Origin of the sequence: Delftia sp. DS1230 (assembly GCF_040112715.1) — a bacterium.
GTDB lineage: Bacteria > Pseudomonadota > Gammaproteobacteria > Burkholderiales > Burkholderiaceae_C > Comamonas > Comamonas tsuruhatensis.
Window position 1 is genome coordinate 4,505,551 of the sequence record NZ_CP157763.1, and the last position, 115,343, is coordinate 4,620,893.

Sequence of the window (115,343 nt, forward strand, 5' to 3'; positions counted from 1 at the left end):
TGGGCTGGCCCGCCACCGTGCCCGACCATGTCTCGCTGTGGGGCTCGCTGCTCAAGTTCCGCCGCGAGTTCGACCAGTACATCAACCTGCGCCCCGTGCGCCTGTTCGAGGGCGTGCCCTGCCCGCTGGCCGGCCGCAAGCCCGGCGACATCGACTACTACGTGGTGCGCGAGAACACCGAAGGCGAATACACCTCGCTGGGCGGCATCATGTACGAGGGCACGGACCGCGAAATCGTGATCCAGGAATCGGTCTACTCGCGCAAGGGTGCCGAGCGCCTGCTCAAGTACGCCTTCGACCTGGCCCAAAGCCGCGAGCGCAAGCATGTCACCCTGGCCACCAAGAGCAACGGCATCGCCATCAGCATGCCCTGGTGGGACCAGCGCGCCGAGGACGTGGCCAAGGCCTACCCGGACGTCACGCTGGACAAGCAGCACATCGACATCCTGACCGCGCGCTTCGTGCTGCAGCCGGGCCGCTTCGACGTGGTGGCCGCCACCAACCTGTTCGGCGACATCCTCAGCGACCTGGGCCCGGCCACCACGGGCACCATCGGCCTGGCCCCCTCGGCCAACCTCAATCCCGACCGCAGCTTCCCCAGCCTGTTCGAGCCCGTGCACGGCTCGGCGCCCGACATATATGGCAAGAACATCGCCAACCCCATCGCCATGGTCTGGTCGGCAGCGCTGATGCTGGACTTCCTGACCCACGGCCAGGGCGCAGGCCGCGCGGCGCACGACGCCATCGTCTCGGCCATCGAGGAAGTCATCAAGAACGGCCCCCGCACGCCCGACCTGGGCGGCACGGCCAGCACTACCGAGGTAGGCCAGGCCATCGCCCGGCGCATCGCTGCCGCCTGAGGCGCCACGCCGGGGTTCTCATGCCGCCCGGCAGCCCGGCCTACCGGCCCATGCGGCCCCTGCGCAGCCTGCCGGCCCCAATCCCGGCCGCCAGCAGGCTCAGCATGACCAGCGCCACGGTGTGCAGGGCCGGCACAGGTGTGGGCACCGGCGCCGCCACCACGGCCTGTGTGAAGCCCTGGCTCATCGGGGCGTGGACTGCATCCCCGCTGTAGTCGACCACAAGGCCATGGGATCCGGCCGCCACGGGCAGCCGGACCGTGATGCTGGCGGCGCCGCCAACCAGGGGAGCCGACCCCAGCTGCGCCCCGTTGTACGAGACCGTGATGCTGCCCGAGGGGAGCGCCGCCGCCATCGCCCGCAGCGCCCCCCGTCGGTCCTGTGCCCCGGTCACGGCCGACACGCTGATGGTCACATCGTCGCCGGGCCGGGAAGGGTTGGGGGTCGAGGTGATCGCCAGGGTGGTTGTGGCCTGGGCGATCTGCACGCTTTGCTGCTGCCTTGCCGCCGCCTCGTAGTTCGCGTCGCCGGCCTGGTCGGCCAGGATGCGGCAGGGTCCCGGCGCAGTGAAGGAGACAGAACTGCCCGCGATGGTGCAATGGGCAGCCGTCGCCGCATCCACGGAGAACACCACCACCTTGCCGGAAGCCCCGCCCGTTGCTGCCACGGCATAGGTATCGCCCACCTTGGCAGCCGCTGGCGCCACGGAAGTGAAGGCAATGGCCTGCGGGCCCTTGCCGATGCTCAAGGACAGGACTTGCCGGGCCGCAGGCAGATGGTTGGCATCCCCCTGTTGATCGGCGGCCAGCAGGCAGTTGTCCGTACCCGCCAGCCTGCCGGCCACCTCGGCACCGCTGACGGAGCACGCCGCCGGCGTCAGGGAGCTGAACTGCACGGCCTGGGACGAGCCACCGCCGGCGGCGCTCAGAGCCACCCGTGCATCCACGACCAGGGCCGCCGGCATGCTCCAGACGATGTTCTGCGCAGCAGGCTGCACCGTCACAGGGTAAGCCACCTCGGGGGCGGGACCATAGGTCGCATCGCCGCCCTGCCGGGCCGTCATCCTGCAAGTGCCTGCGGAATGGAAGCTGAACACCCCTGCGGCATCGACAGTGCAAACCTCTGGCGCAGATGCGGAAAACGTCACGGCCAGGCCGGAGGTAGCCGTTGCAACAGGCGTGAATGTCGTGCCGAAGGTTTGCGCCGCCGGCTGCGCAAAGTCGATGGTCTGCTCCCGCCTGAGCGTGGTGAAGGGTACGCTGGCCACATCCGGCTGCACGCGGCCTGCGCCATCCCTGGCGATGAAGTGCAGCCTGTAGGCCGTATTCACCGCCAGCCCCCCGATATCGATATCGTGGACCACGCCTGCCGTCATGCCGACCGGGGAGCCGCCGGCCTGCAGCGCAGCGGCATCCGGCGCCGCCGCGGCCGCAGCAAGTACCTGCCAGTAACCCGTGCCGTCCCGGTCCAGCGCCACGCGGGCCTTGGCCGCCACACCGCCCGCCTGCGGGTCGACGGCGGGAGGCAGACTGAAGACTGGGCGGCCCAGCACATAGCTGGCAAACCCATGGTTTTGTGTTGCATTCCACCCATCGGACAGGGATGACAGGCCCGCCCAGACCGCATTGGCGGGGATGGACGATGCGTCCATGGCAAGCAGGGTCTGGATGCCATCGAGCGAATAGTGGAAAACAGTACTGTCGATGGGACGCGGGAAGGAGGACCCCTCGATCTGAAAGGAGCTGATCGTGGCCCAGGCTGCCGCCGCAGGAATGTCCAGGGGGTTGGTCGTCTGCAGGATCTGGCCCTGGTAGCTGTATGTGTAGCGCTCGTTCCAGCTGTTGAGCGCCCAGCCGCCATCCCAGTAGTTGGAAGGGGTGGCCCAGTCCGCTGTGGCCGGTGGCGTGCCGCCTTGCTGCACCACACCGCCCACGCTGAACGTGTATTCGGTCACCATGCTCGTATACAAAGCGTTGGACTGCGTCTGGTAGCCCGTCATGACCAACCCCTGTGCTGGCGCGGCCACGGCCGCGACGCAATGCAGGCCGGCTCCGAATACCACCACCCACGGCATCATGGCCCTGGAAAATTCCGCCTGAAGGCGACTGCCTCGTTCTCTCACATGCACTCCCGTTTCAACTTGCTGTTCTTCTGGTCCGTGCCGGGGGTACCGGCAATGCAGGAGCCTAGCGGCCGCACCTGCCCGCGCCTTGACTGCGCGTTGCGCTTTTCTTGACAGTGCGTCCCGCCCCCTGCGCAACGCGGGCTGCCGCGCCACCGTCCGTTCATTCGCCACCAAACGCCTGCTGCCCCCGGCCCTGCAAAGCGGCGATATGCCGGCCAACCGGGCCGTCGTCTGGGCGCGGAGATGGCGGCATTGCCCCCGCCGCAGGCCCCTGGCCGGCGAACAGGGCAAGATGGCCGGCTGCGGCATTCGGGCCGCTCAGACACAGCACGGAATCTCCATGAAGCACTACGACTACATCGTCATCGGCGGCGGCAGCGGCGGCATTGCATCGGCCAACCGCGCCGCCATGCACGGGCGCCACTGCGCGCTGATCGAAGCCGGCGAGATCGGCGGCACCTGCGTCAACGTGGGCTGCGTGCCCAAGAAGGTCATGTGGCATGCGGCCCAGATCGGCGAGGCCATGCACCGCTACGGCCCCGACTACGGCTGGGATGCCACCGTCGAGGGCCTGGACTGGCAGCGCCTGCTGGACAGCCGCAGCGCCTACATCGACCGCATCCATGCCTCGTATGAAAGCGGCCTGGCGCGCAACAAGGTCGAGCTGATCCAGGGCTTTGGCCGCTTCGTGGATGCGCGCACCGTGGAGGTGGGCGGCCAGCGGCTCAGTGCCGACCACATCCTCATCGCCACGGGCACGCGCCCGGCACGGCCCGACATACCTGGCGCCGAGCTGGGCATCGACTCCGACGGCTTCTTCGCCCTCAAGGCCCTGCCTGCGCGCACGGCCGTGGTGGGTGCCGGCTATATCGCCGTGGAGATTGCCGGCGTGCTGCACGCGCTGGGCTCGCAGACCCATCTGTTCCTGCGCCAGAACTCGGCACTGCGCGGATTCGATCCGCTGCTGAGCCAGACCCTGATGGAGATCATGGAGGCCGAAGGCCCCGCCGTGCACCGCCAGGCCACCCCGAAGGCCGTGGTCCGCAATGCCGACGGCAGCCTGGATCTGCAACTGCAGGACGGCAGCAGCCACACCGTGGACTGCGTGGTCTGGGCCGTGGGCCGCAGGCCCGACACCTCGGGCCTGAACCTGGAGGCCGCAGGCGTGGCGCTGCAGGACAGCGGCCACATCGCGGTGGACAAGTTCCAGGACACCAATGTGCCCGGCATCCACGCCGTGGGCGACATCACGGGCCGCATCGAACTCACGCCCGTGGCCGTGGCCGCAGGCCGGCGCCTGTCCGAGCGCCTGTTCAACGGCAAGACCGGCGAGCACCTTGACTACGACAACGTGCCCACCGTGGTCTTCAGCCACCCGCCCATCGGCACCGTGGGCCTGACCGAGCCGCAGGCGCGCGAGCGATTTGGCGACGATCAGGTCAAGATCTACCAGTCGGCCTTCACCGCCATGTACACGGCGGTCACGCGCCACCGCCAGCCCGCGCGCATGAAGCTGGTCTGCGTGGGCCCCGAGGAACGCATCGTGGGCATACACGGCATCGGCCTGGGGATGGACGAGATGCTGCAGGGCTTTGCCGTGGCGCTCAAGATGGGCGCCACCAAGCGCGACTTCGACGATACCGTGGCCATCCACCCCACGGCGGCAGAAGAGTTCGTGACCATGCGCTGAACGGCGCGCACCACCTGCCTTCGGCGGTTGACCACCGCCCTGGGCAGGGCACGCGCCGGGCGAGCGCGTGAGCTCCTTGAGCCAGCCCGGCAAATAGGGGGCCGCCAGGCCGCCCAGGTGGGCGAAGGCATCGGGAATGGCGGGGGGCAGGCCGATCTGCACCGTGCTCCTGACGCCAGCCTCGCGGACGCTGGTGGGCAGCCGCAAGCTGCGCGCGATCCGCAGCCGGCTCCGCTCCTCCTCCTTCTCCTTTTCCTTCCCCCGACATGGACCTCCTGCTCCTGCATGCCGGCGCTGCCGGCATGGCTGTGCGCTGACATTTCAGCTGCTTGCGGTGCATTGCCACCGTCCAGGGTCCTGCGTCGCCACGCTGGCCCCGGTGGAAACATCCGTCCACCGCGGGAATTTCAAGCGCCTACGCTCAAACACCCAATTAAATAGTCAAAAACAAATAAAGTATTTTCCCGATAGTTAAGTCAAATCGAAAAATTCACAATCCTTGTACGCGGGGAAAAAGAGGCATTGCTCCATGGAAAGCCTTGGTGTTTCTTTGTAGGCAATCCGACTTAATTCGAGTGCATACACCTTGATTTTCCACATCAACCCAGCAGCCATGGGTCGAGAGCCGCGATCGGAGCCCAGGAGACATCCCATGCCCAGACTGCATTCGAAGACAGGGCATGGCGAGCCCGCGCCAGGCGGCATGCAGGCCAGCTTCTGGCCCCTGCGGCAAACGCACGCGCTGGGCAGCAGGCTGAAAGCAGTGTTCGCGCTGGAGGCCTTCCACCGTGCGGGCAGCGGCGCCGGGAGCCGCTTGGCCGATGAAGCCTTCTTGGCCCGCAGCGCCTATGGGGCTGAGCAGCGGCCGGGGCGCAACACCACACTCAATAAGGAGACAGATCCATGACAACCGATGTACTCGATGCCCGGTCCCCGTTGACCGGGTCGCGCAACGCGGGCCACCCTCTGCCGGCGGACCGCATGATCGTGGGCGCGCCCACGGGCGGCTGAGGAGCAGGTCATGCACGAAGCCCCCCGCCCCACCCTCCCGCCCATCGGCTGCAACGGCCGTGGCGTGCAGCGCTCCTCGCGCCACCAGCCCATCGGCCTGCAGGAGCTGCCCATACGCGAGCAGTTCCGCCTCGTCAGCGAGACCGGCGTGTTCGACTGCTTCGACCGCCTGCCGCTGCGCCACCAGCTGGCCGACTACGAGTCGGCCATCGCCGAATTCAAGCTGCCCGTGCACACCGTCAGCTGGTTCTACCGCCTGGGCGAGGACGAGGTCCTGCTGGCCGGCAACCTGCGCATCTGCCGCGAGATCGGCGTGCGCTGCCACAACATCATGACCTTCAAGCACCACCGCGACGGCCATGTGCTGTCCGATGTGGAAATTGCCGAACACTATCTGCGGGTCTATGACGACGCCATGGGCCTGGGCGTGGAGCCCAGCTTCGCGCTGCATGTGAACACGTGGACCGAAGACTTCCTGCGCGTGCGCAGCGTGGCCGGGCGCGTGCAGGCACGCGGCGTGCCCTTTCACTTCACGCTGGACTACAGCCATGTGAACTTCAAGATCGGCAACCCGGCCGAGCTGGACCGGTCTGGCGTGCGCGGGCTGCTCGAGCGCGGCGAACTGGTGCTGGACCCGTTCGAGCCCGGCTCGCTGTGCGAACAATGGCTGGACATGGGCATCGTGCGCTGGGCCCAGCTGCGCGCGGCCGGCCCCAACCAGCCCCTGAACCTGTGGCACCGCGACGAGGACGGCAGCCCGGGCCGGGGCATCCAGTACCCCATGCTGCGGCCCGGACCCGGCGAATGGCATTCGCCCTGGCATGCCTACCTGCTGGAGCCCTCCAAAGAGGCCATCCGCAAGGTGCTGGCCTGCCACCATGCGCAGCCGCACAGCCCGCTGCGCTACCTCACCACCGAATTCATCAATCTCCCCGACTACGGCCTGGGCGCAGGCTATGACCTGCTGGAGCAGAACGTGGCGGCCGCGCGCTTCATGCGGCAAGCCTGGGACGAGATCTGCGCCCGCCCCGTACTCCGGGCCTCCTGCGAAGGTGCAGCATGAACCCCGCACAACACCCCCAAGGCCATGCCGTCATCATCGGCGCCGGACACGCCGGTGGCACCCTGGCCGCCCTGCTGCGCCAATACGGCCACCCGGGCCCGATCACTGTGGTCGGCGGCGAGGACCTGCCGCCCTACCTGCGCCCGCCGCTGTCCAGGGCCTGGCTGCAGCAGGCCATGGGCCCGGACGAGCTGTTGCCGCGGCCCGCCGGCGCCTCCGCGGACCAGGCCATCGCCCTGCGCCCGGGCATGCGCGCCATGGCCATAGAGCCGGGCTCGCGGCAGGTGGCGCTGAACGACGGATCGGTGCTGCACTACGAACACCTGGTCATTGCCACAGGCTCCGCGCCGCGCTGGCTGGTCCTGCCCGGGGATGAGCGGCCTGGCATCACCTACCTGCGCACCATGGAAGACGCGCAGGCGCTGCGGGGCCATCTGCAGACCGCACGCTGCCTGGCCATCATCGGCGGCGGCTATGCGGGCCTCGAAATCGCTTCCACGGCCCGCAAGCTGGGCGTGCAGGTCCGGATCATCGAGCGCGAAGGCAGGCTGCTGACGCGCAGCGCCTCGCCGCAGATGGCTGCGCATCTGCTGCAGCTGCATGCAGGCCAGGGCGTGGAGGTGCATTTCAATGCAGCGGTCGCCGCCATCCAGGGAGACAGCCCCACCCGCATCACGGCCCTGTGGATGGCCGATGGCTCCCGACTGGAGTGCGATGCCGTGCTCATCGGCGTGGGCGCGGCGCCCTGCATGGAACTGGCGCAATCCCTCGGCCTGGACTGCGCTGACGGCATTGCCGTGGATGGCGAAGGCCGCACCGCCATGAACGGCATCTACGCCATAGGCGATGCCACGCGCCGCCCGCTGGCCGGCTACCCCGGGCTGCACCGGCTCGAAAGCGTGCCCAGCGCGCTCGAACAGGCCCGGCGCGCGGCCTGCGCCATCACGGGCAGCGAACTGCCCGCCCATGAAACGCCCTGGTTCTGGTCCGATCAGTACGACACCAGGCTGCAGATCGCCGGCCTGCCCGGCCAGGGCGACCAGACCGTGCTGCGCGGCAACCCGGCCAGCGGCAGGTTCGCCGTCCTGCACCTGCGCGGTGGCCAGCTGTGCGCCGCCGAATGCGTGAATTCGCCGGGCGAATTCATGGCTGCGCGCAAGGCCATCGCCGCCACGCACTGCGCCGACCCCGGTTTCCCAACGCTCCCCTCCAAAGCCCCACTCACGTCATGATCTCCATTGCCTTCATGGAGCACGGCGGCAGCGAGCATGCGGTGCAGGCCACGGAGGGACAGAGCCTCATGCCGAATGCGGCGGCGCCGGTGGCGCAGCGCCAATGCAGCCGCAGCCGCAGCCGCAGGATCAGCGCGTTGCCAGGCTGCGCCCCACCGTCCGCAAACACTCCACCAGCAACCGCGTCGTCGCCGTCATCGGCTGGCCGCGCAGGGTGATCAGGCCCACGGGGGGCAGGTCGATGGGCACGGGCAGGTCCAGCACGGCGACCAGCCCCTGCTGCGCGAAATGCTCGGCCACGCCGCGCGCCATGAAGGCCACGGCGCCGCGCTGGTGCAGGAAGCTGATCTGCGACAGGAATGAGGCGGACTCCACCAGATCGGCCGGAGGATGCAGGCCGTGGGCGAAGAACTGCTGCTCCAGCTTCACGCGCAGCGATGCCCAGGGCGGGGGCATGACGCAGGGCATGTCGGCCAGCGCCTGCCAGCTCGCAGGCTGCGCCAGCAACGCATGGCCGGGGCGCACGACGGCGACCATGGGCTCGTCGTACAGGGCTTCGGTCTCCAGGTCGGGCGAGGCATAGCCGGGTTCGAGCCGGCCCACGAACAGGTCCAGCTCGCCCATGCGCAGCTTGGGCAGCAGCCGCGTGAGATCGCCCTCCTCGACCAGCACCGTGGTCTGGGCCGATCGCGCCTTCAACTGCTCGACGGCCCGGGCCAGCAGCACGGGCGTGGCCACGACCATGGCGCCCACGCTGGTGCGCCCGCGTGTGCCGCTGGCCTCGGCCGCCATTTCATCGCGCGTGCGTTCGAAGCCCGCCAGCACCGAGCGCGCAAAGCGCACCATGCTGACCCCGGCCGCCGTGGGCTCGGTGCCGCGCGTGGAGCGCTCGAACAGCGTCATGTCCAGCATGCGCTCTATCTCGGCCAGGGTCTTGGAGACGGCGGGCTGGGTCACGGCCAGGAACTCGGCGGCGCGGCCCAGGTGGCGGAACTGGTCCAGCGCCACCAGCAGCTGCAGATGGCGCAGCTTGAGGTTGGAGCGCAGCACGCGGTCTATCTTGCTCATGGGGTCTTCATAGCTTTGAGGTTATGAAGCCAGTCTATCTTTTCATTGGATTGTCATGATCAGGCACTGAACAATCGCGCCAGTCAGCCCAAGGCCCGGATCACAGGGCTGCAAAAAGCCAATACAGGAGACAAGCGATGAACACCCCACGCACACGCCATGCAAGCCGGCGCGAATTCGTGCTCGCCACCCTCGGCGCCAGCGCACTGGCCGCCACCGGACCTCTTTTCGCCCAGAGCTGGCCCGAACGCCCCATCACCTTCATCTGCCCCTGGCCTGCGGGCGGCACGGCCGACCAGTCCATGCGCGCGCTGTGCACCGTGGCCGGCAAGCTGCTGGGCCAGCCGATCGCGGTGGAGAACCGCGCGGGCGCCTCGGGAATGATCGGCGCCAAGGCGCTGGCCTCGGCCAGGGCGGACGGCTACACCATCGGCCAGATTCCCATCTCGGTCACGCGCTTTTCGCAACTGGGCAGCCTGCAGGCCGATCCGCGCAAGGACTACACCTACATCGCGCGCACCTCGGGCCAGACCTTCGGCATTGCCGTGCCCGCCCATTCGCCGTTCAAGACGCTCAAGGACTTCGTGGCCGCCGCCAAGGCGAGGCCCGGCCAGGTGACCTATGCCCATGCAGGCGTAGGCGGTGCCACGCATGTGGGCATGGAGGAGTTTGCGGGCGTGGCCGGCATACAGCTCAACCATGTGCCCTACAAGGGCGGCGCCGAGGCACTGCAGGGCTTGCTGGGCGGCCATGTGGATGCGCTGGCCGACTCCAGCTCCTGGGCTCCCCATGTGGAGGCCGGCAAGCTGCGCCTGCTGGCCACCTGGGGCGAGCAGCGCACGGCGCGCTTCAAGGACGTGCCCACGCTGCGCGAATGCGGCTACGACGTGGTGGTCGATGCGCCCAACGGCATTGGCGCGCCGCGTGGCCTGGACCCGGCCGTGGCGGCCAGGCTGCGCGAGGCCTTCCGCGCCGCCGTGGCCAGCCCCGAGTTCAAGTCCGTGGCCGAGAAGCTGGACGCGCCGCTGCTGTACCTGGATGGCCCGGACTACGAGAAATACGTCAACACGGTCTATCAAAAAGAGACCGTTTTGATCGACAAGCTCAAGCTGCGCGAATTGATGAAGGGCTGACAGCCCGCGAACCCACACCGATGAAAGCCCCGCATGTCCCGCATGTCCCGCACCGATAGCCCCCTGCTGCACCTGCATCCCAACGACAACGTGCTGGTCGCCAGGACCGCTCTGTCGCTGGGCCAGGAGATTCCCGAACTGGGCGTGCGCGCCCGCGCCCAGGTGCCTGCGGGCCACAAGATCGCCGCGCGCCGCATCGCAGAGGGCGAGCAGGTGAAGAAGTACGACACCGTGATCGGCGTGGTCACGCGTGAGCTGGAGGCCGGCGACTATGTGCACAGCCACAACCTGCGCATCGTGGACTACTACCGCGACCCGGCCTTCGGCGCCGATGTGCGGCCCGTGGACTATGTGCCCGAGGCGCAGCGCGCCAGCTTCCAGGGCTTTGTGCGCGCCGGCGGCGGCGTGGGCACGCGCAACTTCATCGGCATCCTGTCGTCGGTGAACTGCTCGGCCACGGTGATCAAGCGCATTGCCGCGCATTTCACGGCCGAGCGCATGGCAGCCTTCCCCAACGTGGACGGCGTGGTGGCCTTCGCCCAGACCAGCGGCTGCGGCATGTCCTCGCCCAGCGAGCATTTCGACGTGCTGCGCCGCACGCTGGCCGGCTATGCGCGCCACCCGAACCTGGCCGGCGTGCTCATCGTGGGCCTGGGCTGCGAGCGCAACCAGGTCGATGCCCTGGTGGAGTCGCAGGGCCTGAGCGAAGGCCGGCTCATGCGCACCCTGGTGATGCAGGAAGTGGGCGGCACGCGCGTGACCATCGAGGCGGGCATCCGCGCCATCGAAGAGATGCTGCCCGAGGCCGACGCCGCGCGGCGCAGCACGGTCAGTGCCAGCCACCTGAAGATCGGGCTGGAGTGCGGCGGCTCGGACGGGTTTTCGGGCATCACGGCCAACCCGGCCCTGGGCGCGGCCATGGACATCCTGGTGCGCCACGGCGGCACGGCCATCCTGTCGGAAACGCCCGAGATCCATGGCGTGGAATTCATGCTCACGCGCCGCGCCATCACGCCTGCCGTGGGGCAGAAGCTGCTGGACCGCCTGGCCTGGTGGGAGCGCTACGCGGCCGGCCAGAACGCGCAGTTCAACGGCGTGGTCGGCCACGGCAACCAGGCCGGCGGCCTGGCCAACATCTTCGAGAAATCGCTGGGCTCGGCCATGAAGGGCGGCACCACGCCGCTGCGCGCCGTCTACGAATACGCCGAGCCCATCACCGAGCCGGGCTTCGTCTTCATGGATTCTCCGGGCTACGACCCGGTGGCCTCCACGGGCCAGATTGCCAGCGGCGCGCACCTGATCTGCTTCACCACGGGGCGCGGCTCCATGTTCGGCAGCAAGCCCGCGCCCACCATCAAGCTGGCCAGCAACACGCCCATGTACCGCCGCCTGGAGGAAGACATGGACATCAACTGCGGCTTGATCGTGGACGGCGAATGCGGCGTGCCCGAGATGGGGCAGCGCATCTTCGCGCAGATCCTGCGCCACGCCAGCGGCGAGCCCACCAAGAGCGAGGCCCTGGGCCTGGGCGACCATGAGTTCGTGCCCTGGCACCTGGGCATCGTGAGCTGAGCCGCCCCTTACAACACCTGCATCCACCGATCCCATGCCACTGACCCTGACCCGCCCCGAGCTGCTGCGCAGCGCCAACTTCATCGCCGGCCAATGGACGACCGCGACTGCGACTGAGACGGCCACGCCCGCCGCACCTGCCCCACGCCTGGCCGTGACCGACCCCGCCACGGGCGCACTGATCACCGAGGTGCCCGACTCCGGCGCCGCCGAGGCCCGCGCCGCGCTGGACGCCGCGCATGCCGCCTTCCCCGCCTGGCGCAAGACGCCCGCCAAACAGCGCGCCGCCATCATCAAGCGCTGGAACGACCTGGTGCTGGCCCACCAGGACGACCTGGGCCGCCTCATCAGCCGCGAGCAGGGCAAGCCCCTGGTCGAGGGCAAGGGCGAGGTCGCCTACGCGGCCAGCTACATCGAATGGTTTGCCGAAGAGGCCACGCGCATGAACGGCGAGATCATTCCCGCGCCCGTGCCTGGCCGGCGCATGTTTGCGCTGCGCGAGCCCGTGGGCGTGGTGGCCGCCATCACGCCCTGGAATTTTCCGGCCGCCATGATCGCCCGCAAGATCGCGCCCGCGCTGGCCGCCGGCTGCACCGTGGTCTGCAAGCCCGCGGAAGACACGCCGCTGACCTCGCTGGCCCTGGTGCTGCTGGCCCAGGAGGCGGGCGTGCCGGCCGGCGTGCTCAACATCGTCACGGCCTCGCGCGAGAAGACGCCCGAGGTGGTGGATGTCTGGCTGGACGATGCGCGCGTGCGCAAGATCACCTTCACGGGCTCCACGCCCGTGGGCAAGCACCTGGCGCGGCGCAGCGCCGACACGCTCAAGAAGCTCTCGCTGGAGCTGGGCGGCAATGCGCCCTTCATCGTCTTCGAGGACGCCGACATCGATGCCGCCGTCGACGGCTTCATGGCCGCCAAGTTCCGCAATGGCGGCCAGACCTGCGTGTGCCCCAACCGCGTCTTCGTGCACCGCAGCGTGCACGACGCGTTTGCACAGAAGCTGGCCGCGCGCGTGGCCGCGCTGCACGTGGGCCCGGCCAGCGACCCGGCCTCGCAGATCGGCCCCATGATCAATGCGCGCGCCGTGGAAAAGATCGAGCGCCATGTGCAGGACGCCGTGGCGCGCGGCGCCAGGGTGCTCACGGGCGGCAGGCGCCTGGATGCCCTGGGCGCCAACTACTACGCGCCCACCGTGCTCACGGGCGCCGATGCCTCCATGGCCTGCGCATGCGAGGAAACCTTCGGCCCCGTGGCGCCGCTCACCGTCTTCGACAGCGAGGACGAGGTCATCGCCGCAGCCAACGACACGCCCTTCGGCCTGGCCGCCTACTTCTACAGCAACGACGCACGCCGCATCTGGCGCATGGCCGATGCGTTGGAGACCGGCATCGTCGGCATCAACGAAGGCGCACTGGCTGCCGAGGCAGCGCCCTTCGGCGGAGTCAAGGAGTCGGGCTACGGCCGCGAGGGCTCTACCCACGGCCTGGACGACTACCTGCACACCAAGTACGTCTGCCAGGGCCTGCTGGACTGAATGTTTCCCTCAACGAAATCACCGGACACCATGCCAGCCCATAACCCCTTCAAGACCGCCCTGGCCGCAGGCCAGCCCCGCATCGGCCTGTGGCTGTCCATGGCCGACCCCTACCTGGCCGAGGCGGCCGCCACCTGCGGCTACGACTGGCTGCTGATCGACGGCGAGCACGCGCCCAACGACGTGCGCAGCACACTGGCCGCACTACAGGCCGTGGCCCCGCACCCGGCCCAGGCCGTGGTGCGCGTGGTCGAAGGCAGCACGGCCCTGATCAAGCAGATGCTGGACATAGGCGCCACCACCTTGCTCGTGCCCATGGTGGACACGGCCGAACAGGCGCGTGCCGTGGTGGCCGCCACGCGCTACCCGCCACTGGGCGTGCGCGGCGTGGGCAGCGCCGTGGGCCGCGCATCGCAGTGGAGCGCGCGCGCCGACTACCTGCAGGTGGCCGACGACGAGGTCTGCCTGCTGGTGCAGGCCGAGACCGTGAGCGCCCTGCAGAACCTGCCGGCCATCTGCGCAGTGGACGGCGTGCACGGCGTCTTCATCGGCCCCGCCGACCTGGCCGCCTCCATGGGCCACCGCGGCAACCCGGGCCACCCCGAAGTGCAGGCCGCCATCGAAGCCGCCATGAAGACCATCATCGCCAGCGGCAAGGCGGCCGGCACCCTGACCTCGGACCCCGCCCTGGCCCGCCGCTACCTGGACCTGGGCTGCAGCTTCGTGGCCGTGGGCGTGGATGTGCTGCTGTTTGCGAATGCGGCGCGCAGGCTGCGGGGGCAGTTCGATGATTCGCCGGTGGCCGCGCCGGCACAGCAGGCAGCTGCCGCCTATTGAATCAGCCAGCCACCAGCCAGGCCAGCAGCCCCGCCGCCGCTGCAGCGGCCGCCACACGCCGCGCGAACTGCGGTGCATAGGTCAGCAGCAGGCCCAGGGCCAGGGCCGCAAAGGTGAGCAGGCCCAGCCAGGCGGCCACGGCCACCGAGGCATTCCAGCGCAGCAGGCAAGGCGCCAGCGATAGGGCCAGCAGCGCGTAGCCGGCCAGCCGCCAGGCCTTCAGGCGCGCGGGCGCCAGGCCTTCGGTGCCCAGCTGGTCCTGGTGCCGGTCCATGGAAGCGGCGATGACGGCAAAGCCTGCAAAGGCCAGAAAAAAGGCGCCAAGAATCATCATGACGCGCGCTCCAGCGTGGGGGCATGGCTGGCGGCGCGGGCTTGCGTGCGGGCGACTGCAGGCACTGCAGCCGCTGCCGGCTTGCCGCGCAGCAGCCACCAGGCCACCACGCCGTGGATGGCGGCCAGGCCCAGCATCAGCAGCTCGAAGCTGGCGATGCTCCACTGCCCGTTGGCCAGGGTCTGCACCAGCGATGCGCCGCCCGTCAGCAGGTTGAGCAGGGGCAGCAGCGCGTACAGCACGGCGGCCAGCGCCATCTGCTGCAGCCAGGCATTGCGGTGCGAGACCCGCAGCGGATGCAGCAGGCACAGCAGCCAGATGATGAAGAAGCCGTTGATTTCCCAGTCGGCACGCCCCTGCATGGGCACGGGTAGCAGGCGGTTGAGCCAGAAGAAGCCGGCCACGGCCACCGACAGGCCCGCGATGGAGCCCACGTTGAGCACCTCCACCAGACGGTGGCCGAAGGGCGTGCGGCCCAGCTTGCGGCGCTCGGGCATGCGCTTGACCACCCACAGCACCATGCCGGACGCGGCCATGAAGGTGCCGACCACGCCGCTGAGCAGCAGCAGCCAGCGCGTGGCGGGCTCTGCAAAGCGGCCCAGGTGCACGCCGGTGATCACGTTGCTGGTGGCGCGCACCCATGAGATGGCGGGCGCCTCGGCGCTGGCCTGCAACTGGCCGGTCACGCCGTCGAAGCGCAGGGTCTCGGACTGGCCGCGGTTGATGAGGCTCATGCCGCCGCCTTCGCGCAGCTCGACCACCGCGCGCGAGGTGCCGGGCGCGTTGACCGTGATGCTGCCCACGCCGTGCTCGGGCCAGCGGCGCGCGCCCTCGGCCAGCATGGGCGCGATATCGGCCAGCGCAGCGGCCTGGCGCTCCTGTTTGTCACCGCGCGCGCCCGGGCCCTGGTTGGCCGCCTGACCGCGCGCGCCCCGCACATCGGCGAAGTAGGCATTGGTGTCGCCGTTGTAGGCCGCCTGTATGCCCCAGGGCATGAGCATGAACATCAGCAGCACCAGTCCGCTGAAGGTGATGACGATGTGAAACGGCAGCGCCAGCACGGCCGTGGCGTTGTGCGCGTCCAGCCAGGAGCGCTGGCCCTTGCGCGGGCGGAAGGTGAAGAAGTCCGTGAAGATCTTCTTGTGCGTGATCACGCCCGTGATGATGGCCACGAACATCAGCATGGTGGCGAAGCCCACGATCCAGCGGCCCCAGATGCGCGGCATGGCGTGCAGCTCGAAGTGGAAGCGGTAGAAGAAGTTGCCGGCGCGTGTCTCGCGCGGCTCCAGCTTCTCGCCCGTGGCGGCGTCGATCTCGGCGCGCCTGGTGCCTGCGCGGCCCGTGGCGGCGCCGGGCTCGCGCCAGGATGCGGCCACGGCCACCTGGCGCGGGCCGGGCAGGCCCAGCGTCCAGGTCGTGGCCTCCGGCGCGATGCGCTGCATGGCCTCCAGTGCGCGCTGCGCGGTATCGGCGTCCTGCACCGAGCCGTGCAGCTCGGGCCGCATCCAGTCGTTGATCTCGTCGCGGAAATAACTCAGGGTGCCCGTGAAGAACACCGCGTAGAGCAGCCAGCCCAGCAGCAGGCCGCTCCAGGTGTGCAGCCAGGACATGGACTGGCGCAGTCCCTCGGGTTTGCCGTCTGCCCTCATGCGGCGGCTCCGTTCGACAGCACCCAGGCCAGCAGTCCCAGGCCCGCGCCCGGCAGGCCGATCACGGCCCAGGCGCGCCAGGCGCTGGCGCAGCCAAAGGCCCACATGGCCGCCACGGCGTAGATGATGAAGGCCAGCAGCGTCGAGCCCAGCGCCGCATCGGCCCGTTCCACGCCCAGCCAGACCATGGCGCGCGCGCCCGTGGCGGCGCAGGCGGCCGACAGCAGATAGCCGCCGCCGATCGCCGCCAAGGCGCGCGAGGCCACGGCCACGCGGTAGCGCAGCAGGGATGGAGAGGACCCTCCCGGGGTCGAGGCTTGCATGGGGATGACCTTTCTTGCGGATCGTTGCCCGTCATGGACGCCGTGGCCGCAGCGCAGGCCCGGACGGACAAAGGCGCCACAACAGTTCAAGGTCTGTGCGGCGCCGGGCGTTGGCCGCGCGCCTGGAGCACGCCGCCTTTCAAAGAGCGGGAATGATAATGATTTTTATTACCCGAGTCATTTAAAGAAATGCAAAGCCGGCCTGCTGCCACCGACCCCGACCATCCCCCTGGCGCCTGTTCCCCTATCGCGCCCGCCCCGCCAGCCAGCGCCCGCCGAACTGGTTGATCACCATGCCCGCCAGCACGGCCAGCGTGCCCATCCACTGCATGAAGGTAGGCCGCTCGCCCAGCAGCAGCATGGCCGAGACCAGGCCCACCACGGGCACCATCAGAGACAGCGGCGCCACCGTGCCGGCCGCATAGCGCTGCAGCAGGCGCGTCCACAGGCCGTAGCCCAGCAGCGTGGCCAGCAGCGCCAGGTACAGGATGGAGGCCACGGCGGTCAGGTCGATCCCCGCCAGTTGCTGCACGACCGTATCCGCGCCATCGGTCCAGACGGCCAGGGCCATCAGCGGCGCGATGGGAAAGATGCTGCTCCAGACGATGAAGGGGAAAGGCTCGTAGGGGCCGCTGCGCGCCGCATAGCGCGTGATCATGTTGGACACGGCCCACATGCAGGCTGCGCCCACGGTCAGCAAAAAGCCGGCCAGCGTCATGGCGTTGTCGCCTTCGCCATGGGCGCTGCCAATGGCAACCAGCCCGCCCAGCGACACCACCAGGCCCAGCCAATGCCACAGGCGCGCGGGCTCGCCCAGCAGGAAGGCGGCCAGCAGCAGCGTGACGAAGGCCTGCGTCTGCAGCACCACCGAGGCCATGCCCGCCGGCATGCCCAGCTTCAGGCCCAGGAACAGCATGCCGAACTGGCCCACGCCCTGCACCAGCCCATAGGCGGCCAGATAGCGCCAGCCCACCGACTTGGGCGGGCGCACGAACAGCAAAAAGGGCAGCGACGCCACCACGAAGCGCAGCGCGCTCAGCAGCATGGGCGACAGCGTCAGCAGACCGAACTTCATGGCCACGAAGTTGGTGCCCCAGATCAGGATGACCAGCAGCGCACGCGCCCAGTCGCCACGGCTCAGGTGCTGCGCGGTCATGCCCTGCCCTCGGTGCGGCGGGGCCTGCAATGGTCAGGGACAGCGGCCGGCAGCACCGGCAAGGAACAGGAGGAAGGCATGGCGGGCAATGGGCAAAAAGAAAGGGGCGGATCACATCCGCCCCCGGCGTTTGTACCACCGCAGCCCGTGCGCTGCCGGGCGGCCGTGGCTCGGCCCTGCGTTTCAGTCCGCCGCGTAGTCGATGGGATCGTGGGCATGCTGGCGCCCCAGCGCGCCGGCCATGGCCAGCATGAAGGCCAGGCCGCGCCGCACATCGGGCTCGCGTGCCATGCGCATCAGGCCGATCAGGGTGGGCGTTTCCTCCATGGCCTGCACCTGGGCCGCCGCCATGCGCGCGGCATTGCCCGCGGCCCAGGCCCCGCCCACGCCATCCTCGAAGGCCTTGGCGACCTTCTCGACCATGTAGTCGTCTGCCATGTCCACCAGGTCCGCCGTGGCCGACAGCAGATCGACCACGCGGTTCAGGCGCCGGCCCACCAGCAGCGGCTCCAGCTTGCCCATCAGTTCGGCCAGCCCCTGCAGCGCGGCGTCGTCCTGCAGCAGGCCGCCGGCGGCGGGCTGCGCCACGGGAATGTCGGAAGCGATGTTCATCTCGGTGCTCCTTGTCTTCGTGCTTGGAATGACAATGCAAAGGCCCTGGCCTCAGACCAGGGCGCGGGCCACGGCCCAGTACATGCCGCGGTTGAAGCCCTTGCGCATCATGGAGCCGACCTTGGTCGGCGGCGTGGACTTGACGTCGACCTGGTAGTCGTACCAAAGCGGCATGCCGCCGTCCAGGCCCATCTGGGCGATGGCCACCACGCGCCCGTCGTAGGCATCGCTGGTGCGGCCGAAGCGGATCTGCGAGGCGATGTTGTTCACCACCACGGGCGACTGGTTGTGGCAGGCGCCGCCGGCCTTGCTCACCGGCAGGTCCACCGTATCGCCCAGCACATAGACATGGCTCTGGCCCAGCACCTGCATGGTCTCGTGGTCGGTGGGCAGCCAGCCTTCGCCATCCTGCGCCTGCGACAGGCCGCAGTCGCGCACGGCCTGCACGGCGCGTATCGGCGGCGTGGCCATGAGGATGTCGAAGTCCTCGGCCTGGCCCTCCTCCGAGTGGGCCACCTTGGCCTCGGGGTCCACGCGCGCCAGCGTGAAGCCGCGCTGGTGGCGAATGCCGCGCTGCTCGAACACCGTGGGCAGGATCTCGCAGGTGTCCTTCTGCAGGAACAGGCAGTTGCGCAGCAGCTGCGAGACCGTGGGATAGGTGTAGACGATCTCCACCTTGTCGCGCACGCCGCGCCGGCGCAGCAGGTCGTCCAGCATCAGCGTGGTCTCTATGGGCGCGATGCCGCACTGGTGCGGCACATTGGGCGTCTTGGGAAAGGTGACGGTGACGAAGATGCGGCCCTTTTCTATGCGCGCCAGCTTGTCGGCCAGCTGCCGCGCGGGCGCGTGCTGGTAGAAGTGGTCGCCGGCCTCGGCCAGGCCTTCGATGCGCTCGGGCGAGGGCACGCAGCCCGTGGAGATCACCAGATGGTCGTAGCCGAAGCGCTTGCCGCTCCTGCAGTGCACGGCCTGCAGCGCAAAGTCGAAACGCTCCACCTCTTCCACCTGGAAGTCGATCTCGGGCCGCAGCAGGCCGCGCTGCCTGCGCCGCAACTCGTCGCGGAAGAAGGCATTGAAGGCCACGTACATGAAGGCAGGCTTGTAGTAGTGCCAGGGCGAATTCGACAGCATGGTGATGCGCACCTTGCCCGTGACCACCTCCGGATACAGCTTGCTGACCAGGTGGTTGGCGGTCATGGTGCCGCCAATGCCCCCTCCGATGATCAAGATGTGATGCGCCATCCCTGCTACTCCTTGTGCTTTCGCCTCAGTGGAACAACCGCTGGCGCCGCACGGCGCCCGCGCCGGAAAATGCGCCGCTCAGTCAGGCTTGAGCGATCGCCACACCCCGTCCCAGAGCGCGTCGAACAGGGGCTCTATGGGCGTGTCGATGATGCCGTCCAGCCGCAGGCAGATCATGCGGATCGCGCTGCCGTACATCAGGCTGGCCGCCACCATGGGCTCCATCTGGCGGATCTCGCCATCGGTCATGCCGGCGAACACAAAGCCGCGCATGCGCACGAAGGCCGAGGCCGAGCAGATGGCCTGCTCGTCGGGCAGAAACTCGCGGTGGCGCGCATTGACCACGAAGCCCATGGCCTCGGGCTCGGCCTCGGCCAGCCCGAACAGCATGCGCAGCACCTCGCGGCAGCGCTGGGCGCTGCCCGCGTGCCGCTCCTCGATATCGTCGAGCAGCACATTCATGCGCGCCAGCAAATGCCGGTACAGCTCGCGCGCAATGCCTTCCTTGTCGGCAAAGTGGTTGTAGAAGAAACCGATGGACACGCCGGCCTCGGCGCACAGGTCCTGTATCGAGGTATTGAAGAAGCCCCGCTCCACGAACAGCCTGAGCGCCACGCGCAGCGTCTGCACATGGCGCGAACCCGCATGCGGAAAGAAGGTCCAGGCCTCGTCTTGCATGGGAAATGATCGTAGAACGAATCTTCATTCTATTTTTCACAAGCACGTGCAAACTACACCAGGGTTTTCCTGGACCTTGGCCTCAATCCATCAGCCGGAGTGCCTCGGCAAGCGATGCCACGTTGGCAATGCCCAGCTTTTCGTAGATGGAGCGGATCTGATTGCGCACCGTGGCAGGAGCACGCTGGAGTTGGACTGCAATCTGCTTGTGGGTCAGGCCCCGGACCACAAGCCGGGCAACCGTGGCTTCGCGGGGGGACAGCCCGTCGGCTGCGCACCGGGGGCGCGCTCGCAACCACAGCAGACCGTGCTGCGTGAACAGCGTGATGACCAGGGTGTGGGCCACCAGACGATGGGCGCCGCCCTGTGCCGCAGTCTGCACGGCCGCAGGCAGGCGAGGACCTTGCCAGCCCGGCCATTCGGCGCGCAAGGCGTGCTCGAAGACGACGTCCATGTGGTGGATGATGCCGCGCGGGTCTGCCAGTGCCGAGCCCAACCGATCACGGGCCAGGCCCTGCCGAAGCTGCCCCAGATGCGTGAGGCGGTTGAGTTCCAGCGCCTGCTGCACATGGGGCAGCAGCGCGGCCAGCAGTTGGCGCTCGCCCTCGGTGCAATGCGCATCCGTGCGGGCGCGAAACAGCGTGAGCCAGCGCGTGTAAAGAGTGCTCGGGTTCAGCATCCCGCCGATGAAGAAGTGCGACTGCTCGAAGCGCCTGCCGTAGTCGCGCAGCGCCCCCTGATGCCGGCCACTGAACCAGGTCCTCGCTTCGAAGGCCAGCGTCTCGCTGGGATGCATGGTGACGGCCTGCGCCGCCGTGTCCAGGTGCTTGACCTCTTCATAGGCCTGCAGCATTTCGGGTGGCTGCCGATGAAGGTGGATGGTGTGGATATCGATGCCGGCCGCCGTCATGGTGGCCGAGCCCCACATGGCCGAGTCGAAGGGCAGCACGGGTTTGAGCAGGTCCAGCGCCTGGTCCTGGAAATGTTCGACAGGCTGCTCGTGCGATAGCCGGTAGAGGTTCAGCAGCAGGTGGTTGTATGCAGCGTCCATGGCGGCTTGCCTGCCTCTCTTCGATACGTTGAGATCGACTGCACGGGCGGGTGTTGCGCGAGCCGTGCCCTCTTGCCCCACCCCGGCAGCGCTTCAGGATAGTGCAATTGCATCATTTTGTTTGTTGCGTGTCACACATAGAGTTGGCTTGCCACCCACATTCCTGTACCGACACCATGCAAATCCACCCCAGTGCATCCACTTCCTTTCCCGCCGTGCGCCCTTTGCTGCTGTGCGGCCTTGTTGCAAGCCTCTATGCCTGTGGAGGAGGCAGCGGCGGCACCGACAGCGGCGGGGGCACCGGCGGCGGCACCGTGACACAGCCGGCCATCACGCTGTCAGGCACCGTCGCCATCGACCAGGCCGTGCGCAACGCTGCAGTCTGCGTGGATCTGAACGCCAATGCAGCCTGCGACACGGGCGAGCCCAGCGCAGCGGCCACCGGCAGCGACGGCACGTTCAGCCTGACCTATCAACCCGGCGATGCGGCAGCCACCGCTGCCTTCAACCAGGCTCCCGTGCTGGCTCGCATCACACCCGAATCCGTGGACGCTGCGGACCCCACCAGCACCGCCACAGCCAAGGCGTTCGTGCTGTCTGCACCGGCTGGCAAATCCGCGCAGATCAATCCATTGACCAGCCTGGTGCAAAAGGCCATCGCGGCCGGCACAGCCAGGGAAGTGGCCGAGGCTGCAGTGGCCCGCCAGCTCGGCATCGACGCCGCCAGGATCTACGACTACCAGAGCGACGCGGCCTCCAGTGCCGCCGTGCTTGCGGATACCGCGCGCACAGCCGCCAAGGTCACCGCCTACGCGCTTGAGTTGGGCGTGCCTATTCAGGTGACGGCACCTGGCGCAGCGGCCGTGGCATCGAACCAACTGGCGTTTCTGAACTATGGCAACGCGCAGAACTACTCCGTGCGTGAACGCAGGTCCGACGGCGTCGTCCAGGCAGACGGCTTTGCCCACCAGTTCGAGACACGCAGCGGAAAAACCAACGGTGCACCCAGTACGCAGGAAGCGCTGTTCCCGTCCGTCACGCTCACCAGCACCGGATGGACGCGCTGCGACAGTTCCGTTGCGCGCCTGACGACACAGGGGGTTCCCTCGCGCACACTGCTGTGCAACCAGTCCACCGCCTACCTGGGCTTTACCACCGCTTCGCAGGACGTCAGCGGCAAGCCCATGGCCGAAGTCATCACGCAATTGCGTGCCGGAGACACAACGCTGCAGGCCGAGGGCATCCGCCATGACCGCTCCATCGAAATGGACCCTGCCACGCTGGGCTCGGCCGTCTTCCCGCAGGGCGCACAGATGCGCACTGCACTGTCGGTGCAGTTGAACCGGTCGCCGGCCTTCATCAACAACACGGCCACGGACCGCTTCGGCTTCGCCACGCTGGAAGCCATGATTGCCGGCCGCCCGGCCAGCGCGGTGAACCTGTCGACTCCAGCCACCGTGCGCGCCTCGACAGTCGGGGCGGCGGGGCCGGTCGATGCCAACCATGTGTTGCGCGTGGCCTTCATCGATGCGGCCAACGCCCAGTTCTACAGCTGTGAGTCCACCCCTCCGGCCTACAGCGATCTGGGCGCCTGCACCGTGCATTCGCAAAGCGCCTACACCCTCTCCACCTCCCAGGGCGTGCGCCTGCTGAGCTTTGCCGACTTCCCTGGCAAGACCTTCATGCAAGGCGTGACGCGGGGCTATACGGAATTCGACGGCAGCGTATTCGGCTATCGCCTGCCTGCCGCCATTGCCAGCGAAGACCAGGCGCTCAGCTATTCCACCCGGCTGAACGGCGTGGCCTGGGCTGCCATGAAAACGGTTCTGGGCATTGAGTGAGCCTTGCAGCCGGGAGCGGGCATTTCAAGCAAGGAATGGGGCGAGGCATCCCACGCGGCGCCCCGCAGCCGCGTGGGCCGGCATGCCGGGCATGCATGCCTCAGCTCCGTCCTGCCGGACCGTAGAATCCGCGCGCAGCCATTGGAGACAGAGACAACAATGACGGGCTGCACACGAATCCGACCCAAAGGCCTTTTGCAAATGCAACTCCCCATCCACGTCATCGACGCATTCACATCGGAACGATTCAAGGGCAATCAGGCCGCCGTCATTCCCCTGGATGCATGGCTTGCCGATTCCACGCTGCAGGCCATTGCCGCCGAGAACAATCTTTCGGAAACCTCGTTCCTGGTCTGGAGTGCCGAGCGCGCCGCCTTCGAGATCCGCTGGTTCTCCCCCCTGACCGAGATCGCGTTCTGCGGCCACGCCACGCTGGCGAGCGCCTTCGTGCTCTTCGAGGCCGACCCGGCGCTGCGCAGCATCACGTTCTGGGCCGCCGCCGTGGGCAAGGTCACGGCCGCGCAGGAGGATGGCGGACGCATCGTCATGACCTTCCCGCGCCGCGATGCCAAGCCGCTGGATGAGGTGCCCGCCGCACTGCGCGAAGGCCTGACGCCCGCACCCACGGCCTATCTCGTGAACCAGCAGGCCTACGTGGCCGTCTACGCAACCGAAGACCAGGTGCGAGCCGTCAAGCCGGACCTGGAGCGCCTCAAATCACTGGGACCGCTGGATGTGGTAGTGACGGCGCCTGCGGATGCGGGCGCCTCCCATGACTTCGTCAGCCGCTACTTCTGGCCCGCCAATGGCGGCGAGGAAGATCCCGTCACGGGCTCCATCCATGCGGCGCTTGCGCCCTACTGGGCGGGCAGGCTGGGCAAGAACCGTCTGATCGGCCACCAGGCCTCTCGCCGCACGGGCACGCTGTTTTGCGAGGTGACCGATACCAGCGTCGAGGTGGCGGGCCATTGCGCGCGTTATCTGACCGGGACCATTACCGTCTGACGCCCGACTTTGCGCTGGCACGCAGGTACCATCCGCGCATGAGTACCCACTACGAATCACTGTCGCAAGCCGACGCCTACCGCGACGCCTTCGGCGTGGAGGCGCCTGCCGCCAGCGAGCGCAACATGACACCGCGCAAGTCCGGCTTTTTCATCCGCAGCGTCGCCGTGGCCGCGGATGCCGCCACCGGACAGCAAGAACCCTCCGCTTCCGACACACCGCCCGCGCCTGCGGCACCGCCCGCACGCGAGCTGGTTGCCGCCCAATGGGGCCTGGTGCCGCACTGGGTGAAGTCGGCCTCCGATGGACGGCTGCGCGCGCTCAAGCTGGTGAATGCGCGTTCGGAGACCGTCTCCACGGCACAGGCCTTCCGCGATGCCTGGCTCAATGGCCAGCGCTGCATCGTGCCCATGGCCGCCTTTTTCGAGGATGACTACCGCAACGGCAAGGCCCTGCCCACGCGCATCTCGCGCATCGACGGCAAGCCCATGGGCGTGGCCGGCGTGTGGGCGCAGTGGACGGGCCCGGATGGCGAGGTGCTGCTGAGCTACGCCCTGCTCACGGTCAACGCCAACAGCCATGCGCTGCTGCACCGCTACCAGCAGCCCGGCGCGGAAAAGCGCATGCCGGCGATTCTCAACGAAGGCGCCTACGACGCCTGGCTCAACGCGCGCGTGGAAAAGGCGCGCGAGTTCATGCGCCAGTACCCCTCCAACTGGCTCACCGCCAACCCCGTGGAGCGCAAGGCCGACAAGCGGCCTCCAGGCCTGATGGGCTGATGGGCTGATGGGCTGATGGGCTGATGGGCTGACGCATGGGGCTTGTCCCGCGCGCTACGGCGCCTTGGGCAACGCGTTGATGGAGCGCAGGATGTCGCGCGTGATGGCCTGGCGCTTGGGCAGGTCGGCCAGCCGGTGGGGCGTGTCCATGTTCATGGCGAAGAACACGGGGCCGGCAGGCCATTCCACCCAGCCCACCCACCAGCCGATACGGCCCGTCCAGCCGGTTTTGGCGCGCAGTATCCAGTCGGCGCCGGCCTCGTTGACCATCACGTCCTTCACCAGCCGCTGGTGCTCCACCGGCAATGGCAGCCGATTGCGGTACAGCCGCTGCAGGAAGGCCACCTGCTCCAGCGCCGAGATGGCCAGATCGCCTTCCACCCAGAACGGCTGCTCGCCCGTGGCCAGCGCATTGCCGTAGTCGATCTTGCGCATGTAGGCAGCCTCACGCGCACTGCCAAGCTCCCTGGCAAAGCCTTCGTACACCCAGACGGTGGAGTTGCGCATGGCCGAGCGCAGGTCCTGATCGGCATTCCAGGCCGGCAACTGGCGCTTCACGCCATCCCAGGCAATGCGCTGGAACTCGTCGCGCAGCAGGCCGGCGTCCAGCGCGAACAGGCTGTGCGGGATCTTGAAGGTGGAAGCGGGCGAGTAGCGCCGCGCCGCGCGTTCACGGTTGTGGACGTAGACGGCTTCGGCCGGGCCTCTGGCATCGACCACGGCGATGCTGCCATCGACCTTGGCATCGGCAAAAAAGCGGGCCCACTCGGGCCTGTCCTGCAGTTCGGCAGCCGCCAGCGCCGCCTGTGACAGACAGGCGAGCAGCGCGGCGCACATCAGATTTCTTCGATTCATGCCGGCAGTTTAAGAGCTGCACCACCGCACGCCGATGGTGCACCGTCCGCCCGGCTGCCCTGTTTTGACTCGCGGTTTTCCCGTTTTGGTGTTCCGGCTGCATCGCACGGCCCCCAAGGGCCCCGTCTGCGCTGGCACGACTTGTGCAAGGCCGCTGCAGGCCGGCCAATGCAGCCATGGCGGCAACGGCAGACGGCCCCATGACCACAACAAACAAGGGAGTCATTGCATGCACAGGTGCGCACGGGCATTGAGAACATTGGTGGCGGGAGGATGGGTTGCGGTCCTGGGTGCGGCGCAGGCGGCCGAGCAGGCGATCACGCGGCCTTCGCTGGTGGCGGTGGAATCCATCAGCGCCGTGGACACGGTCTGGCTGATGACGGCCACGGTGCTGGTGCTGCTGATGACGCTGCCCGGCATTGCGCTGTTCTATGCGGGCATGGTGCGCCGCAAGAACGTGCTCAACACCATGGCCAGCGTGGTGGCGATTGCCTGCCTGGTCAGCATTCTGTGGTTCGCACTGGGCTATTCGCTGGCCTTCACGCCCGGCAATGCGTGGATAGGCGGTGATTCGCGCGCCTGGTTCGCGGGGCTGGATTTCAACGCCGCCAAGGGCCTGGTGGCCGTGAGCCACCTGGCGCCGCACGTGCCCGAAGCAGCCTATGCCATGTTCCAGCTGGCCTTTGCCATGATCACCGCCGCCTTGCTGGTGGGCGCCTGGGTGGAGCGCATGCGCTTCGGTGCCATGCTGATCTTCGTGGGCTTGTGGAGCCTGCTGGTCTATGCACCGGTGGCGCACTGGGTGTGGGAGCCGGGCGGCTGGCTGGCGCGCATGGGCGCGCTGGACTTTGCCGGGGGCACCGTGGTGCATGTGAACGCGGGCGTGGCCGGGCTGGTCTGCGCCTGGTTCCTGCGGCCGCGCCGCGGCTACGGGCACGAGCCCTTCGAGCCCTACAACCTGGCCCTGACCATGATGGGCGCGGCGCTGCTGTGGATGGGCTGGTTCGGCTTCAACGCCGGCTCATCGCTGGCCGGGGACAGCCGGGCGGCGCTGGCGCTGGCCGTCACCCACATTGCCGCCAGCGCGGGCGCCCTGGCCTGGTCGCTGGCCGAGTATGTGGTGCGCGGCAAGGCCACGCTGCTGGGGCTGTGCTCGGGGCTGGTCGGCGGCCTGGTGGCGATCACGCCGGCAGCCGGTTTCGTGACGCCGCTGTCGGCGCTGTGCATCGGCTCGATGGCCGGTGTCGCCTGCTATTGGGGCGCAACGGGGCTCAAGCGGCTGCTGGGCGCGGACGATTCGCTGGATGTGTTTGGCGTGCATGGCGTGGGCGGCATCGTGGGATCGCTGCTGACCGGCGTGTTTGCCAGCCCGCAGATCGGCGGCGTGCAGGCCAGCGTGCTCACCCAGGCCGTGAGCGTGCTGGCCGTGGCCTTGTTCACGCTGGTGGCCACGGCGGCGCTGCTGTGGCTGCTGGACATGCTGATCGGCCTGCGCGTGGATGAGGAAAGCGAACTGCAGGGCCTGGACCTGGCGCTGCACCGCGAACGCCTGAGTGGATGAACGGCCGGGCCGCGAAGCGGCCCGGCACCCGATCGCCCGATGATCGTCAAACCGAAGGAGTGCCACTACATGCCCGAAAGCGAACTCCTGGCCATCGCAGCGCACCTGCATGTGCTGCTGCGCAGAAGCTGCGGCCGCGTGACCGATACCGAATGGCTGGCGGCCAATGCCGAGTACGCCGCCGAAATCATCCGCTTCGCCCGGGAGCAGGAAGGGGCGCGCAGCACGCCCGAGCTGGTGGAATGGACCCATCGCTTCGAAGCGGCCTGGAATGCCGCGCTGGCCGGCCCCGCCGAGCGCTCGCCGCTCATGCAGCGCGCAGGCGAGCTGATGCGCCAGCGTGCGGAAAACCGCAAGTACGTGGGAACGCTGCGCTAGGGCCTGGCTGGCTCAGGCAGGAGGATCAGGCCGGTGGAGCGGGCACCGAGTGCAGCAGCACGGGCGCGTCGCCATCGCCGTTGACGCTTTCCAGCTGCACGCCAAAGCCCCACAGGCGCGCTGCGTGCTTGAGCACTTCCAGCGCATCGTCGGACAGCGGCCGGCCCTGGTAGCGGGTGTGGCGCAGGGTGAGGCAGCGGTCGCCGCGCAGATTGACGTTCCAGACCTGGATATTGGGCTCGCGCGCGCCCAGGTCGTATTGCTGCGACAGCGTCTGGCGCAGGGTGCGGTAGCCGTCGTCGTCATGGATGGCGCTGACCAGCAGCTCGCGTTCGCTGGCGTCGTCATGGATGGCGAACAGCCGCATGTCGCGCATCAGCTGTGGGCTCAGGTACTGGCCGACAAAGCTCTCGTCCTTGAAGTTCTGCATGGCATGGTGCAGCGCCGGCAGCCAGGGCGTGCCGGCCAGGTCGGGGAACCAGCGGCGGTCTTCCTCGGTGGGGTCCTGGCAGATGCGGCGGATGTCGCGGTACATGGCAAAGCCCAGCGCATAGGGATTGATGCCGCTGTAGGCGCGGTGTCCGGCGGGCGGCTGGTAGATGACGTTGGTGTGAGAGGACAGCCATTCGATCATCACGCCGTCGGTCAGCCAGCCTTCGTCGTACAGGGTGTTGAGCAGGGTGTAGTGCCAGAACGTGGCCCAGCCCTCGTTCATCACCTGGGTCTGGCGCTGCGGGTAGAAGTACTGGGCGATCTTGCGCACGATGCGCACGATCTCGCGCTGCCAGGGCTCCAGCAGCGGGGCGTTCTTCTCGATGAAGTACAGCAGGTTTTCCTCGGGCTCCTTGGGAAAGCGCTCGCTGTGCTGCGCCGCGCTGTCCTTGCCCGGGCGGGCCGGCAGGGTGCGCCACAGCTCGTTGACCTGCTGCTGGGCATAGGCCTCGCGCTGCTCGCGCTCGGCCCGCTCGCGCGCCAGGCTTTTCTTGGAGGGGCGGCGGTAGCGGTCCACGCCCAGGTTGGACAGGGCATGGCAGGAGTCCAGCCATTGCTCCACCGTCGTCAGGCCGTGGCGCTCCTCGCACTGGGTGATGAAGTCGCGCGCATAGACCAGGTAGTCGATGATGCTGCCGGCATCCGTCCACATGCCGAACAGATAGTTGTTCTTGAAGAAGCTGTTGTGGCCGTACGCCGCATGGGCGATCACCAGGGCCTGCATGGCCGTGGTGTTCTCCTCCATCAGATAGCTGATGCAGGGATTGGAGTTGATGACGATCTCGTAGGCCAGGCCCATGTGGCCGCGCCGGTAGCGCCGCTCGGTCGCCATGTATTCCTTGCCGTAGCTCCAGTGGCGGTAGCCCACGGGCATGCCCACGCTGGCGTAGGCGTCCATCATCTGCTCGGCCGAGATCACTTCCAGCTGGTTGGGATAGGTGTCCAGGCCGTAGCGTTCGGCGGCGGCCGCAATCGCTGCGTGATAGCGTTCGATCAGCTCGAAGGTCCAGTCGCTGGGATCGGGCAGAGGCTCGGCCGGCCGCTCCCCCGCCGGCAGCGGCGCGGAGGGCACGATGCGCTGGGCCCGTTCGCTGGCCAGATGGGATTTCCACTGCGGCGTGGCATGGCGGGGCGCCAGCACGGGATAGTGAGAGAGGTTCATACCGATACCCCCTCTTTCTTGAACAGGTCGCGGAACACGGGGTAGATCTCGCTGGCGTCCGACACCTTGCGCATGGCGAAGTGCGAGAACAGCGGCAGCACCTGGCTGTACTCCTGCCACAGGCTCTGCTCTTCCTGCACCACCTGCACATAGGCGAAGTAGCGCACCAGCGGCAGGATCTTGTCGACCAGCAGGTTGCGGCAGTTGGAGCCGTCGTCGCCGAAGTTGTCGCCATCGCTGGCCTGGGCCACGTAGATGTTCCAGTCCCCGGACGGGTAGCGCGCGCGGATGATCTGGTCCAGCAGCACCAGCGCACTGCTGACCACCGTGCCGCCGCTTTCCTGGGAGTGGAAGAACTCGTCCTCGCTGACCTCGGCCGCCTGCGTGTGGTGGCGGATGAAGACGATGTCGATCTTCTCGTAGTGCCGCGTCAGGAACAGGTACAGCAGGATGAAGAAGCGCTTGGCCAGGTCCTTGCGGTCCTGGTCCATGGAGCCGGACACATCCATCACGCAGAACATCACGGCCTGGCTGATGGGCGCAGGCACGCGCGTGCGGTTGCGAAACCGCAGGTCGATGGGGTCGAGAAAGGCCACCGTGCCCATGCGCAGCTTCAGCGCATCGATGCGCTGCTGCAGCTCGGCCGCCGCCTCGCTGGTGCCATCGTCCTGCGCCAGCAGCGCTTGCAGCTGCTCCTCCAGTGCCTTGAGTTCGCGGTGCGGCGCCTTGGTCAGCGCAATGCGCCGGCCCAGGGCGCCGCGCATGGTGCGCAGCAGGGCCAGGTTGTGCGGCGTGCCGTCGTGGCTGTATCCGGCGCGGCGCGTCTTGTACTGCATGGTGTTGCCGATGTGGGTGCGCAGCAGGCGCGGCAGGGCCAGGTCTTCAAAGAACAGTTCCATGAACTCTTCCTTGGTCAGGGTGAAGGTGAAGTCGTCCTCGCCCTCGCCGCTGTCGCTGGCCTGGGAGCCGCCGCCGCCTGCGCCGCCCTGCGGCCGGGCAATGCGGTCGCCGCGCACATGCTCGGTGTTGCCCGGGTGCACCGTGTCATGGACGCCGCCCTGCCCATGGTGGAACACGGGCTCGCGGATGTCCTTGCGCGGGATGGAGACGCTCTCGGACTCCTCCATGTGGCGGATGCCGCGCTTGTCCACCGCGCGGCGCACCGCCTCGGCGATCTGCGCCTTGTAGCGGCGCACGAAGCGCTCGCGGTTGCCCACCGACTTATTCTTGCCGGCCAGCCTGCGATCGATGATTTGCAATGCCATCTGTTCCCCCCAGCCCGGGCGCGCCGAAGGGCGGCGCACCCACCCGTCAGTTGCTCTTGCGAACGCGCAGATACCACTCGCACAGCAGGCGCACCTGCTTGGACGTATAGCCCTTGGCCTCCATGCGGGTGACAAAGTCCTCGTGCTTGCGGGCATCCTCGGCACTGGCCTTGGCGTTGAAGCTGATCACGGGCAGCAGCTCCTCGGTATTGGAGAACATCTTCTTCTCGATCACCACGCGCAGCTTCTCGTAGCTGGTCCAGCTGGGGTTCTTGCCCTGGTTGTTGGCCCGCGCGCGCAGCACGAAGTTGACGATCTCGTTGCGGAAGTCCTTGGCATTGGCGATGCCTGCGGGCTTCTCGACCTTCTCCATCTCGGCGTTGAGCGCGTTGCGGTCGAAGGCCTCGCCGGTATCGTTGTCGCGGTACTCGCTGTCCTGTATCCAGTAGTCGGCGTAGGTGACGTAGCGGTCGAAGATGTTCTGGCCGTACTCGCTGTAGCTCTCCAGATAGGCCGTCTGGATTTCCTTGCCGATGAACTCGGCATAGTGCGGCGACAGGTATTCCTTGATGTAGCTGGTGTACTTGGTCTCCAGCTCGGCAGGGAACTGCTCGCGCTCGATCTGCTGCTCCAGCACATACATCAGGTGCACCGGATTGGCCGCCACCTCGGTACTGTCGTAGTTGAAGACCTTGGACAGGATCTTGAACGCGAAGCGCGTGGAGATGCCCGACATGCCCTCGTCAACGCCCGCATAGTCGCGATACTCCTGGAAGCTCTTGGCGCGCGGGTCCGTGTCCTTGAGGCTCTCGCCGTCATAGACCTGCATCTTGCTGAAGATGCTGGAGTTCTCGGGCTCCTTCAGCCGCGTGAGCACGGCGAACTGGGCCATCATCTTGAGCGTGCCGGGCGCGCACACAGCGCTGGCCAGGGACGACTCGCGGATCAGCTTCTCGTAGATGCGCACCTCCTCCGACACGCGCAGGCAGTAAGGCACCTTGACGATGTAGACCCGGTCCAGGAAGGCCTCGTTGTTGCGGTTGTTGCGGAAGGCCTTCCACTCGCTCTCGTTGCTGTGGGCCAGCACCATGCCGTCGAAGGGAATGGCGCCAAAGCCTTCCGTGCCCTTGTAGTTGCTCTCCTGCGTGGCCGTCAGCAGCGGGTGCAGCACCTTGATGGGCGCCTTGAACATCTCCACGAACTCCAGCAGGCCCTGGTTGGCCAGGCACAGGCCGCCCGAGTAGCTGTAGGCATCGGTATCGTCCTGGGCAAAGTTCTCCAGCTTGCGGATGTCCACCTTGCCCACCAGGCTGGAGATGTCCTGGTTGTTCTCGTCGCCGGGCTCGGTCTTGGCAATGCCCACCTGCCTGGAGATGCTGGGATAGCGCTTGACCACGCGGAACTGGCGGATGTCGCCGCCCAACTCCTCCAGGCGCTTGACGGCCCAGGGCGACAGCACATGGTTGAGGCAGCGCCGGGGAATGCCGAACTGCTCCTCCAGCAGCGGCCCGTCCTCCACGGGGTCGAACAGGCCCAGCGGCGACTCGTTCACGGGCGAGCCCTTGAGCGCGTAGAACGGCACCTTCTGCATCAGGTATTTGAGGCGCTCGGCGATGGAGCTCTTGCCACCGCCCACGGGGCCCAGCAGATAGAGGATCTGCTTGCGCTCTTCCAGGCCCTGGGCCGCATGGCGGAAGAAGCTCACCACCTGCTCGATGGAGTCTTCCATGCCGTAGAACTCGGCGAAGGCCGGATAGCGCCGGATGACCTTGTTGGCAAACAGCCGCGACAGGCGCGGATCATTGCGCGTGTCCACCATTTCGGGTTCGCCTATGGCCGCCAGCATGCGCTGGGCGGCGCCCTCGTAGGCCATGGGATCGCGCTGGCACAGGGCGAGAAATTCGTCCAGCGACATCTCTTCTTCGCGAAGGCGAACGTAACGTGCAGCCGAGTTGCTGATGACATCCATACGACCTCTCCCGGCGGCACCCGAGGGCGAACAGTGCCGCGAAGTTGCAAGGCATTCGCTACCGTGTGGAACTGTTGTAGCACCTTGCATCCGCTTTGAATAGCTCATACGTCCCACATGTCTGCATTGCGCGCGAGGTCACAATGTCAGGTTCCTGGACTACCCCGCTTTTTGCGGCGCCGGGACAGGGGCTTGAGCCAGCCGGGCCTGCAGCAAGGCCCGTGAATACAGCGCCTCACGCTCCCACTTTTGAAAAATGATAGTCCGCACTCACACAGCGGCACAGGCCCGAATTCAGAACCGATGTCTCCTGCCGACACCCCCCTACTTGCCGCCGGTCGCCCATCGCGCAAACTGGCTGCCGTCACGCCGATGCACCTGCTGTGGGCCCTGTGCCTGCTGCTCGCCCTGCTGGCACCGGGCCTGGCCAAGGCCGCACCGGCAGCAGGCCCTTTGGGTGCCTTGCAGGGCACCCTGGGCGGCGGCTCCGCGTCCGACAAGGAACGAAGCAACGCCATTCAGACCCAGCTCGATGCCGCCGCCTCGGCCACAAAGGAAGCCGATGCGCTGGCCCAGGAACTGGACCGCATGCGCGCCAGGGCACGCACGCCCGTGCCGGCCCTGCCCGCGCCGCTGAGCGACGAGCAGCTGGGCAGCCTGTTCGATCGCTGGAAGGAACGCGTTCCCGCCAACGCCAGCCAGGAAGTGCTGGAACGCCTGCTGGCCGATGAGCGCGATGCCATTGCCGCCCTCAAGGCCGCCATCGAGAAATCCGCGGCCGACCAGGCCAATCTGGTGTCCCAGCCCGGCCCGGGGCGGATCGATCTGTCCATCCTGCAGCAGCGCGCCCAGGAAAACGCCGAGCCCGTGACCGCCGAGCCCGGCGAAGCCCCCGACCTCACCCAGGCACGCCAGGCAAGGCGCAGCGCAGAGCACCGCCGCGCCCTGCTGGAGCTGGCGCTGCGCCAGGAAGAGCAGTCCACCATCGAAGCCCGCCAGCGCCTGCTGGCCGCCCAGTTGCAGGCCCAGCGCCGCGAGCTGCTGGAGCGCATGCCGCGCGCCGCCTGGCTGACCCAGCGAATTGCCGAGCGCAGCCGCCAGCAGCTGGAGCAGCAGGTGCAGGAGATGGAGCTGGCCGCCCAGCACGCTTCCGCCGCCGATCCCGCCATACGCGACCTGGCCCAGCGCAATGCGGCGCTGGCCGCGCAGATCCTCAAGAACTCCAATGAACTGGCGCAGGAGCGCAAGACCCTGGCCAATGACGAATATGTGCGTGACCAGTTGAGCGCCACGCTGCGCGACACCCAGGCACGCCTGCGGCTGGGCGGTGGCAGCGCGGCCGTGGGCCAGTGGCTGTGGCAGCAGCGCGTGGAGCTGTCCTCCGGCAGCACCATGCAGGCCAGGCACCGGGCCGTGCAGCGCCAGCTGGCCGAGCTGCGGCTGATGCTGTTCAACTCCAGCAAATGGCGCCAGAACCCCGGCGCGGACACGGCGGCACAGGCCCCGGCCGACGCTGCGGATGCAGGCGGCGTGGCGGCACCGGAGCCGGCCGCCAACGCCACGGTATCTGCCCAGCAGACCGCTTTGCTGGCCCGGCAGGTGGCACTCACCGACCAACTGCAGCCGGTGTTGCTGCGCCGCATCGCCGTGCTGGAGCAGACCGACGACGCACTGCGCGCGGCCCTGCGCAGCGGCAATGAGTTGCGCCAGGTGCTGGACAAGGAGCTGCTGTGGTTCCCCAGCCACCGCCCCATGGACCGTACCTGGCTCAGCGAGTGGCAAGCGCTGGAGCAGGACATCGAAGGCAGCAGCTCGCCCTGGAAAACCGCACGCGCCCTGGCCGCCAGCATCTGGAACGATCCCTGGGCCTTTGGCGCCGTCGGCCTGATCGTGGCCCTGCTGCTGGGCCTGCGCCGCTACGCGCTGCGCCAGCTGCAGTCCATCGCCGTGCGCGTGGGCGACTTCATGCGCGACCACTTCGGGCTGAGCCTGCTGGCGCTGGGCTGGAGCCTGCTCTACACCCTGCCCTGGAGCTTTGCGGCCGCGGCGCTGGGCAGCCTGCTGCAAGGCCCCGAAACCGTGGGCACGGCGTTGGAGCCGCTGGGCGCCACCCTGGTCCAGCTCAGCGATTTCATCTTCGTGGCCACCTTGCTCAACGCCCTGTTCTGCCCAGGCGGGCTGGCACTGGCCCACTTCGGCTGGCCGGCTGCTCGCGTGCAGATGCTGCGCCAGATGGTGCGCCGCGCCGCCTGGCTGATCGTGCCTGCCGAACTGCTGGGCGGCCTGGCCTTCTACAGCCATGACAACCACGCCATCAGCACCTGGGGCCGCATCTCCATCCTCATGCTGTCGCTGGGCCTGGCCTGGATGGCCTGGCTGTACTTTCGCCGTGTCATGCAGCAAAAGCGGCCCGGCATCCACTGGGGCCAGATCGTCAGCGTGGTGCTGATGCTCATGCTCAGCGCGCTGGCCGTGGGCATCGTGCTCGGCTATGTCTACACGGCCACCGAAGTCATCCAGGCCCTGATGGCCAGCTTCGTGTTCCTGGGCGCGGTCGAGGTCGTGGTCAACCTGCTGCGGCGCTGGCTGCTGCTGGGCGAGCGGCGCCTGGCGCTGAACCGGCTGCGCGAAGCCGCCAGGCTGGCCCAGAGCGGCTCGGGCGTGGACACCGGCAAGGCCCCCACCGACGAAGCCACCCAGATGGCCCTGGTCACCGTGGGCGCCCAGGCGCACCGGCTGCTGGGCCTGCTGCAGCAGGTGCTGGTCGTGCTGACCCTGGTCTACGCCTGGCTGCCCGTGCTGCCTGCGCTGCTGCGCTCCGAAGGCGTGGTGCTCTGGTACACCACCAACACCGGCGCCGACGGCATCGCGCATGCCGCCCCCGTGAGCCTGATGGATGCGCTGCTGGGCGTGATGATCCTGCTGCTCACCTTCAGCTTTGCACGCAACCTGCCGGGCCTGCTGGAAGTGACGCTGTCGGCCTCCAACCGCATCAGCAGCTCCGCGCGCTACACCCTGGCCACGCTGGCGCGCTACGCCATCACCATCGCGGGCACGGTCAGCGCCTTCACGCTGCTGGGCCTGCGCTGGGGCCAGCTGCAGTGGATGGTGGCGGCGCTCACCGTGGGCCTGGGCTTCGGCCTGCAGGAGATCTTCGCCAACTTCGTCTCGGGCCTGATCCTGCTGGTGGAGCGGCCCTTCCGCGTGGGCGATGTCATCACCATCGACACCCTCACCGGCACCGTCACGCGCATCCGCACGCGGGCCACCACGGTGCTGGACTTCGACAACAAGGAAATCGTCATCCCCAACAAGACCTTCATCACCGGCCAGGTGACGAACTGGACCTTGAGCGACGACGTGACCCGCCTGGTGATCGACGTGCCCGTGGCCCACGGCAACGACCCCGAGCAGGTGCGCGACATGCTGCTGGACATTGCCAGGGAGCATCCCCAGGTGCTGCGCGAGCCCGAGCCCAACTGCTGGTTCATGGCGCTGGAAGGCAACGGCCAGCGCTTCGAGCTGCGCGCCTACGTGGGCAAGGTCGAAGACCGCCTGCCCGTGCGCCACGACCTCAACCGCCGCGTCAACGACCGGCTCAAGGACGCTGGCATTGCCGTGGCCTTCCCGCAGCTGGACCTGCATGTGCGCAACATGCCGGCCCATGCACCGGGGCAGGCACCTGGGCAGGCACCGGGGCAGACCCCACCCCATCCGACGGCATGAGGCCGACAAGTCCTCCGGTTCCACGCGCACAGAGCGGCATTGCCCCGCTCGCGGTCAGAACACTTCCCAGTTCTCGTCCACACGCTCGCCCGCATTGCGCAGCGGGGTGACCTTGGCAGGCGCTGCAGCAACCCTGGGTGCCGCTGCGGAGGCCCTCGTCCGCTGGCCGCCCTTGCTGCCTGCGGCGGCCGGCGCTGGCGCCTGGGCCGGTGAGGACGCGGGCAGGGACACGGACGAGGACACCCCGTCCAGCTTGAACAGGCTGACCAGATCGACCAGCCTGGCAGCCTGCGCGTTCAAGCTTGCGGCAGCCGCCGCCGATTCCTCGACCAGGGCCGCATTCTGCTGCGTGACCTGGTCAAGCTGTACGACGGCATCGCCCACCTGCGCCACACCGTCGGCCTGCTCGGCCGTGGCCGCGCCTATTTCGCCGATCAGGTCGGCAACGCGCTGCGCCTGCTGGACGATGTCCTTCATAGCGGAGCCCGTCTCGCTCACCAGGCCCGAGCCCTCGTCCACCTTGGACACGCTCTCACCTATCAGGACCTTGATCTCCTTGGCTGCCCCCGCGCTGCGTTGGGCCAGGCTGCGCACTTCGGATGCCACCACGGCAAAGCCACGCCCCTGCTCGCCGGCCCGTGCTGCCTCCACGGCGGCATTGAGCGCCAGGATGTTGGTCTGGAAGGCAATGGAGTCGATCACGCCGATGATGTCCTCGATCTTCCGGGAACTCGCGGTGATCTGCTCCATGGTGGCCACCACGCGGTCCACGATCTTGCCGCCGCCGGTGGCGGCTTGGCTCGACGATGCGGCCAGCTGGGTGGCGGTACGCACCGTATCGGCATTGAGCTTGACGGTGGCGTTCATCTCCTCCATGGAGGCGGCGGTCTGCTCCAGATTGCTGGCCTGCTCCTCCGTGCGCTGGCTCAGGTCCGCATTGCCCGATGCGATCTGGCTGGCGCCGGTCGCGATGGATTCGCTGCTTTGCCGCACATCGGCGACCACGCGCGCCAGGCCGGCACGCATGTCCTCCATGGCGCGCAGCAGGCTGGAGGTGTCTCCGGGCGCCAGTTGCACTTGCACGGACAAATCGCCCTGCGCGATCTGGCGCGCCACCCCGGCGGCATAGGAGGGCTCTCCGCCCAGCTGCTGCTTGACCGTCCTGGTGATCATCCAGGCCACCAGAGAGCCCAGCGCGGCGGCCAGCAGCGTCAGCACCAGCATGGCCACGCCGTCTTCGGCCACGCTGCGCAGGGAGCCGTCCACCGTGGCCTGTGTCTGGGACTTCTGGTAGGAGACCAGCGCCTCGACCGCATCGAAATAGGTCGTCTGCAAGGAGCGCAGGCGGCCCATGATCAGATCCCTGGCGGCATCGCCCTGGTTGGCCAGGCCCAGGTCACCGGCCTGGCGCATGGTCTCCACGAAAGGCTGGCGCGCCTGCCGTATGTCGGCAAAGAGCCGGCGCGCCTGCTCGGTCTGCAGGCGCTGGTCCAACTCCTTCATGACCAGGCCGTTCCTGGCAACCACCTCATCCAGCCGGCGGCTCTCCTCGGCCATCTGCGCCGGATCGGTGATCAGCGCCAGATTGCGCACCACCCGCGCCGACACATTGGCGTTGTCCTTGAGCGATTGCAGCCGGGCCAGATTGCCCATGCGGTCCTCGGCCAAAACACGCAACTGCTCCCCCTGATCGTGCAGCTTCATCCAGCCGAAGCCGGCCACGCACACGCAGACCACGATCACCGCAAGGAAACCCATGCCCAGCATGGTTCCCAACTTCATACGCCTCAGAAAACCCACGTCGCTCTCCCTCGAACCACCTACGCAAACCGGCCAGACTGCTGGCACGGAAGAAACACATCCAGGAACAAATTTGACAATTTGAATCACTCGCACCGCCTTCCCAAACCCTGCACATCCAGTAGGACAGCGCCTTGCCGGCATGCAGGCATCGGGCTGCTAGCGATTGCCAGAACCCCTCATTTCGCGCTTGATGGCCATGCTTCAATCCACGCGACCGCACGTGGCGCGACGGGCCTGCATGGCCAGCGCCGCTCCTGGGCAATCCGTTTCAATCCACGCGCCCGCACGGGGCGCGACTGCGCGAATATGGAATAGTTACCTCACCGTAAGAGTTTCAATCCACGCGTCCGCACGGGGCGCGACTGGGCTGACATCCGGGCTCATCGCCGCCAGGTCGTTTCAATCCACGCGTCCGCACGGGGCGCGACCCGAGTACGACGGCGCTGAGCACCCCAGGCTGATGTTTCAATCCACGCGTCCGCACGGGGCGCGACTTGATGCGATCCAGGATCATCAGCAGATCGAGCAGCGTTTCAATCCACGCGCCCGCACGGGGCGCGACCTTCAATGATTGGAGTGAGGTCCGCGAACTGATTGTTTCAATCCACGCGCCCGCACGGGGCGCGACGCAGCTGCGCCGGTCAAGCCTTCGGGTTTCGTGATGTTTCAATCCACGCGCCCGCACGGGGCGCGACTTCAGCAGGTCTGATAGATCCTCATCCGCCTTGATGTTTCAATCCACGCGCCCGCACGGGGCGCGACACCGTGTTGCTGACGGGGTTGGCGCCACCGAAGAGGTTTCAATCCACGCGCCCGCACGGGGCGCGACTCGAAGGCTTCATCCCCAAGGCGCTTTCTGCGCTGTTTCAATCCACGCGCCCGCACGGGGCGCGACGCGGCGCTACAGTCGAATCCCCGCCCAAACCCGGCGTTTCAATCCACGCGCCCGCACGGGGCGCGACCGGTTTTGGCCTGGGGCCCTATGGCACCGGGAACGTTTCAATCCACGCGCCCGCACGGGGCGCGACGAGCGAGGCGCTGAGGTTGGCTGAGTTGCTGGAGTTTCAATCCACGCGCCCGCACGGGGCGCGACCTTCGTGACCTGCTGGCTTCCGCCGCCACTGTCGCTGTTTCAATCCACGCGCCCGCACGGGGCGCGACGCCAGCCGCACGTTCAGCGCACCAGCATTGGCATGGTTTCAATCCACGCGCCCGCACGGGGCGCGACTCCGTCAGGCCACCAACGCGCTCGCGCGCCGTGGAGTTTCAATCCACGCGCCCGCACGGGGCGCGACGACCCCGCCCAGGCCTTCGGGCGAAGACAAAAGGTTTCAATCCACGCGCCCGCACGGGGCGCGACAGCTGGAGATGGATGCCCTGGACCTGGCCAGCGAGTTTCAATCCACGCGCCCGCACGGGGCGCGACTGCCTGGCCATTGGCTGGGCATGCATCTGCCGGCTGTTTCAATCCACGCGCCCGCACGGGGCGCGACACTGGCGCAGGCGCATCAGCAGGGCCAGGGCCTCGTTTCAATCCACGCGCCCGCACGGGGCGCGACGTGGTCCGCCAGGGAAAGACCACAGCAGTGGACCAGTTTCAATCCACGCGCCCGCACGGGGCGCGACACGGCAGCTGGGTCTGCCTCAAGGAGAGATGAGATGTTTCAATCCACGCGCCCGCACGGGGCGCGACGCATTGCAGAGCGCCGGCTGATCTATCGCCTGGAGTTTCAATCCACGCGCCCGCACGGGGCGCGACGAAGGCCTGCGCTCTGTGTGCATCCGTGAAGTCCAGTTTCAATCCACGCGCCCGCACGGGGCGCGACAGCGCACCAAAGCCATGAAGGCCTTCTTCCGCGAGTTTCAATCCACGCGCCCGCACGGGGCGCGACCACAGCGCTACGGCTGACCAGGCACCGCTGGTGGTTTCAATCCACGCGCCCGCACGGGGCGCGACGGCCTGGCCATCGGACCATAGGGCCGACTGCTCGTTTCAATCCACGCGCCCGCACGGGGCGCGACTTGCCGCAATGCCGATGGGCGCCCGCGTGCGTATTGTTTCAATCCACGCGCCCGCACGGGGCGCGACCATAGCAAGCCGACACAGCATCTGCGACGCGAGGGTTTCAATCCACGCGCCCGCACGGGGCGCGACCATCGCGTGATGCACATGCGGCCTCGAAAGTCGGGTTTCAATCCACGCGCCCGCACGGGGCGCGACGCCAAACTCGTTGCGATCCTTGATCGAGTAGTCCTGGTTTCAATCCACGCGCCCGCACGGGGCGCGACGGCATGCTTATAACCCAGCCGTACCACTGCATAAAAAGCTTCGCCATCGCGAACCTGTGCGCTCTGTCACGGAAAAACGGCAAGGACAACGACAGACGCCGTGATGCCTCAACAAAAACAACGGCTTGCAGAAATGCGAACCTCAGGGGAGGACAAAGGTCACTTGGGGTTCGCGGGACGCGAGCTGGTGCGGCCAACTGCGGCCGGGGCACGCGGTGACTGGGTGCCCACAAAAAAGCGGCCTTTCAGGCCGCTTTTCCTCAGCATGCGCAGCCGCAAGCCAATCAGCTACCAGCCACCTTCATGCGGTTGATCAGGATAGAGCCCACGGCCTTGGCGCCGTAGTTGTAGGCATCTGCGCCCACGGCCTCGATGCCCTTGAGCATGTCCTTGAGGTTGCCGGCGATGGTGATCTCATGCACGGGGAAGGCGATTTCGCCGTTTTCCACCCAGAAGCCGCTGACGCCGCGCGAGTAATCGCCGGTCACGTAGTTCACGCCCTGGCCCATGAGTTCGATCACGAACAGGCCCGTGCCCAGCTTCTTGAGCATGGCGGGCAGGTCGTCGCCGGCCTTGGTGCGGCGCGAGGTCATGACCAGGTTGTGCGATCCGCCGGCATTGCCGGTGGTCTTCATGCCCAGCTTGCGGGCCGAGTAGCTGGACAGGAAGTAGCCCTCGACGCGGCCGGCATCCACCACCTTGCGGGCCTGCACGCGCACGCCTTCCTCGTCGAAGGGCGAGCTGCCCTTGCCGCCGAGGATGAAGGGGTCTTCCGTGATGTCGATGTGCTTGGGGAAGACGGGCTTGCCCAGCGAGTCGAGCAGGAAGGTGCTGCGGCGGTACAGCGCGCCGCCGCTGACGGCCTGCACGAAGCTGCCCAGCAGGCCGGCGGCCAGCGTGGACTCGAACAGCACCGGGCATTCGGTGGTCGGGATCTTGCGGCTGCCCAGGCGGCTCAGGGCGCGCTGGGCGGCGTAGCGGCCCACGGCTTCGGGCGAGGCCAGGTCGGCCGCGTTGCGCATGGAGCTGTACCAGGCATCGCGCTGCATCTCGCCATTGCGGCCGGGCAGCGATGCGATGGGCGCCACCGACAGGCTGTGGCGCGAGCTGGCGTAGCCGCCACGGAAACCATTGGTATGGGCGCTGAAGAAATGGCTTTGCTGGGCCGAGACGCCAGCGCCTTCGCTGTTGGTGATGCGCTTGTGCGTGCCCAGGGCAGCTTCTTCGCACTGCAGCGCCAGCTGCGCCGCAGCCTCGCTGGTCAGCTCCCAGGGGTGGAACAGCTGCAGGTCACGGTGGGTGCCGGGCGGGGCGATGTCGGCCGCATCGGGCAGGCCGGCCATGGGGTCCTCGGCGGTGAAGCGCGCGATGTCGTAGGCGGCCTGCACGGTCTGCTGGATGGCGGCATCCGAGAAGTCGGAGGTGCTGGCGTTGCCACGGCGGTTGCCCAGGTAGACGGTCACGCCCAGCGACTTGTCGCGGTTGCGCTCCACGGTCTCCAGCGCCCCCTTGCGCACACTCACGCTCAGGCCGCAGCCCTCGGAAGCCTCGGCTCCGGCGTCGGTGGCGCCGAGCTTCTTGGCGTGGACCAGGGCACGGTCCACCAGGTCTTCAAAAAACGGTTGGCTGTAGCTGAAGCCGGAATCAGCCTGCGGTTTGGCGGTGCTTGCCGCGCGGGGACGGGGTTTTTTCATAGCGGCGGCTATGATAGCCGCCACTGCAGCGCCCTCCGCGCCGCCACTGTATTTGTCCCCTACCCCATGTCACGCAAACCCAAAAAAGGCTACTACGTCAAAGGTCACTTCGTTGCCGAAGGCAGCGAACTCGACCTGCAGCTCAAGGCCGAACTCAAAGGCACCCCCGACTCCAGCAAGACGGATCTCAAGCGCGAGTCCGACGCCTTGCAGGACCTCGGCAAGGATTTGCTGACGCTGCGCTCCGACCTGTTCAAGCGCCTGCAATTGCCCGACCAGCTGGCCGATGCCCTGGCCGAGGCCAAGCGCATCACCAATTTCGAAGGCAAGCGCCGCCAGATGCAGTACGTCGGCAAGCTCATGCGCAAGCTGGACGAGACCGAGATCGCCGCCGTGCGCGCCGCACTGGACGAGCAGCACAACGGATCGGCCGCCGAGAAGATGGCCCTGCACGCCGCCGAGCAATGGCGCGACCGCCTGATTGCCGAGGAATCGGCCCTGTCCATCTGGCTGGACCATTTCCCCGACACCGACACCCAGCAGCTGCGCGCCCTGATCCGCCAGGCCCGCAAGGACATGCCGGGCGCCCATGAGGCCAATGTGCAGGAATCCACCGGCCTGGCCCAGCGCAAGGGCCGTGCCTACCGCGACCTGTTCCAGCTGGTGCGCCAGCAGCTGGGCGGCACGGGCCGCGAGACAGCCGAGGACGGTGACGGCGCTGGCGAGGAAGCCGACGATGAGTGAGCCCGTCCATGACGCCGTGCGCATCGGCATCGTTTCGATCAGCGACCGTGCCAGCAGCGGCGTCTATGAGGACAAGGGCCTGCCGGCCCTGCAGGACTGGCTCACCCGCGCGCTCAGGAACCCCATCACGTTCGAGCCGCGCCTGATCCCCGACGAGCAGGCCGGCATCAGCGCCGCGCTGATCGAGCTGGTCGATGCCGGCTGCTGCCTGGTGCTGACCACGGGCGGCACCGGCCCTGCCCCGCGCGATGTCACGCCCGAAGCCACGCTGGCCGTGGCCGACAAGGAAATGCCGGGCTTTGGCGAGCAGATGCGCCAGATCAGCCTGGCCTTTGTGCCCACGGCGATCCTGTCGCGCCAGGTGGCGGTGATCCGTGGCAAGAGCCTGATCATCAACCTGCCGGGCCAGCCCAAGGCCATTGCCGAAACCCTGGAAGGTCTGAAGAACCCCGATGGCACGCAAAAGGTCAACGGCATCTTTGCGGCCGTGCCCTATTGCGTGGACCTGATCGGCGGGCCCTATCTGGAAACGGACGACAGCGTCTGCAAGGCGTTCCGCCCCAAGAGCGCAGTGCGCACCGCGCGACCTGCGGCCTGATCGCGCGGACACGGCAATCGACAAGCAGCCTGCGGGCTGCTTTTTATTTTTTCAGCCCCTTGAACCAGCGCTGAATCCGGGCCCGCAATTGCCGTTTGCCGTCATCACCCAACGGCATGCTGCTTGCCAGTTTCAGTGCCGCATCGACCTGTACATGGCCATGCTCCATCAGTGCCATGCAAAACACCCGGTCCTTGTCGCGCCCCGCCTGGGCCTTGGAGAGAAAGAGATCCAGCACATCAAGGCAATAGCCGACGCGATCGTTGGTATTGCCGTTCTGGATACGGTGCAGCCGGTTTTGCCAGCCTGAGGCAAGCACTGCCGTGTCCGGGCCCACGCCCTGCGCGTAGTAGCCATTGGACTCGTGGAAGCGAGAGCCTTCGCCAATGGATCCGTCGATCCGGTCCGCCAGATCCGGAGCGTTGAGCGGATAGATGTCTGCCTCTGCGGACATCCTGAAAACCGGCTCGGGATACGGGATGGAGCCCAGGATTGCCTGACTTCCCACGATGACGAATTCATACTCATTCGTCACATCCCCGCTCGCACGAATGATGTGCTCAAGATCCTCTCGGTTCATAGGCCCGCCCTGTATCTCCCAATGCAACGCCCCGCTTGAGATCCCCCACCTGCGCCAGTACCTGCTGGCGCACCTGTTCGGGCAGCACCGATGTCAGGGGCGAGGCCTGGCGCAGTTCCTGGGCCCTTCGCGTGCGGGCCAGGATGGTGCGCCAGCGGCCATTTTGCAAGACATCCTGCCACTGCCTCCACAGGCTGGCGGAATGCGAATCCCCCTGGCTCAACCACCGCTCCAACGTGTCCTGTGCCTGCTGCAGCAATGCCGGGTCAGATCGCACAAGGCGCACGGCTTCTTCATGCAATGCCAAGCTTTGCAGATCCTGCACTTCATGGCGCGCATCCTGCGCACGCACCAGAACCTGTACGACGGGCCTGGCATGGCGCGAACGGGCTGCGGCAGTTCCTGCGGGCGCGGGCTGCAGGGCGTCGCCCGCCAGCAATGCCAATTCTCCCCCTATGCCCAGTTCCGACATGACCCGCAGGTACGTGCCCATGGATGGCCCGGGATCGCCGGACTCGACTGCAGCGAGCGTGCTGCGGGATATGCCTACGCGCGAGGCCATCTCGACCGTGCCCAGCCCCTGCTCCTTGCGCAGGCGCTTGAGCCGGTCACCGAACTGCAAAAGCAGTTGGCGCTGAAGAAGGATGGACTTTTCTGGCGTTTTCATTTGTCCATTATTCTAAGCAAAACCTGAATTTTTGATTGGTTTTCTAGACAAATTAATTCAAGTCCAGTGCTTTCGCATCCCCCAAGGAACGGAAAAGCAGGTCCTGACGCGCGCACAAGCCACGGCCGGGATGCGCAGCGCATGGCGATCAATCAACGGGCCGGCCACGTTGCAAGGATGAGCGGCTGTACTGTCGCACCGGGGCCACCAAGCCCGTGCTTGCCCCAATGCGGCAGGCCCCTGTCCCTGCCAGCATGGAATCACCCGGCCCCTGCGCAACAGCAGCGGGCTTTTTCCATCCAAAGCAAGGAGACTTCATGCAGCAACGCCCCAAGACATCGCTGATGACACCGCTGGCCCTGGCACTGTGCGCCGCCGCACTGGCAACGCCGGCCCTGGCGCAGCAGGACAAGGTTCGGATCGGCTTCATCACCGACATGTCCAGTCTCTATGCCGATGTCGAGGGCAAGAACGGCGCCGTGGCGATACAGATGGCCATCGACGACTACGGCGGCAAGCTGCTGGGCAAGCCCATCGAGCTGCTGACGGCCGACCACCAGAACAAGGCCGATATCGCCGCCAGCAAGGCGCGCGAGTGGATAGACACGCAGGGCATCAGCCTGGTGTTTGGCGGCACGAACTCGGCCACGGCCCTGTCCATGGCCAAGGTGGCGCAGGAGAAAAAGCGGGTCTTCATCGACAACGGCGCGGGCAGCTCGGCGCTGACCAACGAGCAGTGCAGCCCCTACACCGTGCACTACGCCTTCGACACCGTGGCCCTGGCCAAGGGCACGGGCGCGGCCGTGGTGGAGGCCGGAGGCAAGAGCTGGTACTTCGTGACCGCCGACTATGCCTTTGGCCATGCGCTGGAGGCCGATACCACCAAGATCATCGAGGCGCGCGGCGGCAAGGTGCTGGGCTCGGTCAAGACGCCGCTGAACGCCAGCGATTTCTCCAGCTTCATGCTGCAGGCGCAGAACTCCAAGGCCCAGATCCTGGGCCTGGCCAATGCCGGTGGCGACACCATCAACTCCATCAAGGCAGCGCGCGAATTCGGCGTGACCAAGGACATGAAGCTGGCCGGCCTGCTGGTGTTCTTCACCGACGTGCACAGCCTGGGCCTGAAGAACACGCAGGGCATGCAGTTCACCACCAGCTGGTACTGGGACATGAACGATGCCTCGCGCAAGTTCGCCGACGCCTTCATGGCCAAGACCCAGCGCCGCCCCAGCGAAATCCATGCGGCCGACTACTCGGCCACCATGAACTGGCTCAAGGCCGTGGAAAAGGCCGGCACGCTGGATGCCGACAAGGTCATGGCCACCTGGCGCGGCATGAAGATGGACGACTTCTTCGGCAGCGGCTACCTGCGCGAGGACGGCCGCTACGTGCACGACATGTACCTGATGGAAGTGAAATCCCCGGCCGAATCCAAGGGCACCTGGGACTACTACAAGCTGGTCAAGAAGCTGCCGGCCGAGCAGGTCTGGACCACCAAGGCCGAGAGCAAGTGCCAATATTGGCGCTGAACTTGCGCTGAACTTGCGGTGAGCCGAGGGGGCAGCCCGGCCGCTCCCTCTCCTCGCTTTTCTCCACTGAATCTCCATGCCTTGGTCAATGCCGGGACATCGAACCGCGCCAGACTGGTAAGTTCGAGCATCTGGCGCGGCGCCGGGCAGGGACTGTCTCCCCTGCGGCCGACCGCGCGGCAGGGGAAGAATGAAGTTCAATCGCAAATGGGCCATGGTCGCCGTCGCAGGCGCATGCATGGTCGCAGGCCTGGTGTGGTGGAAGGCCAGTGCCAAGCCCTCCACCCAATTCGCAACCGCACCCGTCACCGTCGGCGACCTGGAGCAGACCGTGCTGGCCGTGGGCCGGCTGCACCCCAAGGAACTGGTGGCCGTGGGCGCCCAGGTCTCGGGCCAGGTCCGGCGCCTGCACGTGGAGCTGGGGCAGAAGGTCAAGGCCGGCGAGCTGATCGCCGAAGTCGATGCCCAGCCGCAGCGCATCAAGCTGCGCAATGCCGAGGCATCCGTCACCGCCTTGCAGGCCCAGCTGGCCGCGCGGCGCGCGGCCCTCGTCCAGGCCCGGCTCACCTTCCAGCGCCAGCAGGAACTGCTGCAGGCCGACGCCACCTCGCGCGCCGACCATGAGGCCGCCAAGGCCGCGCTGGACACCGCGCTGGCCGATGTCGGCGCCCTGCAGGCCCAGATAGAGCAGGCACGCACCCAGGTGGAGACCGAGCGCATCAACCTGGGCTACACCCGCATCGTCGCGCCCATGGACGGCGTGATCGTGGCGGTGGTCACCAAGCAGGGCCAGACCCTGAACTCCTTCCAGACCACGCCCACCATCGTCATGCTGGCCAAGCTCGACGTGATGACCGTTCGCGCCGAGATTGCCGAGGCCGACGTGGACAAGATCCAGCTGGGCCAGACGGCCTGGTTCACCACGCTGGGCAGTGGCCGCCAGCGCCACACCGCCACGATCGAGCGCATAGAGCCTGCGCCCGCCTCCATCGCCACGGACGCCACCGCTGGCGCAGCGACCGCCACCGGCGCCCAGGCCGCCAAGGCCATCTACTACAACGCCCAGTTCGACGTGCCCAACCCGGAAGGCAAGCTGCGCCCCTCCATGACCGCCCAGGTCACCGTGCGCGTGGCCCAGGCCGACAAGGCCGTGCTCATGCCGGCCGCCGCGCTGGGCAGCCGCGATGCCGACGACAACTACAGCGTGCGCGTGCGCGATGCCCAGGGCCAGGTCACCGAGCGCAAGGTGCGCGTGGGCCTGCGCACCAACGCCCAGGCCCAGGTGCTGTCGGGGCTGGAGCCCGGCGAGCAGGTGGTGATCGGCGAGGCCAGCCCCGGCGGCAAGCCGGCCGGCAGCGACCCGATGGGAATGTAAGCATGGACCATGCATTGCTGCAGATGCAGGGCCTGCGCCGGGAGTTTCCTGCGGGCGACACCACGGTGGCGGTACTCAAGGACATAGACCTGACCATCGAGGCCGGCGAGATGGTGGCCATCGTCGGCGCCTCGGGCTCGGGCAAGTCCACGCTGATGAACATCCTCGGCTGCCTGGACCATCCGACCTCGGGCAGCTACCGCATCGCGGGCCGCGAGACCAGCGAGCTGGGGCCCGACGCGCTGGCCGCGCTGCGGCGCGAGCATTTCGGCTTCATCTTCCAGCGCTACCACCTGCTGCCCGACCTCACGGCCCAGGGCAATGTGGAGCTGCCATCGGTCTACGCCGGCACGGCGCCCACGGACCGCCATGCGCGCTCGGCCGCCCTGCTCGAACGCCTGGGCCTGGCCGACCGCATGCAGCACCGGCCGGGCCAGCTGTCGGGCGGGCAGCAGCAGCGCGTGTCCATTGCGCGTGCGCTGATGAACGGCGGCGCCGTCATCCTGGCCGACGAGCCCACGGGCGCGCTGGACAAGGCCAGCGGCGAGCAGGTCATGCGCATCCTGCAGGAGCTGCATGCCGACGGCCACACCATCATCCTGGTCACGCACGACATGGCCGTCGCCGCCCACGCCACGCGCGTGATCGAGATCAGCGACGGCGCCATCATTGCCGACCGGCGCAGCACCCCGCACGAAGCCAGGCCGCCCGTGGAGCCGGCATCCGGCGCGCGCCGGGCCTCCTGGCGCGGACTGTCGGACCGCTTTGGCGAGGCCCTGCGCATGGCCCTGCGCGCCATGAACGCCCACCGCCTGCGCACCTTCCTGACCATGCTGGGCATCATCATCGGCATCTCGGCCGTGGTCTCGGTGGTGGCGCTGGGGCGCGGTGCGCAGCAGCAGGTGATGAACCAGATCAGCGAGCTGGGCACGAACACGCTGGACATCTTTCCCGGCAAGGACTTCGGCGACACGCGCGCGGCCGCCATCGAGACCCTGGTCGCCGCCGACGCCCAGGCCCTGGCCGAGCAGCCCTACGTGGACAGCGCCACGCCCAATGTGTCGGTCGGCGTCACGGCGCTGTACCGCGAGAACGCGGCCACGGCCCAGGTGACGGGCGTGGGCTTCGAGCACTTTCGCGTGCGCGGCCTGCGCCTGGCATCGGGCCGCTTCTTCGACCAGCGCGACGTGGACCTGCACGCCCAGGTGGCGGTGATCGACCAGAAGACCGCCACCGCCCTGTTCCCCACCAACCCCAGCCCGCTGGGCGAGGTCGTGCTGCTGGGCCAGATGCCCGTGGAAATCGTCGGCGTGCTCCGGCCTGCGCAAAACAGCTTCGGCGGCTCCACGCCCACCTTCTTCGTGCCCTACACCGCAGCCGCCACGCGCCTGGTCGGCAAGTACCACCTGGACAGCATCACGCTGCGCATCAAGGACGCGGTGCCGGCCGAGATCGCGCAAAAGGCCGCCACCAGCCTGCTGACCGAGCGCCATGGCACCAAGGACTTCTTCATCTGGAACTCCGACCAGATCCGCCAGGCCATCACGCGCACCAGCACCACGCTGACGCTGCTGGTCTCGGCCATCGCCATGATTGCGCTGCTGGTGGGCGGCATCGGCGTGATGAACATCATGCTGGTGTCGGTGACCGAGCGCACGCGCGAGATCGGCGTGCGCATGGCCATCGGCGCGCGCCAGTCGGACATCCTTCAGCAGTTCCTGATCGAGGCCGTGCTGGTCTGCATCGTGGGCGGCATCCTGGGTGTCTCTCTGGCGCTGAGCCTGGGCCTGGCAGTGAGCCTGTCGGGCTCCAGCTTCCAGCTCTCGTTCTCGGCCGCCTCCATCGTGCTGGCCGTGGCCTGCTCCTCCCTCATCGGGATCGGTTTCGGCTTCCTGCCGGCGCGCAGTGCTGCGCGCCTCGACCCCGTACAGGCTCTATCGAGAGATTGACATGCATATGCTGAAGACCGGCGTGCTGGCATGCGCAGTGGCCCTGGCCGGCTGCGGCGCCATCACGCGCACAACCTACGAGGCGCCGCAGGTGGCGCTGCCCGCACAGTTCGAGCATGCGCAGCCCTCGGCGGCCGCGCCTTCGCCCGAGGCATGGTGGCGCGCCTTCGGCGATCCGCGCCTGGATGCATGGATCGACATGGCCCTTGCGCGCAACCCCGACCTGGCAACGGCAGGCATCCGTGTGCGCCGCGCCGCGCTGCAGGCGCAGCTGGCGGGCCGCGCCCTGCTGCCGCAACCCGGCGGCACACTCAGCACCGGGGCCAGCAGGCCGCTGTCCGGCAGCCCGCGCAGCACGCTGGAGACGTCCAGCGCCACGCTGAGCGTGGGCTGGGAGCTGGACCTGTTCGACCGCCTGGGTGCCCAGCGCGATGCGGCCGTCTTCGAGGCCCAGGCCAGCGAGCAGGACAGGCAGGCCGTGGCCCTGTCCCTGGCGGCCACCACCGCCAGCCTGTACTGGCAACTGGCCCTGGCCAACGAGCGCCTGGAATTTGCGCGGCAAAGCCTGGAGTACACACGCCGCACCGGCGAGCTGGTGGAGGCGCAGTACCGCAGCGGCGCCGTATCCAGCCTGGAACGGCGCGAGGCCAGGCAGGCGCTGGCCGAGCAGCAGGCGCTGCTCAGCCAGTACACGCAGGCCCGCGCCGAACTGCGGCAGGCGCTCAACGAGCTGCTCCTGGGCGCCGAGGCACCCGGTGGCGAGCCGCAGGCCCTGCCCACGGGCGCGCTGCCTGCCATTGCCGCAGGACTGCCCGCCGAACTGCTGGGCCGCCGCCCCGACCTGCGCGCCGCCGAACTGCGGCTGCGCGCCTCCCTGGCCAGCAGCGATGCGGCCACCGCGCGCTACTACCCCACGCTGTCGCTGACCGGCAGCCTGGGGGGCTCCAGCAACTCGCTGCTCGACCTGCTGGCCAACCCCGTGGCGGCCCTGGGCGCCAGCATGACCCTGCCTTTTCTGAACGTGGGCGAGATGCGGCTGAACACCGCCATTGCGCGCAACCAGCATGAAGAGGCCGTGGTCAACTTCCGCAAGTCGCTGTACGCCGCGCTGGCGGAAACGGAAAAAGCCCTGTCCGCCCGCACCGAGCTGGCCAGCCAGGAGCAGGCACAGCAGCGCGTCATGCAGGAATCGGCAGAAATCACCCGCCTGTACGAGGCACGCTACCGCGCAGGCCAGGTACCCCTGCGCACCTGGCTGGATGCGCAGGAGCGCAGCCGCAACGCACAGCTGGCCCTTTCGGCCCTGCACCTGGCGCAACTACAAAACCAGGTGACGATCAACAAGGTGCTGGGCGGCGGATGGCAAGCCCCTTGAGCAAGGGCCGGCAACCTCCGCCAAAGTGCCCCGCCCCGGTCAGAACGAATGCGCCATGCCCAGGTACAGGCCGGTCTGGCTGCCGCCCGGCGCCGGGTTGTTGTTGGTGGTCTCCACCGAGAAGTTCGCATTGCCGCCATTGCGCACATTGCCCACGCTGGCGTACAGCAGCGTGCGCCTGGACAGCGCGTAGTCGGCGCCCGCCATGAACAGGTTGGCGCTGCCGCCGCCGTTGTTGACCGTGGTGCGGTAGCCCGCCCCGATCAGCGTCAGCGGGCCTGACACCTTGTAGCGCGCGCCCATCCAATACTGCCGCGCCTTGTTGGGCACGCCGGCCGCGCTGTCGGGCGCAGACAGCTGCTCATAGCCCGCGAACAGCTTGAGCGCGGACAGCGTCACCGTGCCGCCCAGCGTCAGGTTGCGGGATGTGGTGTAGAGATCGCTGAAGTGGCCATTGGCATCGCGGGCCACATCGTAGATGGCGCGCAACTCGAACGTGGGCGCGGTATAGGACACCGACAGCGCATCCTTGCGCAGCCGCGATGTGCCCTGCGGCTGCTCGCCCAGGCCGGTCAGCGCCAGCACGCGCAGGCCGCCCCAGCTGGGCGTTTCGTACGAGATCATGTTGTCATGCCCGCCCCAGTTGCGCCCCCGAACCAGCGTGGCCGAGCCGATGAACTGCTGGCCCGTGGGGTCCAGCGCCCAGTGCGCATCCGAGATCGACAGGTCCTTGCCCAGTTTCAGCGTGCCCCAGCCGCTGCGCAGGCCCACGAAGGTGCGGCGGTTGAAGAAACCTGCGCCGTTGAACCTGGCATCGTCGATGCTGAAGCCCGACTCCAGCGTGAACAGCGCATGCAGCCCTCCGCCCAGGTCCTCCTCCCCCTTGAAACCCAGCATGCTTGTGCCCCACTGGTTGCCCACGGCCCGCCACAGGCTGCCGGAGCCCCCCGTGGCCGGGTCGTACACATTGTTCTGGTAGTCCACCCCCGCGACCACACGCCCGTAGAGCGTGACCGAACTCTGGGCCTGGGCCGCCAGGGCCGTGCCCAATGCAAGCGCGGCCAGGCCAGCGCTGCGGATCATGCGTTTATTCATCTCCCTCTCCTCCCGATTGCCAGTTGGCGAAAGCCCTCGCCACTAAGGCCAAGGCGTACTGAAATCCTTGCCGGCCATGCGTGAAAACTGCGGCCGTGCAGTCAGCGCGTTCTTGTTCTTGTGCCTGCGAAGCCTGCGGGGCAACGCCGGTAACGGCTGGTCATGGAATTCTCGGCGGGAGAAGGTGGCTGGAGATAAACGATTCGGCGACGGACTGATCCTCAGCCATCACGGACCGCTAGGTGTTTTCCCAAGGAAAGGCCGCCGCGCCATCCACGGCGGCCACGGGCCGCGCATTGCACGCAGCCCGGATCGGCTCAATGCCGCGCGATCAACGCGCCGTCGTATCGCTGCTGGCCGCCACGATGGGGATATAGAACTCTCCGCCCGCGCGGTTGAATTCCTCGGCCTTGGCCTGCATTCCGGCGGCAATGCCTTCCTGCTCGGCCACGCCCTTGGCAGCGGCGAATTCGCGCACTTCCTGGGTGATCTTCATGGAGCAGAACTTGGGGCCGCACATGGAGCAGAAGTGCGCCACCTTGGCGCTGTCCTTGGGCAGGGTTTCGTCGTGGTAGGCCTGGGCGGTGTCGGGGTCCAGGCCCAGGTTGAACTGGTCCTGCCAGCGGAAGTCGAAGCGGGCCTGGCTCAGCGCGTCGTCGCGGGCGCGGGCGCCGGGGTGGCCCTTGGCGACGTCGGCGGCGTGGGCGGCGATCTTGTACGCGATGATGCCCTGCTTGACGTCGTCGCGGTCGGGCAGGCCCAGGTGTTCCTTGGGCGTGACGTAGCACAGCATGGCGGTGCCGAACCAGCCGATCATGGCCGCGCCGATGGCGCTGGCGATGTGGTCGTAGCCGGGGGCGATGTCGATGGTCAGCGGGCCCAGGGTGTAGAACGGCGCCTCGTGGCAGTGCTTGAGCTGCTCGGTCATGTTGGCCTGGATCATGTGCATGGGCACGTGGCCGGGGCCTTCGATCATGGTCTGCACGTCGTGCTTCCAGGCCAGCTGGGTCAGCTCGCCCAGGGTCTTGAGTTCGGCAAACTGGGCCTCGTCGTTGGCGTCCGAGGCGCTGCCGGGGCGCAGGCCGTCGCCCAGCGAGAAGCTGACGTCGTACTGCTTCATGATGTCGCAGATGTCCTCGAAGTGCTCGTACAGGAAGCTCTCGCGGTGGTGGGCCATGCACCACTTGGCCATGATGGAGCCGCCGCGCGAGACGATGCCCGTGCGGCGCTGGGCCGTGAGGTGGATGTAGGCCAGGCGCACGCCGGCGTGGATGGTGAAGTAGTCCACGCCCTGCTCGGCCTGCTCGATCAGGGTGTCGCGGAAGATGGGCCAGGTCAGGTCCTCGGCGATGCCGCCCACTTTCTCCAGCGCCTGGTAGATGGGCACGGTGCCGATGGGCACGGGCGAGTTGCGGATGATCCAGTCGCGCGTGGTGTGGATGTTCTTGCCGGTGGACAGGTCCATCACGTTGTCCGCGCCCCAGCGGATGGCCCAGACCAGCTTCTCGACCTCTTCCTCGATGCTGGAGGTGACGGCCGAGTTGCCGATGTTGGCGTTGATCTTGACCTTGAAGTTGCGCCCGATGGCCATGGGCTCGATCTCGGGGTGGTTGATGTTGGCCGGGATGATGGCGCGGCCGCGCGCCACTTCGTCGCGCACGAATTCGGGCGTGATGATCTTGGGGATGGCAGCGCCCAGGCCGTTGCCGGCCAGGCGCGCCTCGCGCGCGGCGTCCTGCTGGTACTCGGCCATCCATTCGCGGCGGCCGTTCTCGCGCAGGGCCACGTACTCCATCTCGGGCGTGATGATGCCCTTGCGCGCGTAGTGCATCTGGGTGACGTTGCCACCGCTCTTGGCGCGGCGCGGCTGGCGCTGCAGCGATGCGGCCTCGGCCCGCAGGCGGGCCACGCGCTCGTCTTCCTCGCCGCGCTTGCCGCCATCGTCCAGGGCCTGGCGCAGGCGGCCGGCGTAGTACTCGCTGTCGCCGCGCGACTCAATCCAGGCATTGCGCACGCCCGGCAGGCCGCTGCGCACATCGATGGCCACGGCCGGATCGGTGTAGGGGCCCGAGGTGTCATAGACGCTGACCTGCTCGCCATTGGTCAGCTGGATATCGCGCACGGGCACGTTGAGGCCGCTGTGCAGGCTGCCTTGCAGATAGCTCTTGGTGGAGGCCGGGAACGGCTTGCGCGACTGCGCCAGCAGGTCGGAAAAACGCTGTGCGTCTGGAGCTTCGCCGGCTGCGGGGGTGAAGATGGAATCGGGAGCGTTCATGTCGGGTTCCTTGCGTTCAAAGCGTCGATCAACAACGCTCCGGGAACCGGACACTCCTTGGGCTGTGCCAAAGGCCGCGCACCGGGCTATGCCAGTGTGGGCCTGCCAGGGCCGTATGGCCTTGGCCCCTGGTTGCCACGCACGCCAAGGCGCACGAGCAGCCTTGGTTGGCAAGGGTCGATGCGCATCGGATGGTGGCCTGCCTGGCCGTTGCGGCCCTGCGTGTATCCGCCGTGGCGGACTTCCATCCTCTGACTTCGGCCCCGCTTCAGGGTCCCGCTCTTCTTCCGCCGGTATCAACCGGATCAAGTTCGTCGGGTTCGCCGCCTGGCCCATGCAGCGCATGGACCGGTTGGCATCTCAGTGCATCAGCACACCCCGGAGCAGCGGCAAGTATAGGGGATGGTTGGCGGCCCATCGCCTGCGGGTTTGCCCAGGGGCCATGCGCCGCCGTCAGTCGAAGCCGCGCAGCGCACCCCATTCGGCCAGCGGAGCGCGCGTGGCGCGCCAGCCGTTGATGGGGGCGTTCTTGTCCTCGTAGCCCAGCGCAATGCCGAAGGCCACGTGGTAGCCCTCGGGCAGCGCCAGCGCCTGGGTCACGGCGTCGTTGTAGCGGCGCCAGAAGCCCTGGGCGCAGGTCGCCAGGCCATTGGCGCAGGCCAGCAGCATGAAGGACTGCAGGTAGATGCCCAGGTCCACCCATTGCGGCAGGCCCATGCGCTCGTCCACCGCCACGATCAGGCCCACGGGCGCGCCGAAGAACTGGCCGTTGCGGGCCAGCTGCTCCAGCCGCGCGGGCTTGTCGTCGCGCGGAATGCCCAGCGACTGGTACAGCTCTTCGCCATTGGCAAAGCGCCGGCTGCGGTAGGGCTCCCAGAGGTTGGGCGGGTAGGACAGGCCGGGCTGGGCGTCCTGGGGCTCGGCTTCGGCAACGGCGGTCAGCAGCTGCTGCAGCGGCTCGCCCGTCAGCGCCAGCACGCGCCAGGGCTGCAGGTTGCCGCCCGAGGCCGCATTGGCCGACTGTTCCATCAGGGTGCGCACCAGCGCCGCATCGGGCGACTGGGGCAGGAAGGCGCGCACGGAGCGGCGCGCATGCAAGGCCTGTTCAACGTTCATGCTGGTCGGAGTCTCCGGTCTTCTTGGGGGATCTTGGGGATCTTTGGTGATCTTGTGCAGGCCTACTTGCCCATGATCTGGTCGATCTTGTCCTTCTGGAAGGCCTGGGGGCGCTCGGACTCGCAGGGCACGCAGTCGCCCACCTTGCTGCCGGCCGAGAGCTTGGCAATGGCCTCCCACAGCAGCGCGATCTGCTGCTCATGCGCGGCCGCGCCATCGCTCAGGCCGCGCATGGCCTGGGCCACGGGGTCCATTTCCTGGGTGATGCCGTAGGCCGTGAACGGCTGGGGCGCGGCAGAGGCCGGGACCTTGATGGACTCGGCCTTGGCCGATGCCGGGTCGTGCTCGGTCACGTCGGCGCTGTGGCCGTTCTTGCTGGCGATGATGCGCGCCGGAATGCCCACCGCCGTGGCGCCTGCGGGCACGGGCTTGATGACCACGGCATTGCTGCCGATCTTGGCACCGTCGCCCACTTCGAAGCCGCCCAGCACCTTGGCGCCCGCGCTGACCACCACGTCGCGGCCCAGCGTGGGATGGCGCTTGGCGCCCTTGTACAGCGAGGTGCCGCCCAGGGTCACGCCGTGGTAGATGGTGCAGCCGTCGCCGACCACGGCCGTCTCGCCGATGACGACGCCCATGCCGTGGTCGATGAAGACGCGCTCGCCGATGACGGCGCCCGGATGGATCTCGATGCCGGTGAGCCAGCGGCCGATGTGCGAGATGAAGCGCCCCAGCCACTTGAGGCCATGGTTCCAGCACCAGTGCGCCGGACGCTGCAGCCAGATCGCATGAAGACCCGGGTAACAGGTGATGACCTCCCAGGTGCTGCGTGCCGCAGGGTCGCGGTCGAGGATGCACTGGATATCGGAGCGCAGGCGGTCAAGCATCTAGGGGCTGGTTATTGTTGACAAGACCGCTCAGTCTAGCGTTTCGGTGGGGTGCTCTGCAGCATGGCCTTCGCAACACCGCGCAGGATGTGGATTTCCTCGGCGGTCAGTTGCGAGCGGTTGAAAAGCTGGTTGAGGCGCGGCATGAGCTTCTTGGGCGCAGCCGGATCGAGAAAGCCGATATGCGCCAGCGCCTGCTCCCAATGGCCCAGCATGCCGGCCACCTGGGCCGCGTCGGCGCGCTGCGGCGCGGGCGTGTGCTCCACCACGGGAAAGCCGCCCAGCGCCTGGCGCCACTCGTAGGCCACCACCTGGATGGCCGCCCCCAGGTTCAGCGAGCCGAACTGCGGATTGGACGGAATCGACAGCGCCACATCGCTGCGGTAGACATCGTCGTTGCTCATGCCGAAGCGCTCGCAGCCGAACAGGAAGGCCACGCCGGACTGGTTGCAGCGCGGCGTGGGAGCCGGTGCGGACACGGATGCATCGGCAGGCGGCGCCGCTTCATCGGGCGCATCGGCCTCATCGGGCGCAGCCAGCACATCCAGCGCCCCGCTGAGCAGCAGCTCGAAATGCTGTCGCGGCGTGCGCGTGGGCGGGCCGAAGTCGCGCGGCGTCATGGCCGTGGCGCACAGGTGGCTGATGCCGTCCAGCGCCTCCTCCAGCGTCTCGACCACGCGCGCATTGCCCAGCACGTCCAGCGCGCCGCTGGCCCGCTGGATGGTCTCTTCCTTGCGCAGCACGTTGGGCCAGCGCGGGCGCACCAGCACCAGGTCGTCAAAGCCCATGGTCTTCAAGGCGCGGGCGGCGGCGCCCACATTGCCGGCGTGGCTGGTTTCTATCAGTACGAATCGGGTTTTCATGGCGTCGCTGGCCTGCCGGCGCCGGCAGAGCCCCCAAAACGGGACAGGTTGCGCAGCACAAAACGGACAAGGCGGGTAAAATTGCGCGCTATTGTCGCCGCCCCGCATCGCCGGACGCGGCTTTTTCCGTTCTTACCCGCGTCAAACAGCCTGCTTTTGCCAGAGAAGACCGTCCTCTCCTTGCACAGCCGCTGCTCCGCCAACGCCTCACAATCTATGTCGACCAACCTGCATCCCATGCTCAACGTGGCCATCAAGGCCGCACGCGCCGCCGGCGCCATCATCAACCGCGCGGCTCTTGACGTGGAATCCGTGCGTGTCGCACAAAAGCAGGTCAACGACTTTGTGACTGAGGTGGACAAGGCGGCCGAGCAGGCCATCATCGAAACCTTGCTGGGCGCCTACCCGGGCCACGGCATCCTGGCCGAGGAATCGGGCAACGAGTTCGGCGCCAAGAACTCCGACTACGTCTGGATCATCGATCCGCTGGACGGCACCACCAACTTCATCCACGGCTTCCCCGTGTACTGCGTGAGCATTGCCCTGTCCTTCAAGGGCAAGGTGGAGCATGCCGTGGTGTACGACCCCTCGCGCAACGACCTGTTCACGGCCACGCGCGGCCGCGGCGCCTACCTGAACGACCGCCGCATCCGCGTGTCCAAGCGCATCCAGCTCAAGGACAGCCTGATCTCCACCGGCTTCCCCTTCCGCCGTGGCGACAACTTCAAGCAGTACATGAACATGCTGGGCGACGTGATGCAGGAAACCGCAGGCGTGCGCCGCCCCGGCGCCGCCGCGCTGGACCTGGCCTACGTGGCAGCCGGCTTTGCCGATGGCTTCTTCGAAAGCGGCCTGCAGATCTGGGACGTGGCCGCCGGCAGCCTGCTGGTGACCGAGGCCGGTGGCCTGGTCGGCAACTTCACGGGCGAGGCGGATTTCCTGGAGCAGAAGGAATGCCTGGCGGGCAATCCGCGCATTTATGGTGCGCTGGTCGGCATCGTTGGCAAGTACAGCAAGTTTGCTTCGGCTGGGGAGAAGGCGGGTGTGCGGCAGGCTTTGGCGGATTCGGGTGAGGCGGCTCCGGCTGCTGATGTGGAAGCTACTGAATCTGAGCAGCAGCCTGAGGCCTGATTTCGGCTTCTCCTCTCTTATGAAAAACAGCTCCTTCAAGGAGCTGTTTTTCGTTGGGCGTGGGTTCGGTGCGCTTTTTGCCCCTGCCGGGGGTTGCTTTTCGGGGCCGGGTCTCGGCCCGGCGGCCGACTGCCCTTTCTTGATTCGCCAAGAAAGGTCAGATCAAAGAAGGCGACCCGAATGTCCACGTCCCTTCGCTTCGCTGCGGGCAACCTGCGCCGGGCCGCCTGCGGGGTTCGCCGTGAAACTCGTTGCGCGCTGCGCGCTCCACTCAAACATCACGGCGAGTCAGTTGACGAAGCAGTCCTGTCCTTCGGCAGGACTGCAACCCCGCAGGCGGCCCGGCGCAGGCGTGGACATACGGGAGGGGTGAGAGGGGGCCTGGGTCAGGGGCAGCATGCTGCCCGCTGCACGTTTGCCGCCTCTTTTACCTCGCGCGTGCGTTGATCACGGCCTCGGCCACGTTGCGCGGTGCTTCGGCGTAGTGCTTGAACTCCATGGAGTAGGTGGCACGGCCTTGCGTTTGCGAGCGCAGCGAAGTGGCGTAGCCGAACATTTCGGACAGGGGCACTTCGGCCTTGATGGACTTGCCGCCGCCGGCCATGTCGTCCATGCCCTGCACCATGCCGCGCCGCGAGGACAGGTCGCCCATGACGGTGCCGGCGTAGTCTTCGGGCGTCTCGACCTCGACGGCCATCATGGGTTCCAGGATGACGGGGCTGGCCTTGCGGGCAGCTTCCTTGAAACCGAAGATGGCCGCCATCTTGAATGCCATTTCGTTGGAGTCCACGTCGTGGTACGAGCCGAAGGTCAGCGTGACCTTGACGTCCACCACGGGGTAGCCGGCCAGCACGCCGCTGGTCAGGGCCTCGATCACGCCCTTCTCGACCGCAGGGATGTACTCGCGCGGCACCACGCCGCCCTTGATGGCGTCGACAAACTCGAAGCCCTTGCCGGGCTCCTGCGGCTCCACCGTGAAGACCACGTGGCCGTACTGGCCCTTGCCGCCTGACTGGCGCACGAACTTGCCGTCCACGTCGGTGACTTTCTTGCGGATGGTCTCGCGGTACGCCACCTGGGGCTTGCCCACGTTGGCTTCCACGTTGAACTCGCGCTTCATGCGGTCCACGATGATTTCCAGGTGCAGCTCGCCCATGCCGGCAATGATGGTCTGGCCCGATTCCTCATCGGTACGCACGCGGAAGGACGGGTCTTCGGCCGCCAGGCGCGACAGGGCAATGCCCATCTTTTCCTGGTCGGCCTTGGACTTGGGCTCCACGGCCTGGGCGATCACGGGCTCGGGGAAGACCATCTTCTCCAGCACGATGGGCGCGGACGGGTCGCACAGGGTCTCGCCCGTGGTCACGTCCTTCAGGCCCACGCAGGCAGCGATGTCGCCGGCGTGGATTTCATCGACCTCCAGGCGTTCATTGGCATGCATCTGCACGATGCGGCCGATGCGCTCCTTCTTGTCCTTGACGGAGTTGAGCACGCTGTCGCCCTTGTTGAGCACGCCCGAGTACACGCGCACAAAGGTGAGCTGGCCCACGAAGGGGTCGGTCATCAGCTTGAAGGCCAGGGCAGAGAATTTCTCGCTGTCATCAGCATGGCGCACGATGATGGAGCCATCTTCCGCATGGCCTTCCACGGGCGGCACCTCCAGCGGGGAAGGCATGAGCTCGACCACGGCGTCCAGCAGGCGCTGCACACCCTTGTTCTTGAAGGCCGAGCCGCACAGCATGGGCTGGATCTCGCCCGCAATGGTGCGCAGGCGCAGGCCGCGCAGGATGTCGGCCTCGGGCAGGTCGCCCTCTTCCAGGTAGCGGTTCATCAGGTCTTCGCTGGCCTCGGCAGCCGCCTCCACCATGGACTCGCGCCACTTCCTGGCGTCTGCCACCATGGCTGCGGGAATGTCCTGGTACTCGAACTTCATGCCCTGCGTGGCCTCGTCCCAGATGATGGCCTTCATCTTGAGCAGGTCCACCACGCCGGTGAACTGCTGCTCCGCGCCAATGGGCAGCACGATGGGCACGGGGTTGGCCTTGAGGCGGTCGATCATCATCTGCCGCACGCGCAGAAAATCCGCGCCCGTGCGGTCCATCTTGTTGACGAAGGCCAGGCGCGGCACCTTGTACTTGTTGGCCTGGCGCCAGACCGTCTCGGACTGCGGCTGCACGCCGCCCACGGCGTCATAGACCATGACGGCGCCGTCGAGCACGCGCATGGAGCGCTCCACCTCGATGGTGAAGTCCACGTGGCCCGGGGTGTCGATGATGTTGATGCGGTGCTGGTCAAAGCGGCCGTCCATGCCCTTCCAGAAGCAGGTGGTGGCTGCCGAGGTGATGGTGATGCCGCGCTCCTGCTCCTGCTCCATCCAGTCCATGATGGCGGCGCCCTCGTGCACCTCGCCCAGCTTGTGGCTCACCCCGGTGTAGAACAGGATGCGCTCGGTCGTGGTGGTCTTGCCGGCATCGATGTGCGCGGAGATACCAATGTTGCGATAGCGTTCTATGGGGGTATGGCGGGCCATGAAAGGACTCCTGGGTGCTGATAAGCGTTGATGCGTGGATCTGCCGTGGGCTGGGATTCTCGCGGGGGTTGAATGAGGGTTGATGACAATTTGAATGTACGAAGACAATCGTACTATCTTCCGCAACTTCTTGCAGAACGATCCATGTTTTCACCACGCCATGCCCCTGTCTGCCAGATAACTGCCCGCGCCACGCCGCATCAGCGACGTGCGGCATTGCTTCCATGGCACAGTGGCGCCCCATCGACAGGATTGCGACTTGCGCAAGAAGGAACGCCACCAGCGTTCTTCCACAGGGCGCAGCGCGTTGCTGCAACCTGTTTGCACAAGTCCTGAGGACGATTCATGCTTGCCAACCACCCCGACCGCGAACAGATACGCCTGGAAAACCTGCTCAACGCCCTGGGCAACCCCCTGCGCCTGGCCGTGGTGCGCGCGCTGGCCGCAGGCCATGAGCGCGCCTGCGGCTCGCTCTTGCAGGGCCAATCCAAATCCACCATGACCCACCACTGGCGCGTGCTGCGCGACAGCGGCGTGATCTGGCAGCGCCCCGACGGCCGCGAAAACCTGCTCTCCCTGCGCCGCGAAGATCTGGATGCGCGCTTCCCCGGCTTGCTGGACGCACTGCTGCAAGCCCTGGCCGAAGACCCGCTGACCGAACAGGCGACGGCCGCCCACCTCAAACCCTGCCCCTGAAGCCCGGCCCCTGCAACGCAGGCGGCAGCCCTGCGCCCTACCCCTTCACGGCAAGCCCCGCCGCCACGCCCTCATCCGCAAACCGCTTGGCCGCCTTGAGCAGATAGCTCACGGCATAGAGGATGGGGTCATCGGCCTCGTCGCCATTCAGATGGTCCACCACCTCGATGGCATAGCCCAGGTCCACCGCCGTGTCGTGCAGCAGGCCCAGCAGTTCCTTGTCCTGCGGCTCCAGCGACTGCGCCTGATCAGCCTTGGCGTAGTAGATGCGCAGCAGGTCGCGGCACACGCAGTTGATGGCCGTGACCTTGTGGCTGGCGTGCAACTCCAGCACTTCGAGGGCAGCGCCCAGGTGCAGGACGGCGTCGATGGCCAGGTCGTCGAGGTTGGGTTGAGAAACGGTGCGGATGTCTTGATCCATCGAAGCCTCCTCTGATGATTGAAGCCTGCGTCTCGGCCTCGTACCGAGCTGTGCCGGATGCAAGGCAGCAGCAGCCCAAGATCAACAAAAGAGTTAAATATAACGTGGTTTAAATTGCATCAAAAACTGACGCTCTTGTCCATGCAAAAGCGTCCTGTCAAACGCGGCCGTCCAGCCGGCGCAACTTCGTTCGATGCAGACATTGCCCGAGCTTTCGGCGCGGCGGTACGCGCCCTTCGCACCGAGCGCGACATCTCCCAGGAGTCATTGGCCAACCTCGCCGACATCGAGCGTTCTCACATGGGCAAGGTGGAGCGTGGGGAGCACATGCCCACGCTGGTCATCGTGTTCAAGATTGCGAGGGGGCTGGGGTGTGGCGCGGCGGAGGTAATGGGGAGGGCTGAGGAGGAGCTGCGGAGTGGGACTGCGGACTAGCAGCCGAGACTCGCTGAGCTTCGAGACTTCCAAAAGAACGGCCGAGACCGGAGGTTGGGCATGGGTGACATCAGTGCGCTAATGAAAGCCATTGATGATGGGCAAATCACCGAAGTGAGACGGCTGCTTGAGGCTGGCGTCGATGCCAACGCAATGGATGAGGAAGGCCAGTCACCTCTGATGGCAGCAGCTTGTGCAAATAACGTGAAGGCCCTGGACTTGTTGCTGCAGTACGGGGCAGATGTGAGGCGGGCTTATGCGGACGGGTGGACTGCGCTTCACATGGCAGTCGATTTTTCAATCGACTCGACTATCCAACGCGGAGGGGATCTTGGGGATGAACCGCTTGATGCCATCCTCTGGCTGCTCGCGCATGGGGCTGACGTGTCCGCGGAGACTGAAAGGGGTGAAACGGCGGTTGACTTTGCTCGGGCGTATCGATCGGGTTGGGTTGAACAGGTGCTTCTGCGCAGCCAGTCTTGAAAGCGACAAACACTCGGCTCGCGTGTTGCTACGCCCAAGAGTCAATAGTTGGCAAGGAGCACTCTTGCGCTTGGAACATGCCAACGTCTGGTTGAGGCTGATTGCCATCGCAACCGCCGATCGGCAGACCCGGCTCTCGCATCATGAGAGCCAGCCTCCAATGCCGAGGGAACAAATGATGCGACTGAGATCGCCGATCACCTATTCGCCGTTCTGCAGATGAGCGGTCACGATGCAAACGAACTGAGCGCCTTGTCGCTGGTTGGCAGGCCATCTGGTCTCGTTGACCAAGACGGCCTGCAGCAACGTCAAGTACACAACGTACCAAAAATTTCAGAGAACACTTGACGATTCAAAATGAATCAAGGATCATTGCGTGAATCAATTTGAATTAACGCCATGTCAAAACGTCTCGTGCCTTCACTTCAGGAAATTCTGTACCGCTTGGTTGGGGCTGCGTCCGATGTCGCCCAGAGCCAACCATCATCGGACAAGCCAGGCCGTTTCCCGGTCGTTGTTCGACCAGAAACCCGTGCATTCCTGGAGGCACAAGCGGAATATCTGGGTGGCTCAATCGCAGGAGTGGCAGGAGCCATCCTAGACGGCGTAGCCATGACAACGCAGGGAGGACTAGGCACACTGCGTGGGGTAGCTGAGCGCTTCAATATTCTTGTCCAGGAGCACGGTCTATCTGTACCAGGCGCTGTAGATGCACTCTCAGACCTCGAATTTAGGTTAGCCGACTTCGCATCCACCGAATCGCTCCAACTTAAATTGAGCTCTTCCACCTTACGCAGCGTGGCAGACCGGTTCCATGTGGAATACGACTGGTTATCCGGCAAGAGCGACACGGTCTTCTCGCCTAGACCTGGCACTTGGTATAAAGCCGTTGAAGCTGCTGCAGACAAGCTGCTGGAAGCAAAGCGCTCTTGCACTCATGTAGAGCTAGCTCTATACATCAAGAACGGAACCGATCTGGAGATGGTTGATGATGAGCGGGGGATTGGTAGTTTGCCGCACTTTATACCAGTGCTCACGCGAACACGTGATCTTGTAGGTGGCGAGACTTTGGAAACCTACGAGGTTTGGAACGAAGGGCGGTGGTCGTATTGGCGCTGCCGCGAGCACATCAAGCTAGTCGTTTACTTCGCATATCGGCTTGGAATTTATATCACTGGCAGGCAACTCGTGCCGAACGATTACGACCTACTAGTTAATGGCAGTGCACTTCCTGCAACAATCCTGCGCCGCAATATTGGTACTGCGACTTGGCACCCAGACGACTACGTCATACCGGATTCAGCAGTGGCCAAAGCCCCGGACGAATGGAAAGCAATCATCACAAATCCGGAGTATGCCCACACCTTGGCATACCTCAATGAGGCACTAAAGCACAAAGGAGCACGGCGATGAAATTCTTTCTCGAGGCTGATTTTGCCAAAGGTAGCGGGTCCATTCGCTGGGAAGGCGTCTCGCGTCGACGTATGCGCAGGATTTTCATGTCTGTATTCACCCTAGCTCTAGCGACAGCACTTATCGCACTACCGCGCACTTAAATTTAACGCAAACTTTGTGCACCCAGCCAACTTAAAATGATGCAATCAAATCCGGAATTAGCAAAAAATTCACAACCTTCGGGTGGCGTTAGTCGAGGAAATTTTACGACGATCTAGCCTAATAGCAAGAGTCTTAACCATCTTCAAATAATTTTGTGCTTCGGTTTGATTTTTTTGGTAAAAGTAATCTTTTCTGGAAGCGGTACGCATAGACATCTCTATTGCAGCTTCAGCTTCGCGCAGATATAACCGGCTAATTTTGGCATATGGGTCACGATTGGCAGTGTGATAGCGTGCGATAGCCTTACGCAATAAACAAAGAGAAGTAGGCTTACCTAGCTTCTCCGCACGATCAATCGATTCATCTCCAAGCTTTAATTCACCCAGCTTATATTGTATCAACCCCAAGGTTAACCACGCATCAGCATTCATCGGATCAAGACGGGTTGCTTCCTCCGCGAATGGCATCGCATCTTTAGGATTTCCAATAGTTCTAAAAAGAAATGATGAAAAACGCTCACGGAGAGCTGCATTCAATGGCTCTTCCTGCAAAGCCAGCTCAAAAAATTCACGTGCGCTTTTGTAATCTTTCTTGAATGTCGCTATTTTCGCGGCCTTAGCGAACTCACTGCGAAATGCATCAGCCACACGATCGGTGCGGTAACTTTTTGAAATTTCAAACCGATCCATCGCGAGCTTGTCAACACGAGTCGCAATCTTCTCCAAGCGTTCGGCTTCGCTCTGTACTAAGCGGCGCTTTTTTTGCCGAAAAAATTCCTTAGCTAGCTCCACGATTTCAAGATCATATGTTTCACCATGATCTACTATGCTCGCAAAATAAGTTTCACTCAAACTAGCCTGAAATTCTGCGTGTTGCACACCAATTTCGGTGCATACGTCGCCCACACATTTTCCATCTAGAGGTGTGGCTGCAATAACTAAAACCATGAATACCTCCTGAACTGCATAGGGCATGCGTTGCCAGGCATCTTCATAAAGAAACTCGAGTAGTTGATCGTTGGTTTTCTTGAGTATTTGATCCAATCCATCTTGAAGGCTGGAGGACGATCTGGATACATAGCGCGCCAACGTATCAATCAACAGAGGCTTATACATTAATTGTTCACATACCCGACGAAGACGCGCCTCGCCAGCCTGCTTAATTGCCATAGCCCCATATTCTGCACCGAGGCGTTGCATTAGGGTGAGTGCTTCAATCTCAGAAAGCTTACTTACTTGCACTGGTAATGCAGCTAGCAGCTCCCGGCGCCTTGACGTAATAACAATTCTACCGATGGTTTTGGCCGCTCTAGCGAGAAATTCCGCGAGCTCTTCCGCGTCCGCAGGAGATGTTGCAAGCGTCTCTGTATTATCAATAATCAACAATACATCGTCACGACTAAAACCTTCTGCTTTAAGCTCAGTAGCCACTTTATCAATTAGTGCTCGCCCACTAGTCTTATACCACTCTTTTCCGAGGACAGGCGTAAGGCAGTACATTAACTCTCTAACACAATCCTCCATAGCCTCCGACATTCCTTTTATATGAACCAGACCATCCTCTGACCAACGTGTTCGTTTGGCTGTGTAGAAACTAATGATAGATGGGAGAGGAGCCTGAGTCTCAACCAGACCTTCAATCAAAGAGTTAAAGAATTCTAATGTTAGGGTAGTTTTTCCAAAACCTCCGTCACCAAAAACCAAGCAGGTTCGATAGTCTTCAATTTCCCCCAACCACTCGCAAAGCTTATCAAGCTCTTTTTTCCTACCAACAAACGTCGAAGTTTGCCGAATTGGAATATTGTGACAAATTAGCCTAGTTCCACCGGCCACCGGCACATCAGCCCACCGGAATCGATCACTCTTGGGTTCATCCGTGCAAAATATATTTATCAATGGCAGCTCTACTGTAACTTCACGAGCATTGGACCAAGATAAAATTTGTGCACTAAGTTTCCAAATCCCCTTGGTTGGCGCAATTTTTGCAATGACTATCGGATAACCATCAATCACAAGTTGTGTTGTAAGTCGAAAATCCAAATCGCCAACAGATATTAATAAATCCCTACCCTCGTAGCGAGGAAGGAGTTTTTTGCTCACAGAAAGAATTTGCTCTATCAATATTGCAGTTTTATCAGCCCACTCAGCTGTTATTGGCGCATCAACTACTCCATGGCCCAGACGACGATTTCGAAAGCGGACCCATTCCCCCAAGGAATTAACCAGTGGCTCAGCTTGACCTTCCCTTGGTTCAAACCACCCTAGAAAATATTGCCTTGAAACCAAGCCGCGAATAGTCGGCACCAGCCTATCGAGAACCTCAATTGGCAATCCATCCGAGGGCTGCCCAAATCGGTCAACAAACTCCACCAAATCCACGTCGCCATCCAAGCCAGGCGCCGCCTGGTGGATAACCTCAATTGCTGATATAGATGCAACCTGCAGTATTGACCTAAGGATTGACGACAGGTGACTAAGGCGCTCGCTATTAGAAGGTAGGTTTTTTGCAAAATCCAACTCAGCTTGATAAAGGCTATGCATCTGCGTCCCTGATAGTAAAGCAAGCTGACAGAGCAATGAGAGGTATTCAGCTTGACGGGAAAACCACCTCTGATACACAACTTTACACCAATCGAATGGTACAGCACAAATTCATGACCATTCCGGGCAGATCACAGAAATTGATATTGATCTCTCATTCTCTATTTCTCACACACTACCTTACTTGGTCGCCTTCTTGCAGACGCAAGAAATGACTTCTGTGACTGAACTGTGGAAGGCCATCATCAACCGCACGCCATAAATCTATCGCCCCCTGGGAATCAACCACGTAGCCAGCGATCCACGCGCGTTTGCTAAGACCGCGCTGATTGCGTCGCTGCAGTTTTTCTTGATCGCAGGCGAGATGCGGTCATTGGAAAGCCTGACTCCGGATGGACGCTCAAGCGACCGGTGCCTAATTACGGGGGCCGCAACTACACTCGGCTGATGCATGGAACATGCTGCTCGGCCCGGCCCTGTGTACTGACTAACCCGTGTACCCCATGGGCGTGCGTGACTGCCAGGGGAATGCCGACAACGCGCATGTTTGGTGGCTGCACTTGCTAGGAGGATCTACTTCAGACTGGACAGAGTCATTCGCAACAGGAGGGTCGCCTGGAGCAAACGGGCGGCATGTTTGCCCTTTTCCAGATATTTGCTGTACAGCAAATATCTGGAAAAGCCATAACTAGCTGTTTTACAAAGAGCCGATCTGTGGGTAAGTGCACGGGTTGGACGGTGACCCCCCAGCCCCCACACACTCCCTCCACACCCCCACCCCATAATCCCGCCCGCAACCCCCAGCCCTCCCCCGGCCCTTCTTGCAGGCACAAGACATGACTTCACTGACCGAGCTGTGGCAGGCAGCCATCACCTGGCTCGCCACCCATGCCGTAACCCCCACCGTCCACTGGCTGGACATCGCCCAGGCGGCCGGTGATCCGCGTGAGATTGCCGAGGCGGTGCTGATTGCCGGGCTGCAGTTGTTCCTGATCGCGGGGGTGATGCGGCCGCTGGAGAGTCTGTTTCCGGCCGAGCGCTGGAGCGACCGGCGCCTGACCACGGTGGACCGCAACTACACGCTGCTGATGCTGCTGGGGTTGTTTCCGCTGTTCAGTTTTCTGGTGCTGATGCCGTTTGCCAGCATGCTGGGCGGCGGGCCGGCGGCCGAGGAGGCGACGGGGCTCAAGCACTGGGTGCCGTGGTTTGCGGACCATCCGGTGGCGCTGTTCCTGGTGTACTACGTGGTCTACGACCTGGTGTATTACTGGATGCACCGCGCCCAGCATGTGATTCCCTGGTGGTGGGCCATGCACAGCATGCACCACAGCCAGCGCCAGATGAGCTGCTGGAGCAATGACCGCAGCCATTACCTGGACGGCATGCTGCAGTCCTTCATCCTGGCCACGGTGGGGCTGGCGATGGGGGTGGAGCCTTCGGAGTTTGCGCTGCTGGGGCTGCTCAGCGAGCTGGTGCAGAACTTCTCGCACGCCAATGTGCGGCTGCGCCTGGGCTGGCTGGGCCGCGTGGGTGAGCGAGTGCTGGTGGGCCCGCTGTTCCACCGCCACCACCACATGCTGCGCGACCCCGAGCGGCCCACGCGCCACAACTGCAATTTTGGGCAGGTGCTGCCCTGGTGGGACATGCTGTTTGGCACGGCGCTGTACACCGACGAGCCCGTGCGCCCCACGGGCGTGAGCGACCCCGAGGTGGATGCCGACAACGAGCGCGGGCTGGTGGCCATGCAGTGGCATACGCTCAAGCGGTTCTGGGGGGCGTTTCGCCGGCGCGAGGGCTGGCGGCTGGGCGATGTGTCCTTCGGGCCCGGCTACCGGCCCATTCATGACGACGACGGGGCCCAGCCCCACCCTGCGACCGGCGCGGCTGCGGTGACGGGGGCGGCCGGGGTTGCGCCTACGGCTCCAGGTTCGGCCGCATCAGCGCCTCGAACCACTCGATGAAAACCGCCAGCCGGCGCGATCGCTGGCGGCGGTGCGGATACAGCAGCGCCACGGGCATGGGCGCTGCGCGGTGGGCGGGCAGCACTTCCACCAGTTCGCCCGTGTCCAGCAGATGCTGCACGTCATAGCGCGGGATCTGGATCAGCCCCAGGCCGGCGCGGCAGCAGGCGATGTAGCTTTCTGCATTGTTGGTCACTACGCGGCTGGGCACGGCCAGGGTCTGCGGCCCATCCACCCCATCCACCCCATCCACATCGCTCGCCCCACTCCATTCCCAGGGCAGTTCCCGACCCGTGCGCGGCGAGGCATAGCCCACGCTCCAGTGGCCGTGCAGCAGGTCCTGCGGTTGATCGGGCAGGCCGTGCTCGCGCAGGTAGGCGGGGCTGGCGCAGTTGATGAGGGCAATGCAGCCCAGCGGGCGCACGACCAGGCTGCTGTCATGCAGCGTGCCCACGCGCACGGCGCAGTCCACGCCTTCCTGCACCAGGTCGATGGCGCGGTCTGACGAACCCAGCACCAGCTGCAGCCCCGGGTGGCGGCGCAGGAGCCCCGGCAGCGCAGGCGCCAGCAGGCGGCGCGCGATGCGGCTGGGCACGTCCACATGCAGCCGGCCCGTGGCCTGGCGCGTGCGGGCCTGGAACATCTGCTCCACGTCCTCGGCCTCTGACAGCAGCGGGCGCACACGCTCCAGCAACTGGGCACCATCGGCCGTCAGGCTCACCTGGCGCGTGGTGCGGTGCAGGAGCCTTGCGCCCACCTGCTCCTCCAACTGCTGCACGGCGGCGGAGACCGTGGCGCGCGGCAGGTCCAGCGCATGGGCGGCCTTGATGAAGCTGCCCATCTCGGCCACCTGCATGAAGATCCGGTATCGGTCGAGTCGGTCCATGACGTGCAGCATAGTCCCGGCCGGGACCGGCCTACTTGGTGGTGTAGCCGCCGTTGATAAGGATGGTCTGCCCGGTGATCCACCAGCCGTCGCTGACCAGGTGGCGGATGAAGGGCACCACGTCTTCGATATGCGTCAGCCCCGAAGGCGAGAACGGCGACAGCGCCGCCGCGCTCTTGTGATAGGCCACCGCGTCCGCGCCTTCCTGGCCGTAGAAGAACGGCGTGTCCATGGGCCCCGGCCCCACGGCCGTGACCGAGATGCCCCGCGCCCCGAACTCCTTGGCCGCCGCCCGCGTGAAATGCTCCACCGGCGCCTTGGTGCCCGCATAGGAAGAATAGAACGGCGTGAACGCGCCCAGCAGCGAGGTCACCAGGGTCACGATCTTGCCGTGGTCGTTGACATGGCGTCCCGCCTCCTTGAGGAAGAAAAACGCCGACTTGCCGTTGACGGCAGCCATCTCGTCGTACTCCGCCTCGCTGATCTCCATCAGCGGCTTCTTGAGCACCTTGCCCACGGTATTGATGGCAATGTCCGGCCGGCCCACGGCGTCCACGGCCTCTGCAAAAAGCCGCTCCACGGCGCCAGCGCGCGTGAGGTCGCCCTGCAGCGCCACGGCCTCTGCGCCCAGCGCCCGCACTGCGGCCACCGTGGTCTCCGCCTCAGCCCGGGAAGACTCGCTGTTGTAGTGCACCACCACGGCCCGCGCGCCGTGCCCCGCCAGATCACGGGCAATCAGCCCGCCCAGATTCTTGCCGCCGCCTGCAATCAGCGCCACCTTGCCGCGAATGGAATGGTCTGCCATGGAAACGCTCCTTGTGCTTGGATGAAGCACCCAGCTTAGGCAGCCAGCCCCCCGCGATAAACCGGCGCAGCCGGGATGGATCATCCAGAAAACCAGAACAATCGCGCCGATAGTTCTCTCCCCGCCCCCGCTCCCTCGCCCCCTTCCCGTATGCCCGCGCCTGCGTCGTGGCGCTTGCGGGGTTGCAAGCCTGCCGAAGGACAGGCTTGCTTCGTGATCTGACTTGCCGCAGTTGTCTGAGCGGAGCGCGAAGCGCGCAGAGAGTTCTGCGGCAACCCCCGCAAGCGCCACGACGCAGGTTGCCCGCAGCGAAGCGGAGGGTCGCGGGCATTCGGGTCGCCTTCTTTGGCCCGGTTTCTTGGCGAGACAAGAAAGCGGGTCGGCCGCCGGGCCGAGACCCGGCCTCGAAAAAACACCCCCCGGCAGGGTCAAGAACAAGCTACACACCGCCCGTGTCCCAAGACATCAGGACAGCTCCCGCTCGTACATGTACCTCCGCGACCAAGCCAACGAAGCAGCCCCCTGCCCCGCCCTCCGACAAACAACCTGAAAGATAGACACGTCATCGTGTTCAAACGCATAAGCACACCCCGCCAAATACACCCTCCAAATCCGAAACCTCTCCTCCTCCACCAACGCCCGAATCTCCGGCACACAAGCCTCAAACCGCTCCAGCCACAACTGCAACGTGCGCACGTAATGCCGCCGCAACCCCTCCACATCCAGCACCTCCAGTCCCCCACGCTGCATGGCCTCCAGCGCCAGGCTCAGGTGGGGCAGCTCGCCATCAGGAAACACATACCGGTCGATGAACGCACCGCCGCCCAGGGCCGTGGCGCCCACGTCCGCATCGGTGGAGGTGATGCCGTGGTTCAGCGCCAGGCCGTCGTCGGCCAGCAGCTCGCGCATGTGCGCGAAGTACATGGGCAGGTTGCGGCGGCCCACATGCTCGAACATGCCGACGCTGGTGATGCGGTCGAAGCGCCCCTGCACGTCGCGGTAGTCCTGCAGGCGGATCTCGATGCGGTCGGCCAGGCCTGCGGCGCGCACGCGCTCGGTGGCCGCTTCGAACTGGTTGCGCGACAGCGTCACGCCCACGCAGTGCGCGCCAAAGTGCTGGGCCGCGCGCAGCACCAGGGCGCCCCAGCCGCAGCCGATGTCCAGCAGGCGCTGGCCGGGCTGCAGGCGGATCTTGGTAAGGATGTGGTCCAGCTTCTTGCGCTGGGCGGTGGCCAGGTCCTCGTCGCCGTTCTCGAAGTAGGCGCAGGAGTAGACCATGCCCTCGTCCAGCCAGAGCCGGTAGAAGTCGTCGGACACGTCGTAGTGGTACTGGATGGATTCGCGGTCCGTGCTGCGGCTGTGCCTGAAGCGCCTTGCCGCGCGCGCCGCAAGCGCCAGCCGCCCCGGCCCCTTGCCCGCGCCCTGGGTCTTGGACATGCGCCGCGCCAGCGCATAGCCGAAGTCGATGATGTCGGGCAGGCGGCCGTCGATGTCGATCTGGCCCTTCACATAGGCCTGGCCCAGGTGGTCCAGGCTGGGGTCCAGCAGCAGCGGCAGGGCCGAAGCGCTGCGCACCGTGAGCGTGACGCGCGGCTGCTCGAAGCGGCCGAAGTCGAACTGCTCGCCATTCCACAGCACCAGCCGCGCCGGCAGGTCGGCCCGCGCACGCACGGCCTCGGCCCAGCGCCTGAGCTTCTTGTCCCAGAACATCGTGCATCTCCCCGGGGCTGGCGGCGCCCCCTTTGACATGAACCGCATGAACCGCATGCAAAGCAAATGACGAGTCTTGCCGGTTCATGTGACGGCAAGACGTCAGGCCGGCAACCCGCGCCGGTAGCGGATCGATACAGACCCGATGGCGCCCACACCCCGCCAGCGGCCCGGCTTGGGGCACACTGGCCGGCGTTCCAACTGCCCCGGCGCGAAAGCGCCTGCGACAGACACCATGCAAGCCTTTGACCTGAGCATCGAACACTGCATCGAGCACCGCAACGAACAACGCAGCACCGGCGGCCACCGCCGGCCGGATTTCAGGAACCTGCCATCGAACTGGAGCCAGTGACGCCATGGCCATGACCCATACCCAGGCGCTGTCCAAGCTGGCCGCCGACACCCTTGTGCAGACCCTGGAGGAAGACGTGGCGCGCGTGATGGCGCGCACGTTTGCGCTGGGCCGGCACGATGCCGCTATCGCGGCCAACTACGGCGGCCATGCCCTGCCGCCTCTGCTGCGGCGCTGGAGCTGCGTGCTGCAGGCAGATGACGCCAAGGCAACGGCGCTGTACCGGCACAAGACGGCGCTGGCCCTGGCCATCGTGCTGCACCGGAACGGCCTGGCCGACGCGGGCCTGAACGCGGCCGCGCGCACGGCCATCGATGTGCTCAATGCCGAGGTGGCGCTCAGCGATGACTTCTTTCGCAAGTCGGCGCAGATCCGCCAGGACTTCCTGGACACGCCGCCCGCGCCGCCCAAACGCTCGCCAGGCCTGCCCGACAGCCTGACCTTCTACCGCGCGGCCGACGTGGTGGCCATGGAGCTGGACGGGCGCTTTTACGCGCTGTACGTGCACGGCTGCGCCCGGACCAACCAGAGCCCCATCGTCGAGTTCTACGACGCGGTGTTCGACCATGTGCCGCAGATGGCGGAGCTGGCCGACGTGCGCGCCCGGGGCCGGCGCTACAACGATGGCGTGGGGCGGGTGGCGCGGTTTTCCATATCGGGCCTGAAGTTCCTGCCCGACCCGGCCGGCCAGTTCACCCTGGTCAAGGCCTGCGTGGAGACGCCGCCGGACCCTGGCCATCTGCAAAAGGGCGACTGGCTATACACCGTGTCCGACATCTTCGAGCTGCAGTCCGAGGTGGACTCCATGTTCGGCCCCGGCGGCAAGCCCTGAGCCTTGAGCCCTGGCAGCGGCCTGTTCTTGCCTGTTTTCAAGAGGAAATTCATGACGCATCCCCGGCCTTCCACTCTGCCCTCCCGCATGGCCTTGCCGGCCGTGCTGGCACTGGCTGCCACGCTGGCCCTTGCGGGCTGCAACCAGCGGCATGACACAGCAGCCATGGAATCTGCGCCCGCCCCCGCGCCCATGGCGGGCGGCGCCGGCATGAAGCAAGGCCGCGCCGCCACCGTGCAGGCCGAGGATGCGGCAGCAGCCGCACCAGAGCCATCGGCGCAGGACGAGATGGCCCAGCGCTTCCTGGCCGTGCGCCAGGAGCTGAACGTGGAAGTGCCGCAGGCGCAGCTGGCCGATGCCTGGGGCCAGGTGCGCGACCTGTGTGCCACGCTGCGCTGCGAGCTGCTGTCGGCATCGCTGCTGCGCGAGACGCCCCAGCAGCCCGGCAACGCCATGCTGGAGATGCGCGTGGCGCCGGCCGATGTGCAGCGGCTGCTGGGCACGCTGGCCGGCGTGGCCACCATCGTGTCGCAGAACACCATCAGCGAGGACAAGACGGCCGAGGTGATCGACGTGGAGGCGCGCATCAGGAACCGCACCGAGTTCCGCGACAGCCTGCGCCTGATGCTGCGCGACACCACGACCAAGCGCACCATGTCCGACCTGCTGGAGATACAGCGCACGCTGTCGGACACGCAGGCCGAGCTGGACGCCATGGCCGCCCAGCGCAAGGTGCTGGAGCAGCAGACCAGCAAGCAGCACATACAGATCCAGTTCACGCCCACCCGCGCCCTGGTGCAGGGCGGCACCAGCTACAGCCCCATAGGCCGCGCGCTGCGCGATGCCGGCCATGTGCTGGGCGAGAGCATGGCCGCGCTGATCACCTTCGTGGCGGCCGTGCTGCCCTGGCTGGTGCTGGTGGTGCTGCCGCTGGGCTGGGTGCTGCGCGCGCTGTGGCGGCGCAGGCGTGCCAGGAAGGCCTGAGTGGCACGGCAGGATCAGGAAGTACGGCGGCACGGCCATGCTCCAATCAAGCCATGCCCACCGAACCGAGCCTTGACGACCTTCGCCGCCATGCCGTGGCGCGCACCCTGTTCACGCCGACCACCCTGCCTGCGGCCATACAGCGCCTGGGCTTTGTGCAGGCAGATCCGATTCGCGCCCCGGCCCGGGCGCAGGACCTGACACTGCGCCACCGCGTCAAGGACTACCGCGCCGGCGACCTGGAACGCCGCTACGCGCGCCTGCCGATCGACGAGGACTGCCTGGTCAACTACGGCTTTCTGCCCAGCGAGCACCTGGCGCTGATGCACCCGCGCCAGGCCCGCAAGGCCTGGGATGCCGAGACGCAGCGCAAGGCCGCCGAGGTGCTGGCCTTCGTGCGCGAGCGCGGCGCCGCGCATCCGCGCGAGGTGGAGCAGCATTTCTCGCACGGAAGCGTGAAGAACTACTGGGGCGGCTCGGGCAGCGCCAGCACGCAGTTGCTCGACGGCATGCACTATCGCGGCCTGCTGCGGGTCAAGCGCCGCGACAGCGGCACGCGCGTCTACGAGGCCATCGCCCATCCGCCGGCCGACGACAGCCCCGCCGCCAGCGCCCGGCGCGCCGCCGCGCTGATCGACCTGGTGGTGCGCAAGTACGCACCGCTGCCGGCTCCCAGCCTGACCTACCTGGTGCGCCTGCTGGGCTATGGCGCGCCCCACCTGGCGCAACAGACCCAGGCGGCGCTGCGGCTGGCGCGCGAGCAACTGGCCAGCTGCCGCATCGACGGAACCACCTGGTACTGGCCCGCCGACGAGAACCCGCGCTCGCGCCGCCATGCCTTCGACGAGCGGCTGCGCCTGCTCGCGCCCTTCGATCCCGTGGTCTGGGACCGGCGCCGCTTCACGCTGCTCTGGGGCTGGACCTACAAGTTCGAGGCCTACACGCCACCAGCTCAGCGTCAGCTCGGCTACTACGCCCTGCCCATGCTCTGGCAGGGCCATGTGATCGGCTGGGCCAACCTGCAGGCGCGCGAGGGCCGGCTGGAGCCGTCATTCGGCTATGTGGCCGGCGCGGCGCCCGGCGATGCCGCCTTTCGCAGCGCGCTGGATGAGGAACTGCAGCGCATGGAGCAGTTCCTGGCGCCGCGCTGAGGCGCAGGCACTTGCCCCCTGCGCGTGTTTACCGCCCCACAGGAGCAGCGGCAAGACCGCACAGGGACAGTCCGCTCAGAATGTTCCGCGCAGCGTGAGCGTGGCATTGCGCGGCATGCCGTAGTAGGTGCCGTTGCGCGCGCCGCCCACGGCAGCCCAGTAGACCTTGTCGGTCACGTTGCCGATGTTGAGCGCCGCCGTCCAGTTGCGGTTGATGCGGTACGAGGCGCGCAGGTCCAGCACAGCGTGGCCGGGGTTCTGCACAGTGTCCACGCGGGCATGGCTTTGCGCGCTGAGGTTGGCGCCCACCTTCCAGGCCGACCATTCGCCGGGCAGCGCGTAGCTGGTGGACACGCGCAGCAGGCTGCGCGGGGTGTCGGTGCTCAGCGAGCTGCCTTCGTCGTCGCGCGTGTTCAGCCAGGTGTAGCCGCCAGAGACCTGCCAGCCGCGTGCAAGCTCGCCGCCGATCTCGGCGTCGAAGCCCTTGCTGCGCAGCACGCTGGAGTTGCGGTAGCAGTCATTGGTGGTGACGCCGGGGCACAGGCCTTCGTTGCCGGTGTCGAACACGGCCACGTCGCGCTTCTTGATGTTGAAGACCGAGAAGGCCACGTTGAGCTTGCGCTCGAACAGCTCGCCCTTAATGCCGGCCTCGTAGTTGGCGCCCACGGCGGGCTTGAGGCGGTTGCCCTGCACGGTGGCGTACTGCGACTGGGGCTGGAAGGTGCTGGTGTAGCTGGCATAGACGGACCAGAGCGGATCGATGTCGTAGACCAGGCCCGCATACGGCGTGAACCGGCCGTTTTCGCGGTAGTCGTTGGTCAGGGCGCCGGTGAAGGTGTCGTTGGAGCGGAACTTGAACCAGTTCAGGCGCCCGCCCAGGTGCAGGTGCAGGCGTTCGGCCAGCTGCAGGCGTCCGCTGCCGTAGATGCCCAGCAGTTGCTTGCGCTCCCTGAGACCGAAGTCATAAGGGGGAGCCACGGGATCGGGGATGCGCGAATGGTCGAAATGGAAGACGTCCAGGGGCATGGCCTCGCCAGAGGAGGCCGACTGGGTCAGCACCTTCTGCTGGGTCCAGCTGGTGCCGAACATGACCTTGTGCGTGCCGCCCAGCGCCTGAAAGCTGCCGGTGACGTTGGCATCCAGCCCCGTGGCATCGATGTCGCGCGCAATGAAATCGTTGCCCACGTAGCGCAGGCCCTGCAGGGTAACGGGATCGATGGCGCCGCGCGCCGATCCCAGCTTCTGGTCGATGGTGGTCTTGCCGTGGTTGAGCGTGAGCTTGGCCACCCAGTCGCCGCCCATGCGGTGCTCGACCTCGCCGAACACATCGTCCACCTGGGCCTCGTGGCGGTTCCAGCGCTGACCCAGCGAAGTGGAGCGCGGCAGGCCCAGCGAGGCGCCGTTGGAGTAGCTGGGCAGGCCGAAGATGCTGTAGCCGTCGATGTCGGTCTGTTCATGTCGGTAGCCCGCCGTGACCTTGGTGCCGGCGCCCAGGTCGGCGTCGATCACGCCGTAGAGCATGGGCGAGCGCGAATGCACCAGGTCGATGAAGCTGTGGCGGTCGGTATAGGCGGCCACCACGCGGCCGCGCACCGTGCCGGCCTCGTTGAGCGCGCCGCCTCCATCGATCTCGGTGCGAAAGTTGTTCCAGGAGCCGATGCTCTGGGCAAACTCGAAGTGCTTTTCCGCACGCGGGCGCTTGCGCACCATGTTGACCACGCCGCTGGGGTCGCCCGCGCCCACCACCAGGGCGCCTGCGCCGCGCAGCACTTCCACGCGGTCGAGGATAGCCGTGTCCATGGGCACCCAGCCCGTGGGGCTGTAGGTGCCGCCGGCCACGCCGTCGAGCAGGTAGTTGGAGTCCGGGATCTCGTAGCCGCGCATCATGTAGACGTGTGCCCCGAAGTTGCGCTGCGACTTGGTGGCGCCCGTGGTCTGCAGGATCACGTCCTCGACGGAAGACAGGTTCTGGTCATCCATCTGCTGGCGCGTGACCACGGTGACCGACTGCGGCGTCTCGCGAATGGACTGCTCCATCTTGCCGATGCTCAGAGCGCGCGTGGTGTAGGAGCCGGTCTGCTCGGTGGTGGGGCTGGTGATGGCCTGGGCCGTTACGCGCACCTCGGCCATGGCCTGGGCCGTGCCTGCGGTACGTGCAGCGGCAGCTGCAGAGGCTGGAGCGGGCGCTGCGGTGCGCAGGCCCCAGTTGCCCGAGCCCGTGCGCACCAGCTCCAGCCCGCTGCCCTGCAGCGCCGCGCGCGCGGCCTGCTCGGGCGTGTAGCTGCCGCGCACGGCGGGCGCGGTCAGGCCGCGCACCAGCTCGGCGTCAATGCCGATCTGCTGGCCGCTTTCGGCGCCTATGCGCGCCAGGGCGCTGCCCAGCGGCTGGGCCGGCAGGTCGTAGCTGCGCACGGACGAGGCAGCTTGCGCAGCGGGCGCGGAAGGGGAAGTCTGGGCGTGGGCGCTCAGCGCGCAGGCCAGGGCGGCAGCGGCCAAGGTGCGCAAGGGCAAGGGGCAGGAGAGCAGCATGCGGGTTCTCGACAAGGAGGTTGGAAGGGCCTGAAAAGCAGGTTTCCAAGGCTTGTCGAGCGCGCCGCAAAAAGTGTTCATTTTTTTGCGCGCAGGCACCGACCTTACCCGATAGTCACTCGATGGTCACCAGCCAGCCACGCTGGTAGACATTCACGGCAATGGGCAGGGTCTCGGCCAGCGCCGCCAGGGCGCGGTCGGTGTCGTCCAGAGAGAAGGTGCCGTAGACATGCAGGGCCGCCGCACGCGGCGCCACGCGGATGAAGCCCGCGCGGTAGGCGCGCAGGGCCTGTACCACATCGCCCAGCGGCTGGTCATGCGCCTCCAGCATGCCGCGCTGCCAGGCCGAGGCGGTGCCGGGCTCGGTCGCATCCTCGGCAATGCCCGCCGGACCGAAGCGTGCACTGCGGCCTTGGGCCAGCACCTGGCTTGCACCCTGTGGCGTGGTGATCTCCACGCTGTGCTCAAGCATGCTCACCAGGCTGCTGCCGGCCTCCTGGCGCACCACGAAGCGCGTGCCCAGCGCGCGCACCTGGCCGTGGGCCGTGCGCACGATGAAGGCGGCGGCGCCTTGCCCTGCCTCCCAGGCCTGTGGCGCTGCATGCGCCAGCAGCGTGCCCTGGCGCAGGATGACGGTGCGGCGGCCACCACTGAAGTCCAGGTCAGCCGCCGAACGCGCATCCAGCGTGATGGTGCTGCCATCGGGCAACGCAAAATCACGCCGCTCGCCCGTGCCGGTGCGCAGGTCGGCAGCCCATTGGCTGATGGGTGCGTGGCGGTGGGCCACGAAGGCGGTGCCCACGGCCATGCCGCCCAATCCCAGCGCGCCGCGCAGCAGGCTGCGGCGACGGCGGATGCGCGATTCGGCACGCTGCAGCGCCTGGCCCATCAGGCTGCCCGAGGCCGCAGGCGCGCCGGTGCGCAGCGGCGACAGCATCTGCTGCAGCGGTGCCTGCAGCCGCTCCCAGGCCAGGCGGTGGCCGGCATCGGCCCGCAGCCATTGCTCGAAGCCCTGGCGCTCGCCATCGCTGACGGAGCCCGAGTTCAGCGTGACCAGCCAGCCCACGGCCGCCTCGGTGGCGGCATCCAGACTGCTGCCGTCCTGCGAAAGAGAGGCCGCCATGTCAGCCGCCGCGCGCTACGGCAATGCCGGCCTGCTGGCGGGCCAACGCGATGGCGATGCGCCGGAAGGCCTCGGCCATGTGGCGGCGCACCGTGCTCAGGGAAATGTCCAGCTGGTCGGCAATGGCCTGGTAGGTCAGGCCGTCGATCTGGCTCAGCAAAAAGGCCTGGCGCGCCTTGAGTGGCAGGCCGTCCAGCGCCTGGGCGATGTGCTCCAGCGTCTCCAGCAGCACGGCGCGCTCTTCGGGAGAAGGCGCCAGCTCCTCGGGCTGCAGGGCCAGGGTCTCCAGATAGGCCCGCTCCAGCTCGCGCCGGCGCCACAGCGTGAACAGCAGGCGCTTGGCAATGGTGGTCAGAAAGGCGCGCGGCTCCTGCACCACGGCAGCGGGGCGCGCGGCCACCACGCGCACAAAGGTCTCGGACGCCACATCCTGCGCCTCGGCCGTGTCGCGCAGCCGGGCCTTCAGACGCGACAGCAGCCAGGCATGGTGGCCCACATACAGCTGCTGGACCTGGAGCATGGATTCTGGAGGCGTGTGCGGCACGGACATGGGGCGGTATTTTAGCCACCCTCAATAAGAATGGTTTGCATTCCACCATTCCCCCAGGGCAGCCGGACCGCCCTCAGTTCATGCGCGGCAGATTCGCCGCCTTGATGGCCGCGCCCATGGACTCATGGCCCTGGACCAGCTTCCTGCGGTATTCGGCGCCGGTGAGCGGCGCCGGGTCCACGCCGGCTGACTCGAAGATGCGCGCCACCTGGGGCCCCTCGGCGGCTGCCATGGCGACGCGCTCCAGCCTGTCGCGCAGGGCCGGGGGCACGCCCTTGGGGTAGGCCAGGCCGATCCAGGAGTCGATCTCCACGTCGTAGCCCTGCTCCCTGAGCGTGGGCACCTCGGGCAACTCCTTCCAGCGCATGGGGCTGGCGCTGGCCAGCAGGCGCATTTTTCCGGCCTTGACGTGCTGGACGATGTCCGAAGGGTTCTGCACGATGACCTCCACCTGCCCCCCGATCAGGCCGGCCACGGTCTCGGCGCCGGACTTGTAGTTGATCTCCTCGAACTTTCCGCCGGTCCTGCGCTTGGCAGCCTTGGGATCGACCACTGCCTTGAACTTGGCGCTGACCACGAACTTCGGCACCTTGGATGCATGGATCTTCAGTGCCGCGCCCGTGGAGGGTTCTTACCGGTGCGGGCGACGCGCTTGGCGGACTTGAGCGTGCCGAAGCCGACCAGTTGCACCGCATCGCCCTTCGTCACGGCGGTCTGGATAGTTTCTATCAGAGTGCCGAGCACGGCGTCGGCGGCTATCTTAGACAGGTCATTCTTGGTGGCCAGGATTTCAACGAGCTCTGCGCAGTTCATGATGTCAAGGTGAATGAAGTGCTGTAGACCGCTCTTTTTAGCCGAGCAAACATCTCTAGGAGTTCCAGATCGAAATCAAAGTCGCAATCACGGAGGATGACCATGCCATCCAACCAATGATGAAGCCAAGCACTGAAGCAAAGGGACGCAACCCACTCAGCTCATCCTTTTCCAGAGCAGCCAAGCGACGCAGTCCTTCATTTCGTGCATCCGAATCTGTAGCGAGCGCAGAAATTCTCTCCCTACTAGCAGCAAACTGTCGCGGGAAGGACCGTACGTCATGCCGGTACAGCAGTGAGTAGTTTGTACTGAACAGCACCAGCGCAGCCAGGAGCGCGGCAAGCCTTGGATAGCCTGGCGGCACCCCCCAGCAGCCCAAGACTGCCAAAAAGAGCCACACACCCTGATCTCTAAGAGCATGTCGATGTAATTCAATGCTACGAGCGATGGCCTCAATCTCGGCATCAATAGTTTCACCCAACCCAATGGGCCTGCGGGACGCCTTTGTCGTGTTCATTTTGATCCTTTCTTTGATCTGCTGTGCGTATAGACAGATCATCGGGCAACCAGCAATGCACCGCCGTCATCGATGGAATCGATCTCGGCAAGTGGGCTGCTTGGGCTGCTGACTAAGCAAGGCATCGTGTGCAGCATGAGCCGTGCTGGCGAAGTCTGGGACAACTCGGCAATGGAGAGCTTCTTCAGTAGCCTGAAGACGGAGCGCACGGCTCGCAAGGTCTACCGCTCGCGCAAGCAAGCGAAGGCAGATGTGTTCGATTACATCGAGCGGTTCTACAACCCGACGCGTCGGCACTCGACGCTTGGGTACATCAGTCCGATAAAGTTTGAAGAAGCTCGAGAAGCTTAGGTCTGTGTCTATGAGACCGGCAGCAGCCCACACCTCACAAGCGCCTTGATGACTTGGCTCGCCAAGCCGCATTAGTGGGCATACGCGCGCATCGGCGAAGGTGTCGCCGCAGAAAATTCCATTGGCATGGGTAAATCTGAACTGACCAGCCAGCATCTGGTAGCTATGGGGATTTACCACTATATCCTACTGATTGACACCATTCCTCTTATGTTAATAATTTAAATACAGACACCAATAAGGAAGCGCAAATGCGATTCGCTACTCATCTGATAGCTTTGCCTTTGGTTCTAGCCTTGCTAGGTGGCTGTGCAAACTTCGACACGATTCGCGCCTTCGCAAAAGATGGATCTGCCGTCGCAGCTGCGGCGAAGAAGGACGTGGACATCTACTCCACATCCTGCTCCTCCCTTAAGACCGAGGCGCGCATCCTTGCGTACGCCAAAGGCGAGGCGGTACCAAGCGTGAATGACAACGCATCGTGTCAGGCGGCCGTTGATGCCGCGCAGACCGTGGCAGCATCGATGTCCGTGCAACTTCTAATTAAATATCATGAGACTCTGAACGCATTGGCTGGAGACGAGAACTGGACGCTTTCCAAGGAGATTGAAGCCCTCGGCGCCTCTGTGAAGAACGTTAAGGTGGATGGGAAAGCACTGTCTTCGGCTGACGATCTCGACAAATATCAGAAGGCATTCACCGCCATAGCGGACCTATTGGTCTCGGCGCTCAGAGAACGAGAAGCAAAACGGCTCCTCCAACAGGAATTCGACTGGCCACGCGTTTTGCAACCATTGCGCTATTGGTATGGCGGCCCTGACGGCAAGACGACCTCCCTGTATTCAAACGCCTGCAGGATCATCAAGACGGACTGGATACTTGTTAAAAGCGAGCTCCTGGACTACACACGGTGCGAACGAAAACCGCAGGGCACGGCCATGCGTTGCGAGCCACTCACTGCCGGCACTAGGCTGGTAGCCAATGAGGAGAAAAGCAAATCAGTGGAAGCCTGTGCTCCTGGTCCCCAAAATGGGTTCCCCGAGGCTGCTGCGGCTCGGGTGAAGCTCATCGATAGCTGGCTTGAAGCCAACGATGAGCTTCGTCGAACAGCTTTTGAGCAGGACCCTCGCGTACTGCGAGCACGCCTCTCGACCCTGAAAGATCAAGTGGACGCGATCAAAGCGCCCCTTCAGTAGCCGCCTGGGAGATCAATCATGGCCACCGCCGAAACGCTGGATATCGTTGCAAGGGACCTCGAGCTCATCAATGCGTTGAGTAGCGCCGCTGAAAACCTTGCGATTCGATCAACAGTTGAAGGTATCTCTGCAGCCGAACGCGCAGCCCTGCGTAACAAGGCGAAGACCGCCAACGAGCAGGCCGGTGCTCTACTGACCAGGGGAACCGTCGAGATCTTTAGCGACCCGCCGGATGATGCGCTCAAGGAGATCAATGATGCCTTGATCAAAACGCAAGAAACCCTTGAGAGCATCAAAAAAGCAAAGAAAGCCATCGAATTCGTTGGCGCGCTCGTCGGGATCGCTGGAGCCATTCTGACCGGAGACTGGAAAGCCATTCTCAAGAGCCTGGATGCCTTGACCAAAAAGAAAGATGATGAAACTGCGAAGGCGAAATGACGCCAGTGACCACAAGGCCGGGTGGATTCAATCGGTCAATATCACCGGCTTAGAACGTGTTTTGCACTTCTAGTAGAGGCCAATATCTGAGCCGCTGCCGGCAGCATGAGCATGGCAAAGACCAGAAAGTGCAAGCCACTCAACACTTGCCGCAGCCTCTCATAGTCCCGCGATAGACGGCGAAACCTCGCCAGCCACCCGAAACTGCGCTCCACCACCTGACCTGCTCCCCATAGGGCGTACCAGTCGAAGGTTAGTAGAGTCCGTTTTCAGAGGAAGAGCGGACATGAAGAAGAGCAGATTCACCGACGAACAGATCATCGGTTTTATCAAGCAGGCCGAGGGTGGCATGCCCGTCAAGGAACTGTGTCGCCTGGGAGGTTTCAGCGATGCAACCTTCTACAAGTGGCACACCAAGTTCGGCGGCATGCAGGCCGGCGAGGCCACGCGGCTACGCGAGATCGAGAGCGAGAACGCCAGGCTCAAGAAGCCGCTGGCCGAGGCCCACCTGCACATCGAAGCGCTGACGGTGGGCTTCGGGGTAAAGCGCTGACCCCGCAGGCCAGGCGCGAGGTCGCTGCCAGGATGGTTCAGGGACTGTCCATCAGCGAGCGCCGCGCCTGTCGCTATGCGGGGTTGTCCAGAACCAGCTACCGGGAGCCGCCCAGCATGAACCAGTCCACGGCCAGCCTAAGCACGCGCATCGTCGAGTTGGCGCACGAGCGCCGGCGCTTTGGCTACCGGCGCATCCACGACCTGTTGAGCCTTGAAGGCCACCAAGTGAACCACAAACGCGTGTGGCGCCTGTACAAGCTGGCCAACCTGTCGGTGCGCAAGCGCCGCAAGGTCAAACGCCCCACTGGCGAGCGCCAGCCCCTGGCTGCCAGCCAGCACATCAATGACACCTGGAGCGCAGACTTCGTGATGGACGCACTAGCCAACGGCCGGCGCATCAAGTGCCTGACGGTGGTCGATGACTTCAGCCGCGAGTGCGTGGACATCGCAGTGGACCACGGCATGGGTGGCGAGTACGTCGTGCGCTTGCTGGACCAGGCAGCGCAGTTCCGCGGCTACTGGAACACGCCTTTGAATTTGCAGACCGGCTGTTCGGGGCCTACAACGAGCTATCCCACTCCTTGGACGACCTGCGTTTCCTGGCCAGCTTTGCTGCAGCCAAGGAGGCTGGCAACGGTGTCAATACATTCGGCAGCCAGGCAGATACAGCATCACCAGTCACAGCGGCATCGCCGTTGCTTGGAAGCGGCCACCGGGCCAGTGAGTTGCTCATTCGTTGCTCGTTCGACATTGAGGCAGCAGCCCACGCCGTGACAGCGCTGGGAGATCAGATCACGGAACCGGAGCAGATTCAGATCGCCTCGCTGATTCGCTGCTATGGCGCACGCATCGCGAAACTCAACAGTGTTCTGATGAGCCATCTCACCGGGGACGAAGTGATCACCCTGGCGGATGCGCAGCACGCCCTGTACCAAGGGGCCAAGCAGTTGCCAGAAGGAGCCCTGTGACGACGTACGGCGGAAATGGTCCCTTGGATTGAGCGCAGCGCATTTGTGTGCCGCGATCTACGCCCCCTTGGCGCGGCGTCCAACCTCGGGTAGTCAATAATGTGACCTTTGCCCGCCACCACGCCCCACACGATGGATACGGCCCAAGGCGGGCAGTACGACACAAGAACATTCGCGCCTTCCTGCGGCCCCGCGCCATCCAGGCAGGCCTTGCCCGGCACCTTCGCGCCGCTGCAACCTGTTGATTCCCAAGCCAATGAGCGACCTCTCGCAAAGCACACAGCCCTCTCCGGCCCCTGATCTGTCGGCGCACACGCCCATGATGCAGCAGTACCTGGGCATCAAGATCAACTACCCCGACACGCTGGTTTTCTACCGCATGGGGGATTTCTACGAGCTGTTCTTCGGGGATGCGGAGAAGGTGGCGCGGCTGCTGGATATCACGCTGACCACGCGCGGGCAGACGGCGGGGCAGCCGATTCCGATGGCGGGCGTGCCCTTCCATGCGCTGGAGAACTACCTGGGCCGGCTGATCAAGCTGGGCGAGTCGGTGGCGATCTGCGAGCAGGTGGGCGAGGTGGGCGCCGCCAAGGGCCCGGTGGAGCGCAAGGTGGTGCGCGTGGTGACGCCGGGCACGCTGACCGACAGTGAGCTGCTGTCGGACAAGAGCGAGGCGATCTTGCTGTCCCTGCACACGGCCGGGCGCCAGCGCTGCGGCCTGGCCTGGATGGCGGTGACGCAGGGGCGGATTCATCTGGCCGAATGCTCCCACGACGAGCTGGGCGCCTGGATTTCGCGCATTGCGCCCAGCGAGCTGATCTACAGCGCGGGCGTGACCGAGCGTTTCGAGCAGAGCCTGTTCGCGCTGCGCCATGGCGGCTCCATTGCCTGCCCGCTGTCGCCGCGCCCCGACTGGCAGTTCGACGGCGGCCTGGGCGAGCGCAAGCTGCTGGAGCTGCTGGGCGCGGCCAGCCTCAAGGCCTGGGAGGCCGAGGACCTGCCGCTGGCCCATGGCGCCAGCGCCGCGCTGCTGTCGTATGCGGAGCACACGCAGGGCCGCAGCCTGTCGCACATCCACGCTCTGCAGGTGCAGCGCGACGATGAGCTGATTGCGCTGCCGCTGGCCACGCGCCGCAACCTGGAGCTGGTCAAGACGCTGCGCGGCGAGGATTCGCCCACATTGTTCTCTCTGCTGGACACCTGCATGACGGGCATGGGCAGCCGCCTGCTCAAGGCCTGGCTGCTGGAGCCGCGCCGCGACCGCACGCAGGCCATGGCGCGGCTGGAGGCCACGCGGGCGCTGCAGGGCGCCAGCGCAGGCGGCATGGCCGCGCCCTGGCAGCAGTTGCGCGAGCAGCTCAAGGGCGTGAGCGATGTGGAGCGCATCACCGCGCGCACCGCGCTGCGCCAAGTGCGCCCGCGCGAGCTGGTGGGACTGGGCCGCACGCTGCAAAAGGCGGCCCTGCTGGCCCAGGCCGGGCAGACGCCCTCGGCCCACCTGACCCAGCTGTTTGCCGACCTGCAGCCGCCCGAGGGCTGCGCCGAGCTGCTGGTGCGCGCCATCATGGAAGAGCCGGCCGCCCTGGTGCGCGACGGCGGCGTGTTTGCCACGGGCTACGACGCCGAGCTGGACGAGCTGCGCGCCATCCAGAACAACTGCGACGACTTCCTGCTGGAGCTGGAGGCCAAGGAAAAGCTGCTCACCGGCATTCCCAACCTGCGCGTGCAATTCAACAAGGTGCACGGCTTCTATATAGAGATCACCAACAGCTACAAGGACGCGGTGCCCGAGCGCTACCGCCGCCGCCAGACGCTGAAGAACGCCGAGCGCTACATCACGCCCGAGCTCAAGGCCTTCGAGGACAAGGCCCTGTCGGCGCAGGAGCGTGCGCTGCAGCGCGAGAAATTCCTCTACGAGCAGCTGCTGGACCAGCTGCAGCCCCATGTGCCGGCGCTCACGCGCGTGGCCGGTGCCATTGCCGCCATCGACGTGCTGTGCACGCTGGCCGAGCGCTCGCTGACGCTGAACTGGTGCGCGCCCGAGTTCGTGAACCATCCCTGCATCGAGATCGAGGCCGGGCGCCACCCGGTGGTGGAAGCGCGCATGGCCGAGACCTCCAGCGGCAGCTTCATCGCCAACCACACGCGCATGAACGCCAACACGCGCATGCAGATCATCACCGGCCCCAACATGGGCGGCAAGTCGACCTATATGCGCCAGGTGGCGCTGATCGTGCTGCTGGCCAGCATGGGCTCGCATGTGCCGGCGTCCAGCTGCCGGCTGGGGCCCATCGACGCCATCCACACGCGCATCGGCGCGGCCGACGACCTGGCCAATGCCCAGTCCACCTTCATGATGGAGATGACCGAGGCCGCGCAGATCCTGCACTCGGCCACGCCGCACAGCCTGGTGCTGATGGACGAGATCGGCCGGGGCACCAGCACCTTCGACGGCCTGGCGCTGGCCAGCGGCATCGCCACCCAGCTGCACGACAGGACGCGCGCCTTCACGCTGTTTGCCACGCACTACTTCGAGCTGACCGAGCTGCCGGCCAAGGCACGCGCAGCCGTGAACATGCATGTGAGCGCGGCGGAGTCCGGCCAGGACATCGTCTTCCTGCACGAGATCCAGCCCGGCCCGGCCAGCCGCAGCTACGGTATCCAGGTGGCCAAGCTGGCGGGCATGCCGGCCGGCGTGCTGCACCACGCGCGCCACGCGCTGGAGGCACTGGAGGCCCATGCCGACGAGGGCCGCCTGCAGGTGGACCTGTTCGATGCGCCCGACATGCCCGAGCCCGAAAGCCGCCACGACCCGCTGGCCCAGGCGCTGGCCGCCATCAATCCCGACGCACTGAGCCCGCGCGAGGCGCTGGAGGCCCTCTACCAGCTCAAGAAGATCGCCGCCTGAACGCGGTCAATCGCCTCGCACTAAACTTGCCATTTCCGCAGATTCGGACGCTTCCATGACTTATTGCGTTGCCATCAAGCTCAACGCCGGCCTGGTTTTCCTGGCCGACTCGCGCACCAATGCCGGCCTGGACCAGATCAGCTCGTTCCGCAAGCTCATGGTCTACGAGAACCCCGGCGACCGCTTCATGGTGCTGCTGTCGGCCGGCAACCTGTCCATCACCCAGTCCGTTCGCGAGCTGCTGGAGAGCCAGCAGCTGCGCGACGAGGCCACGGGCGACATGCTGACCATCTGGAACGTGCGCAGCATGTTCGACGCGGCCCGCGTGCTGGGCGCGGCCGTGCGCCATGTGTTCGAGCGCGACGGCGTGGCGCTGTCGCGCTCAGGCGTGGACTTCAATATCTCGCTGGTGCTGGGCGGCCAGATCCAGGGCGAGAACATGCGGCTGTTCCAGGTCTACTCGGCAGGCAACTTCATCGAGGCCACGAGCGAGACGCCCTACTTCCAGATCGGCGAGTCCAAGTACGGCAAGCCCGTGCTGGACCGCGTGATCACGCCGCGCACGCCGCTGGACGAGGCCGCCAAGTGCGCCCTGGTGTCCATGGACAGCACGCTCAAGTCCAACCTCTCGGTGGGCCTGCCGCTGGACCTGATCGTGTACGAGAAGGACCGCTTTGCCTCCGACAAGATCGTCAGCATCGACGAGAGCAATCCGTATTTCCGCATGCTGCACGACAGCTGGGGCGAGCGCCTGCGCCATGTCTTCGACAGCATCGAGGACCCGGCCTGGGATGGCGGCGCCTCCGAGGTGCCCATTCGCGTGCACAGCCGCCAGGCCCAGCCGCTGACCAAGGTCAACGCGCCGGCAGGCGCCCTGCGCTCGTCGGCGCGCAGCATGGGCCGGCTGCCGCCTGCGGCGCTGCGCCAGCCCTATCACAGCGGCACGGGCGCGGGCCTGGGCACCTCCACGGCCGACGGGCTGGCCACCTCGCCCATGACGCCCCTGCAGCCGGGCCCGGCATCGCCCATGCGGCCGGACGCCGGGCAACCCTCCGGCCACCAGCAAGGCATGCCGGATGCTGCGGACCGGACCGGCCAGGAGCCCCAGCCGTGAACGCGGCCCGGCCCGCGCTGCGGGCCGACAGCGACGCGGGCACGGGGTCGGCACCGCTGCCCGTGGTCTTCTCGCATGCCAACAGCTTTGCGCTGCCCACCTACCGGCTGCTGCTCTCGCTGCTGGCCGAGCGCGGCATCGCGGCGCAGGGCGTGGAGCGCTTCGGCCATGACCCGCGCTTTCCCGTCACGAACAACTGGCCGCACCTGGTCGAGCAACTGGCCGAGTTCACGCGCGCCGAGGTCGAGCGCGTGGGCGGTCCGGTCTTCCTGGTCGGGCATTCGCTGGGCGGTTTCCTGAGCGTGATGACGGCCGCGCGCCATCCCGAGCTGGCGCGCGGCGTGCTGCTGATCGACTCGCCATTGCTCAGCGGCTGGCGTGCCAATGCGGTAGGGGTGGCCAAGCGCACGCAGCTGGTGGGCTCGGTCTCGCCAGGCAAGATCAGCGCGCGCCGCCGCAATGCCTGGGACAGCGATGACGAGGCGCTGGCCTATTTCCGCGCCAAGAAGGTGTTTGCGCAATGGCATCCGCAGGTACTCCAGGACTATGTGCAGGGCGGCCTGGCCGACCTGGACGGCCGGCGCACGCTGCACTTCACGCGCGAGGTGGAGACCGCCATCTACAACACCTTGCCGCACAACCTGGCCTCGCTGCTGCACCACCATCCGCTGCGCTGCCCGGCGGCCTTCATCGGCGGGCGCGCCTCGGTGGAGATGCGCCAGGTGGGCATGGACCTCACGCGCCGCATCACGCGCGGGCGCGTGATGATGCTGGACGGCAGCCACCTGTTCCCCATGGAGCGGCCCCACGCCACGGCCGCCGCCATCGAGGCCGCGCTGCTGAACATGCAAACCTGAGCGGCGTCCGGCTCAGGCCGAGATCCGGATGGCAACCCTGGACCATGGGATGGAGCTTGAACCCCTTGGCGCCTTCCTCAAGGATCGGGCCCCATCGGCGTTCACGGCAGCGGGCGAGGGTCTTGGCGATGGTGGGCCGGCTACCCGGCGCAATCGATCATCTTGTGAAGCAGGCGCAGCAGCTGCTGCTTGTCCTCAGCGCTCAGCATGCGACTGGCCTCTTGCTCCAGAATTTCCACCTGCGCCGCCGCCTTTTCGTGCAGGCGCTCGCCCTCGGCCGTCAGATACAGCAGCGACAGGCGCCTGTCCGCAGGATCGGCCTCGCGCCTGAGCAGGCCGCGCACCTGCAGTCTTTCCATCAGCGCCGCCATGTTGGGCTGGGAAATCATCACGGTCTCGGCGATCTGGCGCTGGGATGCGCCGGGATTGGCCGAGATCAGCGACAGCACGGCAAACTCCGACGGCTTGAGATCCAGCGCCAGCATGTGCTTCGCATAGTGAGGCCTTACGGTGGCATGGGCCAGGCGCGTGCAGTGGCCCAACTGCTGCATCAGAAAATTCTGCTGGAGTGCTGACTTCATGGGCGATGGGGTGGCTCGGTCCAAGGTGGGGCCAGGCGCATCGAATGGGGCCTGGCGGACCTTTCGATAGAGACGGTCATGGGTTTGTCTCCTGCGTCATGGATGAAATCGGCCAGGGTCGCCGCACCTCAGGCCAGCGGGACCCGTGCCCGGTATTGCACGAAGAAATCGATGCTGCGCGGATTGGCCATGGCGTCGGGGCTGGCCACCTTGGCGGCCTCGGCGCCCAGCAGCAGCTTGCGCACGGGCAGTTCCATCTTCTTGCCCGTGAGGGTGCGCGGAATCTCGGCGACCTGGATGACCGCATCGGGCACGTGGCGCGCAGAGGCCTGGGCCCTGATGGCATCCTTGATCCGGGCCACCAGCGCATCCGTCAGCACCAGGCCCGGAGCCAGCACCACGAACAAGGGCATGAAAGAGGGGCGCCCCAGGAACTCCAGGTCCACGACGAGGCTGTCCAAGACCTCGTCAACTTCCTCGACGACACGGTAGATCTCGGCCGTTCCCATGCGGATGCCGAAACGGTTGATCGTGGTGTCCGAGCGGCCGTAGATCACGGCCGACCCATGCTCGCTGAACGAGATCCAGTCGCCATGGCGCCAGTAGCCGGGAAAGACGTCGAAGTAGCTTTCACGGTAGCGCAGGCCATCGGCGTCGTTCCAGAAATACAAGGGCATGGAAGGCATGGGTTCGGTGATCACCAGTTCGCCCACCTCGCCGGTCACGCTGCGCCCTTGCTCGTCAAAGGCGTGCGCGGCGACGCCCAGTTCACGGCACTGGATCTCGCCCGCACGCACGGGCAGCAGGGGCGCGCAGGCCACGAAGCCCGAGGCGATATCCGTTCCACCGCTGACCGAGGCCAGCCACAGATCGCGCTTGATGTTCTCGTAGACCCAGCCGTAGGCCTCCAGCGGCAGCGCCGACCCCGTGGAATTGATGGCGCGCAGTTTCTCGAAGCGGCGGCCCCGGGCGGGCACCACGCCATCCTTCATGGTCTTGGCCAGAAAGGCCGCGCCGCAACCGAACAGCGTGACCTGCTGGCGATCGATGAAGTCCCACAATGCGCCATCGTCGGGCGAGGTCGGGTTGCCATCGGACAGCACCACGGTGGCGCCAGCCAGCAGGCTGCCCACCATGAGGTTCCAGACGATCCAGCCCGTGCTGCCCAGGAACATGAAGCGGTCGCCGGGCCGCACGTCGTGCTGCAGACCATGGGTCTTGAGGTGGGTGAGCACGATGCCGCCATGGCTGTGCACCATGGCCTTGGGCAGTCCCGTGGTGCCCGAGGAATAGACCACCCACAGCGGGTGCGAGAACGGCAAGCGCTCGAAGACCGGCTCTGCGGGCCTGGCCAGCGCGTCGGCCCAGGCCATGACATCGCGCCAGGGCAGCTCGCATGCGGGTTCCCCGGGCCTGAACAGGGGGCCGGGCACATGGATCACATGGCCTATCTCGGGCAATCCCCGCAGCACCTCGCCGAGTACGGCGCGGCGATCGAAACACCGTCCCCCGTAGACATAGCTATCGGTGGCGAAAATCAGCTTGGGGCCGATCTGCTGGAAGCGGTCCAGCACCACGGAAACACCCATCTCGGGCGCGCAGCTGGACCAGATGGCGCCTATGCTGGCGCAGGCCAGGAAGGCCACGACCGCCTGGGGCACATTGGGCAGGTAGGCCACGACGCGATCGCCGCGGCCCAGGCCGAGCTCGCGCATCCGGGCCGCGAGCGCCGCCACGTCACGCTCCAGCTGCCGCCATGACAGCTCCACCGGCTCGGCGCCTTCGCAGCGCGCGATGATGGCCGGGTGCTCGGTGCTGGCGCTGCGGAACACATGCTCGGCATAGTTCAGGTGCGTGTCGGGAAACCACTGCGCGCCCGGCATGCCGCGCTCACCGAGCACGCGCGTCGGGTCACCGTCGGCCATGACCTGGAAGTAGTCCCAGATCGAGCGCCAGAAGCCATCGAGATCCGTGACCGACCACTGCCACAGCGCCTGGTAGCCATCGAAGCGCCTATCCCTTGCCGCAGCCAGCCAATCCATGTAGCGCGCCAGGCCGCTTTGCGCGACCTGCTGCGGGCTGGGACGCCACATCAACTGCCCTTGTTCGATGGCCATGGCAACCCTCGGAAAAAGTTATAAAAAAAACATATTTTTTATAACCATAGAACATCATCATTCTCAGAAGTACAGGGGTTTTCATGGGGCAACCACGCGCTCTTCATGCGGTTGCTCCCCCGGGCACATGACGCAAAAAAGCCACCCGAAGGTGGCTTGTCCCATCGATGGCCCGGCCCTGGTCAGCCGCCGCTCCAGTTGACCAGGCCCGTGAAGGCCGTGACCAGCACGATGATGCCGAAGGCGATGCGGTACCAGGCAAACGGCACGAAGCTGTTGGTGGAGATGTAGCGCAGCAGCCAGCGCACGCACAGCCAGGCGCTGATGAAGGAGAACACCAGGCCCACGGCGAACATGGGGATGTCGGCCGCCGACAGCAGGGCGCGCTCCTTGTAGAGGCTGTAGACGCCGGCGCCGATCAGCGTGGGAATGGCCAGGAAGAACGAAAAGTCGGTGGCCGCCTTGCGCGACAGGCCCATGAGCATGCCGCCGATGATGGTGGCACCGCTGCGGCTGGTGCCGGGAATCATGGCCAGGCACTGCACCAGGCCGACCTTGAGGGCATCGAGCGGCGTCATCTCGTCCACGGTCTGCACGCGCATGGCCGAGGCGGGCCGGCGCTCGGCCCACAGGATGACGAAGCCGCCCAGGATGAAGGTGGTGGCCACCACGGTGGGCGTGAACAGGTGCGCCTTGATGAACTTGCCGAAGATCAGCGCCAGCACCACGGCCGGCAGGAAGCCGATGATGACGTTCAGCGTGAGCCGCTGCGCCTGGCGGCTGGTGGGCAGGTCGACCACGGTGGAGCGGATCTTCTGCCAGTACACCAGCACCACGGCGAAGATGGCACCGGTCTGGATGGCGATGTCGAAGACCTTGGCCTTGGCATCGTCGAAGCCCAGCAGCGAACCGGCCAGGATGAGGTGGCCGGTGGAGGAGATGGGAAGGAACTCCGTCAGCCCTTCCACGATGCCCATGATGGCGGCCTTGACCAGCAAAAGAATGTCCACGGCAAGCGTCCTGTCGCAATGCAAAAGTGCGCCATTATCTGCGCTGGCCATGGCCTGACGATGGACGCCTGCCGGCCCGCCGGCGGCAATCGCAAACTTTTACAACGGCCGGCGCGCAACGTTGCTGTGCGCCCGGCGCTGTGCTGCAATGTGGGGGCGCTGGATTTCGGCGCGCCTTCAAAACCATTCCATCATGAAAAAAATCGTTGTTCTGGCAGTTGTCTCCCTGGCCTGCAGCATCGGCATGGCCGCCGGAGACAAGGCCCCCACGGCCCAGCAAAAGCTGATGGGCACCTGCAACACCGAAGCCGCCGGCAAGAAGGGCGACGAGCGCAAGGAGTTCATGAAGTCCTGCCTGTCCGACGGCAAGAAGCGCCAGCAGGAACGCATGAAGACCTGCAATGCCGACGCCACCGGCAAGAAGGGCGACGAGCGCAAGGCGTTCATGAGTGAATGCTTGAAGAAGGACTGAAGCTCCCCCTGAGCGGCTGACGCCGCTTCCCCCTCTCTACCCGCTTCGCGGGGGAGGGGGACGACGCCCTCGCCGCGAGGCGGCTCTTGCTCGGCGTCTCTGGTGTCGGGCCGCGCCAGATTTGGAGGCTGCGCCCTATTTCTGCAGCAAGCCTTCATTGAAGCCACCGTTTTCGGTGGCTTTGCTGTTTAGGCGGATAGTTTTCTGATTTGGCTATCAATGGAGCCGTGTACTACCGACAGCCGTTCAAACTCGCAGGGCTCAAGCGCGGGCAGCCGAGCAAGGGCCGCCCCGCAGTGAGGGCTGCGTCCCCCTCCGCGAAGCGAGAAGGGGGAAGCGGCGCAGCCGCTCAGGGGGTCATCTTCCTGGCCCTTCGCTTGCGCCACCAGATGATGACGCCGGTGATCGACAGGACGGCGACGAGCACGCCGACGAAGGACATGAGCACGCGGCCGGGGGTGCCGAGGATGCGGCCGCTGTGCAGGGGCAGCTGCAGCTGGACGACGACGTCGGCGGCCGTGCCGTGCCAGGGGCGGTAGGTGCCCAGGACTTCGCCGTTGTCCGAGCTGACGTAGATGTTGGACAGGCCCATGCCCATGGCGCCGGTTTCGTCGTGCGGGTCGAAGAAGGAGATGTTGTAGAACGGGAAGTCGCCGCCCCACCAGATGCCGCCTGCGGGCTGGGCGAAGCCCAGGCGCTTGGCCTCGCTCTGGGCGATGGCGATGGCCTGGGCGAACGAGACCTTGGGCACGAGGAGCGTGCCCTGGGGCGCAGGCTTGAGGGTTTCGTAGGGGCCGGGCGTGGTGGTGGAGACGGTGCTCATCACCGGGTAGAAGACTTCGCGGTACAGGTTCAGCGAGAACGAGGTGAAGGCCACGATGACGATGACGGCCCAGACCCACAGGCCGCCCGCGCGGTGCAGGTCGAAATTGAGCTTGTAGGCGCCGCCGCCCCAGCGCACGCGCCATGAGGGCAGCCAGCGCCGCCACCACGATCCCATGGCCGCCGTCAGGCGCGGGGCGCTTTTCCTGAGCTTGACGGGAAAGGTCAGCAGCAGCGCGACAAAGCTGTCGGCCACCCACAGCAGGGCCAGCGTGCCCATGAACCAGTAGCCCCAGCGGTCCGTGCCCCAAAAGCGCGGGGCCAGCAGGCTTTCGTGCAGGTGGCGCAGCCAGGGCATGAGGTTGCGCTGGCTGAGCGCGAAGCTGCGCCCGTTGCGCTGGCCCGTGATGTGGCCGCTGACCGGGTCGACGAAGACCGTGTCATATCCCAGCGCAGGCGCCTGGCCCGTGGCCGGGTCGGGCCGGGGGCGCACCATGAACATGGCGGCCTCGCCCTCGACCAGGCCCAGGGTCATGTAGCTGATCTCGGCGCGCGGCTCGCTGGCCTGCACCACGGCGGCCAGCTCCAGCGGGGTCTTCAGCGGGCCGCGTGCCGGGGTCTCCAGCATGTCGGCGTTGAGCCATTCGTCGATTTCATGGTCCCAGGACAGCACGGCCCCCGTGAGGCCGGCCATGGTGAGGAAGCCGGCCAGCAGCAGGCCTATCCAGCGGTGCACCACCGTCCACAACGCGCGCATGCTTCAGATCGCTCCGGCTCAGAAATCCACCGATGCGCTCAGCGAGAAGGTGCGCGGCATGGACTGCACCAGGTAGTTGGCGCCCGGGTAGCCGCCCACGGACGACCAGTAGCCCTTGTCGAACAGGTTGTCGATGCGCGCGCGCAGGGTCAGCAGGCGGTTGTTGCCGATGTCCATGAGATAACGCGCGCCGATGTCGGTGCGCGTCCACGAGGCCACTTTCAGCGTGTTGGCGCCGTTGGCGTACTGGCTGGAGGTGTGCATCACGCGCGCATTGAGGGCCAGGCCCGAGACGCCGGGCACATCCCAGTCCACGCCCAGGTTGAGCAGGCGCTTGGGCACGCCGATGGCGTAGTTGCCGATGGTGGCGGTATCGGCGGCCTCGCGGATCTTGGCCTCGCTGAAGGTCACGCCGCCCAGCACGCGCAGGCCCTTGACGGGTTCGCCGAAGACCGTGGCCTCCAGGCCGCTGTTGCGCTGCTTGCCGTACTGGCCGAAGACCTGGTTGGCCACATAGGCCGAAGGCATGTCCGTGGTGTACAGCGCCACCGTGGCGCCCAGCTGCCGGCCCTGCCACTTGAAGCCGATTTCCTTCTGGCGCGACTTGTAGGGCGCGAACACCTGGCCACCGTTGGACACGGGCAGGTCGTTGGCCGTCTGCGGCGCCACGGCGCCCTTGGTCAGGCCTTCGATGTAGTTGGCGTAGACCGAGGTGTTCTCGCTGGTCTTGAACACCAGGCCCAGCATGGGCGTGGTGGCCGACTTCTTGTAGTTGTCGGTCTGCGCGCCCGTGTTGTAGTCGTAGCTGCTTTGCTCGATGCTCTGGCGGCGCACGCCCACGGTCAGGCGCAGGCGCTCGTCCAGCATCGTCAGCGTGTCGCCGATGGCAAAGCTGTTGAGCCGGGTTTCACCCACGCGCGTGGGATCGGCCAGGTTGCCGCCGAACAGCGTCATCGCCGGGCGCGCGCTGCTCCAGGGGTTGTAGATGTTGTTGACCACGCCAAAGCCCATGCCCCAGGCATTGCGCTCGGTGGCCGAGTAGGTGCTGGCCGTGGCCACCAGCTCGTGGCCCACGCTGCCCGTGGCCAGGCGCGTGCGGATGCCGACCTCGCCCGTGCCCACGCTGTCCTTGCGCTTGTTGTCGAAGCGCGTGCCCGTGGTGTCGCCGGCCGCATTCGTGACGGTCACGCCGCTCAGGGAGTTGTCTTCCTTGCCGCGGCGCAGGCCGCCTGCGGCCCAGGCCGTGGTGGTGTCGTTGATGTCCCATTCGGCGCGCAGCGTGGCGAACAGGTCGCGCTCGGTGGAGTACGACCAGTTCTGGCCGTAGTTGGTCTGGTTGTCGGGCACGGCCGGGATGAAGCTGCCCGGCGTCACGCTGGGGCGGCCGCCGTTGTAGCTGTTGCGCTGGTAGCCCACGTCGCCCGACAGGCGCACGTTGCGGCTGCGCCAGTCCAGGCCCAGGCCCAGGGCGGTGAGCGAGCGGTCTTCGCCATCCACGCCCGTGCCGCCGTCGCGGCGCACGGCGTTCAGGCGGATGCCGGTGCTCCGGTCAGGGCCGAAGCGGCGCGAGATGTCGGTGGAGACAAAGGCCTGGCCGCCCGTCTGTATGCCGGCGCCCACGCGCGTCAGCGCATCGTTGCCGGCGCGCTTGGGCAGCAGGCTGATGGTGCCGCCAATGCCGCTGCCTCCGGGTGCTGCGCCATTGAGGAAGGCGTTGGCGCCGCGCAGCACCTCCACGCGTTCGAAGAACTCCGAGGCGATGTACTGGCGCGGCAGCAGGCCGTACAGGCCGTTGTAGGCGATGTCGTCCGAGTACACCGGGAAGCCGCGAAGCACATACAGCTCCTGGAAGTTGCCAAAGCCGCGCGCCTGGCGCACGCCCGGGTCGTTGAGCAGCACGTCGCCCACGCTCTTGGACTGGGTGTCCTCGATCAGTTGCTGGGTGTAGCTGGTGGTGGAGAACGAGGAGCTCTTCCAGTCCAGCGTGCCCAGCACGCCGTTGCGCGCCCCCGTGGCCACCTGGCCGCCTGCGAAGGGCTTGGACAGGCCCTGGGCCGATGCGTCGGCGCTGGCCTCCACCGTCACGGCCTCCAGCACGGTGTCACCGCCCCGGGTCTGGGCAATCAGCGCCTGATGGCTGCACAGGCAAAGAACGGCCAGGGATATGGGGCGAATGGAAGGCATGGGGATGGGATTGAGAATGATTTGCAGAACCCGTTAGCTTACCAACCACCTGGGCACGCAACTATGAGTTTTCTCAATCTGTTGCATCGAAGCAATCCTGGGGGTGATTGGTTTCAAAGGCCCTGATCGATAGTCCGTGCGCACTCACCCTGGCCTCCACCCTGCGGACTGCGTCCTCCAGATGCCGTGGACGTGCCTGCCGTTCGCGGCGCCAGGATGCAGCTGGCACCCTGCCCTCGTCCGTCCGTCGCATGGCGCTGGCCCCGGCGGCGCCCGGCAGCGACAGTCCTGTCCCATACAGGCCCGCCAACCCGGGCCGCACGCCAGGACACCGCCATGCAAATGACACCGCTGATCGCCATCCACATGAGCGCCGCCCTCGGGGCCACGGCCACGGGCGCCATCGCCCTGCTGGCACGCCGCCAGGCCGCCGCCCATCCCCGCCTGCACCGCGCGGCCGGCCATGCCTTCGTCACGCTCATGGTCTGCGCGGCGGTGTCCGCCTGCTTCATCCGCGACTACCGCCTGCCCAACTGGGGCGGCTACACGCCCGTCCACCTGCTGGTGCCGCTGACCTTCGCCGGCCTGGGCCGGTCGTTCTGGCACCTGTACCACGGCAACATCGCCGGCCACCGCAAGATCATGCGCAGCGTCTACATCGGCGCCTGCGTCGTGGCGGGCCTGTTCACCCTGCTGCCCGGCCGCTATCTGGGCGACCTGCTGTGGCAGCAACTGGGCCTGGCCTGACGCCGCTTTCCTTCCCCCTGACGGAGAACTCCCCATGCGCACTCTTGATCCCCTTGATCCCCTCGATCCCTCTGCCCGCCACGACGACGATGCCCTGGAGCGCATGGCGCGCCGACGCGCAGGCGCCAAGCTGGGCTGGATGATCCACGCCAGCGTCTATGTGCTGGTCAACCTCGGGCTGGCGGCGCTGTCGCTGTCCCAGGGCAGGCACTGGGCCATCTTCCCGGCCCTGGGCTGGGGCCTGGGGCTGGCCATCCACGGCGCCGTGGTCTGGCTGGCCCTGCCGGGCAACGGCTGGCACGGGCGCATGGTGGAGCGCGAGCGGCAGGCGCTACAGTCACGCCAGGGCCGCGCCCGCTGAGCGACGCCATGGGACTACCATTGCCCTCCATGCCCGACCTCGCATCCAACGCCACACGCCAGCCGGCCGCCCCTGGCCACATCGTGGAACGGACCACGCTGCTGCGCCACGGCATCGCGACGACCTCGGCCTGCGCCCTGATTGCCGCCGCATTCAGCCTGAGCAACCACGGCCGCTGGGACGTGAACCTCATCTACTCGCTGTCGATCGGCCTGACCAGCTGGCTCACCATCGAACTGGGCCGCTGGCGCCTGACGCGGGGCCAGGACATTCCCTGGCCCGGCGGCTGGCGCGGCGCCGCGCTGGTGGTGGCTGGCATCGTGACGGGGTTCGTGATCGGGTCGCTGATCGGCACGGCCTACAGGCAGTGGGCTGATCCCGACGCCAGCACGGCCCTGATGCACCGGCTGTGGATACCGCTGGCCGTCACCATCGTCGCCAGCACGGTGATGTCGCTGGCCTTCTTCCTGCTGGGCTACTCGCGCCATCTGCAGATGCAGGCCGAGCAGGCCCGCCGCCAGGCGGCCGAGGCGCGACTGACCCTGCTACAGGCCCAGCTGGAGCCGCACATGCTGTTCAACACCCTGGCCAACCTGCGCGTGCTGGTGGCCAGCGACCCGCAGCGCGCCCAGGCCATGCTGGACCATCTGATCGCCTACCTGCGCGCCACGCTGGGCGGCTCGCGCAGCACCGAGCATGCGCTGGCCGAGGAATTCGCGCGCCTGCGCGACTACCTGGCGCTGATGTCCATCCGCATGGGCCCGCGCCTGCAATACACGCTGGACCTGCCCGAGGACCTGGGCCAGGTGCCCGTGCCGCCGCTGCTGCTGCAGCCCCTGGTGGAAAACTGCATACGCCACGGACTGGAGCCCAAGCTGGAAGGCGGGCATATCGCCGTGCGCGCGCGCCGCATGGACGGCGGCCCGTTGGAGCTGACCGTGGCCGACAACGGCATGGGCCTGGACACCGGTGCGCCCGCCCTGCCCGGCAGCCGCTTCGGCACGGCCCAGCTGCGCGAGCGCCTGGCCAGCCGCTATGGCGACGCCGCGCACTTCGAACTGGCCGCCCTGCCCGAAGGCGGCACGCTAGCCAAAATCACCATTGCCAACGCCGGTTGAAATGACCTCCTCCCCCCGCGCCCTGATCGCCGAAGACGAACCCCTGCTGGCCGAGGACCTGCGCCAGGCACTGGCCCGCGCCTGGCCCGAGTTGCAGATTGCCGCCATGGTGGGCGACGGCCTGAGTGCCGCCCGGCAGGCGCTGGCGCTGCAGCCGGACGTACTGTTCTTCGACATCCGCATGCCGGGCCAGAGCGGCCTGGAGGCCGCCGCCGAACTGGCCGACGCCTGGCCCGAGGCGCAGCCGTTTCCCATCCTGGTCTTCGTGACCGCCTATGACCAGTACGCCATGGACGCCTTCGAGGCCCAGGCCGTGGACTACCTGCTCAAGCCCGTGCAGCCCGAGCGGCTGGCGCGCAGCGTGCAGCGCCTGCGCGAGCTGCTGGCCCAGCGCACGGTGGCCCCGGCTGGCGCTGCGCTGGCGCAGGCGCTGGAGCAATTGCGGAACCTGGCCGGCGCCACGGCCCCCGCCGCCACCGCCACCGCCACCGCCACCGAGCCGCCGCTGCAGATGATCCAGGCCGGCGTGGGCACGCAGATCCAGATGGTGCCCGTGCAGGACGTCGTCTACTTCGAGGCCGCCGACAAGTACGTGCGCGTGCTCACGGCCTCGCATGAGTACCTGGTGCGCACGCCGCTCAAGGAACTGCTGCCCCGGCTGAACGCCGAGGATTTCTGGCAGGTGCACCGTGGCACCGTGGTGCGCGCAGCCGCCATTGCCAGCGCCCAGCGCGACGAGGCCGGCCGGCTGTGGCTGCAGCTGCGCGAGCGAGCGGAGAAACTGGCCGTCAGCCGCCTCTACGCGCAGCGGTTCAAGGCGATGTAGGTGGCGATGTAGACGCCGGCTCCGTCAGCGCAGCGGCGGCTGATCGGGCAGGTCCAGCACGTCGTCCCAGGCCACGCCCTGCATCTCGTCCCAATGGGCGACGATCACGCAGCGCAGCCCGTGCCCGGCCACGGGCGCAGATTGCTGGCCGGCCCGGTTCAGCCCCGCCAGCGTGCGCTGCACATGGTCGATCGATCCCCGGTCCAGCGCGGCCAGCGGCTCGTCGATCAGCAGCAGCGGCACGCCGCTGGCCCAGCCCGCCGCCATCCACAGCTTGCGCAGGCTGCCCGTGGACAGGGCCAGCAGGGGCTTGTGCAGATGGGGCTCCAGGCCCAGGCCGTCGGCATGGGCCTGCCAGGCCGCCTCGCTCCAGGCCGGATGCAGCTGCCGCTGTGCCTGCACCCATTCCTGCGCGGGCCGGGCACGCTCGGCATTGGACAGTTCGGCGCGCGGGTCGCGCCAGAACAATGCAGGGCGCTGCGACGGGTCCGGCTGCTGCGGATATACCAGGCGCCCGCCCTGCAAGGGCAAATGGCCGGCCAGCGCCTGCAGCAGGCTGGTCTTGCCGCAGCCCTCGCCGCCGCGCACCAGGCACAGGCCCACGGGCCAGTCGTGCGAGGCGCCATCCCACAGCAGAAGACCCGGCTGCCCGAAGCGCAGGGACTGCGCGCTCACCATCGGCGGCGCCATCGATTGCTGTGCGGTGTCCATCTGAATGTCTTTCCGGTTCTGCGATGCGGGCGATTGTGCACGCGGCACAATGCCGGGCTTTCCCTTTTCCAACCACGCACTACGCATGCGGACCGCCACCATGACCCTCGACTACCTGGATTTCGACTACAGCGAAGACGACGAAGGCACGGGCTGCTGGGACGCCATGGCCAGCGTGCCCGCCGCGCGCGTGCCGGCGCTGGCGGCCGAGGTGGAGCAATTGCTGGCCTGGGCGCACCGCCGCTTCAAGGGCCGGCGCGGCCCCATCGAGGAAGGCGGCGACTGGGACTACGAGCTGCAGGCCCAGGACGACGGCGGCCAGCCGTTGGCCTGGCGCTTTGACGCAGCCACGGCGCGCCTGCAATCCGTGGCGGCCGGAGATGGCCGCACCACGGTGAACCTGTCGATCAGCGGCAGCGCGGCTTTCGGCGAAGCATTGCGCCAGGCCTTCGAGCTGCAGGACTGAACATCAGCGCGCGACAGCCTGCGGCCCCTGCACGGAGGCCGGTCCCAGCGGCTCCCAGCGCCCGGCCACGTTCTTGAGCAAGGTGTTGACGGCGGCAAGGCGCCGGTTGCGCACATCGATCAGGCTGCGCCGCGCCGACAGCACCGTGGTCTGGGCGCTGAGCACATTCAGATAGGCCACGGTGCCCGCGCGGTACTGGTTGTTGACGACATCCAGCGCCTTCTGCGCGGCGGCCACGGCCTCGATCTGCACCTGCTGCTCGCGCGCCAGGGCGGATGCGGTGACCAGGTTGTCCTCCACCTCCTGCAACGCCGTCAGCACGGTCTGGCGGTAGGTGGCGGCGGCCAGGTCCAGCGAGGCACGCGCCGACTCCACGGCCGCCGTGCGCGCGCCGCCGTCGAACAGCGCCAGCGCCAGCGACGGGCCCAGCGACCAGAACAGGTTGGGCGCACTCACCAGGTTGGACAGCGATGCACCCCGGTAGCCCGCCGTGGCCGACAGCGTGAGCGCCGGGAAGAAGGCCGCGCGCGCCACGCCCACCTGGGCGTTGGCGGCGGCCACGCGGCGCTCGGCCGCTGCAATGTCGGGGCGCTGCTCCAGCAGTTGGGACGAGAGCATGGCCGGCACCTCGGGCGGCGGCGGCAGCTCGGCACCGGCCTCCAGGCTGAAGGCCGCAGGCGGCAGGCCCAGCAGCGCGGCCAGGGCGTGCTCCAGCTGAGCGCGGCTGGTCTGCGCCTCGATGAGCTGGGCCTGGGTGCTTTTGTACTGCGCCTCGGCCTGGGCCACGTCGGCCGACGAGGCCACGCCCGCGCGGTAGCGGTTGTTGGTGAGCTTCAGGCTTTGCTCGTAGCCCTGCAGTGTTTCCTGCAGCAGCCGCACGCTGGCATCGGCCGCGCGCAACGAGAAATAGGTCTGCGTGATCGAGGCCTGGGCCGACAGGCGCACGGCGGCCAGGTCGTCGCTGCTGGCCTGGGCGCTGGCCTGGCTGGCGCTGACCGTGCCCGACACGCGGCCCCACAGGTCCAGCTCCCAGCTGGCGTTCAGGCCCAGCGAGTAGTTGGTCGAGATGTTGCCGCTACTGCCGGTGTTGCCGCCCGTGCCTGATGCACCCGATGCACCGGAGGCCCCGCCGCTGCGCGAGCGCGTGGCGCCGGCCGTGCTGCCCAGCGTGGGGAACAGCCCGGCCTGGCTGCTGGCCACGGCCGCCTGCGCGGCACGCAGGCGCGCGGCGGCCTGGGCAATGCTCTGGTTGCCGGTGGCGGCCTGCTGCTGCAGGCGGTTGAGCTGCTCGTCGCCGAACAGCTCCCACCAGTTGTCGGGCACTTGCGCGCGCGACGGATCTGCGGGCCGCCAGATGCCCGCCTCGGCCGCCTCGGGCGTGGCTTCCTTGAACTGGGCCGGCACCTCGAGTGCGGGGCGCTGGTAGGCGCTCTGCGTGGAGCAGCCGGCCAGCAGCGCGGCAGCCAGCCAGATCGCCGGGGTTTGGAGTGTCTTCAGCTGCATGGCCTTGGGCTTTCGGATTCGGTTCACTGGGGTGATGCGGCGGGCACAGGGGTGCCGCGGTCTTTGCCCTGCACGCGGCCACGCAGGCCCATGACACGCTGGCGCAGCCTGTCCAGCAGCACATAGACCACGGGCGTGGTGTAGAGCGTGAGCAGCTGGCTCAGCATCAGGCCGCCCACGATGGCAATGCCCAGCGGCTGGCGCAGCTCGGCGCCATCGCCCCGGCCCAGGGCCAGCGGCAGCGCGCCGCAGATGGCCGCCAGGCTGGTCATGAGGATGGGGCGCAGCCGCAGCTCGCAGGCACGGTAGATGGCCTGGGCGGCCGTGGCATGGCCGGCGCGCTGCCGCTCCAGCGCGAAGTCGATCATCATGATGGCGTTCTTCTTGACGATGCCGATCAGCAATATCACCCCGATCAGCGCGATCAGCGAGAACTCCGTCTTGAACAGCATCAGCGCCATCAGCGCGCCCACGCCGGCCGAGGGCAGCGTGGACAGGATGGTCAGCGGATGCACCAGGCTCTCATAGAGCACGCCCAGCACCAGGTAGATGGTGATGATGGCCGCCAGGATCAGCAGCGGCTGCCCCGACAGCGCCTGCTGGAAGGCCCCGGCCGTGCCGCTGAAGCTGCCGCGCACCGACACGGGCACGCCCAGCTCGGCCACGGCCGCGCGTATGGCGTCGCTGGCGTCCGACAGCGCCACGCCCTCGGCCAGGCTGAAGCTGATGGTGCTGGCCGGCGTGCCCCGGTCGTGGTTCACGGCCAGCGGCGTGTTGGTGGTGGTGATGCGCGCAAACGAGGTCAGCGGCACCTGCACGCCCTGGTTGTTCACGAAGAAGAAGCCGCGCAGCGTCTCGGGGCTTTGCAGGTAGCGGGGCGCGGCCTCCATCACCACGCGGTACTGGTTGAGCGGGTTGTAGATCACGCCCACCTGGCGCTGGCCGAAGGCATTGTTGAGCGTGCCGTCGATCTGCGACACCGTCAGCCCCAGGCGCGTGGCCGCGTCGCGGTCGATCACCAGCGAGGTCTGCAGGCCGAAGTCGGACACATCGCTGTTCACGTCCGTGAGCTGGGGCAGTTGCGACAGCACCTGGCGGATGCGCGGCTCCCAGGTGCGCAGGTCCTGGATGTCGTCGGCCTGCAGCGTGTAGTCGTACGAGCCCGAGCTTTGCCGCCCGCCGATGCGGATATCGCTTTGCGTGACCATGAACAGCCGCGCGCCGGGCTCGTTCTTGAGCTTGTCGCGCAGGCGGTTGATCACCTCGTCGGAAGACACCTTGCGCTCGGCCAGCGGCTTGAGCGACATGAACATGTTGGCCGCATTGCGCTGGCCGCCGCCCGTGAAGCCCGTCACGTACTCCACGGCCGGGTCTTCCTGCACGATGGACAGGAAGCGCTTGAGCCGCTGCTCCATGGCCTGGTACGAGGTGGACTGGTCGGCCCGGATGAAGCCCATCACGCGGCCCGTGTCCTGGCTGGGCATGAAACCCTTGTCGATGGCCATGTACAGGTGCACGTTCAGCGCCACGACGCCGGCCAGCACCAGCAGCACCAGCGGCTGGTGGCGCAGGCACCAGGCCAGGCTTGCGCGGTAGCCGGACATGGCACGCCGCTCGGCCCGGCCCACCCAGGCGCCGAAGCGGTCCCAGGCGCGCTGCAGGCCATTGCGCGGCCGGCCCGGCTGAGCGACACGCTGCGGGCGCAGCAGCGCCGCGCACATCATGGGCGTGGTGGTCAGCGACACCACCATCGAGATCAGAATGGCCGCCGACATCACCACCGCGAACTCGCGGAAGAACCGCCCCACGATGCCGCCCATGAACAGGATGGGCACGAACACCGCGATCAGCGACAGGCTCATGGACACCACGGTGAACCCGATCTCGCGCGCCCCGTCCAGCGCCGCGCGCAGCGCGGTCTTGCCGCGCTCCATGTGGCGCATCACGTTCTCCAGCACCACGATGGCATCGTCCACCACAAAGCCCGTGGCCACGGTCAGCGCCATCAGCGACAGGTTGTCCAGCGTATAGCCGGCCAGGTACATCACGCCGAACGTGCCCGCCAGCGACACCGGCACGGCCACGGCCGGAATCAGCGTGGCCCGGCCATTGCGCAGGAACAGGAACACCACCAGGATCACCAGCGCCACGGCGATCAACAGCGCCCGCTCCACCTCCACCACCGAGGCGCGCAGCGTGGGCGTGCGGTCGGACACGATGGTCAGATCGATGGCCTCGGGAATGGACGCCTTGAGCTGCGGCAGCAAAGAGCGCACGCGCGCCACGGCCTCCAGGATGTTGGCATCGGGCTGCTTGAAGATCTGCAGCAGGATGGCGGGCTTGCCATTGGCCACGCCGTAGTTGCGCACGTCCTGCACCGAATCCGTGACATCGGCCACGTCCTGCAGCCGGATCGCATTGCCATTGCTCCAGCGCAGCACCAGCGGCGCATAGTCGGCCGCCACGCGCGCCTGGTCATTGGCGGTCACCTGCCAGTAATGGTCCTCGCGCTCCACCGCGCCCAGCGGCCGGTTGGCATTCGTGGCCGAAATGGCGGTACGCACCTGGTCCAGCGACACGCCATTGGCCGCCAGCTTCACCGGGTCCAGCTCCACGCGCACGGCCGGCAGCGCCCCCCCGCTGATGGACGCCTGGCCCACGCCCTCCACCTGCGAGAGCTTCTGCGCCAGCACGGTGGACGCCGCGTCATACATCTGCCCGCGCGTCAGCGCGCTGGACGTGAGCGCCAGGATCATGATCGGCGCATCGGCCGGATTCACCTTGCGATACGTAGGATTGCCCGGCATGCCCGAAGGCAGCAGCGTGCGCGCCGCATTGATGGCAGCCTGCACATCGCGCGCCGCGCTGTCCACCGTGCGCGACAGATCGAACTGCAGCGTGATGCGCGTACTGCCCAGGCTGGAGCTGGACGTGATCTCATTGACCCCCGCAATCGCCCCCAGCGCCCGCTCCAGCGGCGTCGCCACCGTGGCAGCCATGGTGTCCGGGCTTGCACCCGGCAGGCTGGCCGACACCGAAATCGTCGGATAGTCCACCTGCGGCAGCGGCGCCACCGGCAGCAGGAAATACGACACTGCCCCCGCCAGCGCCAGGCCGATGGTCATCAGCATGGTGGCAATGGGCCGGAAGATGAACGGCGCAGAGAGATTGGAAAGCTGGCTCATGACCAAGCCCCCACAGAACGAGGCCGAGCAAAGCGAAGGCACGTCCCCCAGCCTTGCCCCCTCTGCCCACGCCTGCGTTGGGCGCGATGCGGGGTGGCAAGCCTGCCGAAGGACAGGCTTGCTTCGTCATCTGACTTGCCGCAGTTGTCTGAGCGGCGCGCGAAGCGCAAAGCGAGTTCTGCGGCACACCCCGCATCGCGCCCAACGCAGGTTGCCCGCAGCGAAGCGAAGGGTCGTGGGCAGTGGGGGCGCGCTTCTTTGCCTACTTTCTTGTCGCGCGACAAGAAAGTAGGTCGGCCGCCGGGCCGAGACCCGGCCAGCGGCGCCAGCCAAAAGCGCAGATCAAGCTCAAGCATGGGCCTGCTCCGAAGAAGCACCCCGACGATCCCGCCACCTCTGCGCCCACCCTTCAAAAGTCAGATAAATCACAGGCGTAGTGAACAGAGTCAGCAACTGACTCACCAGCAAGCCCCCCACCAGCGTCACCCCCAACGGATGCCGCAACTCACTGCCCACCCCCGTCCCCAGCATCAACGGCAAGGCCCCCAGCAAAGCAGCCAAAGTCGTCATCAAGATAGGCCGGAACCGCAGCAGGCAGGCCTGGTAGATGGCCTCGCGCGGCGTGTGCCCCTCCTCGCGCTGCGCCTCCAGCGCGAAGTCGATCATCATGATCGCGTTCTTCTTGACGATGCCGATCAGCAGCACGATGCCGATGATGGCGATGATGTCCAGGTCCAGCCCCGCCAGCAGCAGGGCCAGCAGCGCGCCCACGCCGGCCGAGGGCAGCGTGGACAGGATGGTCACCGGGTGGATGGTGCTCTCATAGAGCACGCCCAGCACGATGTACATGGTGATCACCGCCGCCAGCACCAGCAGCAGCGTGTTGGACAGCGAGGCCTGGAAGGCCAGGGCCGCGCCCTGGAAGGCGGCGTCCACCGACAGCGGCATATGGCCCTCGGTGCGCAGCTGGGCCATCAGGTCCTGCACGGCCTTGACGGCATGGCCCAGCGACACGCCGGGCGCAGTGTTGAACGAGATGGTGGCGGCGGGCAGCTGGCCCACATGGTTCACGGCCAGGGCCATGGGCCGCTCGCTGACCGTGGCCACCGAGGACAGCGGCACGGGCGCGCCCGCGCTGGAGGCCACGTAGATGGACTGCAGCGCCTCGGGCCCGACCTTGAACTGCGGCGCCACCTCCAGCACCACGCGGTACTGGTTGGACTGCGTGAAGATGGTGGAGATCAGCCGCTGGCCGAAGGCGTTGTACAGCGCCGTGTCGATGGCCGAGACCGTCACGCCCAGCCGGCTTGCCTGGGCCCGGTCGATCTGCACGAAGGCCTGCAGGCCCTGGTCCTGCAGGTCGCTGCCCACGTCCACCAGCTCGGGCAGGTCGTGCATGCGCTCGACCAGGGCCTGGGTGCTCTTGGCCAGCTGCGCCATGTCGGGCGAGGACATCAGCAGCTGGTACTGGGTGCGCGCCACGCGGTCCTCGATGGTCAGGTCCTGCACGGGCTGGGCGTACAGGCGTATGCCCGGGATCTGCAGCGCATCGTCGGACAGGCGGCGCAGCACGGCGGGCACGCCATCGCGCTGGCCATGGGGCTTGAGGTCGATCAGCAGCCGGCCCGTGTTCAGCGTGGTGTTGCTGCCATCGACGCCGATGAAGGACGAGATGCTCTGCACGGCCGGGTCCTTGAGCAGCAGCTCGGCCAGGGCCTGCTGGCGCTCGGCCATGGCGGCAAAGGAGATGGACTGGTCGGCCTCGGTCGTGGCCTGGATGGTGCCCGTGTCCTGGTCCGGGAAGAAGCCCTTGGGCACGGCAAAGTACAGCAGCACGGTCACGGCCAGCGTGGCCAGGAAGACGATCCATGTCAGGCCCCGGCGGTCCAGCACCCAGGTGAGGATGCGGCCGTAGCCGGCGATGGTGCGGTCGAAGAAACGGCCCGTGGCGTGGTACAGGCGGCCATGCCGTTCTTCCTGGACCCCTTCGGGCTGGTGGCGCAGCAGCCGCGCGCACAGCATGGGCGTGAGCGTCAGCGAGACCACGGCCGAGATCAGGATGGCCACCGCCATGGTGATGGCGAACTCGTGGAACAGCCGCCCCACCACGTCGCCCATGAACAGCAGCGGGATCAGCACGGCGATCAGCGAAATCGTCAGCGAGATGATGGTGAAGCCGATCTGCCTGGCGCCCTTGAGCGCGGCCTGCATGGGCGGCTCGCCCTTTTCCACGAAGCGCGCGATGTTCTCGATCATCACGATGGCATCGTCCACCACGAAGCCGGTGGAGATCGTCAGCGCCATCAGCGTGAGGTTGTTGATGGAAAAACCGGCCAGGTACATCACGCCGAAGGTGCCGATCAGCGACAGCGGCACGGCAAAGCTCGGGATCAGCGTGGCCGAGGCGCTGCGCAGGAAGACGAAGATCACCGCCACCACCAGGGCGATGGCCAGCATCAGCTCCAGCTGCATGTCGTTGACCGAGGCGCGGATGGTCACCGTGCGGTCGGTCAGCACCTGCACGTCCAGCGAGGCCGGCAGCGTCTCCTTGAGCTGGGGCAGCAGCGCCTTGATGCGGTCCACCGTCTCGATCACGTTGGCGCCGGGCTGGCGCCGGATATTGAGGATCACGCCCGCGCGCGAACCGCCTTCGGGCGTGCCGGCCCAGGCGGCCAGGCGCGTGTTCTCGGCATCGTCCACGGTCTGGGCGATGTCGGACAGGCGCACGGGCAGGCCGTTCTTGAAGGCGATGATGAGGTTGCGGTACTCGGCCGCCGACTGCAGCTGGTCATTGGCATCGATGGTGGAGGCGCGCGCCGGGCCGTCGAAGCCGCCCTTGGCCTGCTTGACGTTGGCGGCGGCGATGGCGGTGCGCACATCGTCCAGCGTCATGCCCAGGCCGGCCAGCGCCGTCGGGTTGGCCTGGATGCGCACGGCGGGCCGGCGACCACCCGCAATCGCCACCAGCCCCACGCCGTTGACCTGCGAGAGCTTGGGCGCCAGGCGGTTCTCCACCAGGTCATTGACGCGGATCACCGGCAGCGAGGGCGAGGTGATGGCCAGCGTGAGGATGGGCGCATCCGCCGGATTGACCTTGCTGTACAGCGGGGGCATGGGCAGGTCGCTGGGCAGCAGGTTGGCACCCGCGTTGATGGCGGCCTGCACCTGCTGCTCGGCCACGTCCATGGCCATGTCCAGCGCAAAGCGCAGCGTGATCACCGAGGCGCCGCCCGAACTGGTGGACGACATCTGCGACAACCCCGGCATCTGGCCGAGCTGGCGCTCCAGCGGCGCGGTGACGTTGGACGTCATCACGTCGGGGCTGGCGCCCGGGTACAGCGTGGTGACCTGGATGGTGGGGTAGTCCACCTCGGGCAGGGCCGAGATCGGCAACAGCCGGTAGGCCAGCAGGCCGGCGATCAGCACCGCCACCATCAGCAGCGATGTGGCGACGGGTCGCAGGATGAAGATGCGGGAAAGATTCATGGGGCCGCCTGGAAGGGCTTGCGGTCTTCAGGTGCCGGGCGCTGCTCAGCGCCCGGCAGGAGCGGGAGCCGCTGGAGCCGCCGGAGCGGCAGACGCCGGGCCGGGCGATGGCTGGGGCGAGCCCGGTGACGGCGCAGGTGCCTGGGATGCAGGCGCGGAACCTTCGGCGGCCGGTGCGCCGCTGCCGGCGCCATTGCTGCCGCCACTGTTGCCACCGCCATTGCCGCCATTGCGCTGCCCACCGCGCTCGGCGCGCAGCTTCTGCAGGTAGGCCTTGCGCTCATCGGGGTTCATGGTCGCCAGCTTGGCGCGCACATCGGGCGGCAGATTGCGCATGCCGCGCGGCTGGCTGGAGGCGTCCTGCACGGCCTGGTCCACCTTCTGCACCTTGTCGGGCTCGATCACCGTGACCTTGGCGCCTTCGCGCAGGCGGTCAATGCCATCGACCACCACCTGCTCGCCAGGCTTGAGCTCGCCCTTGACGCTCACCCGGTCGCCATCGGTCACGCCCACGGCGATGCGCCGCTGCGTCACCGTGCCATCCTCCTGGACCAGGTAGACGTAGTTGTTCTGCACGGCCGTGGTCGGCACGGTCAGCGCCTGCTCCAGCCGGTCCACTTCCAGCCTGACGTTGACGAACTGGTTGGCGAACAGCCGGCCCTCGGCATTGTCGAAGGCGGCCTTGGCCTTAATGGTGCCGGTGGCGATGTCGATGCTGTTGTCCACCGCATTGAGCCGGCCGCGCCCCAGCTGCTGCTTGAGGTCCCGGTCCCACAGCTCCACGGGCAGCTCGCGGCCCTCGGCCAGGCGCCGCGCCAGCGTGCCCACATGCGCCTCGGGCACGGAGAACACCGCGTCGATGGGCTTGACCTGCGTGATGGTGACGATGCCGTTGGCATCCGAAGGGTTGACCACATTGCCCCGGTCGGCCTGGCGCAGGCCCAGCCGGCCCGCAATGGGCGCCGTGATGCGCGTGTAGCTCAGTTGCAGCCTGGCCGCATCGGCCTGGGCCTGGTCGGCGGCCACCGTGCCCTGGTACTGGCGCACCAGCGCTGCCTGGGTATCGACCTGCTGGCCGGCAATGGAATCCTGGGCCTGCAGCTCCTTGTAGCGCTGCAGGTCCAGCTGGGCGTTCTTGAGCAGCGCCTGGTCGCGCTGCAGCGTGCCCTGGATCTGGTTGAAGCTGGCCTGGAAGCTGCGCGGATCGATCTCGGCCAGCAGCTGGCCGGCCTTGACCTCGTCGCCTTCCTTGAAATGCAGGCGCAGCAACTCGCCCGACACCTTGGCGCGCACCACGGCCGTGGCGCGCGGGTTCATGGTGCCGATGGCGCTGATCAGCACGCGCATGTCGCGCCGCTCCACCACGCCCACGGACACCGGCTGCGCCTGGGCACCCATGGCGCCGGGGCCGCCAGGCCCACCCGGCCCGCCGGGGCCGCGCCGGCCGCCTCCCGCACGCCCGCCACCCGGGCCGGGCGCACCGGCCGAGGCCTGCTCGCCCTGCGCCGGCGTCCGCTTGTTCCACCACCACAGCCCGCCCCCCGCCACCAGGGCCAATGCCACCACGCCCCACATCAGGGCAGGCCGTATCCGGCCACATTGGCGTACGCCGTGGGCATCTGCAACAAGGGGGCTGCTGGACAGGCGTTTCATGGTCACTGCGGGAAATCGTGGGAGGAAGCCGTGGGCCCGGCCCCGGAACAGGGCACGGCGGCGGATGCGGCTATGGTAGCCAGTCCCATGCTCTCCAAAACGAGGCAGATCGCCGTTTTACGCAGGCATTACCCCCGCTTTACCCCGGCTTTACCCGCCCTGGCCAGAGCGTTTTCGGAAACAGGTCGGCCACCCGTCGGCAGGGCCTCAGACAGGGCACGGCGCTCACAACACTGTTGACTCAGGCACGGCCAATGCGGGGCGCATCGGCCGAAAAGTCCATTGAAAACAAGGCATTGCACTCCAACCCGGCGCAGGTCGCGCCTGGCACCCCGTTGGACTGCACCCCGCGCTTGTGGCTACCATGCGCGGCCGCCGGCCTGCAGGCGCAGGCCGCCATCCATCCGTCCCAGGAGAACACCATGACGACTGCCAACCCACGCCTGACCGACCACCCCGAAGAAGCCGCCGTGCGCGTGCCGCTGGAGCTGTACATGCGCGGCCATGCCGAGGACAACAGCGCCCACATGCGCGCCGCCTTCATGCCCACCGCCCGCATCGAAAGCGTGCGCGAAGGCCCGCTGACCTCCTGGGACATCGACACCTACTGCGCCCGCTTCAAGGGCCAGCCCGCCGCCGACGAGGCCACGCGCCGCCGCAGCATCGACGCCATCGACATCGGCGGCACGGCGGCCAGCGCCAAGATCACCCTGGTGCACGGCGCCATCACCTTCATCGACTACTTCGTGCTGCTCAAGACCGAGGCCGGCTGGAAGATTGCCAACAAGGCCTTCCATGCCCAGCCGCACTGACATCACCAGGGCTTGAAATGGGCCAGCAGGCCGTAGGTCAGCGCACCAGCCAAGGTCGGCATGGCAATGCCTCCCCGCACCAGGCGTGCGAGGCAGCTGGCCAGCAGCGCCAGGGCGATCACGGCCACCCGCCCCCAGCGGACATCGCTGACCAACAGCCCCCAGGTTGACACCACGAACAGGGCAGCGATGGCGGCGGGCCCGACACCCGCCAGCCACCTCTGCACCTGCGGGGACGCCCGTGCAGAGTGCCCTCTGCGGCGTGCCTGCCACAACGGCAACCAGCGCAGGCCAAAGGTGCCGGCACCGCACAACAGCAAGATCCAGAATGTGTACGACATGGTGATCAGCCCCTATCGGCCGTGGCCGCATGCGCCAGCGCACCGCACAGGATCGCCAGCGCCAGTGCGTGGTAGCCCGGAATGAAGCAAACCAGCACCGCAGCGACCACGGCGGCCGTGAGCACCGCACGCCACCAGCGCAGCACACCCGCCTCCAGCAGCAGCGCAAAGAACAATGCCGGCAGAACGAAGGCCAGCGCCTCGCGGACGGCTGCCGGCCACCGATCCACCTCGCCCACCAGCGTCACCCCCATCACCGTGCCGCCCACCCAGGCAGCGTAGGCGCCAAGTTGCAGGCCCAGAAACCAGTGCTCGCGCTCGGCCTCTGGCACGCCCTGCATCTTGCTCATGGCGGTGGCAAACACCTCGTCGGTCAGGCCAAAGGCCAGCCAGGGCGTGGCCAGGCGCTGCCGCGGCCCCAGCACCACCTGCAGGGCCGGGCCATACAGCACATGCCGCGCATTCATCAACAGCACCGTGGGCAAAGCGGTCCACAGCCCGGCTCCCGAAGCCAGCAACGAAATCAGCAGGAACTGGCTGGCTCCGGCATAGACCAGCACGGAAGCCATCACGGCAATGGATGGAGCAAGACCCGCCTGAACGGCCGCCACGCCAAAGGAAAAAGCAATCGGCAGATAGCCTGTTGCCACGGAGAGGCTGGCGGTCAGGCCGGCCAACATGACACGGCCTCGTGTCATGCCGCTCATGCGCCCCGCCTACGAAACGTCACTACATGAGTGCCACCATCGTGCGCTTGGTCACCGCAAGTGGCGTACACGCGTCTGTGCCGAAGCAGTTCCAGGCCGGTGCCTGCGGCCAGTTCCAGAAATCGGCGGACATGGGTCTTGCATTCGACTTCATAGTCGAACCCCGCCACCATGGCCTGCAACTCCAGCCAGAAAAAACGCACATATGCTCCGACCGCGTGGGCAGGCCGCTTGTCCAACGATGCCTGTCGGACCTGTGCAAACAAGTCTCGACATAGCCGCACAGCAGCCAATGACTGACCTTGCTCGGCTAAAAAGACCGCTTGACCGAGATATTGCTGAAACGCGCGATACAAGCTGTAGTCCAGATCGTCCATACGGGGGAGATCACAGCATTCCATCGCGGCGGCAACGTGGAGGATGTAGGCACTGTGATGGCGAACCAGCGCAGCATTGCGCGATTCAACATCACGGAACGAGGGCAAAAACTCATCGGCCACAGACAAAACACCTCCAGGCTTGAGCAGCATCCGGGCTTTTTGCAGCATGAAGGCTGTGTTGAAGTGGTGCGACGCCCCCACGGATGTGATCAATTTAGATTGACCATCGGAGAGATTCAACTCCAGGAATCCACCCTGATGTAGAGAAATTCCTTCTCGCCCTTCTACATTGATGCGCAGACACGCATACGCCACAGGATCTGGTTCCACAGCCAGCGCCTTCAAGTCCGGCAAAAGCTCCTGCAGCATCAGCAGAGGAAGACCAGGCCCAGTTCCGATATCCACGGTCTGTCGCGCTGGCGTGAAGTCAATAATATCCTGGGCCATGGCAACGACCTGTCTTGCATACGCAGGATGAAGCAACTCGAATGCGTCGTAGTGCTCGACCTGAATCCGGCTCGAGAACGCACCTGCTTCAGTGGATGGCTCCACAGATACAACAGCCTGTCGATCAAGCAATTTCAAAGTCTTAGGCAGTATCAATTGGCCCGATTTCAAAGCACACTCTCCGCCCAGTGCCTGTAGCACCTTGTGCTCACTGACAAGATCATCCTCAACGAACCATGACTCGGAGATCAGATCAGCCTCAGCCTCTCGGGCCAGTACCAGCGCTCGGCAACCCAATGCCGTTCGGGCCAAAGGATGATCCGTCTCGGCAAAGGCCTGTGCGAAATACCGAGGCAGAACTACCAGGAAAGGCCCTTCGACATCGACACCCATGAGCACCGACTGCGGCCAACGATAGCTCGCAGAATCCATCGAAAGCAGTTTGTCCCGCAATAGTGCAAGCGCGGCTGCCGACTGTAGCCGGCAACCTCTAAACCGGAGCATCATGGCGCCAAACCCATTGGCCACTTCGATGAACACACGCATCAGCATGCATTCCACACCTTCCCATGCAGCAGCGGTGGCGGGCCATTCAAGAGCACAGAAAAGGTCAGCGCCTGCCGGTGCCGCCGATGCTGGGTACTCGACGAACACAACGGCCTGTGCTGGCTTTCCCATAGCGCCATAAACATGAGGAACATCAGCGGGAAAAGAATGAACTTCGCCAGAGTTGAGCACCCTGGGAGCCAGCAGGTCTCCGACCAACATGGGACCACTGGTCACAACTACTTTCTCCCTCACGCCTGGGGGATGTGCAGCAGATTGCTTGGTGTGGCCCGCCGCCAAGTGCATGCGGTAGGACTCGATGGAAGAACCACTTTCATCGTCAGTTCGTTCAATAAAACGAACGGCGACCTGGCCGTCGCCGATATGAACCGGACCTAGACTGGTCCCAGACACCAATTGACCAAAAGGCGTATCGAGCGCATTGGCAATCGCCCACAGCGTCTCTATTGTGGGATTACCCTGAGCAGACTCCAGTCCTGACAAGGTGGACTTGGCAATCCCGCAACGTTGGGAAAGCCCTGAAAGAGTCAGCCCACGCTGTTCACGCAATTGGCCCAGATTTCGGGCTAGAGTGTCGAGAATCTGCATGATCGATCCTGGCTATAAAGAACGAATGTTCAATATAAATCACAAATCGATCAATTGAAAGTTTTCA

At 66.4% G+C, this 115,343-nt stretch carries 90 protein-coding genes, 4 pseudogenes, 1 CRISPR repeat array and 1 riboswitch (1 of these 96 running past the window's edge); of the genes and pseudogenes, 45 read left to right on the plus strand and 49 right to left on the minus strand.

Features of this window, described 5'->3' with window-relative positions:
• Positions 1-860, plus strand: partial view of a tartrate dehydrogenase gene (locus AAN986_RS20325; protein WP_047218713.1) — the 3' portion only. 229 nt of this gene lie to the left of the window's left edge; only the last 860 of its 1,089 coding nucleotides appear in the window; the start codon falls outside the window, past its left edge; its stop codon occupies positions 858-860.
• 40 nt (positions 861-900) lie between these two features.
• On the opposite strand, the gene AAN986_RS20330 is transcribed toward AAN986_RS20325, so the two are convergent.
• Entirely contained in the window at positions 901-2,859 is a 1,959-nt protein-coding gene (locus tag AAN986_RS20330) for an Ig-like domain-containing protein (RefSeq protein WP_241150389.1), read from the minus strand.
• Between the two features lie 466 nt (positions 2,860-3,325).
• On the opposite strand from AAN986_RS20330, the gene gorA reads away from it, so the two are divergent.
• From gorA to AAN986_RS20350, 4 genes are all read left to right on the plus strand, one after another.
• A complete protein-coding gene (gene gorA, locus AAN986_RS20335; protein ID WP_016449732.1) occupies positions 3,326-4,675 on the plus strand; it encodes a glutathione-disulfide reductase in 1,350 nt (449 codons plus the stop codon).
• Between the two features lie 652 nt (positions 4,676-5,327).
• Positions 5,328-5,582: a hypothetical protein gene (locus AAN986_RS20340; RefSeq protein ID WP_047218714.1), complete on the plus strand. Its 255-nt coding sequence runs from the start codon at positions 5,328-5,330 to the stop codon at positions 5,580-5,582.
• Positions 5,583-5,696: 114 nt separating this feature from the next.
• Entirely contained in the window at positions 5,697-6,749 is a 1,053-nt protein-coding gene (locus tag AAN986_RS20345; protein ID WP_047218715.1) for a hypothetical protein, read from the plus strand.
• The gene (locus AAN986_RS20350; RefSeq protein WP_047218716.1) at positions 6,746-7,981 is read left to right on the plus strand and encodes an FAD-dependent oxidoreductase; all 1,236 of its coding nucleotides are present in this window, start codon (positions 6,746-6,748) and stop codon (positions 7,979-7,981) included. The genes AAN986_RS20345 and AAN986_RS20350 overlap by 4 nt, the downstream gene beginning before the upstream one ends.
• 129 nt (positions 7,982-8,110) lie before the next feature.
• Here AAN986_RS20350 and AAN986_RS20355 read toward each other — a convergent pair whose 3' ends face one another.
• On the minus strand, positions 8,111-9,049 hold the full coding sequence (locus tag AAN986_RS20355; RefSeq protein ID WP_046988436.1) for a LysR substrate-binding domain-containing protein: 939 nt from the start codon (positions 9,047-9,049) through the stop codon (positions 8,111-8,113).
• Positions 9,050-9,186: 137 nt separating this feature from the next.
• On the opposite strand from AAN986_RS20355, the gene AAN986_RS20360 reads away from it, so the two are divergent.
• From AAN986_RS20360 to hpaI, 4 genes are read left to right on the plus strand one after another with little or no spacing between them, the layout of a single operon-like run.
• Positions 9,187-10,182, plus strand: a complete 996-nt coding sequence (locus AAN986_RS20360; RefSeq protein WP_046988435.1) for a tripartite tricarboxylate transporter substrate binding protein — start codon at positions 9,187-9,189, stop codon at positions 10,180-10,182.
• A 42-nt stretch (positions 10,183-10,224) separates the two neighbouring features.
• Positions 10,225-11,754, plus strand: a complete 1,530-nt coding sequence (locus AAN986_RS20365; RefSeq protein ID WP_017406919.1) for an altronate dehydratase family protein — start codon at positions 10,225-10,227, stop codon at positions 11,752-11,754.
• 34 nt (positions 11,755-11,788) lie between these two features.
• Positions 11,789-13,288 (plus strand): NAD-dependent succinate-semialdehyde dehydrogenase, encoded by a 1,500-nt coding sequence (locus AAN986_RS20370; RefSeq protein WP_046988434.1) that lies wholly within the window; start codon positions 11,789-11,791, stop codon positions 13,286-13,288.
• 30 nt (positions 13,289-13,318) lie between these two features.
• Positions 13,319-14,125 carry a 4-hydroxy-2-oxoheptanedioate aldolase gene (gene hpaI / locus AAN986_RS20375; protein WP_047218718.1) on the plus strand — a complete coding sequence of 269 codons (807 nt, stop codon included), beginning with the start codon at positions 13,319-13,321 and terminating at the stop codon, positions 14,123-14,125.
• Position 14,126: 1 nt separating this feature from the next.
• Here hpaI and AAN986_RS20380 read toward each other — a convergent pair whose 3' ends face one another.
• The 8 genes from AAN986_RS20380 to AAN986_RS20415 form a co-directional block, all read right to left on the minus strand.
• Positions 14,127-14,459: a DUF3325 domain-containing protein gene (locus AAN986_RS20380; RefSeq protein ID WP_046988848.1), complete on the minus strand. Its 333-nt coding sequence runs from the start codon at positions 14,457-14,459 to the stop codon at positions 14,127-14,129.
• Entirely contained in the window at positions 14,456-16,108 is a 1,653-nt protein-coding gene (locus tag AAN986_RS20385) for a PepSY-associated TM helix domain-containing protein (protein WP_046988847.1), read from the minus strand. Before AAN986_RS20385 ends, AAN986_RS20380 begins: the two co-directional genes overlap by 4 nt.
• The gene (locus AAN986_RS20390; RefSeq protein ID WP_016449744.1) at positions 16,105-16,431 is read right to left on the minus strand and encodes a DUF3649 domain-containing protein; all 327 of its coding nucleotides are present in this window, start codon (positions 16,429-16,431) and stop codon (positions 16,105-16,107) included. The genes AAN986_RS20385 and AAN986_RS20390 overlap by 4 nt, the downstream gene beginning before the upstream one ends.
• A 244-nt stretch (positions 16,432-16,675) precedes the next feature.
• The gene (locus AAN986_RS20395) at positions 16,676-17,587 is read right to left on the minus strand and encodes an O-acetylserine/cysteine exporter (protein ID WP_013803501.1); all 912 of its coding nucleotides are present in this window, start codon (positions 17,585-17,587) and stop codon (positions 16,676-16,678) included.
• Between the two features lie 183 nt (positions 17,588-17,770).
• Positions 17,771-18,199 carry a DUF1641 domain-containing protein gene (locus AAN986_RS20400; protein ID WP_016453818.1) on the minus strand — a complete coding sequence of 143 codons (429 nt, stop codon included), beginning with the start codon at positions 18,197-18,199 and terminating at the stop codon, positions 17,771-17,773.
• A 51-nt stretch (positions 18,200-18,250) separates the two neighbouring features.
• Entirely contained in the window at positions 18,251-19,441 is a 1,191-nt protein-coding gene (locus tag AAN986_RS20405; RefSeq protein WP_047218719.1) for an FAD/NAD(P)-binding oxidoreductase, read from the minus strand.
• Positions 19,442-19,519: 78 nt separating this feature from the next.
• The gene (locus AAN986_RS20410) at positions 19,520-20,119 is read right to left on the minus strand and encodes a TetR/AcrR family transcriptional regulator (protein WP_012204257.1); all 600 of its coding nucleotides are present in this window, start codon (positions 20,117-20,119) and stop codon (positions 19,520-19,522) included.
• Between the two features lie 82 nt (positions 20,120-20,201).
• Positions 20,202-21,170 carry a LuxR C-terminal-related transcriptional regulator gene (locus AAN986_RS20415; protein ID WP_016449747.1) on the minus strand — a complete coding sequence of 323 codons (969 nt, stop codon included), beginning with the start codon at positions 21,168-21,170 and terminating at the stop codon, positions 20,202-20,204.
• Between the two features lie 176 nt (positions 21,171-21,346).
• Between AAN986_RS20415 and AAN986_RS20420 the strand changes: the two genes are divergently transcribed.
• The 3 genes from AAN986_RS20420 to AAN986_RS20430 all read left to right on the plus strand — a co-directional run bounded on the left by AAN986_RS20420 (position 21,347) and on the right by AAN986_RS20430 (position 24,795).
• Positions 21,347-23,011, plus strand: coding sequence for a hypothetical protein (locus AAN986_RS20420; RefSeq protein ID WP_047218720.1), 1,665 nt, complete (start codon positions 21,347-21,349; stop codon positions 23,009-23,011).
• Positions 23,012-23,212: 201 nt separating this feature from the next.
• The gene (locus tag AAN986_RS20425; protein ID WP_047218721.1) at positions 23,213-24,016 is read left to right on the plus strand and encodes a PhzF family phenazine biosynthesis protein; all 804 of its coding nucleotides are present in this window, start codon (positions 23,213-23,215) and stop codon (positions 24,014-24,016) included.
• Between the two features lie 38 nt (positions 24,017-24,054).
• Complete coding sequence (locus tag AAN986_RS20430; protein WP_017406928.1) at positions 24,055-24,795, plus strand: SOS response-associated peptidase; 741 nt, start codon at positions 24,055-24,057, stop codon at positions 24,793-24,795.
• A 54-nt stretch (positions 24,796-24,849) separates the two neighbouring features.
• Here AAN986_RS20430 and blaOXA read toward each other — a convergent pair whose 3' ends face one another.
• The gene (gene blaOXA / locus AAN986_RS20435) at positions 24,850-25,650 is read right to left on the minus strand and encodes a class D beta-lactamase (protein ID WP_241150390.1); all 801 of its coding nucleotides are present in this window, start codon (positions 25,648-25,650) and stop codon (positions 24,850-24,852) included.
• A 229-nt stretch (positions 25,651-25,879) separates the two neighbouring features.
• Here blaOXA and AAN986_RS20440 point away from each other — a divergent pair, with 229 nt between their 5' ends.
• On the plus strand, positions 25,880-27,211 hold the full coding sequence (locus AAN986_RS20440; protein ID WP_047218723.1) for an ammonium transporter: 1,332 nt from the start codon (positions 25,880-25,882) through the stop codon (positions 27,209-27,211).
• 69 nt (positions 27,212-27,280) lie between these two features.
• Positions 27,281-27,589, plus strand: coding sequence for a hypothetical protein (locus AAN986_RS20445; RefSeq protein WP_016449753.1), 309 nt, complete (start codon positions 27,281-27,283; stop codon positions 27,587-27,589).
• Positions 27,590-27,614: 25 nt separating this feature from the next.
• Here AAN986_RS20445 and AAN986_RS20450 read toward each other — a convergent pair whose 3' ends face one another.
• The 3 genes from AAN986_RS20450 to AAN986_RS20460 are packed head-to-tail and all read right to left on the minus strand — an operon-like array spanning position 27,615 to position 32,477.
• Positions 27,615-29,243: a SpoVR family protein gene (locus AAN986_RS20450; protein WP_016449754.1), complete on the minus strand. Its 1,629-nt coding sequence runs from the start codon at positions 29,241-29,243 to the stop codon at positions 27,615-27,617.
• Positions 29,240-30,508 (minus strand): YeaH/YhbH family protein, encoded by a 1,269-nt coding sequence (locus AAN986_RS20455; RefSeq protein WP_016449755.1) that lies wholly within the window; start codon positions 30,506-30,508, stop codon positions 29,240-29,242. The genes AAN986_RS20450 and AAN986_RS20455 overlap by 4 nt, the downstream gene beginning before the upstream one ends.
• 46 nt (positions 30,509-30,554) lie before the next feature.
• Entirely contained in the window at positions 30,555-32,477 is a 1,923-nt protein-coding gene (locus AAN986_RS20460) for a PrkA family serine protein kinase (RefSeq protein ID WP_016449756.1), read from the minus strand.
• Between the two features lie 372 nt (positions 32,478-32,849).
• On the opposite strand from AAN986_RS20460, the gene AAN986_RS20465 reads away from it, so the two are divergent.
• Positions 32,850-36,203, plus strand: coding sequence for a mechanosensitive ion channel domain-containing protein (locus tag AAN986_RS20465; protein ID WP_047218724.1), 3,354 nt, complete (start codon positions 32,850-32,852; stop codon positions 36,201-36,203).
• 54 nt (positions 36,204-36,257) lie between these two features.
• Here AAN986_RS20465 and AAN986_RS20470 read toward each other — a convergent pair whose 3' ends face one another.
• Both AAN986_RS20470 and pmbA read right to left on the minus strand, forming a co-directional pair.
• Positions 36,258-37,985 (minus strand): methyl-accepting chemotaxis protein, encoded by a 1,728-nt coding sequence (locus AAN986_RS20470; protein ID WP_047218725.1) that lies wholly within the window; start codon positions 37,983-37,985, stop codon positions 36,258-36,260.
• Positions 37,986-38,204: 219 nt separating this feature from the next.
• Positions 38,205-40,295: a CRISPR direct-repeat array (repeat unit 32 nt; unit sequence GTTTCAATCCACGCGCCCGCACGGGGCGCGAC).
• Positions 40,296-40,579: 284 nt separating this feature from the next.
• On the minus strand, positions 40,580-41,989 hold the full coding sequence (pmbA, locus tag AAN986_RS20475; RefSeq protein WP_047218726.1) for a metalloprotease PmbA: 1,410 nt from the start codon (positions 41,987-41,989) through the stop codon (positions 40,580-40,582).
• A 66-nt stretch (positions 41,990-42,055) separates the two neighbouring features.
• Here pmbA and yjgA point away from each other — a divergent pair, with 66 nt between their 5' ends.
• Positions 42,056-42,733, plus strand: a complete 678-nt coding sequence (gene yjgA / locus AAN986_RS20480; protein WP_016449652.1) for a ribosome biogenesis factor YjgA — start codon at positions 42,056-42,058, stop codon at positions 42,731-42,733.
• Positions 42,726-43,331 (plus strand): molybdopterin adenylyltransferase, encoded by a 606-nt coding sequence (gene mog, locus AAN986_RS20485; RefSeq protein WP_047325804.1) that lies wholly within the window; start codon positions 42,726-42,728, stop codon positions 43,329-43,331. The genes yjgA and mog overlap by 8 nt, the downstream gene beginning before the upstream one ends.
• A gap of 43 nt (positions 43,332-43,374) precedes the next feature.
• Here mog and AAN986_RS20490 read toward each other — a convergent pair whose 3' ends face one another.
• The gene (locus AAN986_RS20490) at positions 43,375-43,911 is read right to left on the minus strand and encodes a DUF6036 family nucleotidyltransferase (RefSeq protein ID WP_349335448.1); all 537 of its coding nucleotides are present in this window, start codon (positions 43,909-43,911) and stop codon (positions 43,375-43,377) included.
• Positions 43,892-44,578, minus strand: a complete 687-nt coding sequence (locus AAN986_RS20495; protein ID WP_209670695.1) for a helix-turn-helix domain-containing protein — start codon at positions 44,576-44,578, stop codon at positions 43,892-43,894. Before AAN986_RS20495 ends, AAN986_RS20490 begins: the two co-directional genes overlap by 20 nt.
• A 317-nt stretch (positions 44,579-44,895) precedes the next feature.
• On the opposite strand from AAN986_RS20495, the gene AAN986_RS20500 reads away from it, so the two are divergent.
• From AAN986_RS20500 to AAN986_RS20515, 4 genes are all read left to right on the plus strand, one after another.
• Complete coding sequence (locus AAN986_RS20500; RefSeq protein WP_016449656.1) at positions 44,896-46,107, plus strand: ABC transporter substrate-binding protein; 1,212 nt, start codon at positions 44,896-44,898, stop codon at positions 46,105-46,107.
• Positions 46,108-46,297: 190 nt separating this feature from the next.
• Positions 46,298-47,482 (plus strand): efflux RND transporter periplasmic adaptor subunit, encoded by a 1,185-nt coding sequence (locus AAN986_RS20505; protein ID WP_047218729.1) that lies wholly within the window; start codon positions 46,298-46,300, stop codon positions 47,480-47,482.
• Between the two features lie 2 nt (positions 47,483-47,484).
• A complete protein-coding gene (locus AAN986_RS20510; protein WP_016453833.1) occupies positions 47,485-49,431 on the plus strand; it encodes a MacB family efflux pump subunit in 1,947 nt (648 codons plus the stop codon).
• Position 49,432: 1 nt separating this feature from the next.
• Positions 49,433-50,806 (plus strand): efflux transporter outer membrane subunit, encoded by a 1,374-nt coding sequence (locus AAN986_RS20515; protein WP_349335449.1) that lies wholly within the window; start codon positions 49,433-49,435, stop codon positions 50,804-50,806.
• Positions 50,807-50,845: 39 nt separating this feature from the next.
• On the opposite strand, the gene AAN986_RS20520 is transcribed toward AAN986_RS20515, so the two are convergent.
• The 5 genes from AAN986_RS20520 to AAN986_RS20540 form a co-directional block, all read right to left on the minus strand.
• Positions 50,846-51,901, minus strand: a complete 1,056-nt coding sequence (locus AAN986_RS20520; RefSeq protein WP_349335450.1) for a porin — start codon at positions 51,899-51,901, stop codon at positions 50,846-50,848.
• 331 nt (positions 51,902-52,232) lie between these two features.
• Positions 52,233-54,176: a phosphomethylpyrimidine synthase ThiC gene (thiC, locus tag AAN986_RS20525; RefSeq protein ID WP_012204233.1), complete on the minus strand. Its 1,944-nt coding sequence runs from the start codon at positions 54,174-54,176 to the stop codon at positions 52,233-52,235.
• Between the two features lie 265 nt (positions 54,177-54,441).
• Positions 54,442-54,567: riboswitch (TPP riboswitch) on the minus strand.
• A 62-nt stretch (positions 54,568-54,629) separates the two neighbouring features.
• Positions 54,630-55,292, minus strand: coding sequence for a nitroreductase (locus AAN986_RS20530; protein ID WP_047473818.1), 663 nt, complete (start codon positions 55,290-55,292; stop codon positions 54,630-54,632).
• 62 nt (positions 55,293-55,354) lie between these two features.
• Positions 55,355-56,179: a serine O-acetyltransferase gene (cysE, locus tag AAN986_RS20535; protein WP_016449662.1), complete on the minus strand. Its 825-nt coding sequence runs from the start codon at positions 56,177-56,179 to the stop codon at positions 55,355-55,357.
• 35 nt (positions 56,180-56,214) lie between these two features.
• Entirely contained in the window at positions 56,215-57,042 is an 828-nt protein-coding gene (locus AAN986_RS20540; RefSeq protein ID WP_046984062.1) for an RNA methyltransferase, read from the minus strand.
• Between the two features lie 216 nt (positions 57,043-57,258).
• Between AAN986_RS20540 and AAN986_RS20545 the strand changes: the two genes are divergently transcribed.
• Positions 57,259-58,173, plus strand: a complete 915-nt coding sequence (locus AAN986_RS20545) for an inositol monophosphatase family protein (RefSeq protein WP_013803523.1) — start codon at positions 57,259-57,261, stop codon at positions 58,171-58,173.
• Between the two features lie 427 nt (positions 58,174-58,600).
• Here AAN986_RS20545 and fusA read toward each other — a convergent pair whose 3' ends face one another.
• On the minus strand, positions 58,601-60,703 hold the full coding sequence (fusA, locus tag AAN986_RS20550) for an elongation factor G (RefSeq protein ID WP_016453856.1): 2,103 nt from the start codon (positions 60,701-60,703) through the stop codon (positions 58,601-58,603).
• Between the two features lie 345 nt (positions 60,704-61,048).
• Here fusA and AAN986_RS20555 point away from each other — a divergent pair, with 345 nt between their 5' ends.
• Positions 61,049-61,399: a helix-turn-helix domain-containing protein gene (locus AAN986_RS20555; protein WP_012204227.1), complete on the plus strand. Its 351-nt coding sequence runs from the start codon at positions 61,049-61,051 to the stop codon at positions 61,397-61,399.
• 37 nt (positions 61,400-61,436) lie between these two features.
• On the opposite strand, the gene AAN986_RS20560 is transcribed toward AAN986_RS20555, so the two are convergent.
• Positions 61,437-61,820, minus strand: a complete 384-nt coding sequence (locus AAN986_RS20560) for a hypothetical protein (RefSeq protein WP_349335451.1) — start codon at positions 61,818-61,820, stop codon at positions 61,437-61,439.
• A 141-nt stretch (positions 61,821-61,961) separates the two neighbouring features.
• Between AAN986_RS20560 and AAN986_RS20565 the strand changes: the two genes are divergently transcribed.
• The 3 genes from AAN986_RS20565 to AAN986_RS20575 all read left to right on the plus strand — a co-directional run bounded on the left by AAN986_RS20565 (position 61,962) and on the right by AAN986_RS20575 (position 64,151).
• The gene (locus tag AAN986_RS20565) at positions 61,962-62,255 is read left to right on the plus strand and encodes a helix-turn-helix transcriptional regulator (protein ID WP_349335732.1); all 294 of its coding nucleotides are present in this window, start codon (positions 61,962-61,964) and stop codon (positions 62,253-62,255) included.
• A gap of 60 nt (positions 62,256-62,315) precedes the next feature.
• The gene (locus AAN986_RS20570) at positions 62,316-62,738 is read left to right on the plus strand and encodes an ankyrin repeat domain-containing protein (RefSeq protein ID WP_349335452.1); all 423 of its coding nucleotides are present in this window, start codon (positions 62,316-62,318) and stop codon (positions 62,736-62,738) included.
• A 399-nt stretch (positions 62,739-63,137) separates the two neighbouring features.
• Positions 63,138-64,151: a hypothetical protein gene (locus tag AAN986_RS20575; RefSeq protein ID WP_349335453.1), complete on the plus strand. Its 1,014-nt coding sequence runs from the start codon at positions 63,138-63,140 to the stop codon at positions 64,149-64,151.
• A 212-nt stretch (positions 64,152-64,363) separates the two neighbouring features.
• On the opposite strand, the gene AAN986_RS20580 is transcribed toward AAN986_RS20575, so the two are convergent.
• The gene (locus AAN986_RS20580) at positions 64,364-66,835 is read right to left on the minus strand and encodes a hypothetical protein (RefSeq protein WP_349335454.1); all 2,472 of its coding nucleotides are present in this window, start codon (positions 66,833-66,835) and stop codon (positions 64,364-64,366) included.
• A gap of 836 nt (positions 66,836-67,671) precedes the next feature.
• Between AAN986_RS20580 and AAN986_RS20585 the strand changes: the two genes are divergently transcribed.
• Positions 67,672-68,796, plus strand: a complete 1,125-nt coding sequence (locus AAN986_RS20585; RefSeq protein WP_349335455.1) for a sterol desaturase family protein — start codon at positions 67,672-67,674, stop codon at positions 68,794-68,796.
• Here AAN986_RS20585 and AAN986_RS20590 read toward each other — a convergent pair.
• From AAN986_RS20590 to AAN986_RS20600, 3 genes are all read right to left on the minus strand, one after another.
• Positions 68,750-69,682, minus strand: coding sequence for a LysR family transcriptional regulator (locus AAN986_RS20590; RefSeq protein ID WP_349335456.1), 933 nt, complete (start codon positions 69,680-69,682; stop codon positions 68,750-68,752). The two genes, AAN986_RS20585 and AAN986_RS20590, sit on opposite strands and share 47 nt — an antisense overlap.
• A gap of 31 nt (positions 69,683-69,713) precedes the next feature.
• Positions 69,714-70,487, minus strand: coding sequence for an SDR family oxidoreductase (locus AAN986_RS20595; protein ID WP_016453872.1), 774 nt, complete (start codon positions 70,485-70,487; stop codon positions 69,714-69,716).
• Positions 70,488-70,952: 465 nt separating this feature from the next.
• The gene (locus tag AAN986_RS20600; RefSeq protein ID WP_046239753.1) at positions 70,953-72,197 is read right to left on the minus strand and encodes a cyclopropane-fatty-acyl-phospholipid synthase family protein; all 1,245 of its coding nucleotides are present in this window, start codon (positions 72,195-72,197) and stop codon (positions 70,953-70,955) included.
• 356 nt (positions 72,198-72,553) lie between these two features.
• On the opposite strand from AAN986_RS20600, the gene AAN986_RS20605 reads away from it, so the two are divergent.
• Genes AAN986_RS20605 through AAN986_RS20615 form a run of 3 tightly spaced genes read left to right on the plus strand, consistent with a single transcriptional unit; the run spans position 72,554 to position 75,516 of the window.
• Positions 72,554-73,381: a hypothetical protein gene (locus AAN986_RS20605; protein ID WP_047325821.1), complete on the plus strand. Its 828-nt coding sequence runs from the start codon at positions 72,554-72,556 to the stop codon at positions 73,379-73,381.
• A 51-nt stretch (positions 73,382-73,432) separates the two neighbouring features.
• Positions 73,433-74,365: a DUF4349 domain-containing protein gene (locus tag AAN986_RS20610; protein ID WP_047219352.1), complete on the plus strand. Its 933-nt coding sequence runs from the start codon at positions 73,433-73,435 to the stop codon at positions 74,363-74,365.
• Positions 74,366-74,418: 53 nt separating this feature from the next.
• Positions 74,419-75,516 carry a crosslink repair DNA glycosylase YcaQ family protein gene (locus tag AAN986_RS20615; protein WP_349335457.1) on the plus strand — a complete coding sequence of 366 codons (1,098 nt, stop codon included), beginning with the start codon at positions 74,419-74,421 and terminating at the stop codon, positions 75,514-75,516.
• Between the two features lie 75 nt (positions 75,517-75,591).
• Here AAN986_RS20615 and AAN986_RS20620 read toward each other — a convergent pair whose 3' ends face one another.
• The 6 genes and pseudogenes from AAN986_RS20620 to AAN986_RS20645 all read right to left on the minus strand — a co-directional run bounded on the left by AAN986_RS20620 (position 75,592) and on the right by AAN986_RS20645 (position 81,048).
• Positions 75,592-78,045, minus strand: coding sequence for a TonB-dependent siderophore receptor (locus AAN986_RS20620; protein ID WP_349335458.1), 2,454 nt, complete (start codon positions 78,043-78,045; stop codon positions 75,592-75,594).
• A 115-nt stretch (positions 78,046-78,160) separates the two neighbouring features.
• Entirely contained in the window at positions 78,161-79,168 is a 1,008-nt protein-coding gene (locus AAN986_RS20625) for a FecR domain-containing protein (RefSeq protein WP_349335459.1), read from the minus strand.
• A gap of 1 nt (position 79,169) precedes the next feature.
• Complete coding sequence (locus tag AAN986_RS20630) at positions 79,170-79,718, minus strand: sigma-70 family RNA polymerase sigma factor (RefSeq protein WP_043796423.1); 549 nt, start codon at positions 79,716-79,718, stop codon at positions 79,170-79,172.
• Positions 79,719-79,791: 73 nt separating this feature from the next.
• Positions 79,792-80,307 (minus strand): tripartite tricarboxylate transporter substrate-binding protein, encoded by a 516-nt coding sequence (locus AAN986_RS20635; RefSeq protein ID WP_349335733.1) that lies wholly within the window; start codon positions 80,305-80,307, stop codon positions 79,792-79,794.
• Positions 80,296-80,531: pseudogene (locus AAN986_RS20640) on the minus strand (HU family DNA-binding protein); the annotation flags it as partial. The pseudogene AAN986_RS20640 and the gene AAN986_RS20635, both read right to left, overlap by 12 nt.
• A 55-nt stretch (positions 80,532-80,586) precedes the next feature.
• Positions 80,587-81,048 carry a hypothetical protein gene (locus tag AAN986_RS20645; protein ID WP_154835032.1) on the minus strand — a complete coding sequence of 154 codons (462 nt, stop codon included), beginning with the start codon at positions 81,046-81,048 and terminating at the stop codon, positions 80,587-80,589.
• 120 nt (positions 81,049-81,168) lie between these two features.
• Here AAN986_RS20645 and AAN986_RS20650 point away from each other — a divergent pair.
• The 3 genes and pseudogenes from AAN986_RS20650 to AAN986_RS20660 form a co-directional block, all read left to right on the plus strand.
• Positions 81,169-81,399: pseudogene (locus tag AAN986_RS20650) on the plus strand (IS3 family transposase); the annotation flags it as partial.
• Between the two features lie 251 nt (positions 81,400-81,650).
• Positions 81,651-82,595, plus strand: coding sequence for a hypothetical protein (locus AAN986_RS20655; RefSeq protein ID WP_154835034.1), 945 nt, complete (start codon positions 81,651-81,653; stop codon positions 82,593-82,595).
• An 18-nt stretch (positions 82,596-82,613) separates the two neighbouring features.
• On the plus strand, positions 82,614-83,033 hold the full coding sequence (locus AAN986_RS20660; protein ID WP_154835036.1) for a hypothetical protein: 420 nt from the start codon (positions 82,614-82,616) through the stop codon (positions 83,031-83,033).
• A gap of 41 nt (positions 83,034-83,074) precedes the next feature.
• On the opposite strand, the pseudogene AAN986_RS20665 reads toward AAN986_RS20660, so the two are convergent.
• Positions 83,075-83,251 (minus strand): annotated as a pseudogene (locus AAN986_RS20665) (hypothetical protein); the annotation flags it as partial.
• A gap of 68 nt (positions 83,252-83,319) precedes the next feature.
• Here AAN986_RS20665 and AAN986_RS20670 point away from each other — a divergent pair.
• The 5 genes and pseudogenes from AAN986_RS20670 to AAN986_RS20690 form a co-directional block, all read left to right on the plus strand.
• A pseudogene (locus tag AAN986_RS20670) lies at positions 83,320-84,107 on the plus strand (IS3 family transposase); the annotation flags it as partial.
• Positions 84,108-84,358: 251 nt separating this feature from the next.
• A complete protein-coding gene (locus AAN986_RS20675) occupies positions 84,359-84,556 on the plus strand; it encodes a hypothetical protein (RefSeq protein WP_349335460.1) in 198 nt (65 codons plus the stop codon).
• Positions 84,557-84,875: 319 nt separating this feature from the next.
• Positions 84,876-87,464 (plus strand): DNA mismatch repair protein MutS, encoded by a 2,589-nt coding sequence (gene mutS, locus AAN986_RS20680; RefSeq protein ID WP_046239765.1) that lies wholly within the window; start codon positions 84,876-84,878, stop codon positions 87,462-87,464.
• A gap of 55 nt (positions 87,465-87,519) precedes the next feature.
• Positions 87,520-88,578, plus strand: coding sequence for a proteasome-type protease (locus AAN986_RS20685; protein WP_349335461.1), 1,059 nt, complete (start codon positions 87,520-87,522; stop codon positions 88,576-88,578).
• On the plus strand, positions 88,575-89,435 hold the full coding sequence (locus AAN986_RS20690; protein WP_349335462.1) for an alpha/beta hydrolase: 861 nt from the start codon (positions 88,575-88,577) through the stop codon (positions 89,433-89,435). The genes AAN986_RS20685 and AAN986_RS20690 overlap by 4 nt, the downstream gene beginning before the upstream one ends.
• A gap of 140 nt (positions 89,436-89,575) precedes the next feature.
• Here the strand turns inward: AAN986_RS20690 and AAN986_RS20695 are convergent, their stop codons facing one another.
• The 3 genes from AAN986_RS20695 to AAN986_RS20705 all read right to left on the minus strand — a co-directional run bounded on the left by AAN986_RS20695 (position 89,576) and on the right by AAN986_RS20705 (position 93,143).
• On the minus strand, positions 89,576-90,016 hold the full coding sequence (locus AAN986_RS20695; RefSeq protein WP_016449686.1) for a MarR family transcriptional regulator: 441 nt from the start codon (positions 90,014-90,016) through the stop codon (positions 89,576-89,578).
• A 128-nt stretch (positions 90,017-90,144) separates the two neighbouring features.
• Complete coding sequence (locus AAN986_RS20700) at positions 90,145-92,133, minus strand: acetoacetate--CoA ligase (protein ID WP_349335463.1); 1,989 nt, start codon at positions 92,131-92,133, stop codon at positions 90,145-90,147.
• Between the two features lie 182 nt (positions 92,134-92,315).
• Positions 92,316-93,143 carry an undecaprenyl-diphosphate phosphatase gene (locus AAN986_RS20705; protein ID WP_349335464.1) on the minus strand — a complete coding sequence of 276 codons (828 nt, stop codon included), beginning with the start codon at positions 93,141-93,143 and terminating at the stop codon, positions 92,316-92,318.
• Positions 93,144-93,336: 193 nt separating this feature from the next.
• On the opposite strand from AAN986_RS20705, the gene AAN986_RS20710 reads away from it, so the two are divergent.
• A complete protein-coding gene (locus tag AAN986_RS20710; protein ID WP_016454694.1) occupies positions 93,337-93,615 on the plus strand; it encodes a PsiF family protein in 279 nt (92 codons plus the stop codon).
• A gap of 349 nt (positions 93,616-93,964) precedes the next feature.
• Here AAN986_RS20710 and AAN986_RS20715 read toward each other — a convergent pair whose 3' ends face one another.
• On the minus strand, positions 93,965-95,194 hold the full coding sequence (locus AAN986_RS20715) for a PepSY-associated TM helix domain-containing protein (protein ID WP_349335465.1): 1,230 nt from the start codon (positions 95,192-95,194) through the stop codon (positions 93,965-93,967).
• 18 nt (positions 95,195-95,212) lie between these two features.
• Positions 95,213-97,378 carry a TonB-dependent receptor gene (locus AAN986_RS20720; RefSeq protein ID WP_349335466.1) on the minus strand — a complete coding sequence of 722 codons (2,166 nt, stop codon included), beginning with the start codon at positions 97,376-97,378 and terminating at the stop codon, positions 95,213-95,215.
• Between the two features lie 336 nt (positions 97,379-97,714).
• On the opposite strand from AAN986_RS20720, the gene AAN986_RS20725 reads away from it, so the two are divergent.
• Genes AAN986_RS20725 through AAN986_RS20740 form a run of 4 tightly spaced genes read left to right on the plus strand, consistent with a single transcriptional unit; the run spans position 97,715 to position 100,430 of the window.
• A complete protein-coding gene (locus AAN986_RS20725) occupies positions 97,715-98,125 on the plus strand; it encodes a DUF2306 domain-containing protein (RefSeq protein WP_016454691.1) in 411 nt (136 codons plus the stop codon).
• 34 nt (positions 98,126-98,159) lie between these two features.
• Entirely contained in the window at positions 98,160-98,486 is a 327-nt protein-coding gene (locus AAN986_RS20730) for a 2TM domain-containing protein (protein ID WP_016454690.1), read from the plus strand.
• A 29-nt stretch (positions 98,487-98,515) separates the two neighbouring features.
• A complete protein-coding gene (locus tag AAN986_RS20735; protein WP_047219334.1) occupies positions 98,516-99,604 on the plus strand; it encodes a histidine kinase in 1,089 nt (362 codons plus the stop codon).
• A 1-nt stretch (position 99,605) separates the two neighbouring features.
• On the plus strand, positions 99,606-100,430 hold the full coding sequence (locus tag AAN986_RS20740; protein ID WP_047219333.1) for a LytTR family DNA-binding domain-containing protein: 825 nt from the start codon (positions 99,606-99,608) through the stop codon (positions 100,428-100,430).
• Positions 100,431-100,454: 24 nt separating this feature from the next.
• Here AAN986_RS20740 and AAN986_RS20745 read toward each other — a convergent pair whose 3' ends face one another.
• On the minus strand, positions 100,455-101,228 hold the full coding sequence (locus AAN986_RS20745; RefSeq protein WP_047219363.1) for an ABC transporter ATP-binding protein: 774 nt from the start codon (positions 101,226-101,228) through the stop codon (positions 100,455-100,457).
• Positions 101,229-101,241: 13 nt separating this feature from the next.
• Between AAN986_RS20745 and AAN986_RS20750 the strand changes: the two genes are divergently transcribed.
• Positions 101,242-101,607, plus strand: coding sequence for a hypothetical protein (locus AAN986_RS20750; RefSeq protein WP_047219332.1), 366 nt, complete (start codon positions 101,242-101,244; stop codon positions 101,605-101,607).
• 3 nt (positions 101,608-101,610) lie between these two features.
• Here AAN986_RS20750 and AAN986_RS20755 read toward each other — a convergent pair whose 3' ends face one another.
• The 4 genes from AAN986_RS20755 to AAN986_RS20770 all read right to left on the minus strand — a co-directional run bounded on the left by AAN986_RS20755 (position 101,611) and on the right by AAN986_RS20770 (position 111,434).
• Positions 101,611-103,110 carry an efflux transporter outer membrane subunit gene (locus tag AAN986_RS20755; protein WP_047219331.1) on the minus strand — a complete coding sequence of 500 codons (1,500 nt, stop codon included), beginning with the start codon at positions 103,108-103,110 and terminating at the stop codon, positions 101,611-101,613.
• Between the two features lie 23 nt (positions 103,111-103,133).
• A complete protein-coding gene (locus AAN986_RS20760) occupies positions 103,134-106,295 on the minus strand; it encodes a multidrug efflux RND transporter permease subunit (RefSeq protein WP_071954701.1) in 3,162 nt (1,053 codons plus the stop codon).
• A gap of 348 nt (positions 106,296-106,643) precedes the next feature.
• On the minus strand, positions 106,644-109,781 hold the full coding sequence (locus AAN986_RS20765; RefSeq protein ID WP_016449700.1) for an MdtB/MuxB family multidrug efflux RND transporter permease subunit: 3,138 nt from the start codon (positions 109,779-109,781) through the stop codon (positions 106,644-106,646).
• Between the two features lie 45 nt (positions 109,782-109,826).
• Positions 109,827-111,434, minus strand: a complete 1,608-nt coding sequence (locus tag AAN986_RS20770; protein WP_349335467.1) for an efflux RND transporter periplasmic adaptor subunit — start codon at positions 111,432-111,434, stop codon at positions 109,827-109,829.
• 422 nt (positions 111,435-111,856) lie between these two features.
• Here AAN986_RS20770 and AAN986_RS20775 point away from each other — a divergent pair, with 422 nt between their 5' ends.
• Entirely contained in the window at positions 111,857-112,246 is a 390-nt protein-coding gene (locus AAN986_RS20775; RefSeq protein WP_013803605.1) for a nuclear transport factor 2 family protein, read from the plus strand.
• Positions 112,247-112,248: 2 nt separating this feature from the next.
• On the opposite strand, the gene AAN986_RS20780 is transcribed toward AAN986_RS20775, so the two are convergent.
• Genes AAN986_RS20780 through AAN986_RS20790 form a run of 3 tightly spaced genes read right to left on the minus strand, consistent with a single transcriptional unit; the run spans position 112,249 to position 115,276 of the window.
• Positions 112,249-112,587 (minus strand): AzlD domain-containing protein, encoded by a 339-nt coding sequence (locus AAN986_RS20780; protein WP_047217777.1) that lies wholly within the window; start codon positions 112,585-112,587, stop codon positions 112,249-112,251.
• A 5-nt stretch (positions 112,588-112,592) separates the two neighbouring features.
• Positions 112,593-113,285: an AzlC family ABC transporter permease gene (locus tag AAN986_RS20785; protein ID WP_047217778.1), complete on the minus strand. Its 693-nt coding sequence runs from the start codon at positions 113,283-113,285 to the stop codon at positions 112,593-112,595.
• A 5-nt stretch (positions 113,286-113,290) separates the two neighbouring features.
• Complete coding sequence (locus tag AAN986_RS20790) at positions 113,291-115,276, minus strand: helix-turn-helix domain-containing protein (protein WP_082138055.1); 1,986 nt, start codon at positions 115,274-115,276, stop codon at positions 113,291-113,293.
• Positions 115,277-115,343 lie beyond the last annotated feature (67 nt).

Coding starts and splice junctions, on each gene's coding strand:
- AAN986_RS20330 (WP_241150389.1), bottom strand. CDS start 2,859: ATGACGGGCTACCAGACGCAGTCCAACGCTTTGTATACGAGCATGGTG.
- gorA (WP_016449732.1), top strand. CDS start 3,326: ATGAAGCACTACGACTACATCGTCATCGGCGGCGGCAGCGGCGGCATT.
- AAN986_RS20340 (WP_047218714.1), top strand. CDS start 5,328: ATGCCCAGACTGCATTCGAAGACAGGGCATGGCGAGCCCGCGCCAGGC.
- AAN986_RS20345 (WP_047218715.1), top strand. CDS start 5,697: ATGCACGAAGCCCCCCGCCCCACCCTCCCGCCCATCGGCTGCAACGGC.
- AAN986_RS20350 (WP_047218716.1), top strand. CDS start 6,746: ATGAACCCCGCACAACACCCCCAAGGCCATGCCGTCATCATCGGCGCC.
- AAN986_RS20355 (WP_046988436.1), bottom strand. CDS start 9,049: ATGAGCAAGATAGACCGCGTGCTGCGCTCCAACCTCAAGCTGCGCCAT.
- AAN986_RS20360 (WP_046988435.1), top strand. CDS start 9,187: ATGAACACCCCACGCACACGCCATGCAAGCCGGCGCGAATTCGTGCTC.
- AAN986_RS20365 (WP_017406919.1), top strand. CDS start 10,225: ATGTCCCGCACCGATAGCCCCCTGCTGCACCTGCATCCCAACGACAAC.
- AAN986_RS20370 (WP_046988434.1), top strand. CDS start 11,789: ATGCCACTGACCCTGACCCGCCCCGAGCTGCTGCGCAGCGCCAACTTC.
- hpaI (WP_047218718.1), top strand. CDS start 13,319: ATGCCAGCCCATAACCCCTTCAAGACCGCCCTGGCCGCAGGCCAGCCC.
- AAN986_RS20380 (WP_046988848.1), bottom strand. CDS start 14,459: ATGATGATTCTTGGCGCCTTTTTTCTGGCCTTTGCAGGCTTTGCCGTC.
- AAN986_RS20385 (WP_046988847.1), bottom strand. CDS start 16,108: ATGAGGGCAGACGGCAAACCCGAGGGACTGCGCCAGTCCATGTCCTGG.
- AAN986_RS20390 (WP_016449744.1), bottom strand. CDS start 16,431: ATGCAAGCCTCGACCCCGGGAGGGTCCTCTCCATCCCTGCTGCGCTAC.
- AAN986_RS20395 (WP_013803501.1), bottom strand. CDS start 17,587: ATGACCGCGCAGCACCTGAGCCGTGGCGACTGGGCGCGTGCGCTGCTG.
- AAN986_RS20400 (WP_016453818.1), bottom strand. CDS start 18,199: ATGAACATCGCTTCCGACATTCCCGTGGCGCAGCCCGCCGCCGGCGGC.
- AAN986_RS20405 (WP_047218719.1), bottom strand. CDS start 19,441: ATGGCGCATCACATCTTGATCATCGGAGGGGGCATTGGCGGCACCATG.
- AAN986_RS20410 (WP_012204257.1), bottom strand. CDS start 20,119: ATGCAAGACGAGGCCTGGACCTTCTTTCCGCATGCGGGTTCGCGCCAT.
- AAN986_RS20415 (WP_016449747.1), bottom strand. CDS start 21,170: ATGGACGCTGCATACAACCACCTGCTGCTGAACCTCTACCGGCTATCG.
- AAN986_RS20420 (WP_047218720.1), top strand. CDS start 21,347: ATGCAAATCCACCCCAGTGCATCCACTTCCTTTCCCGCCGTGCGCCCT.
- AAN986_RS20425 (WP_047218721.1), top strand. CDS start 23,213: ATGCAACTCCCCATCCACGTCATCGACGCATTCACATCGGAACGATTC.
- AAN986_RS20430 (WP_017406928.1), top strand. CDS start 24,055: ATGAGTACCCACTACGAATCACTGTCGCAAGCCGACGCCTACCGCGAC.
- blaOXA (WP_241150390.1), bottom strand. CDS start 25,650: ATGAATCGAAGAAATCTGATGTGCGCCGCGCTGCTCGCCTGTCTGTCA.
- AAN986_RS20440 (WP_047218723.1), top strand. CDS start 25,880: ATGCACAGGTGCGCACGGGCATTGAGAACATTGGTGGCGGGAGGATGG.
- AAN986_RS20445 (WP_016449753.1), top strand. CDS start 27,281: ATGCCCGAAAGCGAACTCCTGGCCATCGCAGCGCACCTGCATGTGCTG.
- AAN986_RS20450 (WP_016449754.1), bottom strand. CDS start 29,243: ATGAACCTCTCTCACTATCCCGTGCTGGCGCCCCGCCATGCCACGCCG.
- AAN986_RS20455 (WP_016449755.1), bottom strand. CDS start 30,508: ATGGCATTGCAAATCATCGATCGCAGGCTGGCCGGCAAGAATAAGTCG.
- AAN986_RS20460 (WP_016449756.1), bottom strand. CDS start 32,477: ATGGATGTCATCAGCAACTCGGCTGCACGTTACGTTCGCCTTCGCGAA.
- AAN986_RS20465 (WP_047218724.1), top strand. CDS start 32,850: ATGCACCTGCTGTGGGCCCTGTGCCTGCTGCTCGCCCTGCTGGCACCG.
- AAN986_RS20470 (WP_047218725.1), bottom strand. CDS start 37,985: ATGAAGTTGGGAACCATGCTGGGCATGGGTTTCCTTGCGGTGATCGTG.
- pmbA (WP_047218726.1), bottom strand. CDS start 41,989: ATGAAAAAACCCCGTCCCCGCGCGGCAAGCACCGCCAAACCGCAGGCT.
- yjgA (WP_016449652.1), top strand. CDS start 42,056: ATGTCACGCAAACCCAAAAAAGGCTACTACGTCAAAGGTCACTTCGTT.
- mog (WP_047325804.1), top strand. CDS start 42,726: ATGAGTGAGCCCGTCCATGACGCCGTGCGCATCGGCATCGTTTCGATC.
- AAN986_RS20490 (WP_349335448.1), bottom strand. CDS start 43,911: ATGAACCGAGAGGATCTTGAGCACATCATTCGTGCGAGCGGGGATGTG.
- AAN986_RS20495 (WP_209670695.1), bottom strand. CDS start 44,578: ATGAAAACGCCAGAAAAGTCCATCCTTCTTCAGCGCCAACTGCTTTTG.
- AAN986_RS20500 (WP_016449656.1), top strand. CDS start 44,896: ATGCAGCAACGCCCCAAGACATCGCTGATGACACCGCTGGCCCTGGCA.
- AAN986_RS20505 (WP_047218729.1), top strand. CDS start 46,298: ATGAAGTTCAATCGCAAATGGGCCATGGTCGCCGTCGCAGGCGCATGC.
- AAN986_RS20510 (WP_016453833.1), top strand. CDS start 47,485: ATGGACCATGCATTGCTGCAGATGCAGGGCCTGCGCCGGGAGTTTCCT.
- AAN986_RS20515 (WP_349335449.1), top strand. CDS start 49,433: ATGCATATGCTGAAGACCGGCGTGCTGGCATGCGCAGTGGCCCTGGCC.
- AAN986_RS20520 (WP_349335450.1), bottom strand. CDS start 51,901: ATGAATAAACGCATGATCCGCAGCGCTGGCCTGGCCGCGCTTGCATTG.
- thiC (WP_012204233.1), bottom strand. CDS start 54,176: ATGAACGCTCCCGATTCCATCTTCACCCCCGCAGCCGGCGAAGCTCCA.
- AAN986_RS20530 (WP_047473818.1), bottom strand. CDS start 55,292: ATGAACGTTGAACAGGCCTTGCATGCGCGCCGCTCCGTGCGCGCCTTC.
- cysE (WP_016449662.1), bottom strand. CDS start 56,179: ATGCTTGACCGCCTGCGCTCCGATATCCAGTGCATCCTCGACCGCGAC.
- AAN986_RS20540 (WP_046984062.1), bottom strand. CDS start 57,042: ATGAAAACCCGATTCGTACTGATAGAAACCAGCCACGCCGGCAATGTG.
- AAN986_RS20545 (WP_013803523.1), top strand. CDS start 57,259: ATGTCGACCAACCTGCATCCCATGCTCAACGTGGCCATCAAGGCCGCA.
- fusA (WP_016453856.1), bottom strand. CDS start 60,703: ATGGCCCGCCATACCCCCATAGAACGCTATCGCAACATTGGTATCTCC.
- AAN986_RS20555 (WP_012204227.1), top strand. CDS start 61,049: ATGCTTGCCAACCACCCCGACCGCGAACAGATACGCCTGGAAAACCTG.
- AAN986_RS20560 (WP_349335451.1), bottom strand. CDS start 61,820: ATGGATCAAGACATCCGCACCGTTTCTCAACCCAACCTCGACGACCTG.
- AAN986_RS20565 (WP_349335732.1), top strand. CDS start 61,962: ATGCAAAAGCGTCCTGTCAAACGCGGCCGTCCAGCCGGCGCAACTTCG.
- AAN986_RS20570 (WP_349335452.1), top strand. CDS start 62,316: ATGGGTGACATCAGTGCGCTAATGAAAGCCATTGATGATGGGCAAATC.
- AAN986_RS20575 (WP_349335453.1), top strand. CDS start 63,138: ATGTCAAAACGTCTCGTGCCTTCACTTCAGGAAATTCTGTACCGCTTG.
- AAN986_RS20580 (WP_349335454.1), bottom strand. CDS start 66,835: ATGCATAGCCTTTATCAAGCTGAGTTGGATTTTGCAAAAAACCTACCT.
- AAN986_RS20585 (WP_349335455.1), top strand. CDS start 67,672: ATGACTTCACTGACCGAGCTGTGGCAGGCAGCCATCACCTGGCTCGCC.
- AAN986_RS20590 (WP_349335456.1), bottom strand. CDS start 69,682: ATGGACCGACTCGACCGATACCGGATCTTCATGCAGGTGGCCGAGATG.
- AAN986_RS20595 (WP_016453872.1), bottom strand. CDS start 70,487: ATGGCAGACCATTCCATTCGCGGCAAGGTGGCGCTGATTGCAGGCGGC.
- AAN986_RS20600 (WP_046239753.1), bottom strand. CDS start 72,197: ATGTTCTGGGACAAGAAGCTCAGGCGCTGGGCCGAGGCCGTGCGTGCG.
- AAN986_RS20605 (WP_047325821.1), top strand. CDS start 72,554: ATGGCCATGACCCATACCCAGGCGCTGTCCAAGCTGGCCGCCGACACC.
- AAN986_RS20610 (WP_047219352.1), top strand. CDS start 73,433: ATGACGCATCCCCGGCCTTCCACTCTGCCCTCCCGCATGGCCTTGCCG.
- AAN986_RS20615 (WP_349335457.1), top strand. CDS start 74,419: ATGCCCACCGAACCGAGCCTTGACGACCTTCGCCGCCATGCCGTGGCG.
- AAN986_RS20620 (WP_349335458.1), bottom strand. CDS start 78,045: ATGCTGCTCTCCTGCCCCTTGCCCTTGCGCACCTTGGCCGCTGCCGCC.
- AAN986_RS20625 (WP_349335459.1), bottom strand. CDS start 79,168: ATGGCGGCCTCTCTTTCGCAGGACGGCAGCAGTCTGGATGCCGCCACC.
- AAN986_RS20630 (WP_043796423.1), bottom strand. CDS start 79,718: ATGTCCGTGCCGCACACGCCTCCAGAATCCATGCTCCAGGTCCAGCAG.
- AAN986_RS20645 (WP_154835032.1), bottom strand. CDS start 81,048: ATGAACACGACAAAGGCGTCCCGCAGGCCCATTGGGTTGGGTGAAACT.
- AAN986_RS20655 (WP_154835034.1), top strand. CDS start 81,651: ATGCGATTCGCTACTCATCTGATAGCTTTGCCTTTGGTTCTAGCCTTG.
- AAN986_RS20660 (WP_154835036.1), top strand. CDS start 82,614: ATGGCCACCGCCGAAACGCTGGATATCGTTGCAAGGGACCTCGAGCTC.
- mutS (WP_046239765.1), top strand. CDS start 84,876: ATGATGCAGCAGTACCTGGGCATCAAGATCAACTACCCCGACACGCTG.
- AAN986_RS20685 (WP_349335461.1), top strand. CDS start 87,520: ATGACTTATTGCGTTGCCATCAAGCTCAACGCCGGCCTGGTTTTCCTG.
- AAN986_RS20695 (WP_016449686.1), bottom strand. CDS start 90,016: ATGAAGTCAGCACTCCAGCAGAATTTTCTGATGCAGCAGTTGGGCCAC.
- AAN986_RS20700 (WP_349335463.1), bottom strand. CDS start 92,133: ATGGCCATCGAACAAGGGCAGTTGATGTGGCGTCCCAGCCCGCAGCAG.
- AAN986_RS20710 (WP_016454694.1), top strand. CDS start 93,337: ATGAAAAAAATCGTTGTTCTGGCAGTTGTCTCCCTGGCCTGCAGCATC.
- AAN986_RS20715 (WP_349335465.1), bottom strand. CDS start 95,194: ATGCGCGCGTTGTGGACGGTGGTGCACCGCTGGATAGGCCTGCTGCTG.
- AAN986_RS20720 (WP_349335466.1), bottom strand. CDS start 97,378: ATGCCTTCCATTCGCCCCATATCCCTGGCCGTTCTTTGCCTGTGCAGC.
- AAN986_RS20725 (WP_016454691.1), top strand. CDS start 97,715: ATGCAAATGACACCGCTGATCGCCATCCACATGAGCGCCGCCCTCGGG.
- AAN986_RS20730 (WP_016454690.1), top strand. CDS start 98,160: ATGCGCACTCTTGATCCCCTTGATCCCCTCGATCCCTCTGCCCGCCAC.
- AAN986_RS20735 (WP_047219334.1), top strand. CDS start 98,516: ATGCCCGACCTCGCATCCAACGCCACACGCCAGCCGGCCGCCCCTGGC.
- AAN986_RS20740 (WP_047219333.1), top strand. CDS start 99,606: ATGACCTCCTCCCCCCGCGCCCTGATCGCCGAAGACGAACCCCTGCTG.
- AAN986_RS20745 (WP_047219363.1), bottom strand. CDS start 101,228: ATGCGTAGTGCGTGGTTGGAAAAGGGAAAGCCCGGCATTGTGCCGCGT.
- AAN986_RS20750 (WP_047219332.1), top strand. CDS start 101,242: ATGACCCTCGACTACCTGGATTTCGACTACAGCGAAGACGACGAAGGC.
- AAN986_RS20755 (WP_047219331.1), bottom strand. CDS start 103,110: ATGCAGCTGAAGACACTCCAAACCCCGGCGATCTGGCTGGCTGCCGCG.
- AAN986_RS20760 (WP_071954701.1), bottom strand. CDS start 106,295: ATGAGCCAGCTTTCCAATCTCTCTGCGCCGTTCATCTTCCGGCCCATT.
- AAN986_RS20765 (WP_016449700.1), bottom strand. CDS start 109,781: ATGAATCTTTCCCGCATCTTCATCCTGCGACCCGTCGCCACATCGCTG.
- AAN986_RS20770 (WP_349335467.1), bottom strand. CDS start 111,434: ATGAAACGCCTGTCCAGCAGCCCCCTTGTTGCAGATGCCCACGGCGTA.
- AAN986_RS20775 (WP_013803605.1), top strand. CDS start 111,857: ATGACGACTGCCAACCCACGCCTGACCGACCACCCCGAAGAAGCCGCC.
- AAN986_RS20780 (WP_047217777.1), bottom strand. CDS start 112,587: ATGTCGTACACATTCTGGATCTTGCTGTTGTGCGGTGCCGGCACCTTT.
- AAN986_RS20785 (WP_047217778.1), bottom strand. CDS start 113,285: ATGACACGAGGCCGTGTCATGTTGGCCGGCCTGACCGCCAGCCTCTCC.
- AAN986_RS20790 (WP_082138055.1), bottom strand. CDS start 115,276: ATGCAGATTCTCGACACTCTAGCCCGAAATCTGGGCCAATTGCGTGAA.